This is a genomic window from Phycicoccus sonneratiae (assembly GCF_016887965.1).
Classification (GTDB): Bacteria; Actinomycetota; Actinomycetes; order Actinomycetales; family Dermatophilaceae; genus Phycicoccus; species Phycicoccus sonneratiae.
The window spans coordinates 1-113,928 of record NZ_JAFDVD010000004.1 but is presented as its reverse complement, the minus strand read 5'-3'; the positions used below and the strand labels follow the sequence as shown (position 1 = coordinate 113,928).

Here is a 113,928-nt window from a genome sequence, read left to right as displayed (position 1 = left end):
AGCGGTGGATCTCGTCGAGGAAGAGGACGGTCTGGCGCCCGTAGAGGTCGCGCGTGCGCGCGGCGCCGTCCATGACCGTGCGGACGTCCTTGACCCCGGCGGTGACCGCCGACAGCTCGACGAACTCGCGGTCGGCGGCGGTGGCGACGAGGTGGGCGAGCGTGGTCTTGCCGGTACCCGGTGGCCCCCAGAGGATCGCCGACAGGGCACCGGCCGCGCCGCCACCACCCTCGATCAGCCGGCGCAGGGGGCTGCCGGGGCGCAGCACCTCGGCCTGGCCCCGGACCTCGTCGAGGGACCGTGGACGCATCCGGACCGCGAGCGGCGGCACGACGCCGCCGGCGACCTCGCCGCGGGCGTCCTGCGCCGCGGCGCCGAAGAGGTCGGTCCCGTCCTGGCTCACGGCCTCACGCTATCCGGCGGGGACGACGTCAGTAGTAGCCGACCTCGCCGTCGAGCATCTCGCGGAGCAGGTCGAGGTGGCCGGCGTGCCGGGCGGTCTCCTCGAGCATGTGGTGGAGCATCCAGCGCAGCGACGCCTCGCCGACCGCGTGCAGGACGGTGCTGCCGGTGTCGTCGAGCGAGCGCCCGGCGATGGCGGCGTCGGACCGGGCGCAGGCGGCGTCGTACTCCTCGAGGAGGGTCGCGAGCGGCACCCCCTCGACGCGGAACTCGGCGTCGTCCGGCGCCCCGGGTTCGAAGCCCCGGGCCAGCCCCGGTTCCCCGAGCAGCACCTCGCGGAACCAGAGGTCCTCGGCCCACGCGAGGTGCGACACGATGCCGGCGACGGTCATCAGCGGCGAGGTCGGCAGCAGCGCGCGGTGCGCCTGGTCGTCGGTGAGCCCCTCGGCCTTGAGCCGGCAGATGCCGCGCTGGAGGTCGTACCAGCCGAGCAGCTGGGTGCGTTCGTCGGCGACCTTCGGTGGGCGGGTACGCGTGGCGGGCATCTCGCCACGGTAGCGACGCGTCCGCGCCCGCGGGGCGCCCGGCGCCGGCCGGGTGCCGCGTGGGACTCTGTGCCCATGGACGCCACGCGCAGGCGCGCCGGGCACGGCCGGCCGGCCCTCGAGCGGTGGGGCCGGTTCGTCGCGGCGCACGCCCGCCCGGTGGTCATCGGCTGGCTCGTCCTCATCGCGGCGGGGTTCGCGGTGGCCCTGGGCGGCCTCGGCACCCCGAGCCTGTTCGACCGGCTCGACACCGGTGAGATCGTCGTCGACGGCGAGAACCAGGCCGGCCGCGCCGTCCTCTCCGAGGCCGGCGGCAGCGGCTTCAGCACCCACACCCTCCTCGTCGAGGGCGTCGACACCGGCGACCCCGCCGTGGCCCGGGCGGCCGCCGCCGGCGTGCGCGACCTGCTCGCCGTCGACACCGTGACGAGCGCGGTCAACCCGTTCGTCGTCCCGGACGGCCCCTCCTCGGCCGCGGCCCGCCCGATGTTCCTGCACGGCGACCCCGGGTCCGGCGGCTTCGCCACCGTCGTCACCTTCGACCCGGACGACACCGCCGAGCAGGAGGACGCCGCCACCGCCGAGGTCGACGCCGTCCTCGACCGGATGGTCCGCGAGACCGGTGCCTCCTCGTCGGAGCGTGGCGGGCTGCGCGGGCTCGTCGACCGGATCGTCCACCAGGTCAAGGTCGACGGCCAGCGCGGCGAGGGCATCGCGCTGCCGGTGAGCTTCGCCGTCATGGTCGTCGTCTTCGGCGGCTTCCTCGCCGCGGGGTTCCCGGTGCTCGGGGCGATCGCCTCGATCTCCGGCGCGCTGGCCTCGCTCCTCGGCTTCTCCTACCTCCTCGACCTCGACGCGACCGCCGTCAACGTCGTCACCGTGCTCGCGCTCGGGCTGTGCATCGACTACGGGCTCCTCGTCGTCAGCCGGTTCCGCGAGGAGATGCGGACCCTGCTCGCCGGCCGACCGGCGGCGGACGCGACCGCGGCGGAGGTCACCGAGGCGACCGGTCGCACGCTCGACCGCGCCGGGCGCACCGTCGTGTTCTCGGCGCTCACGGTGGCCATCTCGCTCGCCGGCCTGCTGTTCCTCGACATCGACTTCGTCCGGGCGGTCTCGCTCGCCGGGGTGTCCGTCGTCGTCGTGGCCCTCGCCGTGGCGCTCTCGCTCGTGCCGGCGCTCTGCGTCCTCGGGGCGCGGCGGCTGCTGCGCCGGGGCACCGAGGTCGCGTCCGACACGGGGCTGTTCTCCCGCCTCGCCGAGGGCGTGCACCGCCTGCCGTGGGTCGTCATCGGCGTGGTGTCGGCCCTGCTGCTCGTCCTCGCCGCCCCGGTCAGCGGGATGCTCCTCACCGCCTCCGGCGCCGAGCTGCTCCCGAAGGGCACGCCGGAGCGGACCTTCTTCGAGGACCTCGCCGACGGCTACCCGACGCTCGCCGGGGCGCAGGTGGTGGTCGTCGCCCGTGCCCCCCAGGCCGAGGTCCGGAGCTGGGCCGCCGACGCCGCGGGGCGCCCGGGGGTGAGCTCGATCGACCCCGTCCGCGTCCTCGACGGCGGCGTCGTCACCGTGCCGTTCCACACCGGCGACAGCGGCACGGGCGAGGCGTCGCGCGCCCTCGTCGACTCGCTGCGCGCCGACCGGCCGCCGTTCGACTCCTGGGTCGTCGGCCAGGCCTCGGGCATCCTCGACTTCCGGCAGGCCGTCGCCGAGCGGGCCCCCTGGGCGGTCGGGGCCGTCGTGCTCGCGACGCTCGTCCTGCTCTTCCTCATGACCGGGTCGGTCGTCGTCCCCGTCAAGGCCCTCGTGATGAACGTGCTCTCGCTCGGGGCCAGCCTCGGGGTCACCGTGTGGATCTTCCAGGAGGGCCACCTCGAGTCGCTGCTGCGCTTCACGTCGGCGGGCGGGCTGGAGAACACCATCCCGCTGCTCGTCGTGGCCTTCGGGTTCGGCCTCTCGATGGACTACGAGGTCTTCCTCCTCTCGCGCATCGTCGAGCTGCACGAGCAGGGCCGCAGCACCCACGAGGCGGTCGTCCTCGGCCTGCAGCGCTCGGGGCGGATCATCACCTCGGCCGCGCTGCTCATGGTCATCGTCTTCGCGGGGTTCGCGGCCGGCGACCTGCTCATCATGAAGCAGATGGGCGTCGCGCTGGTGCTCGCCATCGCCATCGACGCCACGCTCGTGCGGATGCTCCTCGTCCCCGCGACGATGGCCGTCCTCGGGCGGGCGAACTGGTGGGCGCCCGCGCCCCTGCGCCGGCTGCACGCGCGCGTCGGGATCACCGAGTGAGCGTCCGCCCGCTGACGACCGCCGCCGAGCTGGTCCGCCTCACCGACGCGCACCCGGTGGCGGTGCTCGACGTCGGGTCCGGGCTGTCCGGCCCGGGGTGGTCGGTCGAGGACTCCGGGCGGGCGGTCGTCGTCCCGCGCCGGTCCGACCACGGGGTGCCCGGGGCGGCGGTGCTCGGCGACGCCTCGGGCATCGAGACCCTGTTCGCCGACGACCGCGTCCGGGACTGGTTCCTGGGCAACGGGTTCCACCACCTCAGCGCGCCGCGCGAGCACCAGCACCTCGTCGAGCGGCACCTGCCGCTGGGCACGCGCGGCGGCGACTGGGACTGGATGTGGACCCGCACCGCTCCCCCGGCGGTGCCCGGCGAGGGGCGGGTCGTGGCGCTGCACCCGGCCGACCGGGCGGAGGCGACGGCCTTCCTCGAGGCCCACAGCCCGCGCACCCACGGCCAGCCGTTCGCCCGCTCCGGGCAGCTGTGGCTCGGGGTGCGCGACGACGACGGGAGCCTCCTCGCGTGCGGCGGCAGCGAGCCCTCGGAGGCCGGCACGCCGACGCTCGCCGGCATCGCCGTGGCGACGGACCGGCGCCGCTCCGGCCTCGGCGCGGCCGTGACGGCGGCCCTGACCCGGCGGGGCGTCGAGGAGGCCGGCGCGTGCGCCCTCGGGATGTTCGCCGACAACGACTCCGCGCGCCGCGTCTACGAGCGGCTCGGCTTCACGACCGGGATGCGATGGCGCAGCCGCTGGGTCGACACGCAGGCCCTCCGGCCCGGCGAGCGTGCCTAGGGTGGGGGCATCCGTCCCCGCAGAGAGGTGCGACATGCCCACCGTCAGCAACGGCTCCCACGAGATCCACTACGACGACCACGGCGGCGACGGCAGCACCGTCGTCCTCGTCCACGGCTGGCCGCTGAGCGGCGCGTCGTGGTCGGCCACGGTGCCGGCCCTCCTCGACGCCGGCCACCACGTCGTCACCTACGACCGACGCGGCTTCGGGCAGTCCGGCAAGCCCGGCGAGGGCTCGTCCTACGACTACGACACCCTCACCGGCGACCTCGACGCCCTCCTGCGGGGGCTCGACCTCACCGACGTCACGCTTGTCGGGTTCTCGATGGGCGGCGGTGAGGTCGCGCGCTACATCGGGACGCACGGCGAGGACCGGGTGCGCGCGGCCGTCTTCGCCGCGGCCATCCCGCCGTGCCTGAAGAAGGACGACGAGCACCCCGACGGCGCGCTCGACGACGCCACGGTCGAGGGGATGCAGGGTCAGCTGCGCGCGGACCCGCCCGGCTTCCTCGACGGGTTCGTCACGAACTTCTACACCGCCGGGGAGGAGCTCGCGGTCACAGAGGAGCAGCGGCAGGCGGCCCTGGCCCTCGCCGCGCAGGCCGACGTGCACGCGGCCGCCGAGTGCATCCGCAGCTGGACCGAGGACTTCACCGCCGACCTCGCGAAGGTCACCGTGCCGACCCTCGTCGTCCACGGCGACTCCGACGGCATCGTGCCGCTCGAGGTCTCCGGGCAGCGCACCGCCGAGCAGGTCACCGGCGCCGAGCTGCACGTCGTCGAGGGCGGGCCGCACGGCATCAACGACTCCCACACCGAGGAGTTCAACCGCGTCCTGCTGGCCTTCCTCGCCCGCTGACCGATCCCACCCCGACGGCGAACGCGGTCAGAGGGGCCGGCCGATCAGCGACCCCACCAGGGCCCGTAGCGCGGGCGCACCGCTCGCCGGGTCGTGCCGGACCGCCCGGAGGCCCAGCGCCCGGGCGGCGTCGACGTTCGCCGGGCTGTCGTCGACGAACCCGACGTCGCCCGGCGCCGCCCCGAGCACGTCGAGGACGTGCTCGAAGTACGCCGGCTCCGGCTTCGCGACGCCCAGCTCGCAGGAGTAGAAGGCGTCGTCGAAGCGGCGGTCCAGCCCCAGCGCGTCGCGCATCCACGCCCGCCGGTGGTCGTGCTGGTTCGTGGCCAGCGCGCACCGCACGCCGGCGTCCCGGACCTCGCCGACCAGCGCGAGCGCCGCCTCGTCCGGGAGCGCCCGCTCCCAGAACCCGAGCAGCTCCTCGATGCCGATCGTCGTCCCCGGACGCCCGGCGAGGACCTCCGCGAGCCGTTCGCGCAGTCGGCCGTCGCCTCGGAGGGCGGGGAGCTCGGCCGCGAACACCTCGTCGGCGAACCCCGGACCACCGGCCGCCTCGAGCTCCTCGAGCCAGCCGGGAGGCGTGTGCTGGAGGACGCCGTCGGCATCCCACAGCAGGGCCCGGAGCCCGGTCACGACTGCTTCGGGTTCACCTCGGGCGCACCCTGCGGCGGGGTGGCGTCCTTCGGCTCGGGCTTCGCGTCGATGCCGGCCTCCGTGCGCTGCTGCGCCGTGATGGGCGCCGGCGCGTCGGTGAGCGGGTCGTAGCCGCCGCCGGACTTCGGGAAGGCGATGACGTCGCGGATCGAGTCGAAGCCGCCGAGGAGCATGACGATGCGGTCCCAGCCGAAGGCGATGCCGCCGTGCGGCGGGGCGCCGAACTGGAAGGCGTCGAGGAGGAAGCCGAACTTCTCCTGGGCCTCCTCGGGCGACAGGCCCATCACCTGGAAGACCCGCTCTTGGACGTCGCGGCGGTGGATACGGATCGACCCGCCGCCCAGCTCGTTGCCGTTGAGCACCATGTCGTAGGCGTAGGCGAGCGCCGGGCCCGGGTCGGTGTCGAAGGTGTCGAGGAACTCGGCCTTCGGCGAGGTGAAGGCGTGGTGCACGGCCGTCCACGCCCCCGACCCGACGGCGACGTCACCCGCGGCGACGGCCTCGGACGCCGGCTCGAAGAGCGGCGCGTCGAGGACCCAGAGGAACTCCCAGGCGTCCTCGTCGATCAGCCCGCAGCCCTTGCCGATCTCGAGGCGCGCCGCCCCGAGCAGCGCCCTCGAGGAGCGGGTGGCGCCGGCGGCGAAGAAGACGCAGTCTCCGGGCGTGGCCCCGACGTGCTCCGCGAGGCCGGCGACCTCGGTCTCGGAGAGGTTCTTGGCCACCGGGCCGCCGAGCGTGCCGTCCTCCTGGACGAGCACGTAGGCCAGGCCGCGCGCGCCGCGCTGCTTGGCCCACTCCTGCCAGGCGTCGAGCTGCTTGCGCGGCTGGCTCGCGCCGCCGGGCATGACGACCGCTCCGACGTACTCGGCCTGGAAGACGCGGAACGGGGTGTCGGAGAAGTACTCCGTGCACTCGACGAGCTCCTGGCCGAAGCGCAGGTCGGGCTTGTCGGACCCGAAGCGGCGCATCGCCTCGGCGTAGGTCATCCGCGGGAAGGGGGTCGGCAGCTCGACACCGATGAGCTGCCAGATCTCGCGGACCACGGCCTCGCCGAGCTCGAGGACGTCGTCCTGCTCGACGAAGGACATCTCGATGTCGAGCTGGGTGAACTCGGGCTGGCGGTCGGCGCGGAAGTCCTCGTCCCGGTAGCAGCGGGCGATCTGGTAGTACCGCTCCATCCCGGCGACCATGAGCAGCTGCTTGAACAGCTGCGGGCTCTGCGGCAGCGCGTACCAGGAGCCGGGCGCGAGGCGCGCGGGCACGAGGAAGTCGCGGGCGCCCTCGGGCGTGGACCGGGTGAGGGTCGGGGTCTCGATCTCGACGAAGTCGCGGGCCTCGAGGACCCGGCGCGCGGCGGCGCTGACCTTGCTCCGCAGCCGGACGGCGTGGCCGGCCGAGTGCGTGCCCGGACGGCGCAGGTCGAGGTACCGGTGCTTGAGGCGGGCCTCCTCGCCGACGGTGACCCGCTCGTCGACCTGGAAGGGCAGCGGAGCCGAGGCGTTGAGGACCTCGATCTCGGCGGCGACGACCTCGACCTCGCCGGTCGGCAGGTCGGCGTTGACGTTGCGCTCCTCGCGGGCGGTGACCTCGCCGGTGACCTTGACGACGTACTCGCTGCGCAGGTCGTGGGCGGACCCGGTGAGCACCTCGTCGCGCGCGACGACCTGGACGACGCCGCTGGCGTCGCGCAGGTCGATGAACGCCACCCCGCCGTGATCACGCCGCTTGGCCACCCAGCCGGTGAGCGTGACGGTCTGGCCGGTGTGGGCGGCACGCAGGGTGCCGGCCTCGTGGGTGCGGAGCACGGAAGGGGTCCTTCGTCTGTCGGGGAGGGGACGGCGACCATCCTACGGATGGGCCGGGGGCACCCCGAACCGAGATTCGCGCGCTCCCGGCCCGTCCCGCTGCGGGCAGCGCGGCCGCCGCCCTAGCATGCGGGGCATGGCTGACCCGGCACCTCCGCCGGTCACCGACCTCGCGACGGTCTTCCCCGACCTCGAGCGGATCCGTCGGCGCGCCCTCGCGGGCGACCTCGGCGGCGCCGTCGACGACATCGCCCTGGTCGGCGACCGTCGCTCCCCCGACCAGGGCGTCGCGTGGGACGTCCTCGCGCGCAGCGAGGGCCTCGACGAGGTCGTCGCCGCCCGGCTCGCCGAGGACCCCCACGACCACGCCGCCCGCACCCTCGCGGCCCACCGGCTCCTGCTCGCCACCGAGGAGGCCGTCGGGCAGCCGGGGTCCGAGCTGACCGCCGACCGCTTCGCCGAGGTCCACGAGCGGCTGCGACGCGCCGAGCAGGTGCTCCTGCGTCTCTGCGCGGAGGACCCGGGCGACCCCCAGCCGTGGGTCCTCCGGCTGTGGTCCGCGGCCCTCCTCGGGCTGCCGGCGGGTGAGGTCCGCCGCCGCCACGCCCGCCTCGCCGCCCTCGAGCCCGGGCACACCGAGGGTCGCCGCCTCCTCGTGCGGGCCCTGGCACCTCCGCCCGGGGGGTCGTGGGACGCCTCGCTCGCCGCCGCCCGTGAGGCATCGTCCGCGGCCCCCGCGGGAGGCGTCGAGGCCACCGTCCTCGCCGCCGCGCACCTCGCCCGCTGGCGGCTCGAGGGCTCGGGCCGCGAGCGCGGCTACCTCAAGGACGCGGGCGTGCTCACCGAGCTCGAGGACGTCGCCGACCGCTTCCGCGCCCTGCCGTGCCCGTCGCACTTCGCCTGGGTCCGCCCGCACACCGAGCTCGCCGTCCTCTTCGGCGTGGCGGGTCGCCCCGACCGGGCCCGCGCCCACTTCCGGGCGCTCGGCGACCTCGTCGACGGCCCCACGTGGTCGGCCGCCGGCCACCACAGCGACGCCCTCGCGACGCTGCGCGCCTCCGCCCTCGCCGAGGGGGCCGGCCGATGACGGCCGTGCACGAGACGCGGGTCTGCGGGCTACCCGCCCTGCACGCCCCGCGCGACGACGGCGGCTGCGCCGCCGGTCTGGTCTTCCGCGTCGGCGGCGCGGACGAGAACCTCGCCGTCCGGGGCGTCACCCACCTCGTCGAGCACCTCGCCCTGCGGGCCGCCGGGCTGGAGGCCGTCCACCGGTACCGCGCCCTCGACGACGTCGTCACCTCGTTCTCCGCCGAGGGCAGCCCCGAGCACGTGGCCGACGTCCTCAACACGGTGTGCGGGGCCCTGCGCCGACCGCCCCTCGAGCACCTCGAGGAAGCCCGCGACGCCCTCCGCGCCGAGGAGGAGGCACGCCCGGACGCCCAGGTCCGGGCCGCGGCGATGATGCGCTGGGGCGCCACCGGGCGCGGCCTCGCGTCCTACCCCGAGATCGGCCTCGACGGCCTCGACGAGGACCTCGTGGGCATCTGGGCCTCGGCGGCCTTCACGCAGGCCAACGTCGTCCTCTGGGTCAGCGGCCGGGAGGCGCCGTACGGGCTCGACCTCGCGCTCCCCCAGGGTGACCTGCCACCGCTGCCGGACACCGCGCCGGTGCTGCCCCGCACGCCGGCGTGGTTCGCCGTACCGGGCACCGACGTCGTCCAGCTCACCGGCCTCGTCCCCCGGGGACCCGCCGCCGACGTCCTCGGGCGGCTCCTGCAGCGCGCGCTGGCCCACGAGCTCGCCCCGTCGGGCGCGACGGCGCAGGTGCGGGTCGAGGCCCACGACGCCCGCTCCGCCCTCGTCCGGGTCCTCGCCACCGGCACCCCGCACCTGCGCGACGGCCTCGCCGGTGCCGTGGTCGACGCCCTCGCCCGAGTCCGCTGGGGCCGCCTCGGGGCCGGGGACCGCGAGGCGGTCACCCTCGCCGAGCACGACGCCGACCGCCCCGACCACGACCCCGCCCTGCTCGAGGCGCGGGCCGTCGACCACCTCCTCGGCCGCCCGACCCCCTCGCGCGCCGAGCGGGTGGCCGCCCTCCACGCGGTGAGCGCCGACGCCGTGCGCGCGGCGGCCGAGGCGCTCCACGACAGCGCGCTCGTGCAGGTGCCGACACCGGGACTGGACTGGGCCGGCCTCTCGGCCGTCCCCGCCTCCTCGTCGAGCGCGGTCGAGGGCCGCGAGCACCCGGTGCGCGGCGGTGGCCGGACCACGCTCGTCATCGGGGTCGAGGGGGTCACGCTCCGCTCGGCGGCGGGGCTCGTCACGGTGCGCTACCGCGACCTCGCCGCGATGGAGTCCTTCGCCGACGGGGGCCGGTGGCTCGTCGGGCGCGACGGCTTCCGGGTGCACGTCGAGCCGACCGTGTACGAGCTGGGACCGGACGAGGTGGCGCGCATCGACGAGGCGGTCGACGCGGCCCGCGTGGTGCGACTGCCCGCACGGACGGCCGACCGGCTGCCCCGGCCGGCCGAGGCGCCGGCCGCCGCGCGGCGCGGGCTCGCCGGTCGGCTCGCAGGACGCCGCGGCCGCAGGGGCTGACCCTCAGGCGCGCGGCGGGGGCAGGAGGCACACCTCGTTGCCCGACGGGTCGGTGAGCAGCCGCCACGGCAGCGGCCCCCAGCCGGGGTCGTACTCGTGGCCGCCGAGGTCGAGGGCCTGCGCGACGGCGTCGTCGAGGTCCTCCCCGGCCGCGAGCCGGACGTCGAGGTGGAGGCGGTTCTTCGTGCCGGGGGGCTTCGGGCGGGGCTCGGGGCAGAGCTCGAGGAGCGGCCCGTGACCGCTCGGGTGGCGCAGCGCCGCGGGCATCGCGGTGTCCTCGGCGACCCACCCGGACAGGGCGGTCCAGAACGCGAGGTCGCGGTCGACGTCGGCGCTGTCGAGCGGGAGCGCCGCGACCGGGCTGCCGGGCCGGTACTCGGCGCGGTGCTCCATGACGCAGAACGGGTTGCCCTCGGGGTCGGCGAGGACGACCCACGGCACGTCGCCCTGGCCGATGTCGAGGTGGCGGGCGCCGAGGGAGAGCGCCTGCCGCACGACCTCGTCCTGCCGGTCGCCGCCGAGCAGGTCGAGGTGCAACCGGGGGTGCGGGGCGACCGGCTCGGGGACCCGCGTCATGCACAGGTCGAGGACGGGTGCGCCCTCGGGCGAGAGGCGCGTCTCGACGACGTCGGGCTCGTCGGTAACCCGGCGCCCGCCGAGCAGCGCCTCCCAGAAGGCGCCGAGCCGGCGGGGGTCGTGGGCGTCGAGGACGAGGTTCTCCAGCTCCATGCCCCGTTCGTACCACCGACCGGTGACGTCAGGGGTCGCTCGGCTCCGGTCCGACGTAGAACCAGCGTCCCGCCCGCCGCGCGAAGGCACTGCGCTCGTGGACCTCGCCCCGCTGCCGCGTGCGACCCTCGCCGGCGACCCACCGCGCCCGGAACTCGACGACGCCGGCGTCCTGCCCCGCCTCGCCGTCGACGACGTCGAGCACCTCCAGGCCGACCCAGCGGACCCACGGCTCGGGGTCGACCCCCGCGGGACGGGTGCGCGGGTGCCAGGTGCGGTGCAGGTGGTCACCGTCGGCCAGGGCGTACGCGGTGTACCGGGAGCGCATCAGCGCCTCCGCGGTCGGTGCGAGCCGCTCTCCCTCGATGACCGGGGCGCAGCACTCGCCGAGCGACGCGCCGGACGGGAGTCCCCCACAGGGACAGCGTGATCCGCGGTCGAGGGGCTGGTCGGAGCCTCGGGAGACCTTGAGCCACGCGGCCGAGCCCCTGCCCGCCCCGAAGCTCTCGCCCACGGACTCATCCTCCCACGCGCCGGTCGCGCTCGTCGTCGTCACGGGGGTCCGGTACCCCGCCGGCGGACCCGTCAACCGCGGACCGCGCGAACGGTCAGCGGGCGGAGCGCCCCGGGCTGCGGGCCGGCCACGGCGCGTCCGCGGCCCGCAGCCCCTCCCATTCCCGGGCCCGCAGCGCCTCGGCGGCGAGCACGGCGATGACGAGGGTCGGGCTGTGCAGGCGGCCGGCGAGGACACCGTCGACGAGCTCGGCCAGCGGCACCCGGCGCACCGGCATGCCGAGCTCCTCGCCGTGGCGCTCGTGCCGCTCCCCATCCGGCACCTCGGCGAGGTCGCGGGCGAGGAAGATCCGCAGCCCCTCGCTCGACCCGCCGGGCGAGGCCCAGTGGTCGACGAGCGTGGCCCACGACCCGGCCGTGAGGTCGGCCTCCTCGTGCAGCTCGCGCGCGGCGGTGAGGTGCGGCGGCTCGTCGTCGACGTCGAGCAGGCCGGCCGGGATCTCCCAGTCGAAGGCGCCCACGGGGTGCCGGTACTGCTGGATGACGACGACCCGCTCGTCCTCGTCGAGCGCGAGCACCGCGACGGCGCCGGTGTGCTCGACCCAGTCGCGGGTGACGACCCCGGCCTCGCCGAGGTCGACCCGGTCGGTGCGCACGTCCCAGGCGCGCCCCTCGAAGGCCAGCGTCGACGCGAGCACCGGCCGGCGCTCGAGCCGGTCGGCGAGCGGCTCGGGCGCCTCAGGCACGCGCATCCGCGGGCTCCGTGCTGCGCGGGCGCTCCACCTCGACCAGCCGCGCCGCGCGCTGCTGCTCGATGGCCGCGCCGACGAGCCCGGCGAAGAGCGGGTGGGCCCGGGTCGGGCGAGACTTGAACTCCGGGTGCGCCTGCGTCGAGACGTAGTACGGGTGCACCTCGCGCGGCAGCTCGACGAACTCGACGAGCCCGAGGTCGGGGTGCGTGCCGCTGATGACGAGGCCGGCCGCCTCGAGCTGCTCGCGGTAGCCCTCGTTGACCTCGTAGCGGTGTCGGTGCCGCTCGTCCGCGGTGCTCGCGCCGTACGCCCCGGCGACGACCGAGCCCTCCCGCAGCAGCGCGCGCTGGCTGCCGAGGCGCATCGTGCCGCCGAGGTCGCCGGCGCCCTCGACGAAGGCCTTCTGCTCCTCCATCGTCGCGATGACCGGCGCGGGGCTGTCGGGGTCGAACTCCGTGGAGCTCGCGCCCTCGATGCCGGCGACGGTGCGGGCGTACTCGATGACCATGCACTGGAGGCCGAGGCAGATGCCGAGCGTCGGCACCTGGTGGGTGCGGGCCCAGCGCAGGGCGCCGACCTTGCCCTCGATGCCGCGCACGCCGAAGCCGCCGGGCACGAGGACGGCGTCGACCCCGCCGAGCGCGCGCTGGGCGCCGGCGTCGGTCTCGCAGTCGTCCGAGGGCACCCAGCGGATGCGGACCTTGGCGTCGTGGTGGAAGCCGCCGGCGCGCAGGGCCTCGGTGACCGAGAGGTAGGCGTCGGGGAGGTCGATGTACTTGCCGACGAGCGCGACCTCGACCTCGTGCTCGGGGCGGTGCACCCGCTCGAGGAGCAGGTCCCAGTCGGTCCAGTCGACGTCGCGGAAGACGAGCCCGAGCCGGCGCACGACGTAGGCGTCGAGGCCCTCGCGGTGCAGGACCTTGGGGATGTCGTAGATGCTCGGGGCGTCGACGGCGGCCGCGCAGGCCTCGTTGTCGACGTCGCACATGAGGCTGATCTTGCGCTTGATCGAGTCGGGGATCTCGCGGTCGGCCCGCAGCACGAGGGCGTCGGGCTGGATGCCCACCTGGCGCAGTGCGGCCACCGAGTGCTGGGTCGGCTTGGTCTTCAGCTCGCCGCTCGGCGCGAGGTACGGCACGAGCGAGACGTGGAGGAAGAAGACGTTGTCACGGCCGAGGTCGTGGCGCACCTGGCGGGCCGCCTCGAGGAAGGGCAGCGACTCGATGTCGCCGACCGTGCCGCCGATCTCGGTGATGATGACGTCCGGCGCGTCGGCGTCGGCCACCCCCGGGGAGCCGGCCGCCTGCGCACGCATCCGCTCCTTGAGCTCGTTGGTGATGTGCGGGATGACCTGCACGGTGTCGCCGAGGAACTCGCCGCGGCGCTCCTTCTGGATCACCCGGTTGTAGACCTGCCCCGTGGTGACGTTCGCGCTGCCACGGAGGTTGACGTCGAGGAAGCGCTCGTAGTGCCCGATGTCGAGGTCGGTCTCGGCGCCGTCGTCGGTGACGAAGACCTCACCGTGCTGGAACGGGTTCATCGTCCCGGGGTCGACGTTGAGGTAGGGGTCGAGCTTCTGCATCGTCACCCGGAGCCCGCGGGCCCTCAGCAGGTGGCCGAGCGAGGAGGCCGTGAGCCCCTTGCCGAGCGAGGAGGCGACGCCTCCGGTCACGAAGATCTGTTTCGTCGTCTGGAGCACCACGGGCTTCAACGATACGTCATCCGGCGCCGGCCTCGCGGTAGGTGTCCAGCGCGGCGGCGAGCGCCTCGTCCTCGGTGGGCAGGTGCGCGGCGCGCTCGACCGCCTTGGAGCGCAGGTCGTCCCGCACTCCCCCGTGGGTGACGACGTCGCGGATGCCCCGCGAGAGCGACACCGGGTCGCCACCCGGGACGAGGACGGCGGCGTCACCGACGACGGCCGCGGTGCCCCCGACGTCGGTGGCGACGATGGCGGCTCCGGCGTGCAGCGCCTCCTGGAGCCCGACCGGCTGCCCCTCCCAGAGTGCGCTCGAGACGACGACGTCGGCGGCGGCGAGCAGGTCGGGGACGTCGTCGCGCCGGCCGAGCAGGCGCACCGGCAGGTCCTCGGCGTCGATGCGGCGCTGGAGCGGTGCGCGCAGCGGGCCGTCGCCGGCGACGACGGTGAGCAGGTCGAGGTCGCCGAGGTCGCGGTGGGCGTCGAGGAGCAGGTCGAGGCCCTTCTGCGGCGCGAGGCGCGCCAGCACGACGCCGAGGGCGGTCCGCGCGTCGATGCCGAGCTCGGCGTGCACGGCGTACCGGTCGCGGGCCGGCGCGGCGAACGGCGGCGCCGGGACGACGGCCAGCCCGGTGCGGCGCGCGCCGAGGCGGCGCATCCGCGCGACGAGGTCGGCGGACACCCCGAGGACGACGTCCGAGCCGCGAGCCACGACCCGCTCGAGCCCGGCGTAGACCGTGCCCGTGACCCGGCCGGTCGGGGCGGCGTTGTGCAGCGTCGTGACGAGCGGCACCGGGGACCCCGTGCCGGCGAGCACCGCGAGCGCCCCGGCCCGCAGCCCGTGGGCGTGGACGATGTCGGCGCCCCGGACCAGCTCGGCGAGGTCGCGCACGGCCCGGACGTCGCGGACCGGGTGCGGCCGGTCGGTGACCTCGAGCGGCACGGGCGTCGCGTGCTCGGCGAGCCGGAAGCGCTCGGCCGCCTCGGCCGGCCCGGCGACGACGACGTGGTGGCCGGCGCCGTCGAGCAGCCGGGCGAGCCCTCGCACGTGCGCCCCGACGCCGCCGGCGCTGGTGCCCATGACGAGCAGGACCTTCACGAGGCACTCCCCCGCCGACGGGCGCGTCCGCGGTCGCGGATCTCGCCCATCATCCGGCGGTCGCCGTAGAACACCGAGAGCAGCCCGGCGACGAGCGCGGCGGCCCCGGCGAGCAGCCCCCAGAGGACCGCGTCGAGCAGCCCGTCGTAGGTGCGGCCGCGGGTCACGAGGTCGCCGACGACGAGCGAGAGCGCGAGGGCGACGACGAGCGCCCCGGCCGTGCGACCGAGCCCCCGGCTGACCTCCGGCCCCCAGGCCCGGCGCACGAGGACGACGAGCAGGAGCGCCGTGGCGGTCATCCCGAGGGTCGAGGCGAGGCCGAGCACGCGCAGCGTCGTGTCCGCCCCGCGGTCCGTGCCGACGAGGACGAGCGGGACGAGGGCGGCCATCGCCCAGCCGAGGCCGACCGCCCAGGCGGCGTCGAGCGGGCGGCCGCGGACGTAGAGCGCGCGGGTGAGCAGGGCGGCCACGCCGAAGCCGACGACGCCGGGTGCGTACGCGGTGAGCGCGGGCGCGAGGGCGGCGAGCGCCTCCGGGCTGGCGCCCTCGGTCCCGCGCCTGGCGTCGAGGGTCGTGAAGAACGCGCCGATGGTGGGCGCCGCGGCGATGAGCACCCCGGCGGCCAGCCCGGTGAGGACGAGGACCGCCCGCAGCGAGCGCGCGAGGGTGGCCGAGGTGTCCTCGCCGGCGCCGGTGCGCGCGGCGAGCGCGGGGAAGGCGCTGACCGCCACGGGGACGGCGAGCACCGCGTACGGCAGGAGGTACACCGCCTGGACGTACTGGTAGACGGTGAACGAGCCACGGGTGCCCGTGTGGTTGAGCAGCCACAGCGTCACGAGCACCGCGAGCTGCTGGGCGGCCAGGGCCAGCACCCCGGCGCCGGCCAGCGCCCGGATCCGGACGGCGTCCTCACGCTCGAGCCGCAGGGCCGGGCGCCACCGCCAGCCCGTGGACAGGGCCGGGACGAGCAGCGGCAGCGACAGGACGACGACGCCGAGCGTGGTGCCCCACCCGAGCACCGCGACCGCGCCGCCGTCGACGACCGAGGGCGAGACCTCGCCATCGGTCAGGGTGCCGTACCAGAGGTAGGAGGCGAGGACGACGACCGAGGAGACGAGCGGGGCCAGGGCCGCGGCGAGGAAGCGCCGGTGCGCCTGGAGCAGCCCGGTGAGGATGATGCCGACGCCGTAGAGCGGGACCTGCACGGCGAAGATGCGCAGCAGGGTCGTGCCCACCTCGTGGGCCCGGGGGTCGAAGTCGTCGATGATCCACCCCGACAGCAGCGGCGCGGCGAGCCAGAGCACGGCGGCCAGCGGCACGAGCACGACGAGCGCCCAGGTGAGCAGCACCGACGCGAGGTGGTCGGCCCGCTCGCGCTCGCCCGCGCCGAGGCGGTGCGCGATGAGCGGCACGGCGACGGCCGCGAGCACCCCGCCCGCGGCGACCTCGAAGAGCACGTTCGGCAGGGCGTTGACGCTCTGGTAGATCTCGCCGACGCCCTGGGCGCGCACCGAGTCCGCGAAGACGAGGATCCGGGCGAAGCCGGCCGCCCGCGCGACGACGGTCACGACGGCGATGAGGCCCGCGGCCCCGGCGATGCCGGCGGCGAGCTTGCGCTCGGTCATCGGGCCGGACGTCCCCAGGCGTCGAGCTCGCGCAGCCCCGGGGTCGACTCGATGACCGCCGTGAAGCTGACCTTCTCGGAGGCCAGGGTCGCCGCGGTGAGGACGGCGAGCGCCAGCACCCGGCCGCGCCGTCCGGTGCGTCCGACGAGGGCCGTGCCGAGCAGTGCTCCGGCCGCGTTGGCGCCGGTGTCGCCGAGCATCGCGGTGCCGGCGAGGTCGGGACGCAGGACCCCGAGCGCGGCACCGGCCGCCGCGGCCGCGTGCACCCGCGACCGGACGGCGTGCGGGGTGGCCGCGGGCCAGAGGAGCAGCGGGGCGGCGGCGAGCACCGTGGCCTTGAGCGCGCGCCCGGGGCGCAGGTCGAGGAGGTTGACGAGGTTGGCGGCCCCGGCGACGGTCGCACCCCCGACGAGGGTGTCGAGCGCGCGCACGTCGTCGCGGTCCCGGTCGAGCAGGACCGCGGCGACCAGCCCGGTGACCCCGAGCCCGACGACCTTGACCGCACCGGTGGTCACCCGTCCCCGCGCCGCTGCGCCGAGGTGGCCCCGCAGCCCCTTGGAGGAGCCGTCGCCGGCGAGGTCGTCGAGGGCGCCGAGCGCCCCGGAGGCCCCGGCCGCGAGCGCCCCGGCCGGGCCGCCGAGGGCCGCACCGAGCACACCACCCGCGACCCACGCGGGTCCCTCGAGCAGCGTGACCTCGGATCCGGCGTGGTTCGTGCGCGTCCAGCGGGAGGAGCGGACCCGGTCGGTGAGCACCCGGTGGGCGCCGGCCGCGGCGAGCCCGCCGAGCAGACCCGCGAGGACCGGGCGGCCCCTCACGACTGCGGGACCGGCGCGAAGGCGGCGTCGGTGCCGGCGCCCAGCCCGTACTGGCCGGTCTTGCCCCCGGACTGCTCGACGAGCGCGAACACCACGCTGGCCAGGCCCATCGGCCCGGCGGCGTCGTCGACCCCCGAGACCTCCGAGACGGCCGAGGAGGTGTCGCGCAGCGTGGTGAGCACGGGCGTGCCGGTGGTCTGCGTCGTCAGGTCGGACGCGACGACCGCGCCGCGCGAGCGGGTGTCGAGGGCCACGGTGAGCGCGACCCACCGGCCGGCCTCCTGCGTGCGCGCGGCCTGGTCGCCCTCGGTGACCGCCCCGCCGACGACGACGACGAGGTCGGCGCGGGTGAAGTCGGGGGCGTCGAGCGAGATGAGCCCGGCGTCGGCGAGCGCCTCGAGGCCGGTGCGGGCGGTCGTGTCGTCCGGTCCGGCGTCGCCGGCCGGGGCGGTGCGGGTGAGCAGGGTCGCGAGCAGGACGTCCTGGGCCTGTGCCGAGCCCGCCGAGGTGTCGGCCCCGGTCTGCTTGGCGACGTCGGCGACCGCCCGGTCGCGGGCCCCGGCGGTCGTCTCGTCGGTGCTCACCCACTCCTGGGCGACCGAGGTCGTCGAGGCCAGCCGGGCCCCGGCGGTGCCGAGGGTCTCGACGAGGGACTCGCTGACCGACGCGTCGGCCCCCGGCAGCACGACGAGGGCGACGCTGCGGTCCTGGAGCGCGCCGTCGAGGACGCGGCCGGAGGTGGCCGTGAGGTAGGCGTCGCGGGCCTCGGCCCCCTTGCGGGCGGTGTCGAGCTGGTCGTTGAGCTGCGCCTTGTCCTTACGCAGCCCCGCGAGCTCGTTGGTCAGGGTCGACCCGATCTCGCCCTGGAGCGGTCCGGCCCCGAGGACGATCCCCACCGCGAGGGCGAGGAAGATCGAGACGATCGAGACGATGTGGTAGCGGAAGTCGATCACCCGAACACTCCTCCGAGCAGGGTCCACAGGTCGTCGGCCTTGGCCGCGAGGACCTGGAGCAGCGCGCGGCCACCGGCGGTGGACCACAGCGCCGCGCCCAGCGCGATGACGGCGACGGCGAGCATGAGCAGGATGCTGAACGAGGAGATGCGCGTCCGGTACAGACGGCTCACCCCCTTGGCGTCCACGAGCTTGCCCCCCACCCGCAGCCGGGTGAGGAAGGTGCTGGCCATCCCGGACCGCCCCTTGTCGAGGAACTCGACGAGGGTGACGTGGGTCCCGACGGCGACGATGAGGGTGGCGCCCTTGTCGTCGGCGAGCAGCATCGCGACGTCCTCGCTCGTGCCGGTCGCCGGAAAGACGACCGGCTCGACCCCGAGCTCGCGGACGCGCTCGAGGCCCGGCGCACGGCCGTCGCGGTAGGCGTGGACGACGATCTCGGCCCCGGAGCGCAGCGCGCTGTCGGACACCGAGTCCATGTCGCCGACGATGAGGTCCGGGGTGTGCCGCGCCTCGATGAGGGCGTCGGCCCCGCCGTCGACGCCGATGAGGATGGGCTTGAACTCGCGGATGTAGGGCCGGAGGATCTCGAGGTCCTCCTTGTAGTGGTAGCCGCGCACGACGATGAGCACGTGGCGGCCGTCGAGGTCGGTGCGGATGTCCGGGACGCCGACCCCGTCGAAGAGCAGCTCGCGCTCCTGGCGCAGGTAGTCCATGGTGTTCTCGGCGAAGGCCTCGATCTCGGTGGACAGGCCGGCGCGCGCGAGGGTCATCGCCTCCTGGACGGCGTCGGCGTCGAGCAGGTGCCCGTGACCGACCGGCCCGTCCTCCCCGTGGAGGGCGCCTGCCTCGAGGCGCAGCGGGGCTCCGTCCTTGAGGGTCATCACCTCCGGACCGGCGGCGTCGAGCAGCGGGATGCCGGCGGCGACGATGATCTCGGGACCGAGGTTCGGGTAGCGCCCGGAGATCGAGGACGCCGCGTTGACGACGGCGACCGGGCGGCAGGCGACGAGCGCCTCGGCGCTGACCCGGTCGATGTCCTCGTGGTCGATGACCGCGACGTCGCCGGCCTTGAGCCGCTTCGTGAGGTTCTTGGTCCGCCGGTCGACACGGGCCGGGCCGTGGCCCCCGGACGAGGGGTCGCGGTCGCGGCGGTGAGGGAGGCGGATGGACATCTGCACCATCGTGCCAGACCGGCTCAGGCGCGGGCGCGACCGAGGAGGTCGCGCGCGTGGTCGAGGGCGGCGCGGGTGCCCGAACCCCCGAGCATCCGGGCCAGCTCGGCGACGCGCTCCTCGCCCTCCACCGCGTGGACCATGCTGCGGGTCACGTGCCCGTCGTCGGACTTCTCGACGACGAGGTGGCGGTCGGCGTGGGCCGCCACCTGGGCGAGGTGGGTGACGACGACGACCTGGGCGTGCCGGGCCAGGGCCGCGAGGCGGGCCCCGACGTCGACCGCCGCCCGGCCCCCGACGCCGGCGTCGACCTCGTCGAAGACGAAGGTCGGGACAGAGGTGACGGCGTCCGCGGTGGCCACCTCGATGGCGAGCATGACCCGCGAGAGCTCACCCCCGGAGGCGGCCTTGGTGACCGAGCGAGGCTGGGTCCCCGGGCCGGAGGCGAGCCGGACCTCGACCGCCTCGCGCCCCTCGGCGCCGTAGCGGCCGGTGTCCTCGACGGCGACCGTGACGGTGGCCGCACCCATCGAGAGGTGGCCGAGCTCGTCGGTGATCCGCGCCCCGAGCGCCTCGGCGGCCGTGCGGCGGTGCTCGCCGAGGACGGCGGCCGCGGCCTCGCGACGCGTCCCGAGGGCAGCGGCCCGCTCCTCGAGCTCGCCGATCCGGTCGCCGGTGCCCTCGAGCTCGGTGACGCGGGCCGCGGCGGCACTCCCCCACGCGAGGACGTCGTCGACGCCCGGGCCGTAGAGCCGGGTGAGGTCACCGAGCGCCGCCCGCCGCTGCTCGACCTGGTCGAGCCGGGCGGGATCGACGTCGGCGTCGGCGAGGTAGGCCCCGAGGTCGGCGGCGACGTCGGCGGCGAGGTAGCGCAGCTCGTCGACGCGCGTGCCGAGTGCCGCGAGGGCGGCGTCGTTGGCCGACGCGGCGGCGATGCGGGCCGAGGCCGCGGCGAGGGCCTCGACGACCCCGGCCCCGCCGGCGCCACCGTCGGGTTCGCCGCTGAGGACGTCGTGGGCTCCTCCGGCCGCGGTGCGCAGCTCCTCGGCGTGCCCGAGCCGGTCGGACTCGGCGCGCAGCGACTCGTCCTCCCCCGGCTGCGGGTCGACGGCCTCGATGCGCTCGAGGCCGACCCGGAGGGTCTCGGCCTCGCGGGCGCGCTCGGCGGCGGCCGCCCGGAGCTCCTCGAGCTCGGACTCGACGCCGAGCAGCTCGGTGTGCACCTGCCGGTACTCCTCGAGCGCAGCGGCGAGGTCGGGGCCGCCGAAGGCGTCGAGGACCTCCCGGTGCTCGTCGGCGCGGCGCAGCCGCCACTGGTCGGCCTGGCCGTGGACGGCGACGAGGTGCTCGGCGAGCTCGGCGAGCACCCCGACGGGAGCGGCCCGGCCGCCCACGTGGGCCCGCGAGCGCCCGTCGGCGGTGACCGAGCGGACGAGGACGAGGCCCTCGGCGGTGTCGGCGCCCGCCTCCTCGGCCCGGACGAGGGCGGCGTGCCCCTCGGGCAGGTCGACGAGCCCCTCGACGACCGTGCGCTGCGCGCCGGCGCGCACGAGGCCGGAGTCGCCCCGGCCCCCGAGCAGCAGGCCGAGGGCCGTGACGACCATCGTCTTGCCGGCGCCGGTCTCGCCGGTGAGGACGGTGAGCCCCCGGTGCAGCGGCAGGACGGCCTCGTCGATGACCCCCAGGTCGCGGATCCGGATCTCCTCGATCACCGCGCGGGGCCCTCCTCCGCCGCGCGCTGGCGGGCCGCGCCGCGCCAGCCGTGGACCGGCAGGTCGAACTTGCGGACGAGGCGGTCGGTGAACGCGGCCTCGGAGAGGCGGGCGAGGCGCACCGGCTGATCGGAGCGCTGGACCTCGACCTGCGCCCCCGGCGGCAGGGTGACCGCCCGGCGTCCGTCGCACCAGAGGACGGCCGAGGCGTCGGAGTGCGCGAGCAGCTGGACCGCCAGGTGCGACTGCGGGCCGACGACGACCGACCGGGCGAAGAGCGCGTGGGCGCTGATGGGCACGAGGAGGACGGCCTCGACGTCGGGCCAGACGACGGGTCCGCCGGCCGAGAAGGCGTAGGCGGTGGACCCCGTGGGGGTCGCGACGACGACACCGTCACAGCCCCACGTGGACAGCGGGTGCCCGTCGATCTCGACGGTGAGCTCGAGCATCCGCTCGCGGGAGGCCTTCTCGACGCTCACCTCGTTGAGCGCCCAGGAGCTGAAGACCGGGTCGCCGTCGAGGCGGGCCCGCACCTCGAGGGTCATCCGCTCCTCGACCGTGTAGTCGCGGGCGCAGATGCGCTCGACCGTGGCGTCGAGGTCCTCGCGCTCGGCCTCGGCGAGGAAGCCGACGTGGCCGAGGTTCACCCCGAGGAGGGGCGCACCGGAGCCGCGCGAGATCTCGGCGCCCCGCAGGATGGTGCCGTCACCACCGAGCACGCAGACGAGCTCGCAGTCGAGGCCCGCGCCGTCCTCGGCGACCGCCCCGACCCCCTCGACGGCACCGAGCGGGGTGCCCGCCAGGTCGGTCTCGGGGGCGCAGACGCCGATGCCCGCGCCGAGCAGACGGGACGCGACGGCGGCCGCGAGCTCCTGGGCGTCGGGGCGGGACTGGTGGGTGACGAGCAGGACACGGCGCGAGGGGGTGCTCATCGTGCTCCTCCCGCGGTCGCCTCGGTGGCCTCGCGCACGGCGGCGCGGACCTCGTCCGGTGTCATTGTGTCCGACGGCACCGACCGGGCCCACACGAGGTACTCGGCGTTGCCGGTGCTTCCGGAGATCGGGCTGGGCGCGAGGCCGTGGACGTGCAGGCCCCGGTCCGTGAGGGCCCGGAGCACCCCGTCGAGCGCCGCCACCCGGTCGGCCGTGCTCGTGACCACGCCGTGCCGGCGCCGGCCGACCTCGAACTGCGGCTTGACGAGGACGACGAGGTCGCCGGACGGGGCGGTCAGGGCGGCGAGCTCAGGCGCGACGAGCGTGACGGAGATGAACGACAGGTCGGCGACGACGAGCTCGAAGGGGCCGCCGACGTCGGCGGCCGTGAGGCCGCGGACGGTCGTGCCGGACCGGTCCTCGACGCGCGGGTCGTCGGCCACCTCCGGGGCGAGCTGGCCGTGGCCGACGTCGAGGGCGACGACGTGCGCGGCGCCGTGCGCGAGCAGCACCTGAGTGAACCCGCCCGTGGACGCGCCGACGTCGATGCAGCGCCGGCCCTCGACCGTCAGGCCGTCATGGGTCCAGCGCTCGAGCGCGGCGAGCAGCTTGTGGGCGGCCCGACCGACCCAGCGCGGGCCGTCGGCCTCGACGACGAGGTCGGTGTCGGCCTCCACGGGGTGCGACGGCTTGCGGGCGGGCGCCCCCGCGACGCGCACCACGCCGCGCTCGACGAGCTCCCGCGCGTCGCCCCGGGAGCGTGCGAGACCGCGCCGCACGAGCTCGGCGTCGAGTCGGGCGATGTCAGCCGCCGAGGTCGCCGAGCCGGGAGCGCAGGGTGCGCTGGACCTCCTCGCCCGCGGCGAGCCGGCCGTCGAGGTCGTCCTCGGGGACGGCGGCGAGGTCGCCGAGCGCGGAGTCGATGACGATGTCGCCGGTCTCGGGAGGTGCCTCCCCCTCGGCCGCGGCGTCGGGCTGCTCGCTCACGCGCCCGCCTTCTTCGTCGTCTTCTTCGCCACGGACTTCTTCGCCGGCGTCTTCGTGGCGGTGGACTTCTTCGCGGTGGACTTCTTCGCGGTGGACTTCTTCGCGGTGGACTTCTTCGCGGCCGACGTCGTCGGCGCCTTCGTGGCGGACGACTTCCTCGCGGCCGACGTCTTGGTCGCGGACTTCTTCGCGGGCGCCTTCTTCGCGGGCGCCTTCTTCGCCGCCGTCTTCGCGGCCGCGGCCTTCTGGGGCGGAGCCTTGCGCGCCGGAGCCTTGCGCGCCGGAGCCTTGCGCGCCGGCGTCGAGCGCGGTGGGGTCGCGGCCATCGTGGCCGGCGGGTCGCCGAGCACCGGCTCGGCCACCTCGGCGAGGCCGGCCCGGGGGGCGCGCGCGGCACGGCCACCGACCGACCGGGCCAGCTCGTCGACCTGCGCGGCGAGGCCGGCGACCGTCGCCCCGAGCGACTGGACCTCGCCGAGCAGCCGCGAGACGTCGACCCGCGACACCGCGGTCTCGACCTCGCGCTGCACGAGCCCGACGACCTGGGCGCGGTTCTGCTCCGCGGCCGAGAGCAGGTCGCCGGCGAGCTTCTCGACCTGCTTGGCGACCTTGGTCGAGGAGCCCTTCGAGCCGGCGAGGGTCACGAGCTCCTGGGCGGCCTCGACGGCGCGAGCTCGGGTCATCTCGCCGAGCCCGGACGCGAGCTCGACGTACGCGCGGACGGAGCGCTTGGCCATGGGTCCTCCTCGATCGGGCGGGTAGCCGGCGGCCCCGCTCTCGGGGTCACGCTACCGGGCGGCCATCCGACGCAGCAGCCCTCGCGCCCGCTCCCGCGCGTCCTCGGCCGGTGTCGCGTCGTCGGCGTCGAGCGCGTCGTGCGCCTCGCGCACCGCAGCGGCCAGCTCGTCGAGCGACGGCTCCCCCGCTCCGGGGTCGTCGAGCAGCCAGCGCAGGTCGGGGGCGACGAAGGTCGGCCGGCGCTCGGGTGGTGCGACGAGCACGGCATCGAGGTCGTCGACCCCGGTCAGCACGAGCAACGAGTCGGTCCCGGCGCCGACCGCACCCTCGATGTCGGTGTCGAGCCGGTCCCCCACGGCGAGAACCCGATCCGGCGTCACCCGGAGACGCTCGGCGGCCAGGAGGTAGAGCGGCGGGTGCGGCTTGCCGGCGACGACCCCCGGGTCCGCACCCACGGCCCGGGCCACGGCCGCCACGAGGGAACCGTTGCCCGGCGCGACCCCCCGGTCGGTCGGCAGGGTCGCGTCGGTGTTCGTCGCCACCCACAGCCCGCCCGCCTCGACGACGTAGGCGGCCTCGGCGAGGTCGGCGGCCGTCACGTCCGGCCCGTACCCCTGGACGACGGCGGCCACCTCGTGCTCGGTCTCGGCCACCCGGCGGACGGCCACGAATCCGGCCTCCGCGAGGGCATCAGCGACCCCGGGGCCACCGACGGCCAGCACCGCCGACCCCGACGCGACGCCGTCGCGGCCGAGCAGCCACGCGGCGGCCTGGCTACTCGTGACGACGTCGGCGTCCGTCACCGACAGGCCGAGCTCGGTGAGGTGGCCGGCGACGGCGGCCGGTGGACGGGAGGCGTTGTTCGTCGCGTAGACGACGGGCACGGCGAGGGAGCCGAGGGACTGCACGGCGTGCGGCACCGCGGTGGGCCCGCGGTAGACGACGCCGTCGAGGTCGCAGACGACCGCCGCGTAGCGGTCGGCCAGGGCGCTCACGCGCGGGGCTCGTCCGCGACCGGCGGCTCCCCGGCCAGCTCGACCTCGTCCTCACCGTCCCCGAGGTCGGTGAGGGCGACCCCGTCGAGCTCCTCGAGGCGCTCGACCGCGTCGGTCTCGCCGTCGGCGTCACCCTCGACGACCCGCAGGAACCACTCCCGAGCCTCGTCGGTGCGCCCGAGCGCGAGGAGGGTGTCGGCGTAGGCGTACTGGAGACGGTGCACCCCGGCCTTGCGACCGCGCTTGAGCGCCGGAACCTGGAGGGCCAGCAGCGCGGCGTCGAGCTGGCCGAGGTCGCGGCGAACGCCGGAGACCACGATGGCGAGCTCGATGCGTTCGGCGTCACCGAGCTCCTTGGCCTCCGGCGACGCGGCGAGCTCGAGGGCCCGGGTGTGCCGTCCGAGCCCTCGCTCGCAGTCGACCATGAGCGGCAGGAGGTGCGAGGAGCCACTGAGCCGGCGCACGGTCCGGAACTCGGTGAGCGCACGCCCGAAGTCCCCCATGCGGTAGGCCACCATCCCGAGCGCCTCGCGCGCGGCCGGCACCCGACCGGCCCGGCGCACCGCCGTCTCCGCGTGGGCCAGCGCGGTCTCGACTTCGTCGGCCTCGAGGAACACCGACACCATGACGAGGTGCCGCGCGACCCCCTCGGCGTTCTCCTTCGACAGGGTCCGCAGCTGCTGGTGCACCCCGCGGTCCAGCTCCTTGCCGGTGACCTCGTCGGGCAACCGCGGCTCGGGCAGCCGCGGAGACTTCGGGGCGAGGCGGCTACCGCCGCCGCGCTGCTCCTCTGCGTCCCGACGGGGTCCACGGGCGCCACCCTGGCCGCCACCGCGTCCGGCAGGGCCACCGGAGCGACCCCCGCGCCCGCCCGACACCCCGCGGTCCTCGCGGCGCGGGCCGGCCGCACGCCGCGCTCGCCCCCCGTCGCCGCCGGGGCGTCCACCACGGGAGGGTCGCTGCTGGTCCTCGGCCACTGTCGGTCCTTTCGTCACGGCGCACGGCACCTGAAGTCTACGGTCGCCGGTCATCAAGGCAATGAGAAAGGGCCCGTCGCGAACGACGGGCCCTTTCTTGCAATGTTTGTCCGGCTGCGTCCTACTCTCCCACACCGTCACCAGTGCAGTACCATCGGCGCTGAAGGGCTTAGCTTCCGGGTTCGGAATGGAGCCGGGCGTTTCCCCTTCGCTATGACAGCCGAAACTCTATGGAGATGTCAGTCGTTCCCGACCGTATCTCGGGAACTGCACAGTGGACGCGAACACGCAAAGTCTTTTGGGTGTGTATCAAGTTATCGGCTTATTAGTACCAGTCAGCTACATGCATTGCTGCACTTCCACATCTGGCCTATCAACCCGGTAGTCTAGCCGGGAGCCTCTCGGGGCGAACCCCATGGAAACCTCATCTTGAAGCGTGCTTCCCGCTTAGATGCTTTCAGCGGTTATCACTTCCGAACGTAGCTAATCAGCGGTGCTCTTGGCAGAACAACTGACACACCAGAGGTTCGTCCATCCCGGTCCTCTCGTACTAGGGACAGCCCTTCTCAAGTTTCCTACGCGCACAGAGGATAGGGACCGAACTGTCTCACGACGTTCTAAACCCAGCTCGCGTACCGCTTTAATGGGCGAACAGCCCAACCCTTGGGAGCAACTCCACCCCCAGGATGCGACGAGCCGACATCGAGGTGCCAAACCATGCCGTCGATATGGACTCTTGGGCAAGATCAGCCTGTTATCCCCGGGGTACCTTTTATCCGTTGAGCGACGGCGCTTCCACAAGCCACCGCCGGGTCACTAGTTCCGACTTTCGTCCCTGCTCGACCTGTCAGTCTCGCAGTCAAGCTCCCTTGTGTACTTACACTCGACACCTGATTGCCAACCAGGCTGAGGGAACCTTTGAGCGCCTCCGTTACATTTTAGGAGGCAACCGCCCCAGTTAAACTACCCACCAGGCACTGTCCCTGATCCGGATCACGGACCGAGGTTAGATATCCAGAACGACCAGAGTGGTATTTCAACGTTGACTCCACACACACTGGCGTGCATGCTTCACAGTCTCCCACCTATCCTACACAAGCCGTACCGAACACCAATACCAAGCTATAGTAAAGGTCCCGGGGTCTTTCCGTCCTTCTGCGCGTAACGAGCATCTTTACTCGTAGTGCAATTTCGCCGAGTTCGCGGTTGAGACAGTGGAGAAGTCGTTACGCCATTCGTGCAGGTCGGAACTTACCCGACAAGGAATTTCGCTACCTTAGGATGGTTATAGTTACCACCGCCGTTTACTGGGGCTTAAATTCTGAGCTTCGACCCGAAGATCTAACCCGTCCTCTTAACCTTCCAGCACCGGGCAGGCGTCAGTCCGTATACATCGTCTTGCGACTTCGCACGGACCTGTGTTTTTAGTAAACAGTCGCTTCTCCCTGGTCTCTGCGGCCCTTTCCCCTAGTGAGCAAGTCACTTCAGGGTCCGGGCCCCCCTTCTCCCGAAGTTACGGGGGCATTTTGCCGAATTCCTTAACCACGATTCACTCGATCGCCTTGGTATTCTCTACCTAACCACCTGAGTCGGTTTGGGGTACGGGCGGCTCGAACCTCGCTAGAAGATTTTCTTGGCAGCATAGGATCACCCTGCTTCCCGCATTCGCGGTCACTATCAGGTCTCAGGATATGTGTGAGGCGGATTTGCCTACCTCACTCCCTACACCCTTGGACGTGGACAACCATCGCCACGCGGAGGCTACCTTCCTGCGTCTCTCCATTGCTTGACTACTAACATTCTGGGTCGCGCGCTCCACTCAGAGCCTCTCCCGAAGGATTGGCAACGAGCTTCAGGCGCTTAGCATCGACATGTTCGTCATGGGCGGTTCTTCGCCGGTTCCGGAATATCAACCGGATGTCCATCGACTACGCCTGTCGGCCTCGCCTTAGGTCCCGACTTACCCAGGGCAGATTAGCTTGACCCTGGAACCCTTGGTTATTCGGCGGACGGGTTTCTCACCCGTCATTCGCTACTCATGCCTGCATTCTCACTCGTGTGGCCTCCACGGCTGGATCACTCCGCCGCTTCCCTGGCCACACGACGCTCCCCTACCCATCGACACGCTTGGACCGTGAACCCGCAGGTGTCACGGCCGGGCAATGTGTCAATGCCACAGCTTCGGCGGTGTGCTTGAGCCCCGCTACATTGTCGGCGCGGAATCACTTGACCAGTGAGCTATTACGCACTCTTTAAAGGGTGGCTGCTTCTAAGCCAACCTCCTGGTTGTCAATGCAACTCCACATCCTTTCCCACTTAGCACACGCTTAGGGGCCTTAGCTGGTGATCTGGGCTGTTTCCCTCTCGACTACGGAGCTTATCCCCCGCAGTCTCACTGCCACGCTCTCACTTACCGGCATTCGGAGTTTGGCTAACGTCAGTAACCTGGTGAGGCCCATCGGCTATCCAGTAGCTCTACCTCCGGTAAGAAACACGTGACGCTGCACCTAAATGCATTTCGGGGAGAACCAGCTATCACGGAGTTTGATTGGCCTTTCACCCCTACCCACAGCTCATCCCCTCAGTTTTCAACCTAAGTGGGTTCGGTCCTCCACGACGTCTTACCGTCGCTTCAACCTGGCCATGGGTAGATCACTCCGCTTCGGGTCTAGACCCAGCGACTCATTCGCCCTGTTCGGACTCGCTTTCGCTACGGCTTCCCCACACGGGTTAACCTCGCCACTGAGCACTAACTCGCAGGCTCATTCTTCAAAAGGCACGCTGTCACCCCACGAGGAGGCTCCAACGGATTGTAGGCAAACGGTTTCAGGATCTATTTCACTCCCCTCCCGGGGTACTTTTCACCTTTCCCTCACGGTACTTGTCCGCTATCGGTCACCAGGGAATATTTAGGCTTAGCGGGTGGTCCCGCCAGATTCACACGGGATTTCTCGGGCCCCGTGCTACTTGGGATGGTTCTCTGGAGTTCGCGTCATTTCGTCTACGGGAGTGGCACCCTCTGTGCTGGACCTTTCAATGTCCTTCGACTATGGCGCGAATTTTTGACTCCATGCCGGCCTGTCAGAGCCGACCGAGAAGTCCCACGACCCCATACCTGCAACGCCTGACAGCTATCACACAGATATGGTTTAGCCTCTTCCGCTTTCGCTCGCCACTACTCACGGAATCGCGGTTGCTTTCTCTTCCTGTGGGTACTGAGATGTTTCACTTCCCCACGTTCCCTCTACCCGCCCTATGTGTTCAGGCGGGAGTGACTGGACTTGCCTCCAGCCGGGTTTCCCCATTCGGAAATCCTCGGATCACAGTCTGGTTATCGACTCCCCGAGGCTTATCGCAGATTCCTACGTCCTTCTTCGGTTCCTGGTGCCAAGGCATCCACCGTTTGCCCTTAAAAACTTGATGCACAAAGATTTTAAGATGCTCGCGTCCACTGTGTAGTTCTCAACATACGGGCGGGCCCTCACCGGTGCCGGCGCCTACCGAGCTCGCGCTCGGCGGTTCGTCCGCGGTGAAGGTCCTGGGCCGTAGTACGGCCTGAGGTGAGCATGACGCCCGAGCCCTCAGGACCCAACAACGTGTCAGGCACCGTGCCCCGCCGGCCGCGTTCCACTCTCCTTAAAGGAGCTGTACTTGCTGGCCGAGCGCTGCTCGGTGCCAAATAATCGATCTTCCACCCATGAGCACCTGCTGACCGACAGTCGCGGTCAGACCAGGCTCTGGATCGCTTGCGCGACCAGTGCTCCTTAGAAAGGAGGTGATCCAGCCGCACCTTCCGGTACGGCTACCTTGTTACGACTTAGTCCCAATCGCCAGTCCCACCTTCGACGGCTCCCTCTCAAAGAGTTGGGCCACCGGCTTCGGGTGTTACCGACTTTCGTGACTTGACGGGCGGTGTGTACAAGGCCCGGGAACGTATTCACCGCAGCGTTGCTGATCTGCGATTACTAGCGACTCCGACTTCATGGGGTCGAGTTGCAGACCCCAATCCGAACTGAGACCGGCTTTTTGGGATTCGCTCCACCTTGCGGTTTCGCAGCCCTCTGTACCGGCCATTGTAGCATGTGTGAAGCCCAAGACATAAGGGGCATGATGATTTGACGTCGTCCCCACCTTCCTCCGAGTTGACCCCGGCAGTCTCCTATGAGTCCCCGCCTTTACGCGCTGGCAACATAGAACGAGGGTTGCGCTCGTTGCGGGACTTAACCCAACATCTCACGACACGAGCTGACGACAACCATGCACCACCTGTATACGAGTGTCCAAAGAGTTCGACATCTCTGCCGCGTTCTCGTATATGTCAAGCCTTGGTAAGGTTCTTCGCGTTGCATCGAATTAATCCACATGCTCCGCCGCTTGTGCGGGCCCCCGTCAATTCCTTTGAGTTTTAGCCTTGCGGCCGTACTCCCCAGGCGGGGAACTTAATGCGTTAGCTGCGGCACGGATCTCGTGGAATGAGACCCACACCTAGTTCCCAACGTTTACGGCGTGGACTACCAGGGTATCTAATCCTGTTCGCTCCCCACGCTTTCGCTTCTCAGCGTCAGTAGTGGCCCAGAGACCTGCCTTCGCCATCGGTGTTCCTCCTGATATCTGCGCATTTCACCGCTACACCAGGAATTCCAGTCTCCCCTACCACACTCTAGTCTGCCCGTACCCACCGCAAGTCCGAGGTTGAGCCTCGGATTTTCACGGCAGACGCGACAGACCGCCTACAAGCTCTTTACGCCCAATAATTCCGGACAACGCTCGCACCCTACGTATTACCGCGGCTGCTGGCACGTAGTTAGCCGGTGCTTCTTCTGCAGGTACCGTCACTTTCGCTTCTTCCCTGCTGAAAGAGGTTTACAACCCGAAGGCCGTCATCCCTCACGCGGCGTCGCTGCATCAGGCTTTCGCCCATTGTGCAATATTCCCCACTGCTGCCTCCCGTAGGAGTCTGGGCCGTGTCTCAGTCCCAGTGTGGCCGGTCGCCCTCTCAGGCCGGCTACCCGTCGTCGCCTTGGTGAGCCGTTACCTCACCAACTAGCTGATAGGCCGCGAGTCCATCCCAGACCGAAAAACTTTCCAGACGGTAGAGATGCCTCTCCGTCTCGTATCCGGTATTAGCTCCGGTTTCCCGGGGTTATTCCAGAGTCTGGGGCAGGTTACTCACGTGTTACTCACCCGTTCGCCACTGATCACCCGAGAGCAAGCTCTCGAGGTCACCGTTCGACTTGCATGTGTTAAGCACGCCGCCAGCGTTCGTCCTGAGCCAGGATCAAACTCTCCGTTGATGTGTGACTCTCGGCAGAACCGAGAAATCGTTACCCTTGGAGGGTTGTTTCACTGGCTGAGCACGAACAACCAGCTTTCGCTGTTGTTCGTTGTCAACCAAAGGATTTTCGTGCACCGACCCGCTCGACGGACCTGATGGCCGCCTTCGCGAAGACGATGCGACGAGGTAATTGGCATCGATTTTTGACACGCTGTTGAGTTCTCAAGGTTCGGACGCGCACCAACGCTTCGCTCTGCGAGCTCGTCGTCGGGGCTACTTCCGTGTGTTCTCCCAGTCGCTGGAAGCAACTGTTCAAACTTACCCGCGGTTCTGCTTGGGCGTCAAATCCGTGACCCGCTCTTGGAGCGGCCGGCCTTGATCGCGCTTGGATCTTCGCGGTGTCCCAACTCTAGCACCCTCTCGGGGGCTTCCTCCAACCGGCTCTTCCGGGCGCTCAGCGTCCGGGTCGAGACCCTTCGGGAGTGGGAGCCAGCTCGCGGGACCGGCCACTTGGTGCGGGGCTGTTCGGCCCTGCCGCTTGGTGTCCGTTCCTCCCTCTCGGGCTGACGTCGAGAACATTAGATGACTCCTCGCGCAGAACACAAATCGGCCCCGCCCGCCGACGGGTCCGACAGCCTCCGCAACGACGAAACCCGCTGCAGCGCAGCGGGTTTCATCGGGAGAATTCGTCGTCAGACGGCGTCGGCGGGCTCCAACCGCCCGGCGGCGAGGTTCTTGCGCCCCCGCCGCAGCAGCACGACGCCGCCCGCGAGGACGTCGTCCGCCCCGAGCACGGCCTCGTCGGTGCTCACCTTCGTGCCGTTCACCGACGCGCCACCCTCGCCGATCGTCCGCCGGGCCGCGTTGCGGGACTCGGCCAGACCCACGGCGACCAGGGCGTCGACGACCGACATCCCGACCCGCACCGGACCGCCCGGCAGCTCGGCCGCCGCGTCACGGAGCGTCGGTCCGTCGAGCGCGCGGACGTCACCCCTGCCGAAGAGCGCCTCGCTCGCCGCCTCGACCGCCGCGGTCGCGTCCGCGCCGTGGACCAGTGTCGTGACGTCGGCCGCGAGGGTGCGCTGGGCGGCCCGCCGCCACGGCTCCTCGGCGGTCTGCCGCTCGAGATCGGCGACCTCGTCGGCCGTCCGGTCGGTGAAGACCCGCAGGAGCGTCCCGACCGAGGCGTCCTCGACGTTGAGCCAGTACTGGAAGAAGGCGTAGGGGCTGGTCATCTCCGCCGAGAGCCAGATGGCGTTGCCGGCGCTCTTGCCGAACTTCTCCCCCGAGCTGTCGGTGAGCAGCGGCGTCGTCAGCAGGTGCACCGAGGCCCCCTCGACCCGGTGGATGAGGTCGGACCCGGCCGTGAGGTTGCCCCACTGGTCGTTGCCGCCCGTCTGCAGCGTGCAGCCGAAGTCGCGGAAGAGCTGGAGGTAGTCCAGGCCCTGGAGCAGCTGGTAGCTGAACTCGGTGTACGAGATCCCCTCGTCGGAGTTCAGCCGCGCCGCGATCGCCTCCTTCCGGACCATCTGGTTGACCCGGAAGTGCTTGCCGACGTCGCGGAGGAAGTCGAGCGCCGACAGCCCCTCGGTCCAGTCGAGGTTGTTGACGAACACCGCCGGGTTGTCACCGGTGGTGTCGAGGAACGGGCGCACCTGGTCTTGGATGCGGGCCACCCACTCCGCCGTCTGCTCCTTGGTCTTGAGGACCCGCTCGGCCGAGGGCCGGGGGTCCCCGATGAGGCCCGTCGAGCCGCCGACGAGGCAGATGACGCGGTGCCCCGCGCGCTGGAGGTGGCGCAGCAGGACGAGCTGGACGAGGTTGCCGAAGTGCAGCGACGGGGCGGTGGGGTCGAAGCCGCAGTACGCCGTGATCGGCCCGTCGGCGAGTGCCCGGCGCAGCGCGGACTCGTCGGTGGTCTGCGCCACCAGCCCCCGCCACTGCAGCTCGTCGAGGATGTCGGTCACGGTGGTCGTCCCTCCGGCTCGGTGCGCGCCGGCGGTCACCGGCCGTCCCAGCCTCCCACGTCGGAACCCGGTGGACGCGACCGCCACCACCGGGTGGGATGGGCGGGTGCGACGCATCCACGACGACGAGGCCGACACCTCCCCCGCGACGCTGCGGGCCCTCGTGGCCACCGTCCCCGGCTGGGCCGACCTGCCGCTGCACCCCGTCGGCGCCACGGGCACCGACCACGTCGTGCAGCGCCTCGGCGACGGGCTCGTCCTGCGCGTCCCCCGCAAGGAGTCGGCCGCGCGGAGCCTGCTCGACGAGGTCGGGCACCTGCGCCACGTCGCACCCCACGTGCCCGTCCCGGTCCCGGAGGTCGTGCACGTCGGCGCCCCGACGGCCGGCTACCCCTACACCTGGGCCGTGCTGCGCTGGCTCGGCGGATCGGACGCCTGGGCCGCGCGGCGCGAGCTCGAGGACCCCCGGGGCGAGCGCCTCGCCGCCGACCTCGCCGGCCTCGTCCTCGCGCTGCGGGCTGCGCCGCCGCTGCCGGTCCCCCGCCGGAACGCCGGGCAGCGGGGCGGACCGCTCCAGGGCGTGCTCGAGCGGTCCGAGCGGTGGCTCTCCGGGTCCGACGGTCCGCTGCCCGCATGGGTCGACGTCGACGCCGTGCGCCACCTCGTCCACCGCAGCCGGTCCGCCGCGCACGACGAGGTGCCGTACGTCCTCACCCACGGCGACCTCATCCCGGGCAACGTGCTCGTCGACGGTGCCCGCCTGGCCGCGGTCATCGACTGGGGGTACGGGTCGCTCGCCGACCCCGCCCTCGACCTCGTCGCGGGCTGGTCGCTGCTCGGCCCCGCGGCCCGGGCGGTGTTCCGCGAGGCCGTCGGCGCCGACGACGCCACGTGGGAGCGCGCGCGGGCCAACGCGCTCGAGCAGGCCCTCGGCGGCGTCGTCTACTACACGCCGCGGCGCCACCCCCTCGCCGACGTCATGGGCCGGACCCTGCGGCGCCTCCTCGACGAGACCCACCCGTGAGCGCACCGGTCCGGAAGGTCGCCGTGGTCGGTGGTGGCGTGGCCGGCCTGGCGCTGGCCGCGGCCCTCCCGCCGTCCGTCGAGGTCGTCGTGCACGAGGCCCAGCCGGAGCGCGCGGGCTGGGGGTCCTCGCTCGTCCTCGGCCCGTGGGTGCGCCCGGCGCTGCACCGCCTCGGCGTGCTCGACGCGATGGTGCGGGCCGGCTCACCCGTCGGCCCGGGACGCCTCCTCGCGCTGGACGGCCGGCCGTTGACGCGCGCCCACGACCCCCACCTGCTCGCGGTCCCGCGCCCGGCCCTGCTCGCGACGCTGGCGGCGGTCGTCCCGTCCCGGGTGCGGGTGGTCCACGAGGAGGTCGACGACCCGTCCGGCCTGGACGCCGACCTCGTCGTCGGTGCGGACGGTGTCCGCAGCCGGGTGCGCGGCCTCGTGGACCGGGACCGGGCCGAGCGCGTCCCGACCCCCTGGGTCGCGCTGCGGGGTCGGCTCGACGCTCCCCCGCACCCCGGCACGGTCGGCGAGTACTGGGGTCCCGGGCTGCTCGTCGGGCTCGTGCCGACCCCGGGCGGCGGCTACTGGTTCACCTCCCACGCGAGCGCGGCGGCACCCGAGCCCCTCGACCCCGCGCCGGTGCTCGCCGAGGCCCGCGCCCTCGCCACGGAGGCCGCCGAGGTGGTCCGCCGGCTGCTCGCCGACGCCCCGGGCGCGAGCGCCACGCGGCTCTGGCTGGCCCCTGCCCTGCGCCGCTACGCCCGCGGACGGTACGTCGTGGTCGGCGACGCGGCCCACGCGATGACCCCGAACCTCGGCCGCGGCGCCGGCGAGGCCCTCCTCGACGCGGTCACCCTGGCGGAGCACGTGGCGGGCGGGGGCTCGCTCGTCGGGTGGCAGGCCCGGCGGCTGCCCGCGACCCAGGCCGCTCGGGCCGCCTCGGGCCTCGTGATGCGCGGAGCGCTCGCCGGCCGGGGTCACGCCCTGCGCGACCGGGCCGTGCGGCTCAGCCCCGTCGGCGCGGAGTGGCCGCCCGGTAGGCGCTGACCGTCGGCTCGTCGGCGAGCCAGAACCGCCACGGGAAGGCCGTCCCGTCGCCGCCGGCACCGCTCACCCCGACCCGCGGACCGGTGGCGACGACCCCCGGCGGCGTCGGGCCGTCGGGCAGCTCGAGGCGGCCGTCGGTCGCGGGGTCCAGCAGGTCGAGACCGTTCTCGGCCCGTCCCAGCGCGAGGGTGGTGGCGAGCCGGGCCGGACCGCGGGCCCAGTCCCGCTCCCGGACCCCGGCCCGCCGTCCGGCGGCGAGGCCGTGGCCGTCGACCACCTCGCCCGCGCGCAGCAGGACCGCCGAGGCCTCCCCCGCCGGACCGGTGACGACGTTGGCGCAGAAGTGCATCCCGTAGGTGAAGTACACGTAGAGCCGGCCGGCCGGGCCGAACATCACCTCGGTGCGCGGCGTCCGGCCGCGGAAGGCGTGCGACCCCGGGTCGGCCGAGCCCGCGTAGACCTCGACCTCGGTGAGCCGGACGGTGACCCCGGCGTGGGTGAGCCGGGCCCCGAGCAGCCGCGGTGCGACGTCGAGGACGTCCCCCGCGAGCAGCCCGGCGAGCACGGTCAGCGCGCGACCGGGAGGTCGGCGGCCCAGGCCCGCGCCTCGGTGGCGCTCGCTGCCACCCGCTCGAGCTGCTCGGCGACGCGGACGGGGGCCGTGCCGCCCTTCGCCGAGCGCGACGCCAGCGAGCCCTCGACCGAGAGCACCTCGCGGACCCCCGGCGTCAGGTGCGGCGAGACCGCACGCAGGTCGTCGTCGGAGAGGTCCCACAGCTCGATGCCGCGCTCCTCGCAGGCCCGGACGCACGCCCCGGCCACCTCGTGCGCGACCCGGAACGGCACGCCCTCGCGGACCAGCCACTCGGCGACGTCGGTGGCGAGCGAGAAGCCCTGCGGCGCGAGCGCGGCCATCCGGTCGGTGTGGAAGGTCAGGGTGGCGACCATCCCGGAGAACGCCGGCAGGAGCACCTCGAGGGTGTCGACGGCGTCGAACACCGGCTCCTTGTCCTCCTGCAGGTCGCGGTTGTACGCGAGCGGGAGGGCCTTGAGCGTCGTGAGCAGCCCCGCGAGGTCGCCGACCAGCCGGCCGGCCTTGCCGCGCGCCAGCTCGGCGACGTCGGGGTTCTTCTTCTGCGGCATGATGCTCGACCCCGTCGAGTAGGAGTCGTCGAGCGTGACGAACGAGAACTCCTTCGTCGCCCAGAGGATGACCTCCTCGGCGAGCCGGGAGACGTCGACGGCGGTCATCGCGCAGACGAACGAGAACTCCGCGACGAAGTCGCGCGAGGCCGTGCCGTCGATCGAGTTCTCGACCGAGGTGGCGAAGCCGAGGTCCGCGGCGACGGCCTCCGGGTCGAGGCCCAGCGAGGACCCGGCGAGGGCCCCCGCGCCGTAGGGCGATACCGCCGTCCGCGCGTCCCAGTCGCGCAGCCGCTCGACGTCGCGAAGCAGCGGCCACGCGTGGGCGAGCAGGTGGTGCGACAGGAGCACCGGCTGGGCGTGCTGGAGGTGGGTGCGCCCGGGCATCGGCACCCCGAGGTGGGTGCGGGCCTGGGCGAGCAGGGCCTCGACGACGTCGAGGACCAGGCCGGCGACGACCCGCGCGTGCTCGCGCAGGTACATCCGGAACAGCGTCGCCACCTGGTCGTTGCGCGAGCGACCGGCGCGGATGCGTCCGCCCACCTCGGGGCCGACGCGCACGATGAGGCCGCGCTCGAGGGCGGTGTGGACGTCCTCGTCGGACTCGGCCGGCACGAACGACCCCGACTCGACGTCGGCGCGCAGCCGCTCGAGCCCGTCGAGCATGGCGGCCAGCGTGGCGTCGTCGAGGAGTCCGGCGGCGTGGAGGACGCGGGCGTGGGCCCGGGAGCCGGCGAGGTCGTGCGGCGCGAGCCGCCAGTCGAAGTGCGTCGACTTCGACAGCGCCGCGAGCGCGTCGGCCGGGCCGCCGGAGAACCGGCCGCCCCAGAGGCTGACGGGGGTGCCTGCGGGCTCGGTCACGGGGTGTCCTTCCGGGTGTACGACATGAGGAGGTCGGTCACCGTGCGGCTGCGGGCGGCCCCCGACGTGATGACCATGATGGTGTCGTCGCCCGCGATCGTGCCGAGCACCCCCTCGACGGTGGTGTGGTCGATGGCCGAGGCGAGGAAGTTCGCGGCGCCGGGCGGGGTCCGCAGGACGACGAGGTTGGCCGAGTGCTCGGCCGAGACGAGCAGCTCCTGGCAGCGCGACGCGAGCCGGGAGGTGCGCTCCTCGGTGTCGGCCGCGGGCCGCACGGTGCGGTCGCCGCCCTCCCCCGGCACGGCGTAGACGAGCGCCTTCCCGACCCGCACCCGCTCGGCCCCGACGTCGACGAGGTCGCGCGAGAGGGTCGCCTGGGTGACCTCGATGCCGTCGGCGGCGAGCAGGTCGAGCAGCTCGGTCTGGCTGCGGACGGGCGTGGCCTGGAGGATCTCGGTGATCCGCTGCCGGCGGGCCGCCCGGGACGTCGAGACGGTCATCGGCCGGCCTCCGCCTGCTCGACGAGCCAGGAGAGCAGCGCCTTCTGGGCGTGCATCCGGTTCTCGGCCTCCTGCCAGACGTGCGAGCGCGGACCGTCGATGACCTCGGCGCTCACCTCGTACCCGCGGTAGGCCGGCAGGCAGTGGAGGAAGAGGGCGTCCGGGCCGGCGTGGGCCATGAGGTCCTCGTCGACGGCGTACTTCGTGAACGGGCTGCCCTCCCCCTTGCGCTCCGCCAGCTCGGCCTCCTGCCCCATCGACACCCACGTGTCGGTGACGACGACGTCGGCCCCGTGGACGGCGCCCAGCGGGTCGTCGGTGACGAGCACGGAGCCGCCGGCCGTCGCCGCCAGCTCGTGCGCCCGGGCGACGTACTCGTCCTTCGGTGGGTGCGAGGTCGGCGTCCCGATGCGCACGTGCATCCCGGCGGTGGCGCAGCCGAGCAGGTACGAGTGGGCCATGTTGTTCGCGCCGTCGCCGACGTAGGCGAGCGTGCGGCCGGCGAGGTCGCCGAGCAGCTCGCGCAGGGTCAGCAGGTCGGCGAGGACCTGGCACGGGTGGAAGTCGTCGGTCAGCGCGTTGACCACCGGCACGCCGGCGAACTCGGCCATCTCCTCGAGCGCGGACTGGGCGAAGGTGCGCCAGACCACCGCCGCGGACTGCGGCCCGATGATGCGGGCGACGTCGGCCACCGACTCGCGGACCCCGACACCGGCGAGCCGGCCGTCGACGACCATCGGGAAGCCGCCGAGCCCGGCGACCGCGCCGACGAAGGAGACCTGGGTCCGCAGCGTCGGCTTGTCGAAGAGGATCGAGACGGTGCGGGGGCCCTCGAGGCACCGGTCGGAGAACGGCGCGGCCTTGAGGGCGAGCGCGCGGTCGAGGACCTCGGCCTGCTCGGCCGGCGACAGGTCGTCGTCGCGCAGGAAGTGGCGCAGGGTCATCGCGGGGTCTCCTCGGTGGCCAGGTCGAGCAGCCCGGGCAGGGCGTCGACGAACAGGTCGAGCTGGTCGGTGGTGACGACGAGCGGCGGGGCGAGCCGGACCGCGTCCGGGGCGACGGGGTTGAGGATGAGTCCGGCCTCGCGCCCGTGGGCCGCGACCGCGGGGGCCCAGTCGCCCGCGAGCGTGACGGCCCGGAGCAGCCCGCTGCCCCGGATGCCGGTGACGCGCGGGTCGTCGAGGCCGTCGATGCGCCGCTCGAGGTGCTCGCCGGCGGAGCGGACGTGGGCGAGCAGGCCCTCGGACTCGATGGTGTCGAGGACGGCCAGCCCGGCCGCGCAGGCGAGCGGGTTGCCGCCGAAGGTCGACCCGTGCTGGCCGGCGGTGAGCATCCCGCTGACCTCCGGGCCGAACGTCACGAGGGCGCCGATGGGGATGCCGCCGCCGAGGCCCTTGGCCAGCGTCATCGCGTCGGGGATGACCCCGGCCTGTTGGAACGCGAACCACGATCCGGTGCGCCCGACGCCGGTCTGGATCTCGTCGAGCACGAGGAGTGCGCCCGCCTCCGCCGTGACCCGGCGGGCGGCCCGGAGGAAGTCGGGCGCGGCGGGGACGACCCCGCCCTCGCCCTGGATCGGCTCGAGGACCACGGCCGAGGTGTCCGGGCCGACCGCCGCCTCGAGGGCCGCGACGTCGCCCCACGGCACGTGGACGACGCCGGGCAGGAGCGGCTCGAACGGCTCGCGGTAGGCGGGCTTGTGGGTGAGGGCGAGGGCGCCGGTGGTGCGGCCGTGGAAGGCGCCCTCGGCGGCGACGATGCCGGTGCGGCCGGTGCGCCGGGCCAGCTTGACCGCCGCCTCGATCGCCTCGGCCCCGCTGTTGCAGAAGAAGACCGCCGACCCGACGGGCGCGTCCGCGACCCGGAGGATGCGCTCGGCGAGCTCGACCTGCGGGACGGACGTATAGAAGTTCGACACGTGCACGAGCTGGCCGGCCTGCTTCGACACGGCGGCGACGAGCGCAGGGTGGTTGTGCCCCAACGCGTTCACCGCGAGGCCTCCGACGAGGTCGAGGTAGCGGCGCCCGTCGACGTCCCAGACCCACGCGCCGTCGCCGTGCTCGAGGACGAGCTGCGGGCGGCCGAAGACCTGGACGAGGGCGGACTCGTAGCGGCCGAGGTACTCCTCGGTGTGCGTGGCCGGTGCGGCGTCAGGCATCCTCGCTCCCCTCCTCGTCGGGCAGGACCATCGTGCCGATGCCCTCGGAGGTGAAGACCTCGAGGAGCAGGCTGTGCGGCTGGCGGCCGTCGACGACGTGCGCCTGCGGCACACCGGACTCCACGGCACGGATGCACGCCTCGAGCTTCGGGATCATGCCGGCGTCGACCGTCGTGAGCAGCTCGCGGGCGGCCGAGACGCGCAGCTCGGAGAGCAGCGAGCCGCGGTCGGGCCAGCGGGCATAGACCCCCTCGACGTCGGTGAGCACGACGAGCTTGCGGGCGCCGAGGGCCGCGGCCAGCGCCGCGGCGGCGGTGTCGGCGTTGACGTTGAGCACCTGGCCGTCCTCGTCGAGGTCGGGGGCGATCGTCGAGACGACGGGGATGCGGCCGGCGTCGAGGAGGTCGAGGACGGCGCCGGGGTCGACCTCGACGACGTCGCCGACGAGCCCGATGTCGTGGTGCTGCCCGTCGACGGTGACCCCGCGGCGGCGAGCCCCGAAGAGCCCAGCGTCCTCGCCGGAGAGCCCGACCGCGACCGGCCCGTGCTGGTTGAGCAGCCCGACGAGCTCGCGCCCGACCTGGCCGGTGAGGACCATTCGGACGACGTCCATGACCTCGGGCGTCGTGACGCGCAGGCCGCCGCGGAACTCGGACTCCAGGCCGAGCCGGTCGAGCATCCCCTTGATCTGCGGACCGCCGCCGTGGACGACGACCGGGCGCAGGCCGGCGAACCGCAGGAAGGCGACGTCCTGCGCGAACGCGGCCTTGAGCGCGTCGTCGGTCATCGCGTTGCCGCCGTACTTGACGACGACGAGGGCGCCGCGGAAGCGCTCGAGCCAGGGCAGCGCCTCGACGAGGGTCTGGGCCTTGGACTGGGCGACGCGCAGCGCGGCGGCGTCGATCGCGCCGCGCAGGGCCTGCCGCTCGGGTGGCGTCATCGGGACCTTCTCGCTCGTGGGGGCGCTCACGTGGAGTACGCCGAGTTCTCGTGGACGTAGTCGTGCGTCAGGTCGTTGGTCCAGATCGTCGCGGTGGCGTCGCCGGCGTGGAGGTCGACGACGACGCGCACCTCGCGGCCGGACAGGTCGACGAGGGAGCGGTCCTCCCCGACTCCGCCGGCCCGGCAGACCTGCACCGCGTTCATCGAGACGTCGAGGGCGGCGGGGTCGAAGGCGGCGGTCGTCGTGCCGACGGCGGCGAGGACCCGCCCCCAGTTGGGGTCGTTGCCGAACACGGCGCACTTGAACAGGGTGTTGCGGGCCACGGCGCGGGCGACCTCGAGGGCGTCGTCCTCCGAGGCCGCGGTGCGGACCTCGACGGCGATGTCGTGGTGCGCGCCCTCGGCGTCGGCGACGAGCTGCCGGGCGAGGTCGGCGCACACGGCGGCGACCGCCTCGGTGAGCTCGGCCTCGCCGACCTCGACGCCGGAGGCCCCGGAGGCGAGGAGGACGACGGTGTCGTTCGTCGACATGCAGCCGTCGGAGTCGACCCGGTCGAAGGTCGTGCGGGTCGCCTCCCGCAGGGCCGGGTCGAGGACCGCGGGGTCGACGACGGCGTCGGTGGTCACGACGACGAGCATCGTCGCGAGGGCCGGCGCGAGCATCCCCGCGCCCTTGGCCATCCCGCCGACCGACCACCCGTCGCGGTCGGCGTGGGCGGTCTTGGCGACGGTGTCGGTCGTCATGATCGCCTCGGCGGCGACCGGGCCACCGTCGGCGGCGAGGGCGTCGGTCGCCGCGTCGATGCCGTCGAGCAGGCGGTCCATCGGCAGCCGCTCGCCGATGAGGCCGGTGGAGCAGACGACGACGTCACCGGGGGCGACGTCGAGCAGCGAGCCGACGTGCTCGGCCGTGCGGTGGGTGTCCTGGAAGCCGGGTGCGCCGGTGCAGGCGTTGGCGCCACCGCTGTTGAGGACGACGGCGTCGACCCGCCCGTCGGCGACCACGGTGCGCGACCAGGTGACCGGCGCGGCCTCGACCCGGTTGCTCGTGAAGACCGCCGCGGCGTGGTGGTCGGGACCGTCGTTGACGACGAGGGCGACGTCCGGCCGGCCGGAGGACTTCAGCCCGGCGACGACGCCGGAGGCGCGGAACCCCCGAGGGGTGGTGACCGACATCAGCGACCTCCGGAGAGCGACGTGGGGGTGATGACGAAGCCCGCGCGGCGCCAGGCCCGCGAGGCGTCGTCGGTGCGGTCGGCGGGCACGAGGATCCAGTCGGTGTCGAAGGTCGAGAGGCCGAGCACGGAGATGCCGGCGTCGACGAGCGGCGCGAGGATCTCGGCGAACACGCCGACGGCGGAGAAGTCGAGCGGCCCGGCGACCTCGACGGCCCGGAACGGACCCTCGGTGCGGGCGCCGCGCGGCACCGAGGCCGTCGCGCAGACCACCGAGGTCTCGTCGGCGGTGCGGGTCAGCGAGGCGAGGGGGCCGGTGTTCCAGTCGAAGGACGGCTCCTCCCCGCTCGGCAGCCGGACGACGGAGACGTCCTCGGGGTGCTCCATGAGGTGCAGCGGCATGGCGGTCACGGGGCCACCCCCGCGACGGGCAGGCCGGTGGTCTCGGGCAGGCCGAGCGCGAGGTTGAGGCACTGCACGGCGGCGCCCGCGGTGCCCTTGGTGAGGTTGTCGACGGCCGCGACGACGACGACCCGGCCGGCGCGCGCGTCGAGGGCGACCTGGAGGTGGACGCAGTTGCTGCCGAGGACGTTCGCGGTGGCCGGCCAGCGCCCCTCGGGCAGGAGGTGGACGAACGGCTCGTCGGCGTAGGCCTCGGCCCAGGCCGCCCGGACGGTGGCGGCGTCGGTGCCGGCAACGACACGTGCGGTGCACGTCGCGAGGATGCCCCGCGGCATCGGGGCCAGGGTCGGGGTGAACGAGACGACGACCTCACCGGCGCCGCAGGCGGTGAGGTTCTGCTCGATCTCGGGCGTGTGCCGGTGCACTCCACCGACGCCGTAGGGCGACATCGAGCCCATCACCTCGGACCCGAGGAGGTGCGGCTTGAGCCCCTTGCCCGCGCCCGACGTGCCGGAGGCGGCGACGACCGTGACGTCGGCGGGCTCGAGGACGCCGGCGACGAGGCCCGGGGCCAGGGCGAGCGAGACGGCCGTCGGGTAGCAGCCGGGGACGGCGATGCGCGTGGCACCGGCGAGCGCGGCGCGCTGCCGGCCGCCGGCGGTCGGCAGCTCGGGCATCCCGTACGGCCAGGAGCCGGCGTGCGGGGTGTCGTAGAACGTCGTCCACGCGTCGGGGTCGCGCAGCCGGAAGTCGGCGCCGCAGTCGACGACGACGACGTCGGGCCCGAGCTCGGCGGCCAGCGCCGCGGAGTGGCCGTGCGGCAGGGCGAGGACGACGGCGTCGTGACCGGCGAGGACGTCGGCGGTCGTGTCGTCGAGGACCCGGTCGGCGAGCGGCGTGAGGTGCGGGTGGACGCTCCCGAGCGGTTGCCCCGCGGTGCCGCCCGCCGTGACGGCACCGACCTCGAGGTCGGGGTGCGCGAGGAGGAGCCGGAGGACCTCTCCCCCGGCGTACCCGCTCGCTCCGGCGACGGCGACCCGCATCGACATGTGCATGATCATACAGGAATCGGAACATCCATGCAGACGGCCGCCCTGTCCGCCCCGACGTCGTGGGGGCGGGTCCGCCGACACGCGGGAGGTCAGCGGCTGCGGCCCCACGAAGTCGGGAGAAGAGCCGGTCAGGCGAGGGGGTCGTCCGGACGCAGCACGAGGTCGAGGGTCCGCTCCCGGTCGTCGAGACCCCGGGCCGCCATCGCCTGCAGTGACTCGACGGTGTCGTCCCCGACCCGGACGAACCGCCCGGAGAACGCGTCGAGGGCCCCCGACGCCAGCACGAGGACGAAGGCCGCGACGTCCTCGGCCGAGGTCCAGTCGGTGCGGTCGGCGTGCGCGTCCATCACCGCGGTCATGTCGGTGCGGACGACGCCCGGCATGAGGTCGAAGGCCCGGATGCCGCGGTCGCGGCCGGCGAGGTGGGTCGCCCCCGTGATCCGGGCCAGGGCGGCCTTGCTCACGTTGTAGCCGCTCGCGAGCTCGCCCGGCACGCGGCCGGCGCCGGAGTTGAGGTTGACGACGCGCCCACCGCCGGCGGCGACCATGTGCGGCGCGACGAGCCACGTCATGAGGTAGACCCCGCGAACGTTGACCTCCTGCTGGTGCCACCACTCGTCCGGGTCGGACGCGAAGAGGTCGACCTCGGCGTCCATGACCCCGGCGTTGTTGACGAGGAGGTCGATGCGGCCCTGCCGCTCGACGATCTCGTCGACCCAGGCGGTGAGCGCGGCCCGGTCGGTCATCGGCGCGACGGTCGAGGAGCCCCGCTCGACGACCCACCCGTCGTCCTCCAGCGCGTTCGCGATCGCGCGGCCGATGCCCCGCGAGGCCCCGGTGACGACGGCGACGAGGTGGCCGCCCCGCCCGGCACCGGCCTCGGTGTCGGGGACCGGGGTGACGTCGCCGTCGTCGTCGACGGGCTCCGCGATGGGATCGCTCACGCGCGCTGCACCGCTCCGTGGGCCGCGGCCGCCGCGGCGACCGCCGCGTCGCGCAGCGCCGACACCTCGTCGGTGGTCAGCGTGCGCTCGGGCGAGCGGAAGGTCAGCCGGTAGGCGAGCGAGCGCCGTCCCTCCCCCACCTGGTCGCCCTCGTACACGTCGAAGAGCCGTACCTCCTCCAGCAGCTCGCCCCCACCGCTCACGAGCGCCTCGCGCACCGCGGCCGCCGGGACGGACCGGTCGACGACGAGCGCGACGTCGCTCTGGGCCATCGGGTAGGTGGCCAGCGTGCGCGCGACGACGGTGTGCTCGGCGGCCCGCGTCAGAGCGTCGAGATCGAGCTCGCCGCTCACCGTGCGCGCTGGCAGCCCGAGCGCCGCGACGACCTTGGGGTGCAGCTCACCGACGTGGCCGAGCACGGTGCCGTCGGCGAGCGACACCCGCGCGCAGCGCCCCGGGTGCCACGGCATCGCGGCGTCGGCGGTGGTGACGACCTCGACGGCCAGGGCCTCGGCGAGCGCCTCGACGAGCTCGAGCACGTCGAAGACCTCGGCCCGGCGGCCGGCGCCCCACCACCCGGCCCGGTCGCGGTCACCGGCCAGCAGGACCCCGAGGTGGCGCGGCTGCGGAGGCACGGCGTCGCGGATGGCGGCCAGCGTGTCCTCGGACGGCAGCACGCCGACGTCCTCGGTCGGGGCCGTCGTCCGTGGTCCGTCGAGGGCGGTGACGAGGCCGAGCTCGAAGAGCCCGACGTCCTTGGCGCCCCGGGAGACGTTGCGGCGCACCGCATCCACCATCGTCGAGACGAGCGACGTGCGCATGAACGGCTGCTCGTCGGACAGCGGGTTGGCGATGCGCACCGTGCGCGCGGTCTCGGCCGCGACGTCGAGCCCGAGGTCGGACAGCCGGTCCTCGCCGACGAACGGAGCGCTCCACACCTCGGAGAGCCCCTGCGCCGCAAGGACGTTCGCGACGACACGACGGACGCGCTGGGCGTGGGTGAGCCCCGACCCGCCCGGCGGCGTCGGCAGCACCGACGGGATCCGCTCGTAGCCGTGGATGCGGGCGACCTCCTCGACGAGGTCCTCCGCGGTCGTCAGGTCGGGTCGCCAGGACGGCGGGGTCGCGGCGAGCGACGTCCCGTCGACGAGCACGTCGCAGCCGATGGCCTCGAGGACGCCGATGACGGTCTCCCGGTCGTACTCGACACCGACGATGCGCGACGGGAAGCCGAGGTCCATCGTGATCGGCCGCGCCGGGAGCGCTTCGCCGGCGTCGGTGACCTCGTCACCGGCCGTGGCCCCGCCGTACTCGACGAGCAGCTCGACGGCGAGCTGGAGCGCCGCCGGGGCGAGCTCGGGGTCGACGCCCCGCTCGAAGCGCCGGGATGCCTCCGACGGCAGCCGGTGCCGCCGGGCGGTCCGCGCGATGGTCACGGGGTCGAAGTGCGCCGCCTCGAGGAGGACGTCGGTGGTCGTGCCCGAGATCTCGGTCGAGGCGCCGCCCATGACGCCGGCGAGCCCGATGGGGGTCACGCCGCCGTCGGTGATGAGCAGGTCCTCGGGGTCGAGCGCGCGGTCGACGTCGTCGAGCGTCGTCAGCCGCTCCCCCGGCCGCGCGCGGCGCACGACGATCCGCTCGCCGAGGGTCGCGAGGTCGTAGGCGTGCAGCGGCTGCCCGAGCCCGAGCATCACGTAGTTCGTCACGTCGACCGCGAGCGAGATGGGGCGCATCCCGGCCTCGGTGAGCCGGGCGCGCATCCACGCCGGCGACGGGGCGGAGACGTCGAGCCCGCGGACGACCCGGGCGTTGAACCGGTCGCACCCGGCCCGGCCCCGGATCGGCGCGTCGTCGGTGAGCTCGACCGGGTGGCCCGACGAGGACGGCGGCGGCACCCGCGTCGCGAGGTCGGCGGCCGGGTCGGTGAACTCCGCACCGGTGGCGTGCCCGTACTCGCGGGCCACGCCACGCACCGAGAAGCAGTACCCCCGGTCGGGGGTGACGTTGACCTCGACCGTCTCGCGGTCCAGTCCGAGGATCGCGATGGCGTCGGCGCCCGGGACGCAGCGGGCCAGCGCCTCGGGGTCGTCGGCGAACCGGCGGGTCAGCACGATGATGCCGTCGTGGTCGTCACCGAGGCCCAGCTCGCGCTCGGAGCAGATCATCCCCGCCGACACGTGCCCGTAGGTCTTGCGCGCCGACACCTCGAGCGGGCCCTGCGGTGTCGGCAGCACGCCGCCCGGCAGGATGACCGGCACGAGGTCGCCCGCCTCGAAGTTGTGCGCGCCGCAGACGATGCCCTGGGGCTCGCCGGTGCCGTTGGCGTCGCCGACGTCGACGCTGCACCAGTTGATGGTCTTGCCGTTCTTCTGCGGCTCCTTCTCGAGCGTCAGCACGCGCCCGACGACGAGGGGGCCGGTGACGCCGCCACCGTGCAGCCCCTCCTCCTCGAGCCCGACCGCGACGAGCGAGGCCGCGATGTCGACCCCCGTCGCCTCCGCCGGCACCGCGACGTACTCGCGCAGCCAGTCGACCGGAACCCGCATCAGATCTCCATCCCGAACTGCGCGTCGAAGCGCACGTCACCCTCGATCATGTCGCGCATGTCGCTGACCCCCGTGCGGAACATCAGCGCGCGGTCGATGCCCATGCCGAACGCGAACCCGGTGTAGCGGTCGGGGTCGACCCCGCAGGCCAGGAGCACGTTGCGGTTGACCATCCCGCAGCCACCCCACTCGATCCAGCCGGTGCCCTTGCAGGTGCGGCAGTCGGGGTCCGCGCCGCGGCAGACGAAGCAGCGCAGGTCCATCTCGGCGCTCGGCTCGGTGAACGGGAAGAACGACGGGCGCAGGCGCGTGGTGATGTCCTCGCCGAACAGCTCGGCGGCCAGCCGGTCGAGGGTGCCCTTGAGGTGGGCCATCGTGATGCCCTCGTCGACGGCCAGACCCTCGACCTGGTGGAAGGCCGGCATGTGCGTGGCGTCGAGCTCGTCGGTGCGGAAGACCCGCCCGATCGCCGCGATGTACACCGGGACGCCGCGCTCGAGCAGGGTGCGCGCCTGCACCGGGGAGGTGTGGGTGCGCAGGATCAGCCCACCCTCGGGCGGGTCGACGTAGAACGTGTCCTGCATCTGGCGCGCCGGGTGGTCGGCGTCGAAGTTCAGGGCGTCGAAGTTGAACCACTCGGCCTCGATCTCCGGGCCCTCGGCGATCTCCCAGCCCATCCCGGTGAAGAGGTCGGCGATGCGCTCGCTCATCAGCTCGATGGGGTGGCGTCGGCCGAGCGGGCGGCGGCCGGTCGGCAGCGTGACGTCGAGCGCCTCCTCGACGAGGATCCGCTCGTCGCGCTCGGTCTCGAGCTCGGCCTGGCGGGCGGCGAAGGCCTGCCCGACGCGACCGCGCGCCTGGCCGACCCGCTTCCCGGCCTCGGCCTTGGCGCTCGGCGGCAGGGCACCGATCTCGCGGTTGGCCAGGGCGAGGGCGCTCCGGTCGCCCTGGTGGGCCCCCCGGGCGGTCTTGAGCTCCTCGAGGGACGTCGCGGCGGCCGCGGCGGCGAGCGCGGCCTCGACGGCGGCGTCGACCGCCTGCGGGTCGAGCGCGGCGACCTCGACGGGGTCGTAGCTGGTGTTGGGTCCGGACATCGCTTCCGCTCTTCGTCGGTGGGGGCGCGGCCGAGTCTAGGGAGCGGCGCGCGGGGACGGAGGTGTGCCCCCGGGCGGTGGGACGACCGGCGCGTGGCCGGCCGTGGGGGTGACGGCGCTCAGGACGCGCGCGACACCGGGCCCGAGGGCCCGGTAAATCGACGCGCGGAGGTGGTCACGGGTCCAGCGTAGCGCTGCCGGCGCCCGGGGACGGGGCCGCGTGTCATCGGTGCGCGGCCCGCGCCGGCGCCTCGACCGGCGCCTGCGCCCCGCGGCGGCTCGGACGCACCGCGAAGGCCGCGAGGGCGACGACGAACCCGACGGCGGCCACGGCGAGGAACCCCGCGCCACCGTCGTAGTGGTCGATGACGAGCCCGGCGAAGGGCGCACCGAGCGCACCCCCGGCGGTGAGCGCCGAGTTGTGCCAGCCCATCGCCTCGCCGCGCACCTCGGCCGGCACGAGCCGGGCCGTCTCGTCGACGGTGGCCGTGATGGTCGGGGCGCAGAGCAGCCCGGCGACGAGGGCGAGGACCCCGAGCAGGACCACCGACCCCGCCGCCGCCATGGGGACGGTGACGAGGGCGAGCGTCAGGAGCAGCCAGCGGGAGGGCACGTCGCGCGACAGCGCCCCGTAGAGCAGGCCGCCGACGAGCGAGCCGAGCCCCCACAGGGCGAGGACCAGCCCGAGCAGCGCGGTCTGGCCGAAGCCGCGCACGGTGCCGACGAAGGCGAGGTCGCTGCCCGAGAGGATGACGGCGGTGGCGGCGACGGTGACGAGGACGGTGAGCAGCGGCCCGCGCAGCCAGGTGGTCACGCGGACGGTGTGCCGGGCGTGCCCCGGCTCGGCCTCGCTGCGCAGCCGCGGGTCGAGGAGCCAGACCCCGAGGCCGGCGACGACGGCGAGGACCTGGACGACGAAGAGCACCCAGGCGGTCGACCACTGGGTGGTCGCGAGCACGGCGAGCGCCGGCGCGACCATGAAGGACAGCTCGACGGCGGCGGAGTCGAGGGCGATCGCCGTGCGCCGGTCGCCCTCGGCGACCTCGGCGATGAGGGCCTGGCGGACGACGGAGGAGATGGGGACGGCGAAGAGGCCGGCGACGGTGGCGAGCACGAGCAGCGCCCAGTACCCGACCCACGGAGCGATCCCCCAGCACAGCCCCGAGACGAGCACCGACGGGCCGACCACCGCGCGCAGGCCGTGCCGGTCGAGGAGCCGCCCGCGCCACGGCCCGCTGACCGCGACGGCGGCCGTGACCGCGGCACCGACGAGGCCGGCCATCGCGTAGGTGTGGCCGAGCGAGGTGACGACGTGCAGCGCGACGAGGACGGGGGTCGCGAACATCGGGATGCGGGTCAGGGTGCCCAGCACGAGGATGCGGCGCAGTGACGGCCTGGAGAGGACACGCCGGTACGGCGCGAGGGTCACCGTCGTCACCCGCACACTCTGGCATCCCGGTGCGCCCCTCGCCATTCGGGCGGGCACGCGAGCTGGTGGCACCTTCTCTTGACTCGTTCAAGACACGGTGCGAGGGTGGCAGGACGAGGACCCGACCCTGAGGAGCAGCGATGACGACCGACCCGTACGCCCACCCCGAGGACCTCGGCACCCCGACCGGGTCGACGATGGCCAACGGTGCCCCGGCCGAGAGCGACGAGCACAGCCTCAGCCTCTCGCCGAACGGCCCGCTGATGCTCCACGACGTCCACCTGCTCGACACCCTCGCCCACTTCAACCGCGAGAACATCCCCGAGCGCAAGCCGCACGCCAAGGGCTCCGGCGCGTTCGGCACCTTCACGGTGACCGGCGACATCACCCGGTACACGAAGGCGGCGGTCTTCCGTCCCGGCGCGACGACCCGCACGCTCGCCCGCTTCTCGACCGTCGCCGGCGAGCTGGGCTCCCCCGACACCTGGCGCGACGTGCGCGGGTTCTCGGTGCGCTTCTACACCGAGGAGGGCAACTGGGACCTCGTCGGCAACAACACCCCGGTGTTCTTCCTCCGCGACCCGATGAAGTTCCCCCACTTCATCCGCAGCCAGAAGCGGCTCGCCGACTCCGGCCTGCGCGACGGCACGATGCAGTGGGACTTCTGGACGGGCTCCCCCGAGTCGGCCCACCAGGTCACCTACCTCATGGGCGACCGCGGACTGCCCCGCTCGTGGCGGTTCATGAACGGCTACGGCTCGCACACCTACCTCATGAGCAACGCGGCCGGCGAGAAGCACTGGGTGAAGTTCCACTTCCACACCCAGCAGGGGGTCGAGAACCTCACGAACGAGGAGGCCGAGAGGATCTCCGGTGCCGACTCCGACTTCCACCGCCGCGACCTGTTCGAGGCGATCGACCGCGGCGACAACCCCCGCTGGACGATGTTCATCCAGGCGATGCCGTACGCGGACGCGAAGGACTACCGCTACAACCCGTTCGACCTGACCAAGGTCTGGCCGCACTCGGACTACCCGCTCGTCGAGGTGGGCACGTTCGAGCTGAACGAGAACCCGGTCAACCACTTCGCGCAGATCGAGCAGGCCGCCTTCGCGCCGAGCAACATCGTCCCGGGCATCGGCTTCTCGCCCGACAAGATGCTCCTGGCGCGGGTCTTCTCCTACGCCGACGCGCACCGGGCGCGGGTGGGCACCAACGCCCACCAGCTCCCGGTCAACCGGCCGCTGCCGGAGGTCGAGGAGAAGGCCAACCACCTCGTCTTCGACGGCGCCATGAACCACGAGGTCAAGGGCGGCCCGACCTACATCCCGAACAGCATGGGGCGCGGGCACTCGACGTTCCAGGGCCCGGTCGCCGAGGGGTGGGAGGCCGACGGCGAGATGGTCCGGCAGGCCTACGTCCTCCACGCCGAGGACGACGACTGGACCCAGCCGGGGATGCTCGTGCGGGACGTCTTCGACGACGCCCAGCGCGACCGCTTCGTCGAGACCGTCGCCGGCGCCCTCGGCGGGGTGCGCGACGACGTCCTCGAGCGGGCGTTCGTCTACTGGAAGAACGTCGACGAGGAGACCGGCAAGCGCATCGAGGAGAAGGTCCGCGCCGGTGCGGGCGACCCGATCCCCGGAGCGCCCGACGAGGAGAAGGCCGAGGTCCGCGAGCCGCTGGAGGAGTCGGCGCGCCGCTGAGTCACTCGAGGTCGGGGAAGGTGGCCCGCAGGCGGGCACCACCGGTGGGCGCCTCCTCGACCACGACCTCGCCCCCGTGCGCCTCGACGAGGCCGCGCACGAGGTAGAGGCCGAGGCCGGTGCCGTGCTTGGCGCCGGCCTGCCAGAACCGCGAGAAGACGAGCTCGCGGTGCTGGGGTGCGATGCCGTCGCCGTCGTCCGAGACGACGACGTCGACGGCGGCCGGCCCGTCCCAGTGCGAGCGCTCGGCCGAGATGCTCACCCTCCCCCGGCCGTGCCGCAGGGCGTTGTCGACGAGGTTGGTGAGGACCTGCTCGAGGCGGTCGGCGTCGGCCCAGACGACGTCGACGCCGTCGCCGACGTGCAGCTCGAACTGGTCGCGGTCGGCCCCGGCGGCCACCCGCCGCTCGACCTGGGCCTCCATCCGGGGCAGGACGGCGACCGGCACCGGGTGCACGGTGAGCCGTCCGGTGCCGATCCGCGAGGTGTCGAGGAGCTCGGTGATCAGGCGGGTGACCCGGTCGGCGTCGGCCTCGATCGTCTCGAGCATCAGCCGCTTCTGCTCGTCGGTGAAGCGCTCCCAGTTGCGCAGCAGGGTCGAGGAGAAGCCCTTGACGCCGGTGAGCGGCGAGCGGAGCTCGTGGGCCACCGAGGTGAGCAGGGCCGCGCTCTCCTTCTCGGCGCGGCGCCGGCCCTCGGCGTCGCGCAGGCCGAGGACGACGGAGACGACCGGCTGGCCGCGGCCGCGGCCGCGACGGTTGTACTGGGCGGTGACGAGCAGCTCGCGGCCCGACGGGAGGACGAGCAGCCGCTCACGGTGGCCGGTGCGGGTCTCGAGGCCGTGCCACGGGTCGGTGAGCTCCCACCACGAGTCGCCCCCGAGGTCCTGGAGCGGGAGCGCCTCGACGAGGTCGCGGCCGACGACGTCGGCGGCCCGCAGACCGGTGATGCGTTCGGCGCGGCTGTTCATGAAGCGCACCGTGCGGTCGGGGCCGATGGCCGCGACCAGCCCGTCGGGGATGAACTCCAGGCCGTTGGCGGCCAGGTCGTCGGGGACGAGGTACCGCTCGGGCATGGGCGGCACGTTACCCCGGACGGTCTCCGGACCGGAGGACCCCCGCCGACGCGTAGAGGCAGATCGTCGCGGCCATCGCGAGGTTGAGCGACTCGGCGAGGCCGTGGATGGGGACGCGCACGATGTCGTCACAGGCGTCGCGGACCTCGGCCGGCAGGCCCCACGCCTCGTTGCCCATGACCCAGCAGTGCGGGCCGTCGAGGTCGGCGTCGGGGAGCGCGGTGGCGCCGGTGCCGTCGGCCGCGAGCGAGCGCACCCCGGCGGCGCGCAGCGCCGTGAGGGTGGCGGCGACGTCGAGACCGGTGACCACCGGGAGGTGGAAGAGCGACCCGGCCGTCGAGCGGACCACCTTCGGCGCGTGCACGTCGACCGAGGCGTCGCTGACGAGCACCGCGTCGGCGCCCGCGGCGTCGGCCCCCCGGATGACGGTGCCGGCGTTGCCCGGGTCGCGGACGTTGGTCAGCAGGACGAGCAGCCGTGGCCCGGCCGCGAGCACGTCCTCGAGGGTCGGCGCCGGGGTGTCGACGACGGCGAGCAGGCCCTGGGGCGCCTCGGCGTCGGCCATCGCGGCGAGCACCTCGGGGGTCACCTCGTGGACCCGGAGACCGGCCTCGCGCGCGGGACCGAGGACGTCGCCGGCGTACCGCGCCGCCGCCTCGGCGGTGAGGTAGACGTCGCGGACCCGGTCCGGCGCGTGGCGGACCGCCTCGCGCACGCCCTGGGGTCCCTCGACGACGAAGCGGCCGGTGCGCGAGCGCACCGACCGCTTCGAGAGCGCCGCGACGGACCGGACCCGGTCGGACCGGGGGTTGTCCATCGAGGGCACCTGGCTCAGGCGGAGGCCTTGGCCGGCTCGCGGGCCGGCTGGTTGGCCCTGGCGATCTCGACGAGCGCGGCGAACGCGGCCTCGTCGTTGACCGCGAGCTCGGCGAGCATGCGGCGGTCGACCTCGACCTCGGCGGCCTTGAGGCCCTGGATGAAGCGGTTGTAGGTCATGCCGTTGGCGCGGGCCGCGGCGTTGATCCGCTGGATCCAGAGGCGACGGAAGTCACCCTTGCGGGCCCGGCGGTCGCGGTAGCTGTAGCCGAGGCTGTGCTGGACCTGCTCCTTGGCCTTGCGGTACAGGCGCGAGCGCTGCCCGCGGTAGCCGCTGGCCCGCTCGAGGACGACCCGGCGCTTCTTCTGGGCGTTGACCGCCCGCTTCACGCGTGCCACGTGAGTTCTCCTTGCTGTGCTTCGTCAGTACGTGGGATGGGGAGGCCTCAGCGGCCGAGGAGCTTCTTGACCTTGGAGACGTCTGCCTTCGAGACGAGCACGTCCTTGGAGAGGGCCCGCGCCTTCTGCGGGGTCTTCTCGTGGAACTTGTGGACGTGGCCGGCCTGCTCGCGCATGATCTTGCCCGAGCCGGTGACCCGGAAGCGCTTCTTGGTGCCGCTGTGCGTCTTGTTCTTCGGCATGGTGCCGATCTCCTTGGGTGGTGTGCTGTCTGGTGCGGGGGTGTCGGGGGGGCGGGCTCAGCCCGCGTCGGCCGTCTCGGCCGGGTCCGGCGCCTCGCCCGTCGTGGTGGGCTCGGTCTCCGGGGCCTCCTCGGCCGGGTGCTCCGAACGCGCCTCGTCGCGCTTGCGCCGCTGCTCGGCCATCGCCTGCGCCTTCTTCTTCGTCGGCGCGAGGACCATGACCATGTTGCGGCCGTCCTGCTTGGGCTGGGACTCGACGGTGCCCAGCTCGACGACGTCCTCGGCGAGGCGCTGGAGCAGCCGGAACCCGAGCTCGGGGCGGGACTGCTCGCGACCGCGGAACATGATCGTCACCTTGACCTTGTCGCCGCCGTTGAGGAACCGGACGACGTGGCCCTTCTTCGTGCCGTAGTCGTGCGGGTCGATCTTCGGGCGGAGCTTGATCTCCTTGATGACCGTGTTGACCTGGTTCTTGCGCGCCTCACGGGCCTTCATCGCGGCTTCGTACTTGTACTTGCCGAAGTCCATGAGCTTGGCGACCGGCGGCTTCGCCATCGGTGCGACCTCGACGAGGTCGAGGTCGGCCTCCGCCGCCAGACGGAGTGCGTCCTCGACCCGGACGATGCCGACCTGCTCGCCGTTCGGGCCGACCAACCGCACCTCGGGAACCCGGATGCGGTCGTTGATGCGTGGCTCGCTGATGTGCTTCTCCTTCGTCACGTCCTGCCGTCGTGTGGCCACCGGGAACGAGGAGAGGCTCCTCGCACCGGGTGCGCAGGAGCCTCGAGTCCGTCGGTCCGCCACGGGAGGCCGCGGCACGCCGGAGGGCGCGCACGACGTCTCGTCGCGGACCGGGAACCCGGCGACCGTGTGGTCGACGCGGGTGGAAGCGGGGCTCCTCTTGCACACCGCCTCGCGGACGAGGCGGTCGGTCAGCGCACAAGGCTACCAGCCGGGGGCGCGCGACCCGAAATCCGCGGTGCTCAGACGATGCGGAAGGCGAGGCCGTCGACCCGCGCGCGCAGCTCACCGTCGGTGGCCAGCCGCTCCCCCACCCGCGTTGCGACGGCCCGCACCTGCTCCGGGTCGAGGCCGGGCGTCAGCGTGAGGACGACGCCGAGGACCCCCTCGCCGGCCGGGGTCCCCTCCTCGACGGAGTGGGCGCGGACGTCCGGCTCGTCGGCGACGGCGGCGGCCAGGCTGCGGACGACGAAGGGGTCGGTGTGCGCCGGCTGCCAGGCGCGCTCCTGGGCCAGCGCCCAGAGCATCGAGGGGCGCAGGACCCGTGTGACGGGGCCGGCGACGTCGACGACGAGCACGTCGCAGCCCTCGGAGACGGCGGCCTGCGCGGCGCGCGCGGGGGTGACGGGCACCGGTCGGGCGGCGGCGTCCCAGGCCGCGAGGGCGTCGGTGCCCGAGAAGACGGGCAGGGCGCGGCGGCCGTCCGGGGCGACGAGGGTGACGGCGGCCATGTCGACCCCGGTCTCGACGGCGTGCGCCCCGCTGTCGTCGACGCCGGTCGGCTCCGCGACGACGGGCACGAGGAGGCGGGCGGCCTCGACCGCCCGCATCAGGGCGGTGTCGTCCGTGGCGTCGTCGGCGAGGACGGCGAGCAGGGCGGGGTCGGCGGCGCCGGTGTCGGTCTCGAAGCCGCTGGGGCTCAGCTCGCGGTGCTGCCAGGGCGTGCCGGCGGAGTCCGCGGGGTCGTGCGCGCCGGTCACGGGCGGCCGGCGACGTCGAGCGCCTCGGGGAGGGTGAACGCCCCGCGGTAGAGGGCCGAGCCGACGATGGCGCCCTCGACGCCCTCGCCGACGAGGGTGCGGACGACCGCGACGTCCTCGAGGGTGGAGATGCCTCCTGACGCGACGACCGGCCGGTCGGTGCGCGCGCAGACGTCGCGCAGCAGCTGCAGGTTCGGGCCCGTCATCATCCCGTCCTTGGCGACGTCGGTGACGACGTAGCGGGCGCAGCCCTCGGCGTCGAGCCGGGCGAGGGTCTCCCAGAGGTCGCCGCCCTCGCTCGTCCAGCCGCGGGCGGCGAGGGTGGTCCCCCGGACGTCGAGGCCGACGGCCACCCGGTCACCGTGCTCGGCGATGGCACGGGCGGTCCACGCGGGGTCCTCGAGGGCCGCGGTGCCGACGTTGACCCGCCGGCAGCCGGTGGCCAGCGCCCGGCTGAGCGACTCCTCGTCGCGGATGCCGCCGCTCATCTCCACGTCGATGTCGAGGCGGCCGACGATCTCGGCGAGCAGGTCGGCGTTCGAGCCGCGACCGAAGGCCGCGTCGAGGTCGACGAGGTGGAGCCACTCGCTGCCCTGGTCCTGCCAGCGCAGGGCGGCCTCGACGGGGTCGCCGAACTCGCCGCCGCTGCCGGCGACGCCCTGGACGAGCTGGACGGCCCGTCCCTCGACGACGTCGACGGCGGGGAGCAGCTGGAGGCGCGGCTGGTCGGTCACGGTGACCAGTCTGCCGCCCCCGCCGGTGAGCCGGTCACCCGGTCCACCCGCCTCGTGCCCCACGAGTATCGGGTGACCCGACAACCCTGCGCTTCACCCCGGAACGCTTCCCGGGCGAAGCGCGGTCGTATCGGGTGACCCGATACGCGAGAGGCGCGTGGGGCGACGTGACCGAGGTCAGAGCGAGCGGACCCAGTTCTCGAGCAGGGCCAGCCCGGCCTCGCCCGACTTCTCGGGGTGGAACTGCGTGGCGGCCAGCGGCCCGTTCTCGACGGCGGCGACGAACCGCTCGCCGTGCGTGGCCCAGGTGACCCGCGGCGCGACGGCGGCGAAGGCTCCCTCGGGCTCGGCGAGGTCCCACGTGTGCGCGGCGTAGGAGTGCACGAAGTAGAAGCGCTCGTGCTCGAGGCCGGCGAAGAGGGTGGAGCCCGCCGCGACGTCGAGCTGGGACCAGCCCATGTGCGGGACGACCGGCGCCTCGAGCCGCGAGACCGTGCCCGGCCACTCGCCCACACCGGCCACCGGCGCCACGCTCGGCTCGGTGGAGCCCTCGAACATCACCTGCATCCCGACGCACACGCCGAGGACGGGACGGCCGCCGGCCAGCCGCCGGTCGACGACGTACGGGCCGTCGACGGCGGTGAGCCCGGCCATGCAGGCGTGGAAGTTGCCGACGCCGGGGACGAAGAGGCCGTCGGCGCGCAGGGCGTGCTCGCGGTCGGCGGTGAGCGTGACGGCGGCGCCCACGTGCTCGAGGGCGCGGACGGCCGAGCGGACGTTCCCGCTGCCGTGGTCGAGGACGACGACGTCCGGGCTCATCGGGTCTCCCGGGCCCCGTCCGCGGCCGAGCCACCCCAGGCGGCCTCCCACTCGGCCCGGTGCTGGGCCTCGTCGGCGACGAGCCGGTCGAACATCAGGACGCCGCGCGTCGACGGCTCGACGTCGCTGGCCCCCGGGCAGTCGCCCCGCTCGAGCAGGTCGCGGCCGGGCAGCCCGAGCAGGCCGAGCAGGGTGACGAGGACGTCGAGCGGGGTGCCGTCGCCCGAGCGCAGGACCCCGGCGACGTCCTCGCCCCGGGCCCCACCGGCCCCGGCCGCGGCGAGCAGCCCGGGCACGCCGAGCCGCGGCAGCGACGGAGTCTCGACGACGCCGGTGCGCGGCTCCCAGACGGCCCACTGCTGCGCCTTGCGGACCCCGGCCGGCTGGACGGTGACGACCGCGCGGCCCTGGAGGTCGAAGAACCCGAGGACCGGGCGGCCGCCGCGGGGTGCGGGGCGGGCCGCGAGCACCTCGAGCGCGGCGTCGTAGGGCGCGGCGCTGCGGGCGGTGTGCTCGGACACGGTGACACCGGTCCAGCCGTCGAGCGGGGCCATGGTCGCGGCGACGAGGCCCTTGCGCAGCCAGCGGCCGACCGACGCGGGCGAGCGCCGCACGAGGAGCAGACCGTGCCCCGTGCCCGAGCGCGCGTCGGCGGCCACGGTGTTAGAGCGCACCCTTCGCGCTCGGGACGCCCTCGACGCGCGGGTCGCGGGCCACGGCGGCCCGCAGGGCACGCGCGAGGGCCTTGAACTGGGCCTCGACGACGTGGTGCGGGTCGCGGCCGGCGAGCACCCGCACGTGGAGGGCGATCTGGGCGTGGAAGGCGAAGGACTCGAGGACGTGCCGCGTCAGGGACCCGACGTAGTGGCCGCCGATGACGACGTGCTCCTGGCCGGCCGGCTCGCCCTCGTGGACGCAGTACGGACGGCCCGCGACGTCGACGACCGCGAGGACGAGGGCCTCGTCGAGGGGCACGGTGGCGTCGCCGAAGCGCGAGATGCCGCTCTTGTCGCCGAGCGCCTCGCGGACGGCCTGCCCGAGGACGATGGCGACGTCCTCGACGCTGTGGTGCGCGTCGACGTGCGTGTCGCCCGTGGCCGTGACCGTGAGGTCGAGGAGGGAGTGCTTGGCGAGCGACAGGAGCATGTGGTCGTAGAACGGCACCCCGGTGCTGACCTCGCCGCGGCCGGTGCCGTCGAGGTCGACGCTCACCTCGACCGTGCTCTCGGAGGTGGCCCGGCGCACCGTGGCGGTGCGGTGGGTCGGCGCGCTGCTCACGGGGCTGCTCCTGCGTGCGTCGGGACGAGGGCGGCGAGGGCGTCGAGGAAGGCGGTGGTCTCCTCCGGCGTCCCGGCCGTGACACGAAGATAGTGCGGAATGCCGACGTCGCGGACGAGGACGCCCCGGTCGAGGAGCGCCTGCCACGTCACGTGGCTGTCGGCGAGGCCGCCGAAGAGGACGAAGTTGGCGTCGCTCGGGACCGGGTCGAGGCCCATCCGGGCCAGCTCGGTGACGATGCGGTCGCGCTGGTCCTTGACGACGTCGACGGTGTCGAGCATGAGGTCGGCGTGGGCGAGGGCGGCCCGGGCGACGGCCTGCGTGGGCGTCGACAGGTGGTACGGCATCCGGACGAGGCGCAACGCGTCGACGAGGGCCGGGTCGGCCGCGAGGTAGCCGAGGCGGCCGCCGGCGAGGGCGAAGGCCTTGCTCATCGTGCGGGTGACGACGAGCCGGGGCCGGTCCGCCAGCAGGGTGAGCGCAGACGGTGTGCCGGGGCGGGCGAACTCGGCGTAGGCCTCGTCGACGACGACGAGCGCGTGCTCGGCCGCGTCGTGGACGGCGACGACGGTGTCGAGGTCGAGCGCCGTCCCCGTCGGGTTGTTCGGGGAGCAGAGGAAGACGACGTCGGGCCGGAGCTGGCGCACCTGACCGACGGCGGAGGCGGCGTCGAGGTCGAAGGCGCCCGCCCCCGCGACGCCACGCATCCCGTCGACCCACGCGGTGCCGGTGGTCGTCGTGATGATCGGGTGCATCGAGTAGGCGGGCGTGAAGCCGAGCGCCGTGCGACCGGGCCCACCGAAGGCCTGGAGCAGGTGCAGGAGAACCTCGTTCGAGCCGTTGCCGGCCCACACCTGCTCGGTGGTGACGGGCGTGCCGCTGCGCGAGAGGTAGGCCGCGAGGTCCCCGCGCAGAGCGGTGAACTCGCGGTCGGGGTACCGGTTGAGGCCTCGGGCGGCCACCTCGACCGCCCGGGTCATCGCCTCGACGACGACGTCCGGCACCGGGTACGAGTTCTCGTTCGTGTTGAGCGCGACGGCGACGTCGAGCTGCGGTGCGCCGTAGGCGGTCCGGCCACGCAGGTCGGCGCGCAGCATCGAGTCGACGGTGGCGCGCGCATCCATGCCGCAAGTCTAGGAGGGGGTCCACCGCGGGGTGGGGGGGGCCCCCGGGGGGGGGGGGGGCCCCCCCGGCCCCCCCCCCCCCCCCCCCCCCGCGCCGGTCAGAAGTCGTCGTCGAAGGACACCCGACCCCCGACGCCGACCTGGTAGGCCGACACCCGCCGTTCGAAGAAGTTCGACAGCTCCTGCACGTCCTGGAGCTCCATGAACGCCAGCCGGTTGGCCGACCCGTACAGCGGGGCGATGCCCAGCCGCTCGAGCCGCCGGTCGGCGACGTGCTCGAGGTAGGCGCGCATGTCGGCGGTCGAGAGCCCCGCCACTCCCCCGCCGAGCAGGTCCTGCGCGAACTGCGCCTCGGCCTCGACGGCCTCGGCGACCATCCTCCGCACGTCGTCCTCGAACTGCTCGTCGACGAGGTCGGGCTCCTCCTCGCGGGCGGTGTCGAGCACGTCGAAGGCGAAGGCCATGTGCATCGACTCGTCGCGGAACACCCAGTTGGTGCCGGACGCCAGCCCGTTGAGCAGGCCGCGCGAGCGGAGGAAGTACACGTACGCGAAGGCGCCGTAGAAGAACAGCCCCTCGATGCACGCCGCGAAGCAGACGAGGTTGAGCAGGAACGACTTCCGGTCCTCCCGGGTCTCGAGCGTCCGCAGGTCGGCGAGGCTGTCGATCCACCGGAAGCAGAAGTCGGCCTTGGCCTTGATCGACGGGATGTTCTCGACGGCTGCGAAGGCCTCGTGTCGCTCGCGCTCGTCGGGGACGTAGGTGTCGAGCAGGGTCAGGTAGAACTGCACGTGCACCGCCTCCTCGAAGAGCTGGCGGGAGAGGTAGAGCCGCGCCTCGGGGGCGTTCACGTGCTCGTAGAGGTTGAGCACGAGGTTGTTCGCGACGATCGTGTCGCCGGTCGCGAAGAAGGCCACGAGCCGCTTGACGAGGTGCTGCTCGGCGGGGCTGAGCCGGTGCAGGTCCGCGAGGTCGGAGTGCAGGTCGACCTCCTCGACGGTCCACGTGTTCTTGATGGCGTCGCGGAACCGGTCGTAGAAGTGCGGGTAGCGCATCGGCCGCAGCGTGAGGCTCATCCCGGGGTCGAGGAGCAGCGGGGTGGTGGTGTCGGTGGTGGTCACTGGCAGGCCTCGCAGGACTCGGGGTTCTCGAGCGAGCAGGCGAGGGCCTCCTCGTCGGTCGGAACCGGGGTGGTCGGAAGAGCTGCGGCGGAACGGTTCTCGGAGACCGTCGCCTGCTGGATGCGGGTCGCCGGGCGCGAGCGCAGGTAGTAGGTCGTCTTGAGTCCCGACTTCCACGCGTGGAGGTACATCGACGACAGCTTCCCGATCGTCGGGTTGGCCATGAAGAGGTTGAGCGACTGGCTCTGGTCGACGTAGGGCTGGCGAGCGGCGGCCATCGCGATGAGGGCCCGCTGCGGCAGCTCCCATGCCGTGCGGAACAGGGTCCGGACGTCCTCGGGGAGGTCGACGAGCCCCTGCACCGACCCGTCGGCGCGCTTGACGGCGTCGCGGGTCGCAGGGGTCCAGAGCCCTCGCTCCTTGAGCTCGCGCACGAGGTGGCCGTTGACCTGGAGGAACTCGCCGGAGAGGGTCTCGCGCTTGAAGAGGTTGGAGACCTGCGGCTCGATGCACTCGCCGCAGCCGGCGATCGACGCGATGGTCGCCGTCGGGGCGATGGCCACGACGAGGCTGTTCCGCAGACCGTGCTCGGCCACCTTCTCGCGCAACCGGTCCCAGCGCTCGGGCTGGGTCGGCACGGCGTCGAAGTGGTCGGGGTGGAGGACGCCCTGCGCAGCCCGGGTGCGCCGGAAGGAAGGATGCGGACCGCTCGTGGCGGCGAGCTCGCTCGAGCGCTCGAGGGCGGTGAGCAGCACCTCCTCGGCGATGCGCGTCGAGAGGTCGAGCGCCTCCGGCGAGTCGAACGGCAGGCGCAGCGCGAAGAGGACGTCCTGGAGGCCCATGTACCCCAGCCCCACCGGGCGCCAGCGCGGGTTGGACGCCGCCGCCTGCTCGCTCGGGTAGTAGTTGACGTCGACGACCCGGTCGAGGAACGTGACGGCCGTCCGGACGGTCGCGCGCAGCTTCTCCCAGTCGACGTCGGTGCGGTCGGCGGTCAGGTGGCGGGAGAGGTTGACCGACCCGAGGTTGCAGACGGCGGTCTCGTCGTCGCTGCTCACCTCGAGGATCTCGGTGCAGAGGTTGGAGAGGTGCACGACCTGGCCGGGCTCGGCCGTCTGGTTGCACGCCCGGTTGGCGGCGTCCTTGAAGGTCATCCAGCCGTTGCCGGTCTGGGCGAGGGTGCGCATCATCCGACCCCAGAGCTCTCGGGCCGGCAGCTGCCGCACCACCCGGCCCTCCCGCTCGGCGGCACGGTAGGCCTCGTCGAAGTCCTCGCCCCAGAGGTCGGTGAGCCCCGGGACCTCGCTCGGGTCGACGAGGCTCCACATCCCGTCGGCCTCGACCCGGCGGAGGAACTCGTCCGGCAGCCAGTTGGCGAGGTTGAGGTTGTGGGTGCGCCGGGCGTCCTCGCCGGTGTTGTCGCGCAGCTCGAGGAACTCCTCGACGTCGGGGTGCCACGGCTCGAGGTAGACGCACGCGGCGCCCTTGCGCCGGCCGCCCTGGTTGACGGCGGCGACGCTGGCGTCGAGGGTGCGCAGCCACGGGACGATGCCGTTGCTCGTGCCGTTCGTGCCGCGGATGAGCGCGCCACGGCCCCGGACCCGCGAGAAGGCGATGCCGATGCCGCCGGCGAACTTCGAGAGCCGGGCCACCTGCTGGTAGCGCTCGTAGATCGAGTCGAGCTCGTCGCGGGGGCTGTCGACGAGGTAGCACGAGCTCATCTGGGTGTGACGGGTGCCGGAGTTGAAGAGGGTCGGGCTGCTCGGCAGGTAGTCGAGGCGCGCCATCAGCCGGTACAGCTCGAGGGCCTCGCGGGTGCTCGTCGCGAGGCCGCACGCGACGCGCAGCAGGAAGTACTGCGGCGTCTCGAGGACGAGGCGGGTCGTCGGGTGGCGCAGCAGGTAGCGGTCGCAGACGGTCCGCAGCCCGAAGTACTCGAAGAGCCGGTCGTTCGCCGGGTCGACGGCGCGGTCGAGCTTGACGGCGTTGGCGGCCACGAACTCGGCGGTGGCGTCGCCGACGAGGCCCTCGGCGTGCCCGAGCGCCACGGACTGGCTGAAGGACGCGACGCCGTGGCCGCGCACCTCCTTGTCGACGTAGCCGGCGAGCAGCCGGGCGGCGAGCCGGCTGTACTCCGGCTCCTCCCCGATAAGCTCGGCGGCGGTGCGGATGGACAGCCGGTCGAGCTCGGCGGTCGTCGCGCCGTCGTAGAGACCGCTGATGGTGCGGGTCGCGACCCGCAGCGGGTCGACCTCGTCGAGGCCGTCGCTGACCCGCTCGACGGCGCGCACGATCTTCGTGACGTCGACCGGCTCGGTGTCGCCGTTGCGCTTGCGCACCTGCATCGCGGTGCGGGTCGTGGTGTCCGGTGCGGGGGCGCCGATGGTGGTCGCCGGGGCGGGCCCCTGGGCGGTGGTCGTCATGCTCTCTCCTCGCGAGCTCGAAGGACCGGCCGCGAGCGCGCGAGGGGTGACGAGGCGAGGGGACGACGGGGTCGCCGGCGCGGCGCCGGTGCCCGAGGACCGCCTGCTCCCGTCGGCCGTCCCACGCGACCGCGACAGGTGCCGTGCCCGGGCGGGCACGGCGCGACTGGCAGGTCTTCGGACTCGTGGGCCGGGCTCGCGCCGCCTACTGCCCGTCGCTTCCCAGGTGCCGTGCACCCAGTGCTCCCTGACGGGGGTCGTTCCCACTCACCGCTGCGGGGCAGTCCCGGACTTGCACCGGGTTCCCTCTTGCCCCTCTCGCCGCCCGGGGGCGGGTCGAGGACCAGCTGCGAGAGACACCATATGTGGGGGCGCCGACACCGTCCGGGACCCAGATGTCGTGGCGTGTCGCGCCGCCACCGTGCCGCCGCGCGCTCGCAGAAGCCCGCACGTGCCGGGTTATCGCTGTCCGAACCTCCACCCGACCGCGCACACCCCGCACGTGCCGGGTTATCGCTGTCCGAAACCCCCGCACGACCGCGCACACCCCGCACGTGCCGCGTTCCACGGGCGAGGAGGGGGACGGTCCGGGCGTCAGGCCGGCGGGGTCCATCCGGGGTCGCGGCCGGCGAGGGCGAGCACCCGCTCGAACTCCGTCGCTCCCTCGGGCACGGGCAACGCTGCGCCGAACAGGCCCTCGCGCTCGGCGGCGGCCTGCTCGGGGTCCTCCGGCGGCGTGACGATCGGCAGCACGGCCGCCGACTCCTCGCCGGAGGGTCGGTAGCCCTGGCCGGTGGCCGCCGCGAGGTCCCAGCCGTGGAGCAGCACCTCGTCGAGGGCGACGAGCCCGCACACCCCACCCGGCAGGTCCACCCCGCCCGCGCGCGTCATCCCGGTCCAGGCCGTGGGGTCCGCCCACGCCTCCCCCAGCTCGGCGAGGCGGGTCCGCAGCTCCTCGCGCCACCCGTCGGGCAGCTGCCCCACCACCGGCGCCGGCGGCGTCCCCGTCGTCGGCCCCTCGACCTTCCCGGCGGCATCGCGGAAGGCCACGGTCAGGCCGAGCAGGTGGTGCACCAGCCCGGTGACGTCCGGACCCATCGGGGTCGGGGCGCCGAGGTGCTCCTCGCGCACCCCGTCGAGCAGGTCGGACACCCGGTCGGTGGCGGGACGGAGGTCGATCACGGCGTGCTCCTGACGTCGGCAGCAGCGGGCCGGTGGACCCGCTCACCGAGGACCGACCGGCCGGACGCCCCGAACTCATCGGCGTCAGGCGCCGGGCTCGACCTCCGGGACCCGGGCGAGCACGGCCTCGCCGTGCGCGGGCAGGTCCTCGGCGCGCGCGAGCGACACGACGTGGCCGCCGACCTCGCGCAGCGCGGCCTCGTCGTACTCGACGACGTGGATGCCCCGCAGGAACGACTGCACCGACAGGCCGCTGCTGTGGCAGGCGCAGCCGCCGGTGGGCAGGACGTGGTTGGAGCCGGCGCAGTAGTCGCCGAGGCTCACCGGCGCCCAGGTGCCGACGAACACCGCGCCGGCGTTGCGCACCCGCGCGGCCACGGCGGCCGCGTCGGCGGTGTGGATCTCGAGGTGCTCGGCCGCGTAGGCGTTGACCACGTCCAGACCCACCTCGACGTCGTCGACGAGGACGACGGCCGACTGCCGACCGGCGAGCGCGGTCGCCACCCGCTCGGTGTGCTTCGTCGCGGCGACCCGGCGTCCCAGCGCGGCCTCCACGGCGTCGGCGAGCTCCACGCTGTCGGTGACGAGGACGGCGGCGGCGAGCGGGTCGTGCTCGGCCTGCGACACGAGGTCGGAGGCGACGTGGTCGGGGTCGGCCGTGACGTCGGCGAGCACCGCGATCTCGGTGGGCCCGGCCTCGGCGTCGATGCCGATGAGCCCCTTGAGCAGCCGCTTGGCGGCCGCGACGTAGATGTTTCCCGGGCCGGTGACGAGCGAGACCGGCTCGCAGGTCTGCTCCCCCTCGTCGAATCCGTACGCGAACGCCGCGACCGCCTGCGCCCCGCCCATCGCGTAGACCTCGTCGACGCCGAGCAGGTGGCACGCGGCGAGGATCGTCGGGTGCGGCCAGCCACCGTGGTCGCGCTGCGGCGGGCTGGCGACCGCGAGGCTCGGCACACCGGCGAGCTGGGCCGGGACGACGTTCATCACGACGCTGCTCGGGTACACCGCGAGCCCGCCGGGGACGTAGAGCCCGACCCGGTCGACGGGCACCCAGCGCTCGGTGACCGTGCCACCGTCGGCCACCCGGGTCGTCGTGTCGGTGCGGCGCTGGTCGGCGTGGACGATTCGTGCCCGCCGGATCGACTCCTCGAGGGCGGCCCGGACGGCGGGGTCGAGGGTGTCGACGGCGGCCGAGACGACCTCCGCCGGCACCCGCAGCGACGCCGGCCGTACCCCGTCGAAGCGCTCGGCGGCGTCGTGCAGGGCGGCGGCGCCGCGGTCGCGGACGTCCTCGACGATCGGGCGCACGGTGGCGAGTGCGGTCTCGACGTCGAACTCGGCGCGCGGCAGGGCCGCCCGCAGCTCGCGCAGCCCCGGCCGGCGGCCGCGCAGGTCGAGGCGGGGGATGACGCGGATGACGCTCTCGGACATGCCCTGCAGTCTAGGTTTCGCACCGCGCCCGCCGTCCGGCGGTGTCGCGGGCCGGGAGCTCAGCCGTCGAAGAACTCGGCCTCGAACGCGGCCCGGGCGCGGCGGGCGACGCGGCGGTACCGCTCTCCGAGCGCCTCACCGGTGTGCGACTCCATCCCGAGGATGCGCGAGACGCCGTCGGCGTCACGGTCGTTCGTCGGCACGGCGTCGACGCCCTTGCCCCGGAACAGCACCCCCGCGTTGCGCATCGCGGACGCGAGCCGCCAGGCGGCGGCGAGCGACGCGGCGTGCTCGGCCTCGACGAGCCCGAGGTCCTCGGCCGCCGCGAGGGCACCGAGCGTCGACGGCGTCCGCAGGGCGGGGTGCTCCCCCGCGTGGCAGAGCTGGAGGAGCTGGACGGCCCACTCGACGTCCGAGAGCCCGCCGTGCCCCAGCTTGAAGTGGGTCTTGCGGTCGGCGCCCCGGGGCAGCCGCTCGGACTCCATCCGCGCCTTGAGGGTGCGGATCTCGCGGACCTGCGGCGGGGTCAGCCCGCCCTCGGGCCAGCGGATCGGGGCCACGAGCGCGAGGAAGCGCTCGGCGAGGTCGGGGTCCCCGGCCACCGGCGTCGCGCGCAGCAGTGCCTGGGCCTCCCAGACGAGGGACCAGCGCGCGTAGTACTCCCGGTAGGACGCGAGCGACCGCACGAGCGGGCCGTTCTTGCCCTCGGGGCGCAGCGAGGCGTCGACGTCGAGGACCGGGTCGGGACCGTTGCGGCCGAGGAGGGCGATGAGCCGCTTGACGACCTCGAGCGCCTGCCCCTGGGCCGCGGACTCGTCGGCCCCGGGCACCGGGTCGTGGACGAAGAGCACGTCGGCGTCCGACCCGTACCCCTGCTCGCCGCCCCCGAGCCGGCCCATCCCGACGACGAGGACGCGGGTCAGCGGCTCGTCGCCCGCGACCTCGCGCAGGCACACCTCGAGCGTCACCTCGAGCAGGGCCGCGGTGAGGTCGGTCATCGCCTGCCCGAGCTCGGCGAGGGTGACCAGGCCCGCGAGGTCGGCGACGGCGATGCGGAAGAGCTCGGAGCGGCGGATGGTCCGCGCGGCGAGGACGGCGGCCTCGGCGTCGTCCTTGCGCCCCGCGGCCGAGCGCATCCGTCGCAGGACCTCCTCGCGGGTGCGGGGCGTCATCGTCCCGCGGTCGCCGAGGAACTGGACGCACTCGGGGGCCTGCTCGAGCAGCGCGGCCGCGTACCGGCTGCGCGCCAGGGTGTGGGCCAGGCGCTCGGCCGCGGACCCCTCGTCGCGCAGCAGCCGGAGGTACCAGTGCGTCGACCCGAGCTCGTCGCTGATCTTGCGGAAGGCGAGCAGGCCGGCGTCCGGGTCGGCCTCGTCGGCGAACCAGCCGAGCATCACCGGCAGCAGCTGGCGCTGGATGGCCGAGCGCCGGCTCACGCCACCGGTCAGGGCCTCGAGGTGACGCAGCGCGCCGGCCGGGTCGCGGAAACCCAACGCGGACAAGCGTTCCCGCGCGGCCTCGGGGGTGAGCCGGACGTCCTGGTCGGACAGCCGGGCGACGGCCGAGAGCAGCGGCCGGTAGAAGATGCGCTCGTGGAGCCGGCGCACCTCGCGGCGCCGGGCCCGCCACTGCTCCTGCACCGCGTCGGCCGGTGACGACCGGTGCCCCAGGGACCGCCCGAGCCGGCGGAGGTCGCCCTCGGCCGTCGGCATGAGGTGGGTGCGTCGCAGCCGGAAGAGCTGGATGCGGTGCTCGAGGGCGCGCAGGTACCGGTACGCCGCCCCGAGGGTCGCCGCGTCCTCCCGCCCGATGTAGCCACCCGCCGAGAGCACCTCGAGGCCCTCGAGCGTCGTCGCCGTGCGCAGCGACTCGTCGGCCCGGCCGTGCACGAGCTGGAGCAGCTGGACGGAGAACTCGACGTCGCGCAGGCCACCGGCGCCGAGCTTGATCTGCCGCTCGGCTTCGGCCTTGGGGATGTGCTCCTCGACCCGGCGGCGCATCGCCTGCACGTCGGCGACGAAGTTCTCGCGGCTCGAGGCCTGCCAGACCATCGGCTGCACGGCGTCGCAGTAGGCCTGACCGACCTCGGTGTCCCCGGCCACCGGACGGGCCTTGAGCAGCGCCTGGAACTCCCACGTCTTGGCCCAACGCTCGTAGTAGGCGCGGTGGCTGGCGACCGTGCGGACGAGCGGGCCGTTCTTGCCCTCCGGGCGCAGGGCGGGGTCGACCTGCCACAGCGAGCCGGCACCGGTGGACGCCGAGCACAGTCGCATGAGCCGCGTCGCCAGGTCGGTGGCGACGGCGACCGCCTCCTCCTCGGGCACCCCGTCGGCGGGTTCGGCGACGAAGATGACGTCGACGTCGGAGATGTAGTTCAGCTCGCGCCCACCGGTCTTGCCCATCGCGACGACCGCGAGCCGGGTGCGGGCGGCCTCCTCGCCCACCTCGTCCCGGGCGATGCGCAGCGCCGCCTCGAGCGCGGCGGCCGCGAGGTCGGCGAGCGCCGCGGCGGTGGCCGGCAGGACCTCGAGCGGGTCCTCGGCCGTCGTGTCGAGGGCGGCGATGCCGAGGAGCTGCTCGCGGTAGCCGACCCGCAGCGCGTCGGCCGGGGTCTGCTCCCCCGGGTCCGCGACGGCGGCGACGAGCCGCGCCACCCGCTCGGAGGCCGCGACCGGCGCCGCCTCCGTGACGGCCGTCCAGTGCTCGGGGTGCGCGACGAGGTGGTCGCCCAGCGCGCTCGACGCCCCGAGCACCGCGAGCAGGCGGCGCCGGGCGAGCGAGTCGTCGTGCAGCGCCGTGACGACCGCCTCACGCAGCCCCGGCACGTCCGCGGCCGCCTCCATGAACCGGACGAGGCCGAGCAACGCACCGTCGGGGTCGGCCGCGCGCGAGAGCCCCTCGCTGAGGCCGCCGGCGTCGATCCGGTCCGGAGAGCCGGCGATGCCGCCGAGCGCGGGGTCGTCGAGGAGGTCGTTGGCCCGCCGGGGGTCGGTGAAGCCGAGCCGGGCGATCCCCGCGGGGACCGACTCGGGGGCGCGTGAGCTCACCGGCGCACCGTCACAGCGAGGGCAGGTAGCGCTCGAGCTCGAAGGCGGTGACCTGGTTGCGGTAGTCGGCCCACTCGGCGCGCTTGTTGCGCAGGAAGAAGTCGAAGGTGTGCTCGCCGAGGGTCTCGGCGACGAGCTCGCTGGACTCCATCACCTCGATCGCCTCGGAGAGGCTGGCCGGCAACGGCTTGATGCCCATCGCCCGGCGCTCGGCGTCGGTGAGGCCCCACACGTCGTCCTCGGTCTCGGGCGGGAGGTCGTAGCCCTCCTCGATGCCCTTGAGCCCGGCCGCGAGCAGCACCGCGAAGGTGAGGTACGGGTTGCACGCGGTGTCGATGCTGCGCACCTCGACCCGGGTGCTCTGGCCCTTGTCCGGCTTGTACATCGGCACGCGCACGAGGGCCGAGCGGTTGTTGTGGCCCCACGTGAGGTGGGCCGGCGCCTCGCCCCCGCCCCACAACCGCTTGTAGCTGTTGACCCACTGGTTGGTGACCGCGGCGGTCTCGGCCCCGTGCCGCAGCAGCCCGGCGATGAACTGCCGCCCGACCTTCGAGAGCTGGTAGGGCGCCCCCGGCTCGTGGAAGGCGTTGGTGTCGCCCTCGAACAGCGACATGTGCGTGTGCATGCCCGAACCCGGGTGCTCGGCGAAGACCTTGGGCATGAAGGTGGCGTAGATGCCCTGCTCGAGGGCCACCTCCTTGACGACCGTGCGGAAGGTCATGATGTTGTCGGCGGTGGTCAGCGCGTCGGCGTACCGCAGGTCGATCTCGTTCTGGCCCGGCCCGCCCTCGTGGTGGCTGAACTCGACGGAGATGCCCATCGTCTCGAGCATCGTGATGGCCGCGCGCCGGAAGTCGGCGCTGCTGCCGTGCGGGGTGTGGTCGAAGTACCCGGAGGTGTCGATCGGCTCGGGCGAGGCACCGCGCTGCCAGCCCTGCTTCAGCAGGTAGAACTCGATCTCCGGGTGGGTGTAGAAGGTGAACCCCATGTCGGCGGCCTTGGACAGGGAGCGCTGGAGGACGTGGCGGGGGTCGGCCATGCTCGGGGTGCCGTCCGGCAGGGTGATGTCGCAGAACATCCGCGCGGTGCCGTTGGTCTCACCGCGCCACGGGAGCACCTGGAAGGTCGAGGGGTCGGGCTTGGCGAGCATGTCGGCCTCGAAGACGCGCACGAAGCCCTCGATCGAGGAGCCGTCGAACCCGATGCCCTCGGCGAAGGCCCCCTCGAGCTCGGCCGGGGCGATGGCCACCGACTTGAGCGTGCCGAGGACGTCGGTGAACCAGAGCCGGACGAACCGGATGTCGCGCTCTTCGATGGTGCGGAGGACGAACTCCTGCTGACGGTCCATGCCCCGCATCCTGCCGCATCCGTGTGTCGTGCGCGTGACACGCCGACGGGCGGTGGACCGGAGGAGATCCTCCGGCCCACCGCCCGTCTCGTGGTGGTGCTGGGCAGTTCCGTTACTTGGCGGCCGCCCGGGTGTCGAACCGGACGCGCACCGAGGTGCCGTTCTCGGAGAGGACCCGGATCTTCGTCCCGCTGCCGGCGACGGTCACGCCGCCCGTCGGCTGGTCGGTCTTGAAGTACCGGTTCGGGTCGCTGTCGTCGAACAGCGGGTTCGCGGCCTGGCCGCGGACGTAGCTCGCCCGGCCGGTCGTCGCGCTGTGGAGCGTGAACGAGTCGGCCTTCTGGAGCCCGAACGGGGCGTCGTACATCTGGATGCGGGGCCGCCAGGGCTGGCCGTCCAGGTTGTAGATCGTCCGCGGGTGGGCGTCGATCGGCAGCACGAGGCCCTCACCGGGGTGCTGGCTCGTGTTGTTGTCCGACTGCGAGGTGTCCCAGAGCGAGATGAGCAGTCCGTCCTGGTAGGGGAAGTGCTCGGCGAAGTCCGGCTTGTTCGGGAACCCGAAGTTGTACGGGCCGGTCTTCAGGTACTTGTCGAAGGCGACGTACTCGCGGTTGCTCGCGATGTAGTACCAGGGGTAGCTCTGCGAGGAGGCCGCACCGACGGCGGTGAAGCCGTCGAGGGTCCAGCCGTTGGCACCGTTCTCCGCGCCGTCCTCGAGCAGCGTGGTGCTGCCGTTGGTGACCTTGATGGCGTCGACGAAGATGCCCGACGGGGTGTCGGGGTTGGTGCCCTGCGCGGCGCCGTCGGTGGCGTAGCGGACCTGCAGCTTGACCGTCTTGCCGGCGTACGCCGACAGGTCGAAGGTCGCCGGGGTCCACGCGGCCTGCTCGCCGTCGATGCCGTTGCCCTCCGCGGCCGTCGTGATCGAGCCGGGGATGGCCTTGAAGCCGGTCCCGTCGTCGACCTCGACGTACGCGTAGTCGCACGCCTCCGGACCGCAGTCCTCGATGTTCCAGCGGGCCTGGAACGAGAGCGTCGTCGTACCGGCCGGCACGCTCAGCTCTCGACCCATCGTCGCGGTGTAGTCGTCACCGGCACCGGAGTACCACTGCTTGGTGCCCTCGTACGTCGCGCCGAGGTCGGTGTCGACCTGCTTCGGCGGGAGCACGACGACGGCGGCCTGCGCCTTCTTCGAGTTGTACTCGTGCGGTCCGAGGTCGAGCACCCGGTTCTGGCCGGGGGCGACGATCTCGTAGTCGAGCCAGCCGAGCTGGAGCTTGTCCCAGGCCGACAGGTCGGCGGCGCGGCTGCCGATGGCGTCGTCGCCCGGCGCCGAGACACGGCTCTGCGCCATGAGGGTCCACCAGTTGACCGGGTTCTCGTTGGCCGAGGACGGACCGGAGGTGTCGTAGTGGTCCGGCAGGCCGAGGTCGTGACCGAACTCGTGGGCGACGACCGAGAGGCCGCCGTTCTCCGGCTGGACGGTGTAGTCCGCGGCCCAGATCGAGCTGGTGCCGACCTGCGTCCCGCCGAGCGGCGGGATCGGGGCGGCCGGGTTGTTGCCCTGGAAGGCGCGCCAGCGGTGCGACCAGATGGCGTCCTCGCCCTGGTACGGGTCACCGTCGGCCTGGTCGCCACCCGCGTGGATGATCTGCAAGTGGTCGATGTAGCCGTCGGGCTCGTTGAAGTTGCCGTCGCCGTCCGCGTCGTAGCGGTCCCAGACGTCGTACTTCTTGAGCGTGGCGTTGATCGCCGCGTCGGACTTGCCGGCGGCCTTCTGCTGGGCCACCCAGGCGTTCATGCCGTCCTGGACGAGGTTCCACGTGTTGCTGCAGACGTTCGAGGCGCAGGGGTAGCCGTCGCTGCGGCCGTAGCGGGCCTCGTTGTACTTGACGCGCACCGGGTCGGTGACCAGGCCCTCGACCGAGTACCGGCCCGAGGACTGGCGCTCGTAGTACTGGCGCATGGACTCACGACCGGTGACCTTGCCGCTGCCGAAGTACAGGTCGTTGTAGTAGGCCCGGTTGTAGTCCGGGTGCCAGTCCGTGGTGTTGTCGAGCGCCCGGTTCGGCTCGGGGATCTCGTTGAACGCCGGGCCGTCGAACCGCGAGGGGCCCGCGGTGTCAGGGTCGGTGTCCTGGTCGGGGTAGTTCGGGTGGCGCTCGTTGCCGAAGTCGACGAGCAGGACGAAGAGGCGGTCGGTGCTCTCGCGCGACAGCTCGACGTACTGGCCGCGCTTCTGCGCCTTCTTGGCCGACCGGCCGTTCTTCGCGGCGGTGGCGGCGGACTCGGTCTGCCCGACCTTGACCACGGTGCTGCCGTTGACGCGCTGCGGCTTGGCCTTCCCGGAGATCACCGACGAGATCGCCTGCTCACGGAGCTCGGCCTGCTTGTCGGCGATCGGGTCGGGGAGGTCGTCGCTCGGTGCGACGGATGCGGCTCCCTCGGACGGGACGGACGGTGGGCTGGCGGCGATCCCGGGACTGGCGAATGCCGTCCCGACCCCCGACGCCAGGGCTACGCTCAGCAGCCCGACTGCGGTCTTACGCACGTGGTCCTCCTGCGGTGTGGTGTCTTGGACCGTGCGGACGGACGAGTGGCCCGGTCGCACTGGTCTGGGACCCTAGACCGGCCCCGGCCGGATGACGAGACCGCGAACCCCTTTTTTTGGCAAAGTCGCGCCGATGCGGTACGCGCCCCGCCCCGGTGGCCCCACCCGTCCCACCAGCGCCGCGAGCGGCCGGGCCTACGATCGGGGCCATGAGCGAGCCCACGCCGGCCGGCCCGGCGCCCGAGTCCACCGCCCCCTACGGCACCGGGGCCCAGGCCGCCCCGCAGCGGCGGGTCCGGGTCCCCCACCTCCTGCAGATGAAGGAGCGTGGCGAGCGCTGGTCGATGCTCACCGCCTACGACATGTACACGGCCGAGATCTTCGACGAGGCCGGCATCCCCGTCCTGCTCGTCGGCGACTCCGCGGGCAACAACGTCTACGGCTTCGAGACCACCGTCCCCGTCACCGTCGACCACCTCGTCCCGCTCGTGCGGGCGGTCACGAGTGCCGCCCGGCGCGCGATGGTCGTCGCCGACCTGCCGTTCGGCTCGTACCAGGCCAGCCCACAGCAGGCCCTCGCCACCGCCACGCGGTTCATGAAGGAGGGGATGGCCCACGCCGTCAAGCTCGAGGGCGGCGCGGCGATGGTCCCCGAGGTCGAGCTGCTCGTCCGGGCCGGCATCCCCGTCATGGGGCACATCGGGTTCACGCCGCAGAGCGAGCACGTCCTCGGCGGCTACAAGGTGCAGGGCCGCGGGGCGGGCGCCGAGAAGCTGCTCGCCGACGCCCTCGCGCTCGAGGCCGCCGGCTGCTTCGCGGTCGTCATGGAGATGGTCCCCGCGCCGGCCGCGGCGGAGGTGACCAGCGCCCTGCGCATCCCGACCATCGGCATCGGCGCCGGCCCGCACTGCGACGCCCAGGTGCTCGTCTGGCAGGACATGGCCGGGCTGCGCGGCGGGCGGGCGCCGCGCTTCGTCAAGAAGTACGCGGACCTGCGCGGCGACCTGCTCCGGGCGGCCGGGCAGTACGCCGCCGAGGTGGCCGACGGCACCTTCCCCGCGGCCGAGCACTCGTTCGAGTCGTGACCGGGAACCCCGGCGAGCAGCAGGAGCGTCCGAGCGGCATGTGGAGCACGAGCCCGCCCCCGGCCCGGCCGGGGCCCCCGACCCGGTGGTCGGCCCACCAGTCCGGTCCGGAGGCCGCGCTGGCCTACCGCCGGCGCTTCCTCGACCTCGCGGCGCGGGGCACCGACCTGCACGGCGAGGCCCGCTTCGTCACCGAGCTCGCCCCGCCCCCGTCGCGCGTCCTCGACGCCGGATGCGGCTACGGGCGCGTCGCGACCGAGCTGACCCGCCTCGGGCACCAGGCCGTCGGCGTCGACGCCGACCCCGACCTCGTCGCGCTGGCCCGCGAGGACACCCGCACCCGCTTCGTCGTCGCCGACCTGTCCACCCTCGACCTGCGCACCGAGCAGGAGTTCCACGTCGTCCTGCTCGCCGGCAACGTCGTGCCCTACCTCGCCGACGGCACCCTGCCCGCAGTCCTCGAGCGGCTCGCCGCGCACCTCGCGCCGGGCGGCCACCTCGTCGCCGGCTTCGGGCTGGCCGGCGCCCTGCCCGAGGGGGCGGCCGCCGTCGACCTGCGCGACTACGACCGCTGGGCGCGCGCCGCCGGGCTCTCGTTCATCGGGCGGTGGTCGACGTGGGACCGGGCGCCGTTCTCCCCCGACAGCACGTACGCCCTGTCGGTGCACCGCCGGCTCGGCGGCTGAGCCTCAGCCGGCCGGGGTCGAGCCCTTCTCGTCCCACTCCCGGTCCTCGGCGTCCCACTGCTCGGTCTTCTCGCGGGCGGTCTCGAGGGCGCGGCCGGCGGCCTCCTGCGAGTCGTACGGGCCGAGGACGTTCGCGTCCTGGCTGCGGGTGTCGTCGGTCTCGACCTGGCCGGTGTCGACGTTGTACCAGTACGGCATCTCGGGTTCTCCTTCGCCGGTGCGCTCTGCCTAGACTCCAACCTATGCCCTCGACCAACCTCAGCGTCGCCCCCGGCGCGGTCTCACCGCGGCGCCCCGTGCCGGCCGGCATCGAGCGCCCCGAGTACGTCGACCGGCCCTCGCCCGCGCCGTACACGGGCCCGGAGGTCAAGGACGCCGAGACGATCGAGCGGATGCGCGTCGCCGGCCGCATCGCCGCCGACGCGATGGCCGCGGCGGCCGCCGTCATCGCGCCGGGGGTCACCACCGACGAGGTCGACCGGGTCGGGCACGAGTACCTCCTCGACCACGGCGCCTACCCGTCCACGCTGGGCTACCGGGGCTTTCCCAAGTCGCTGTGCACCTCGGTCAACGAGGTCGTGTGCCACGGCATCCCCGACGACCGCCCGCTCGAGGACGGCGACGTCGTCAACATCGACATCACGGCGTACATCGGTGGGGTGCACGGCGACACGGACGCCACGTACCTCGTCGGCGACGTCGACGAGGAGTCGCGCCTGCTCGTCGAGCGCACCCACGAGGCGATGATGCGCGGCATCCGCGCCGCGCGCCCGGGCCGCGAGATCAACGTCATCGGCCGGGTCATCGAGTCCTACGCCAAGCGCTTCGGCTACGGCGTGGTCCGCGACTTCACCGGGCACGGCATCGGCAGCGCCTTCCACAGCGGGCTCATCGTCCCGCACTACGACGCCGCCCCCTCCTACGACACCGTCATCGAGGCGGGCATGACCTTCACCGTCGAGCCGATGCTCAACCTCGGCACGCACGAGTGGGAGATGTGGGACGACGGCTGGACCGTCGTCACGAAGGACCGACGCCGGTCGGCACAGTTCGAGCACACGATCCTCGTCACCGAGGACGGCCCCGAGATCCTCACCCTGGGAGAGGCAGCATGAGCACGGCACACCCCCTCGGCATCGACGTCGGCGGCAGCGGCATCAAGGGCGCACCGGTCGACCTGGAGGCCGGTGACTTCGCCCAGAAGCGGCTGCGCATCGCCACCCCGGAGGTCTCCACCCCGGAGGCCGTCTGCGACGTCATCGCGCAGGTCGTCGACCACTTCGACGAGGTGCGCAGCGACTCCCCCATCGGCGTGACGATCCCCGGCGTCGTGCAGCACGGTGTCGTCAAGACCGCCGCGAACATCGACAAGTCGTGGATCGGCTGCGAGATCGAGAAGCTCCTCGAGGACCGCCTCCAGCACGACGTCGTCGTCGTCAACGACGCCGACGCGGCGGGGGTCGGCGAGCTGAACTACGGCGCCGCCAAGGGCCACGACGGCCTCGTGATCGTCACGACCCTCGGCACCGGCATCGGCACGGCGATCTTCAACGAGGGTGTGCTGGTCCCGAACTCCGAGCTCGGCCATATCGAGATCGACGGCCGGGACGCCGAACCCAGCACCGCGAGCTCGGCGAAGACCCGCGAGGACCTCACCTACCCGCAGTGGGCCGAGCGCCTGCAGAGGTACTACCGGGCGCTCGAGGACCTCATGTGGCCCGACCTCTTCGTCGTCGGCGGCGGGGTGTCGAAGGACGCCGACGAGTTCCTGCCGCTGCTCGACATCCGCACCCCGATCGTGCCGGCCCAGCTGCGGAACAAGGCAGGCATCATCGGGGCCGCCGTGCTCGCCACCGCGTCGCAGCAGCGGCACGGCAAGCACACCGGCTGACGCCGGCGGCCCACTACTCCCCGGCGCGGAGCTCGACCGCGCCGCGGCCCGCGAGGTCGAGGATCTCGGTGTCCGACGACCCGAGCTGCTCCGCCTGCCCGAGGTAGAGCGCGCGCCCGCGCGGCTGCAGGAGCCCGTCGTGGATCGGCACGGCCCGGGGGGCGGCGAGCCGGCGGAGGAAGGCGGTCATCTCGCGGCTGCGCTGCCACGGCGCCTGGAGCGGGAAGGCGAGGACGTCGACGGCACCGGGGTCGGCGTCGAGGGCGTCTCCGGGGTGGAAGAACGACGGCTCACCGTCGGCGTCGAGGCGCACCCCGACGTTGGGGATGCGCGGGACGTCGTCGTGGATGAGCGCGTGCACCTCGCCGACGGGCGTGACCGTGACCTCGCCGACGCGCGTCGGGCCGTCGTGCACGGTGGCCTCCACCCCGAGGCCGGACAGCACCTCGGCGCTGCCGGGGTCGCACAGGACGCGCGCGCCGGGGTTGGCCGCGAGGAGCGCGGGGAGCCGCTCGGGGTCGAGGTGGTCGGGGTGCTGGTGGGTGACGAGGACCGCGTCGAGGTCCCGGACCTCCGCGACGTCCTCGGCGAAGGTGCCGGGGTCGACGAGCAGGCGGGTGTCCGCCATCTCGAGGAGGACGCAGGAGTGGCCGAGGTGGGTGATCCGCATGGACCCACGCTAGGCGCTCGGGCCGGCCCGGCGGGGGGTGGCGCCGGGCGGGGTCAGCCGACCGCGGGCTCCGCGTCGCCGTCGGTGTGGACCGGGACGGCCTCCTCGCGGGCCGGCACGACGGCGTCGACGAGCTCCGCCGCGGCGACGAGGTCGTCGGGCAGCACCCGCAGCTCGGGGGGCGCCTGGGCGAGGGCCTTGGCTCCCTCCCCGGCGACGAAGAGGGGCAGGGTGCGCCCGAGCCGCGTGAGCGAGGGCAGCCGCGCCTCGAAGGCGGTGCGGCGGACGCCGGCGAGGACGACCGCGTCGGCGCGCAGGAACCGGGCGGCCTCGCCGATGGCGGTCATCGGCGAGTTGGCACCGAGGCTGACGACGCGCCACCAGCGGGCGTGGAGCATCGCCCCGAAGAGCTCGAGGGGCAGGTCGTGGAGCTCGCGGGGCGGGCACGCGAGGACGACCGTGCGGGCCTGCGGTCCCTGGACCGGCAGGCGGAGCTCGCCGAGCACGCCGCGGAAGGCGCTGGAGACGAAGTGCTCGTGGACGACGCCGAGGCGCCCGGCCTCCCAGTCGTCGCCGACCTCCCTGAGGACCGGCATCATCACGTCGGTGACCGTGGCGTCGACGCCCGAGACGAGCAGGGCGTCGAGGAGGACGTCGCGCACGGTGGCGCCGTCGAGGTCGCGGGTCGCGGCCATGACGCGGCGGCGCGCGAGGCCGAGGTCGGTCGAGGGGTCGGTGCCCAAGGGTGCTCCTGGCGGTGTTCGGGGACCTGCCACCCTAACCGGCGGGACCGACGCCCACGGCCGTTGGTGCGGATGAACCCGCTGGTCACGGGCCCGGGCGGGGGACGAGCCGGGCTGTAGGCCGGGTTCTGTCCCGCGCCGCCGTCGCCGGCGACGCGGTGACGGTCATCCATCTCGGGTGGCCGTCGCCGACCACCTCCAGCGCCCTACCCGGATGCTCGGGCGGGCCGCCCTCGAACGCATCCTGTCTGGGCTTGCTCCGGATGGGGTTTACCGAGCCGGCCTGGTCACCCAGGCCGCTGGTGGTCTCTTACACCACCGTTTCACCCTTACCGGCCGCGCTCGCGCGCGCCCGGCGGTCTGTTCTCTGTGGCACTGTCCCGCGGGTCGCCCCGGGTGGGTGTTGGCCACCATCCTGCCCTGCGGAGCCCGGACCTTCCTCGGCGGTGGTTGCCCACCGACGCGACCGTCCGCCCGACTCGTCCGGGGGGAGTCTATCCGGGCCGGACGAAGCGGACCGCGCTCCCGGCGACGTCGGCGACGTCGAGGCGCACCGTGACGGTCGAGCCGAGGGCGCCCCGGTCGCCGGACACCTTCGCGAGGACCGGGAGGTCGACGAGCTGGACCTCCATCCCCTTCTCGAGGTGGTCGACGACGACGGCCTCGAACTCCTCGCCCTCGCGGCCGTGGAGGACCGCGGCCTCCGCGGCGTCGGCGCAGGCCCGCTCGGCGGCGCGGGCGGTGCGGTCGGAGGTGGTCATGAGGTCGGCGAGCGCGGGCAGGGCGGTGCGGACGGCGTCGGGGACCTCGGCGCCGCGGCCGAGCGCCTCGCAGACGACGAGCCCGAAGCGGTCGACGAGCCGGCGCAGGGGGGCGGTGACGTGGGCGTAGGGGGCGGCGACGGCGGCGTGCTCGGGGTCGGCCGGGGCGGCGCCGTCGAAGGCCGTGTACGACGCCCCGCGGAAGAGCGAGGTGGCCTCGTGGATGAGGGCGAGGTGGCGCGGGTCGGTGCGGTCGAGCCCGCGCACGAGGTCGCCGTAGGGGACGCCGTCGGGCCACTGCACCCCGAGGCCTCGCGCCGCCCGGCGGAAGCGCGCCACCGCATCGTCGGTGGGGGCGGGCATCGTGCGCAGCACCCCGAGCCCACCGTCGAGCATCATCGAGGCCGCGGCCATGCCAGTGAGGAGGGAGAGCTGGGCGTTCCACTCCTCCGACGCGACGGGCGGGCGGAACTGGAGGGTGAAGCCGCCGTCGGGCTCGGCGCTGACCTGCTGCTCGGGCATCGGCAGGCTGGCCCCGCCGCGGGCCCGCTCCTGGGCCACCCGCCGCTCCCCCACCTCGCGCAGGAGCAGCAGGCGCTCGTCGGCCGTGCCGGCGTCGACCGCCCCCTGGACGCCCTCGTAGTCGAGCCGCTCGACGCTGCGGACGAGGGCCCGGTGGACCTCGGCGGCGGTGAGGACCCCCTCGCCGTCGAGCCGCAGGTCCCAGACGAAGGCCGGCCGGACCTCGCCGGGGAGCAGGCTGCCGGCGTCCTCGGAGAGCACCGGCGGGTGCAGCGGGACGCGCTCGTCCGGGCAGTAGACGGTCTGGCCGCGCTCCCGGGTGGCCCGGTCGAGCGCCCCGCCCATCCGCACGAAGGCCGGGACGTCGGCGATGGCGTAGCGGACGCGGTGCCCGGCGCCGTCGCGCTCGATGTGCAGTGCCTGGTCGAGGTCCATCGAGCCGGGCGGGTCGAGGGTGACGTACGGGACGTCGGTCTCGTCCGGGTGCCCACCCGGTGGGGGCTCGGCGGCGACCCGCTGCGCCTCGGCGAGCGCGTCGGCCGGGTAGGGACCGTCGATGCCGAGCTCGGCGCGGACCGCGGCGAACCGCTCGAGGAGGGCCTGCCGCACCCCGCTGGGGGTCTCGGCGTCGGTCGGCCGGAGCACGACCCTGGGATGCGGCACGGGTCCGACCCTAACCGTCCGTAGGCTGTGCCGGTGCTCATCCTGCTCCCCCCGTCGGAGTCGAAGTGGAACCGCCCGCGCGGTGGCCCCGCCGACCCCGCGACGTGGTCCTTCCCCGAGCTCGGACCGGTCCGCGCGGAGGTCGCGCGGGCCCTCTCGGGCGTCAGCGGCTCGCCCGACGCGGCGGCCGTCCTCGGGGTGTCCGAGGGGCTCCTCGACGAGGTGGCGCGCAACCTCGTCCTCGACACGCTGCCGGCCACGCCTGCGGCGCAGGTGTACACGGGCGTCCTCTACGACGCGCTCGACCTCGCCTCGCTCGACACCGCCGCGCGGCGCCGGGCCAACCGGTGGCTCGTCGTCGTGTCGGCACTGCACGGCGCGGTGCGGCCCACCGACCGGATCACCGCCTACCGGCTCTCGATGGGGGTCACGCTGCCCGGTACCGGCCCGCTCGCCCAGCACTGGCGGCCTGCGCTCGACGCGCCGCTGCGCGCCGCCGCCGGGTCGGGCGCGGTCGTCGACTGCCGGTCCGCGGCCTACGCCGCGGCCTGGCGCCCGGGTCGCGACCTCGCCCACCGCTGGATGCAGGTGCGCGTGCCCGGCGCGAGCCACATGGCCAAGCACACCCGGGGCCTCGTCGCCCGCCACCTCTGCGTCGAGGGCGTCGCGGCCCGGTCGGTGCCGGCCGTCGCCGAGGTCGTCGGTCGCGCGTTCGACGTCGAGCTCCACGAGCCGGGGCGCCCCGGCGCCCCGTGGGTGCTCGACGTGCGGGCCCCGTGACGTCCACCGAGGCGCTGGCGCTGGCCGAGCGGCTCGGGCCGGTCGTCGTCTTCCTCCTCGCCATCACCGTCACCGCCGAGCTCGCCGAGCGGGCCGGGGTGTTCGACGTCGCCGGCCACGCGGTGGCCCGGGTCGGTGGGGGCCGGCGCTGGCTGCTCTGGGTTCTTTTCTCCGGGCTCGCGGTGCTGGCGACGATCGTGCTCTCGCTCGACACGACCGCGGTGCTCCTCACCCCGGTGGGCCTGGCGGTGGCCGCCCAGGTCGGGCTCGACCCCCGGCTGCTCGCGGTGACGACCCTGTGGATCGCGAACACCGGGTCGCTGCTCCTGCCCGTCTCGAACCTCACGAACCTGCTGGCCCTGCACACGCTGGGCCGGGCCGGGTTGGGGCACACCGACTTCGTACGGGCCTCGTGGGCACCGGCGCTCGTCGCGGTGGTCGTCACGCTGGCCCTCGTCGCGGTGCTGCACCGGCGCAGCCTGCGGGGCCGGTACTCCGTCGCGCCGCCGGCGGAGCCGCACGACGGCGTCCTCCTCCGGGTCGCGGCCGTCGTGTGCGTCGTCCTCGGGCCGCTCTTCGCCCTCGGCGCTCCCCCGTGGCTGGTCTCGCTCGTCGCGGCGGGCCTGCTGCTCGCCACCACGTGGTGGCGCGGCCGGGAGCTGCTCGGCGGGCTGCCGGTGCCGTGGGCGATGGCGGCCGGGTTCGTCGCGGTGTCGGTGGTCGTCGAGCTGCTCCAGCAGCACGGGCTCTCCGAGGTCGTCACCCGCTCGCTGCCGGCCGGCACGGGCACCGGGGCGCTGCTCGCCCTCGCGGGTGCCGGGGCGGGCCTGTCGAACGTCGTCAACAACCTGCCCGCCTACCTCGCCCTCGAGCCGGCGGCGTCCGGGTCGGTCGAGCGCCTCGTGGCGCTGCTCGTCGGCACCAACGCCGGCCCGCTCGTCACGCCGTGGGCCTCGCTCGCGACGCTGCTGTGGATCCAGCGGTGCCGGGCGCGCGGGGTCGTCGTCCCGTGGCGCTGGCTCGTCCCGGCCGGACTCGCCTGCGCCGTCCTCGTCGTGGGGTCCGCGTCGCTGGCGCTGGCGGTCGCCGGCTGACCCTCCTTGCGCCCCGAACCTTCGACAGCCCGGAGCACCGCGCGTGCGTGACCCGTTGTGCGGGTACGTGTCCGGTGATGAATGGAGCAGCATGAGCGTGGTGGACGAGATCGGGAGGGTCGCCCAGCGGCGGCTCGGCGCAGCCCTGCGCTCGCGCGTCGCGGGCGACGACGCCGCCGAGCGCGCGGCGGTCATCTGGGGACGCCGGGGCGAGCGGCGCTTCGGCCCGGACGACCCCGTCTGGCGCGTGCACGCCGACGCCTCGATGTTCCCCGGCGGGGTCTGCGCGCTCCTGCTCCAGTCGCTGCACCCGTCGGCGATGGCCGGGGTCGCGGGCCACAGCGGGTACCGCAGCGACCCCTGGGGCCGGCTGCAGCGCACCTCGCACTTCCTCGCCACGACGACCTTCGGCACCGTCGAGGACTCCGACGCCGCCGTGGCGCGGGTCCGGAGCATCCACGAGCGGGTGCGCGGGCGCGACGGCGACGGTGTGCCGTACCGGGCGTCGGACCCCGAGCTCCTCGGCTGGGTGCACGTCGCGGAGGCCTGGAGCTTCCTCGGGGCCTTCCAGCGCTACGCCGCGACGCCGCTGACCCCGGCCGAGGCCGACACCTACGTCCGGCAGTCGGCGGTCGTCGCCGAGCAGCTCGGGGCGCAGGCGGTGCCCACGGACGTCGCCGGGCTGGCGGCGGCCCTCGAGGCCTTCCGTCCGGCGCTGCGGGCGACCGAGGACGCCCGGGACGCGGCGCGCTTCCTCCTGCTCGACCCGCCGCTGCCGTGGACCGCACGGCCCGGGTACGGGCTCATCGCGTCCGGTGGGGTCGCGCTCCTGCCCGGCTGGGCGCGACGGGCGCTGCGCCTGCCGGTGGCCGGTCCGGTGGCCGGGGCGGCCGGCGTCCTCGGCCTCGTCGGCACGCGGGCGGTGCGCTGGGCGATGGACGGCGTGGCCGAGGAGCGACGGGTCAGCGCGACGCGCTGACGAGCTCCTCGATGCGCTCGAGGGTGGCGGCCATGTTCGTGCGGGTCATGCCCTCCATCCGGCGCACGACGGGCTTGCTCACGGCGGCCTCCCGGGAGATGTCCCACGACTCGGTGACGAGGGTCCCGCCCTCGACCGGCTCGAGCTCGTAGCGCCAGATGCGGCCGCCGACGAAGCCCTTGAGGAACCCGCCGGCCAGCGTCTGCCAGGCGATGCGCCGGTTCTCCTCGAACTCGATGACCGTGTTGCTCGTCGAGTAGGCGACGCCGATCTTCATGTCCATGCCGAACCGGTCGCCGAGCCCGAGCCGCCGGCCGCCGCTGCGGGCGCCCTGCACCGAGCCGCCGCCGTCGATCCGCTGGTGCCCGGCCGGGTCGGCGAGCAGGTCGAAGATCGGCTCGGGGGGCGCCGGGATGAGGCGCTGGACGGACACGACGTCGCGGGAGGTCATGCCCGGACGCTAACAGCCGTCCGGTGGGTCAGCCGCGGGTGGCCTCGGCGGCGGACAGTGCCTGCTCGAGGTCCTCGGCGAGGTCCTGCGGGTCCTCGAGCCCGACCGAGAGACGCACCGTGCCGTCGGTGATGCCGACCGCCGCGCGGGCCTCCGGCGAGAGGCGTCGGTGAGTCGTGGTGGCGGGGTGGGTGGTCAGGGACTTGGCGTCGCCGAGGTTGTTGCTGATGTCGACGAGTCGCAGGGCGTCGAGGAAGGCGAACGCCGCGTCCTTGCCCCCGTCGAGCTCGAGGGTGACGACGGTGCCCGCTCCCCCGTCCATCTGCCGCCGGGCGAGGTCGTGCTGCGGGTGGCTCGTCAGGAAGGGGTGCACCACGCGGGTGACGCCCCGGCCGTCGTGCTGCCACGCCTCGAGGGTCGTCGCCAGCCCGAGCGCGGCATCGGCCATGGCCCGGACGCGCAGGTCGAGAGTCTCGAGGCCCTTGGTGAGCACCCAGGCGTTGAAGGGCGACATCGACGGACCGGTGTGCCGCATGAGGTTCTTGACCGGCCCCTCGACGAACTCCCTGGTCCCGAGGACGGCTCCGCCGAGGGCCCGCCCCTGGCCGTCGATGTGCTTCGTCGCCGAGTAGACGACGACGTCGGCGCCGTGGGCGAGCGGGTGGCTGAACACCGGTGTGCCGAAGACGTTGTCGACGACCACCTGGGCGCCGGCCGCGTGGGCGAGCTCGGAGACGGCGGCGACGTCGACGAGCTCCTGCATCGGGTTGCTCGGGGTCTCGAAGAACACCGCGGTGGTCGGTGTCGCGAGGGCGTCGCGCCACTGGTCGAGGTCCGCGCCGTCGACGAAGACGGTTTCGACGCCCCAGCGCGGGAGGATCTCGTCGAGGATGACGAAGCACGAGCCGAAGAGGGCCCGCGAGGCGACGACGCGGTCGCCGGCGCCGCAGAGGGCGGCCATCGCGGTGAAGACCGCCGACATGCCCGAGGCGGTGGCGAAGCAGGCCTCGGCGCCCTCGACCAGGCGCATCCGCTGCTCGAAGACCGACACGGTGGGGTTGCCGTATCGGCTGTAGATGTAGTGCTCGACCTCGTCCTTGAACGCGGCCTCGGCCTGCGCCGCGGACTCGTAGACGAACCCGCTGGTGAGGTACAGCGCCTCCGCCGTCTCGTCGAAAGCGCTGCGCTGCAACCCACCCCGCACCGCGAGGGTCCGCGGCCGGAGGGGCGCGGCGTCGTGCCGTTCCGCGCCCGTCACTGCTGCCGCCACGGCAGGCCGGCCTGCTTCCACCCCGCGACGTCGCGGTGACCGTCGGCGCCGACCGGGCCCTCGAAGCCCTCGGTGACGTTGTACGCAGGGCCGAGCCCCGCGGCCGTCGTGGCCTCGGCGGCGGCCACCGAGCGGACGCCGGAGCGGCAGAGGAAGTAGACGGGACGACCCGGGGTGACTCCGTGCGCGGCGAGCTCGTCGAGGAAGCGGTCGTTGACCGCGCCGGTCGGGAAACGGTTCCACTCGACGAAGGCGACCTCACGACCGGCCGAGGACAGGTCGGGCACACCGACGTAGGTCCACTCGGCCGTCGTGCGCACGTCGACGAGGACGGCGTCGTCCGGACCGGTGACCGCCGCGTGGGCCTCGGCGGGGGTGACGTCACCTGCATAGCTCATGCCCACGAGGGTAGGCGTCCGGCGCTCGGCGGGCCGGGCCGTCTCAGGCTGTCGGAGGGCGGGCCTAGCGTGCCCGGATGGACCACCAGCCCCGTCCGCGGGTCGTGCTCACGACGCTGGCCGGCGTCGACGGCCGCATCACCCTCCGCCGCGACCAGCTGCTGCTCGACCCCGCCGTCGGCGCCCGCTGGCGGGCGGCCTGGCCGGACGACGTCGAGGGGCTCGTCCGCCGGCGCGACGCCTGGATCGCCGACCACCACGCCCCGACGGTGACCCTGGAGGGCAGTGGGAGCTTCGTCAGGGACGACGTCGTGTCGCCGTGGGCCGAGGGTGGTGGCCCCTGGGACCACCCGGACCACCTGCCGCGCCGGGCGCCGCGCTGGTTCGTCGTCGTCGACGGCCGCGGCCGGATGGAGTGGACGTTCACCGGTGACGACGAGACCGCACTGATGGTGCTCGTCTGCCGTTCGACACCGCCGGGCTACCTCGAGCAGCTGCACGAGCTCGGGGTCGGGTGGCTCGCCTGCGGGGACGCCCGCGTCGACCTCGACCTCGCCCTGCGCCGCCTGCGCGCCGAGCTCGGGGTCCGGGCCGTCCGGGCCGACGGCGGCGGCGGGGTCAACGGGGCGCTGCTGCGGGCCGGGCTCGTCGACGAGCTGCACGTCGTGACGATGCCGGTGCTCGTCGGTGGGCTCGGCACCCCGACCTTCCTCGACGGCGAGCCGCTGGCGCCGGACGGCCTGCCGGTGGGGTTGCGCGTCGTGCGGTCCGAGCACGGCGAGGAGGGGTCGGTGTGGACGCACTACGAGGTGGTCCCGCCGGCGGGCTGATGCCTCCAATGTCGTTCTGCTGAGGGCAAATACCTGTGGATGAACCCTTTCGCCTGTCGGCGCTGCGAGGTAGGATCGGGTATGGACAGGGGGACGATCAGCAGCCGCATCGCGGCACTGCGCGAGGAGTGCGCGGCGCTGGGTCGTGAGCTCGCCGACAGGGGTCGGGGGCTGTCGGCGGAGGATGCGTTCGGGCTCGCGGGTGAGGCGCAGGGGCTCGCGAACGCGGCCGACTCGCTGGTCGCCGTGGCGGGGGCGTGGGGTGCGCGGGTGGAGACCACGCTGCGGGAGCCGGGGCCGTGGGAGCGGGTGCACCCGGTCGGGTTCGTCGACGCGATGGCCGCGACGGAGATGTCTCTGGCCTGCGGGCTGACCGAGGGGGTCGCGGGGCGCAAGGCCGCGCTCGGTGCGGCACTGGGTGAACGCTTCCCGGCGATCCGCGACCTGCTCGTCGCCGGTGACGTGGCGGCGGTGACCGCGCACAAGGTCGTCGACGCGTGCGCCGGCCTCGACGCCGACGCGTGTGTCCGGGTCGATGCCGAGCTCGCGGGCCGGCTTCCCGCGATGGACCCCGCCCGCGTCACCGGGGAGGCGCGATGCGTCGCCGGACGAGTGGCGGCCGACCAGGTCGCCGCGCACGCTGCGAAGACCCGCCGCGGTCGGTGCGTCGAGACCCGGGCCGGGGTGGACGGGCTGACCGACTGGTTCGCGTCCCTCCCGACCGCAACGTCGGCGGCGATGTGGTCCGCGGTCGAGCAGCTCGCGCGCGAGTACCGGCAGGTCGACGACACCCTCTCGGTGCCGGAGTCCCGCGCTGATGCGCTGACCGACCTGGTCCTGCGCAACGTGACGGTGTCGGCCCAGGTGACCCTCGGGGTCCCGGTCGTCACCGACCGGCCCGCACCCGAACCGGTTGCCGGGGAACGGTTCCGGGTCGACTGGGACGACGACGAGACGCTGATCGACCACGTCACGGGTCAGGAGGTCCGCTACGGCGACCTCGACCCCGCCTCCCGCGAGGAACTCTCCTGGATCGAAGAGCCGGCCGAGCTCGACGGCGACATCGCCCGAACTATGGCGGTCGTCTCGCCCGGGTACGCGGTCTCCGGCACCGGGATCCCCGGTCTCGGCTGGGTCGACCCGGCCACCCTCGCCAACCTCCTGCGCCTGCTGCCGATGGAGGTCTCCCGGGCCGTGCTCGAGGCCGACACCGGCACCCTCGCCAGCCTCGCCACGAGCGCCTACCGACCACCCAAGACCATCAGCGACTTCGTCAAGACCCGCGACGGCACCTGCCGCATGTGGGGCTGCACCAGACCCGCCGCACGCTGCGACCTCGACCACGTCAGACCCTGGCCCGACGGCACCACCACACCCACCGGACTCGAGTCGCTCTGCCGACGGCACCACCGCTTCAAGCAGACCCAACGCTGGCGACCCGTCCTGTCCCCCGACGGCACCACCACCTGGCACGGCCCCAACGGCGCCACCCGCACCACCGAACCCAGCACCGCACCCTCCAACCGGTCGACTGAACCCGGTTGCGCCACGCCCGTGCCCGACAGAGGGTGGCGACATGGAGACGCCGACCCTGACGACGGACCGGTTGCGGCTCCGCCCGTTCGCCGACACCGACGCCGAGGCGCTCTTCGCCCTCCAGAGCGACGCGCACCAGCTGCGGTACTGGGACGACCCACCGTGGACGGACCCCGCCCGGGCAGCACGCTTCATCGCGGCCTGCCGGACGATGGCCGACGAGGGATCGGGCGTCCGCCTGCTCCTCGAGCGCAAGGACGGCGGAACGTTCGTCGGGTGGTGCGCCCTCACCGGCCATGACCCGAGGCACCACACCGCCTCGCTCACCCTCTGCCTCGCCGAGGACGCCTCGGGCCACGGGTTCGCGACGGAGGCCGCCGACGCCCTCCTCGACTGGGGGTTCGCCACCCTCGACCTCAACCGGGTGCAGGCCGAGGCCGACACCCGCAACCTCGCCTGCGCGCGGGTCCTCGACAAGCTCGGGTTCGTCCGGGAGGGGACCCTGCGCGAGGACTGCGTCGTCGACGGGTTCGTCACCGACTCCTCAGTCCACGGGCTGCTCCGCCGCGACCGCGACCGCGGCCGCACCTCCGGCGCCGACCGGACCCCAGGGGGCGCCGACGAGGCACCCAGCCCGTTCGCGGCCAAGCCGACCCTCGTCGGTGACCTCGTCACCCTGCGCCCGGTCACCGCCGAGGACGCCGACGTCCTCGACCGCGTCGTCCGCGAGGACGACGAGATCGCGGTGCTCACCGGGTCGGTGCACGACAGCACCGCTCCGCTGCCGGCGACGGACCCCCAGCGGCTGCGCGAGATCTACGGGGCGTGGGCCGTCGCCGACGACCGCCTCGTCCTCGCGGTCCTCGACAACGTCGACGGGTCGGTCGTCGGCGAGGTCGTGCTCAACGACTGGGACTCCGGCAACCGCTCGTGCGGCTTCCGGACCTTCGTCGGGGCCGCCGGGCGCGGGCGGGGCCTCGGCACCGAGGCGACCCGGCTCGTCGTCGAGCACGGGCTCGGGTCGATGGGGCTGCACCGCATCCGGCTCGAGGTGTACGACACCAACCCCCGGGCGCGGCACGTCTACGAGAAGGTCGGGTTCGTCCACGAGGGCACCGGCCGCGAGGCGCTGCTCCTCGACGGCCGCTGGGTCGACGTGCACTTCATGGCCGTGCTCGCCGACCCCGCGGTCAGCCCGTGACGACCTCGCCGCCGGCGTCCTGCCAGGCGCCGATGCCGCCCTCGAGGTCGTAGGCGTCCGCGAAACCCGCGGCCGACATCTCCGCGACCGCCGCACCCGACCGGTTGCCCGAGTGGCAGTACACGGCGTACGGCGCCGCCGGGTCCAGGGCCGCGAGCCGGGTCGCGAAGTCGGGCGCCGAGACGTCGAGGTTGACGGCGCCCGGGAGGTGCCCGCCGGCGAACTCCGCCGGAGTGCGCACGTCGAGCAGGGTCGTCCCGGGCCGCTTGAGCGCCGCCGCGAAGTCGGCCGGGGCGAGGGTCGAGCCCGCGGCGGGGGCGGCCGAGGCCGTGGGGCCGACGGACACGCCGACGTCGGGCGACCCGGAGCATCCGGCCACCCCGAGGGAGACCGAGAGGACGGCGGCGGCGAGCAGGGCGGTGGTGCGGTGGGTCACGGGGTCTCCTGGGGACGGTCGGTCGTGCGGGTCATGGGCTGGGGCGAGAGGTGGCGGACGTGCTCGTGGTCGCCGAGCAGCTCGAGGCGGCGCCACAGCACGCTGCCCGGCACGGCCTGGCTGGCGTGGCACGCGACCGCGCGGCGCTGGCCCGCACGGTCGACCGCGACGGCCACGAGGTCCTCGGCGGGGTGGCCGGCGAACGAGGCACCGAGCTCGGTGTTCAGCGTCCGGGCGACCTCGGCGGGCAGTGCCCACCCGAGCACCGGGACCCCGCGGGAGGCCGCGACGGCCAGCGCGGCCCGCGACGCCGCCTCGTGGTCGGGATGCCCGGTGACCCCGTCGACGGGGTCCATCACGAGGACGCCGTCGGGACGGGCACGGTCCAGCTCGGCGGACACCGCCGCGCGAAGCACGTCCGGGTCGAGTCCGGCGAGACCTCCGTCCGGGAACGACAGCAGGCGCACCGCGCGGATGCCGAGCTCCGCGCCCGCGGCCTCGAGCTCGCGCGTCCGGACCGCGGCGAGGTCGCCGACGTCGGCGCCGAGGGTCGAGGCCTCACCCCGGGTCAGGCAGAGGACCGAGACCTCGGCGCCCTGCGCGACGAAGCGGTCGAGCAGCGCGCCCAGGGCGAACGACTCGTCGTCGGGGTGCGCGACGACGACGAGGACCGAGCCCCAGGCGGGCAGGGCGACGGCGGGCGACGACGAGGCGGGCACGGCGTTCACTCCGGCCGGCAGATCTCGCGGCGGGTCGCGGTCCGCACGGTGAGCCCCGCGACGCCGACGACGACCACGGTCGCCACGACGAGGAGCCCGGCCGCCACGACGTCGTACCCCACCTGCGGCCGGGTCCCTGCCACGGACACGGCCGCGGCGGCGGCCGCCGCGAGCGGGAAGGTGTACGCCCACCAGGGCAGCCCGAACGGCAGCCGCCGCAGCCGCGGCAGGTGCGCGGCGAGCAGCAGGACGAAGGCCAGCGTCGCGGCACCGAGGATGCGCACGACCGGTCCGTCCGCCGTCCCCGTGAGCGCCTGCCAGGCCAGCAGCGACACCGCCGGTGGGGCGGCGAGGATCGCGACCGTCGGCAGCAGCCGCTCCGGCAGCGGGCTGTCGTGGAGCAGCAGCCGGTGGAGGACGAGGGGCAGGAGGGCGAGCCAGAACACGACCCCGACGCCGAACGCGAACCACGCCACCTCCACCGAGCCCACCTCGGCGGCCGCCAGGGGTGCGACGACGTTGCCGACGACGGGGACGAACCACGCCGGTGTTACGGCCGCCGGGCCGATGTCGGTGCGTGCCGACCAGGCCCCCAGGACGGCGAAGGTGGCCGCGAGGTGGCCCACCGCACCCAGCCACCAGAGCACGGAGGCCACACCGGGCGCGACGTCCCTACCGGCCGTGGCGAGGACGAGCAGCGAGACGGTGAGCGTCGGCGCGAACGTCATCCGCACCGGGTGTCGCAGCTCGGCGCGGGCCGCCGCCGGGAAGCGCACCCACTTGAGCGCGTACGCCGCACCGACGACGAGGAAGGTGGCCGCGGCCAGGGCCAGCAGAACCTGCGCGGGCCACTGCGGCACCGCCCACGTCCGGGCCGCCCGACGCCAGGCGAGCGAGAGACCGCCGACCCCCATGACGGACGCGAAGAGCGTGACGGGCAGGTGCGCGAGCGAGGGTGCGGTCACGCCGGGCGCGTCCGCCCCGGCCGCCGGCGTCGTGAGCACGTGGGTCATCCGGATCTCCCTTCCGACCGGACTATATACCCCTAGGGGTATAAGCGCAGTCGCATCGTGCCGGCGTGGCACGTCGTCGCTCGCCGGCCCCCGTGAGGACGCCGACCACCCCCGGTTCGGTCCAGGCCACGAGCGGCTCGTCACCGAGGACGCACGAGCACACCCAGCCGGCCGTGAGCGCCGCGACGTCGACCACCGCACCGATCCGGAAGAGCGACGTCGTCTCGCGGACCGCCGCACCCTCGCCCGCCCGCAGCACGGCGCGCACGCCCGGCGCCTCGGCGAGCGCACCGATGGCCACCGCGACGTTGTCGAGGTCGTCGGACCCGAGGGCGGCCACCGCCCGGGCGCGGGACAGCCCCACGCGGCGGAGCAGCGCGCGGTGCGCGGCGTCGCCGACGACGACCGGCAACCGGGAGGCGCGGGCCAGGGCCAGGTTCGCGCCCTGCGCGTCGCGCTCGAGGACGACCACGCCGATCCCGAGCTCGCGCAGCAGCTGGGCGACGCGCAGCCCGACCTGCCCGAGCCCGGACACGACGACGTGGTCGCGCCGCGGCAGGCTGCGGGGTCCGGCGACGGCCACCGTGCGTGCCCCGACGACCCACTCGACGAGGCCGGCGACGAGGGCGCCGGTGAAGGCGATGCCGGCGAGCATCAGCACGGCCGACGTCACGAGGTACCAGCCCGGGACCGCGTCCGACCCACCCTCCACGAACCCCACCGTGGCGACGAGACCGGCCGCGGCCCGGAGCGCCTCGACGACCCCCTCGTGGAGCACCACCACCCCGAGCGCCCACTCGAGCGCGAGGGTGAGGGCGAGTCCGAGGAGGCCGACCGGGAACAGGCCGGAGCCGGCGCCGTGCCGGTGCGGCACCCAGCGGGCGGCCCGCTCGAGGACGGTCGGCGCGCGCACCGGCCACGGGTCCTCGACGACGGCGCCCTCCCGGCGCACGAGCGCCCGCGGCCCGTCCGGGCCGGTCCGGACGGCGTGGACGTCGGCGCCGAGGCAGGCGGCGACGACCGCCGGCGCCGCGACGTCGGCCGGCGAGGTGACGACGCACCGGGGGACGACGGCGGCGAGCCGACGGGCCATCGTGCGGTCGAAGACGGTCACGACGACGGACACCCCCGGCGCGAGGTGCTCGGCGAGGAGCACGTAGCGCAGGGCCCGCAGGTCGCCGCGGACGAGCACCGCCACGGCGTCCACGGCGTCGTCGAGGGCGGCGCGGAGCTCCTCCTCGTCCGGGGCGAGCAGGTGGACGACGTCGACCTCGGCCCCGGTGAGCAGCGCGCACAGCACGCGGGTCACCTCGAGGTCGCCGACGACGACGACCCGCCGGACCCCGGTCATCGCCACCTCCTGTCGGCACGCCCCACCGGTCGGCAGCGTATACCCCCGCCCGTACCGACGGATGTGACCCGGATCGCCTCGCGTTGATACCCCTCTGGGTATATGGTCGACGCATCCACCCACGTCGAAGGAGACGCCATGGCAGACGTCGTCGTGCTCGGGGCGGGAGTCGCCGGCCACACCGCCGCCCTCCACCTGAGCCGCCTGCTCCCGAAGGGCCACACCGTCACCGTGGTGTCGCCCAACTCCCGCTGGAACTGGATCCCCAGCAACATCTGGGTCGGCGTCGGGAAGATGCCGCGCGAGTCCGTGGTCTTCCCGCTGGCCCCCGTGTACGCCCGCAAGGGCATCGCGTACCGCCAGGCCAAGGCCGTCGCCATCCGGCCGAACGGGGATGCCGAGAGCGAGCGCGGGGCGGTCGACATCGTCCACACGGGACCCGACCGCGCCGGCGAGGAGGAGCGCATCCGCTACGACTACCTCGTCAACGCCACCGGGCCGCAGCTGCGCTTCGGGATGACCCCCGGCCTCGGACCGGACGGTGGGCACACCGTCTCGGTGTGCACCGCCGACCACGCCGTCGAGGCGGCCGCCCACCTCCGTGCGGTCATCGACCGGCTCCGGCAGGGGCAGCCCCAGACCCTCGTCGTCGGCATGGGGCACGGCACGTGCACGTGTGAGGGCGCCGCCTTCGAGTACGTCTTCAACGTCGACCACGAGCTGCGCGAGGCCGGTGTCCGCGATCTCGCCCGACTCGTGTACCTCACCAACGAGGCCGCCCTCGGCGACTTCGGGGTCGACGGGATGACGTTCGCCGAGAACGGGTTCCAGACCACCTCCGAGCTGTGGACGGCCAGCCTGTTCCGCGAGCGCGGCGTCGAGGCGGTGCTGGGCGCGCACGTGCACCGCGTCGAGCCCGGGGTCGTCCACTACGAGACGCTCGACGGTGAGATGCACGAGCTGGCCTTCGACTTCGGGATGCTGCTGCCACCCTTCGGCGGCGTCCCGCTCCAGGCCTTCGACCGCGACGGCACCGACATCACCGCGACGATGTTCGCCCCGAGCGGCTTCATGCGGGTCGACGCCGACTACACGCCGAAGCCCTACGAGGAGTGGCGCGGTGAGGACTGGCCGCGCACCTACCTCGCACCCGGCCACGACAACGTCTTCGCCGTGGGCATCGCCTTCGCTCCCCCGCACCAGATCTCGCGACCGCGCACCAGCGCCAACGGCACCGTCATCGCCCCCTCGCCGCCGCGCACCGGCATGCCGTCGGGCGTCATGGGCCGGACGGCGGCGCAGACCATCGTCGACCGGATCAGGCACGGCGCCGACCGTCCTGCCCACGAGGCCTCGATGGCCCGGATGGGCGCCGCCTGCGTCGCGTCGGCCGGCGCCGGCATGCGGCGCGGTTCGGCCGCGGCGATGACGATGATGCCGGTCGTCCCCGACTACTCGCGCTACCCCACCGGTCGCGACCTCGACGACACGCGGGGCGAGATCGGGCTGAGCGGCCACTGGGTCAAGCTCATGCTGCACCACCTCTTCATCCACAAGGCCAAGGGCCGCCTCGGCTGGCAGTTCATCCCGGAGTGAGCAGATGACCACGAACGACACGACGCCCGCCGCCGACCTGTCCGGCGCGCCCCTGCCCACCGCGAGGACCCTCCGCCGCCGGCGCAGCCTGCCGTTCCAGGCGACCCGGTTCGCGGTGTTCAACCTGCGGATCCTGCGCATGGTGGCCAAGGGCCACCACTGAGCACTGCTCAGGCCAGCGAGAGGAAGAGCCGCTCGAGGGCCTCGAGGTCACCGGGGCGGCGCTTTGGGTCGAGGGCGCACTGCCGCAGCGCGAGGGTGACCACGCCGTAGCCGGCGCGGTCCAGCTCGGTCCCCGCCTCGGCCAACCGCACGACGGCGTCGGGGCAGCCGCGGCCCTCCTCGACGAGGGCCACCACCTCGCCGAGCACCTCCTGCGCCCGCCGCAGCCGCTCGAGGACCGGCTCCATCGCCACGGGGTCGAGCCGCACCGAGGGTCGTGGGGGCCGGGCCGGGCTCACGGACGCCTCAGGCCGCCGCCGGGCCGCGGACGACGGGGCCGCCGGCCGCCACCCACGCCGACGTCCCGCCCTCGACGGTCACGGCGTCGTACCCGAGCGAGCCGAGCAGCGAGGCCATCGACCGGCTGCGGTTTCCGCTCTGGCAGATGACGTGGACGACCCGGTCGCGCGGCACCGGCCCGAGCGCCGAGGTGATCCGGCTCATCGGGGCGAGGACCGCGCCCGGCACGTGCCCGGAGAGGTACTCGGCCGGCTCGCGGACGTCGAGGACGAAGGCGCCGTCGGCGTGCCGGGCGCGCAGCGTGGGGATGTCGATGCTCCTGGTCATGTGGACAGCATACCCCCTGGGGTATAGTCTCGACAGACCCCACCCTTGGAGGAGACCGATGATCTTCACGCAGTACTACCTCGACTGCCTCTCGCAGGCCTCGTACCTCGTCGCCGACGAGACCACCGGGCAGGCGGTCGTCGTCGACCCGCGCCGCGACGTCGGCGAGTACCTCGACGACGCCCGCGCGCGCGGCCTGACCATTGTCGGGGTCGTCAACACCCACTTCCACGCCGACTTCGTCTCCGGCCACCTCGAGCTGGCCCGCGAGACCGGCGCCTGGATCGGCTACGGCGAGGCCGCGCGGGCCGACTTCCCGGTGCGCCACCTCGCCGACGGCGAGCGCATCTCCCTCGGCGAGGTGACCCTCGAGGTCATGGCCACCCCCGGCCACACCCCCGAGTCGATCTCCGTCCTCGTGTACGAGCACGCCGACGACGAGGTCGCCTACGGCGTGCTCACGGGCGACGCCCTCTTCATCGGCGACGTCGGGCGTCCCGACCTCCTCGCCTCGGTCGGCGTCACCGCCGACGAGCTCGGCCGGATGCTCTACGACTCGGTCCAGCACAAGCTGATGGGCCTCGACGACGCGGTCCGCGTCTTCCCGGCGCACGGCGCCGGCTCGGCGTGCGGCAAGAACCTCTCGACCGAGAAGCAGTCGACCATCGGCGCCCAGCGGGCCTTCAACTACGCCTGCCAGCCGATGACCGAGGACGCGTTCCTCGCCGTCGTCACCGAGGGACAGCCCTCGGCCCCGGGCTACTTCGTCTACAACGCGACCCTCAACAAGCAGGAGCGCGACGTCCGCGACACGGAGGCCACCGTCCCCGCCCTCACCGACGCCGAGGTCGACTCGGCCCTCGCCGAGGGAGCCGTGCTGCACGACGCGCGCGACGTCCAGGAGTTCGCCGCCGGCCACCTGCGGGGCGCGGTGAACGTCCCGGCCGACGGCCGGATGGCCGAGACCGTCGGGATGGTCCTCACGCCCGACCAGCCGGTCGTCATCATGGCCCCCGAGGGCACCGAGCAGGAGGTCGCCACCCGGTTCGCGCGCATCGGTTTCGACCGGGTGCTCGGCTACGTCGCCGACCCCGAGGCCTTCCTCCTCGCCCACGAGGACCACGTCGACCGGGCCAGCCGGCTCGGCGCGGCCGCGGCCGACGCGGCGAGCGCCGACCCGGACGTGCAGGTCGTCGACCTCCGCAACGCCGGCGAGGTCGCCTCGGGCATGGTCCCCGGGGCCCGGCACGTTCCCCTCGCCGAGCTGGCCGCCCGCGCCGGCGAGCTCGACAGCGCCCGGCCGGTCGTCGTGTACTGCGCCGGTGGCTGGCGCAGCAGCGTCGGGGCGAGCCTCCTGCGCAGCAAGGGGTTCACCGACGTCTCGGACATCCTCGGCGGCTACGGCGCCTGGGCCACCGCCCACGCTCCGGCGTGAGCGTCGCGCTGCTGCTCGCGGTCCTCGCCGGGGTGGCGGTCGGGCTCTCGCTCGGCGCCCTCGGCGGCGGCGGGTCGATCCTCGCCGTCCCGGCCCTCGTCTACGTGCTCTCGCTCGACCCGCGGGCGGCGACCACCGCCTCCCTCGTCGTCGTCGGGGCGACCGCGCTCACCGGCGCCGTCGGCCACGCGCGGGCCGGGCGGGTCGACTGGCGGGCGGCCCTCGTGGTCGCCGCGCTCGGCGTGCCCGCCGCGCTCGCCGGGTCCGTCGTCGGCCGGCTCGTCGACCCCCAGGCCCTCCTCGTCGCCTTCGCCGGGCTGATGGTCCTCGCCGCGGTGGCGATGTTCCGCCGGTCCCGGGGGGAGGTCGCCGCGGCCGCCCCCGCGCCGAGGACCGGTGCGCGCCGGGTGGTCCCGGTCGTCGCGGTCGGGCTCGGGGTCGGCTTCCTCACCGGGTTCCTCGGCGTCGGCGGCGGGTTCCTCGTCGTGCCGGCCCTCGTCCTGGCCCTCGGTTTCGCGATGCCGACGGCGGTCGGCACCTCGCTCGTCGTCATCGCGCTGACCAGCCTCGCGGCGTTCGCCGAGCGGGTGGGTCACGGCGCCGTGCCGTGGGGCGTCGTCGTGCCCTTCGCCGTCGCGGCGGCCGGCGGCTCGCTCCTCGGCCGGCACGTGACCGACCGGGTGCCGGCGGTGGTGCTGACCCGGGCCTTCGCGGTGCTGCTCCTCCTCGTCGGCGGCTACGTGGCCGTCCGGGCCGGCACCCGCCTCCAGGCGGCCTGACGGGTCAGCCGAGCGCCAGCTCGAAGCGACGCAGGGCCGGGTGGGGCGCGAAGAGCGACCACGACACCTCGTCGGTGGCGACCCATCCGCGCCTCTCGTAGAACGAGATCGCCCGGCGGTTCTCCTCGAACACGCGCAACCACGCGACCCGGTGCCCCGACTCCGCGATCGTGGCCACCAGCTCGTCGTGCACCCGCCCGGCCAGCCCGCTCCCCCACGTCCGGCGGGCCGTGCCGAGGTGGAAGAGCTCGTCGCGGCGCGTCGCGGCGAACCCGACGAGCACCCCGTCCTCCTCGGCCGCGAACGACCGGATGGCGGAGTCGGCCAGCTCGTGCACCCACCGTGCGCGGACCTCGGTGCGCGGGAAGGGGTGAGTCTCCTGCGGGAAGATGTGGGCCAGCGCCGCGACCGCCCCCTCCTCCTGCAGGGGCAGCAGCGCGTCGAGGTCGTCGGGGCGCAGCGGTCGCAGGAGGGGCACGCCGTCGACCGTATCCGTCGCCTAGCCTCGGACCGACCGGCACCACACCCTCGGAGCCCCGCCACCCGTCCAGGAGCGACCATGTCGACCACCGCGACGCCAGAGGAGCGCCGCGCCGTCCTGCCCGGCGACGACCTCGTCGCCCACGCCGACGCCGTCATGGACCGGGCCTTCACCATCGACGCGGCCCCCGACCGGGTGTGGCCCTGGGTTCAGCAGCTCGGGAAGCAGCGTGCCGGCTGGTACCTCCCGCGGCGCCTCGAGCGGTGGCTCCCGCGCGGCCGGCGCGCCGTGCGGCACGTCGAGGACCGGTGGCAGCACCTGCGACCCGGTGACGTCGTGCCCGACTACGGCGGCCGGCACGAGACCTTCACCGTCCACGCGGTCCACCCGCCGACCACGCTGGACTACACGTCGCAGCGCGGCGGGGCGCAGGTCTCGTGGGCCATCACCCTGGCCCCGGTCCCCACCGGCCCGACCGACGACGGCCCGGAGCGCACCCGGCTGCACCTGCGCCTGCGCGTCGGCCCGCTGAAGCACCCATGGCTCGTGCGGACCGGCGGGGACGCGGTCGACCGGCTGACCATCGAGGGCATGGCCGCCGGGCTCGCCGAGCGGCTGGCCGGACCCGCCGACGGCTGACAGGGTGGGGTGATGGGGTTCACCGTTCCGCACGAGGAGGCGCTCGACGCCTTCAGCACCTCCGTCGACTCCTTCGTCGAGGCGGCCCGGGCCGTCGACGAGCTCGCGCTGTTCGCCCCCTCGCGGTGTCACGGGTGGACGCGGTTCGAGGTCGTCGACCACGTCCTCGCCGGCTGGCGCGAGCTGCTCGGCGGGATGGCCGCCCGCACCCCGGGCCCGGCGACGGTCGACGCCGTCACGTACTGGACCGACTGGGGCGAAGCGCACGCCGCCGACGACCCCGTGGCCGTCCTCATGGCCCAGCGTCGGCACGCCGACGCCCACCCCCGGCCCTCCGCCGCCGTCGCCGCCCTCACGGAGGTGGCCGAGCAGCTGCGGCTGGTCTCGCCGTCACTGCCCGACGGGCACCACGCCTTCCAGGGCCAGGTGCTCACGAGCGGTGACCTGCTCGCGACCTGGGCGGTCGAGACGGTCGTGCACCAGCTCGACCTCGGCATCCCGCATCCGCCGCCCGCCGCGGCCCTCAACCTCGCCCGGCGCACCGCCGCCGAGGTGCCCGACCTCGTCGGGCGGGCCTGAACCCGCGGCGGCTCAGGCGCGGTTGGTGAAGGCGACCGAGACGTCGTCGCCCGGCCACACCTCGACGCCGGCGAGCGAGCCGGCGGCCACCGCCAGCCGTCCCCACCGCTCGCGCGGCATCCCGAGCACGTGCCCGAGGACGGCGCGCACGGTGCCGGCGTCGCAGACGACCACGGTGGTGCCGCCCCGCGCGACGACCCGCTCCCAGGCCTGCGCGGCACCGTCCGGCGACCACGCGGCGTCGACGACCGGGTCGACCCCCAGCGCGTCACCGACCTCCGCGGCGGTCTCGACCGCCTCGTCGGCCGACCCGGTGAGCAGGCAGCGCGGGGCTCCGCCGAGCAGCCGCTGCACCGAGGCCGCCGCCGAACGGGCGCCGTCGCCGGAGGCGGCCGCGACGAGCACGACGCGCACCGGCGTCCCCTCCCGCACGGGCACCGGGGCGCACGCGTCGGACGCACCGGGTGCCTCGGGCGCGTCGGACCCGTCGTGGCGCCGGTCGACGGTCAGGCCGTCCATCCCGTCGTTGGACAGGGCGTCGGCGGCCTTGTTCTCGGCGCGCGGGATCCACTCGTAGCGCACCGACCCGCCGGCCTCCCGGAGGGCGTTCGCGACCTCGCGGGCCTGCAGCGCCAGCCGGCGCATGTCCTCGTGCTTGATCTTCCAGCGACCGGCCATCTGCTCGACGACGAGCTTGGAGTCCATCCGCACGAGGACGTCGGCACCGGGGTCGATGGCGTGCGCGGCCTCGAGCCCGGCGATGAGCCCCCGGTACTCGGCGACGTTGTTCGACACCTTGCCCAGCGGCTCGGCGCGCTCGGCGAGCAGCGCGCCGGAGTCGGTGTCGCGCACGAGGGCCCCGTAGCCCGCGACCCCGGGGTTGCCGCGCGACCCGCCGTCGGCCTCGACGGTGAGCCTGCGGCTCACAGCCCCGACTCGGGCGTGCGGACGAGGATGCGGTTGCACTCCTCGCAGCGCAGGACCTCGTCCTCGTCGGCCGAGCGCAGGCGCTGGATCTCGACGGGGTTGAGCTCGAGCCGGCACCCCTCACACCGGCGCTGGCGCAGCGCGGCGGCGCCGGTGCCCGACGAGGCGCGGATCCGCTCGTAGAGCGCCACGAGGTCCTCCCCCACCTCGGCGACGAGGCCGTCACGGGGCGCGGCGACGTCGCGCTCCTCGCCCTCGAGCCGCGCGAGACCGGCATCGCGGTCGGCCTCGAGGCCGGCGATGCGCTCGCGCAGCTCGGCCATCCCGCGCTCGAGCTCGGCGACGTCGTGCTCGGCGTCCTCGGCCCGCTCCATGACCTCGAGCTCGACCTCCTCGAGCTCGCCCTGGCGCCGGGCGAGGGACTCGAGCTCGTGCTGGAGGGCCTGGAGGTCCTTCGCGGTGCCGGTGCCGGCGTCGAGGCGGGCCCGGTCGCGGGCGGCACGGTCGCGGACCAGCTGGACGTCGGCCTCGGACTTGGCGACCTCGCGCTGGATGTCCCCGAGCTCGGTGCGCGAGCGGACCAGCTGGTCGTCGAGGAGTCGGGCCTTGCCCTCGAGGTCGGCGAGCTCGGCGAGCTGCGGCAGGGTGCGCCGCGCGTGGGCGATCTGGCCCAGCCGCGTGTCGATGGCCTGGAGGTCGAGCAGCCGCTGCTGGCGGGCGGACTCGGCTCTCACGGGGTACCTCCCTCGTCGGCACCGACGACGAACGTCCAGGGGTCGGTGCGCACTGTGCTGATGTGGGTCTCCACCCTAGTGGCGTCCTCCCCGAGGCCCGCGCGCAGTGCCCGGTCGGCGCGCGCGAGCCAGACCTGCTCGCTCGCCCAGTGCCCCGCGTCGACGAGGTACGGCGGCCCGCCGCGGGCCTCCTCGCGGGCCTCGAGCGCCGGGTGGTGGCGCAGGTCGGCGGTGACGTAGACGTCGGCGCCGCAGGTCCGCACCGCGTCGAAGAGGTCGTCGCCGGCGCCCCCGAGCACCGCGACCCGCCGCACCGGCGCCTCCGGCGGACCGGAGACGCGCAGGCCACCTGCCGTCGCCGGCAGGTGGACGGCGAGGTCCTCGACGAAGCGCCGCAGCGGCAGCACCTCCGGGAGGTCGCCCACGCGCCCCATCGGCTGGTCCTCCGACCAGGTCAGCGGCTCGGTGTGCCCCAGCCCGCACGCCTCGGCGAGCGCCTCGCACACCCCGTCGGCGGCGACGTCGGCGTTCGTGTGCGCGACGTAGAGGGCGACGTCGCCGACGACGAGCCCGGTGACGGTCGCGCCCTTGGCCGACGTGGTCGCGACCGAGTGCACCCCGCGCAGCAGGAGCGGGTGGTGGGTGAGCAGCAGGTCGGCGCCGAGGGCCCGGGCCTCCTCGACGACCGCGAGGGTCGGGTCGACGGCGAGGTGGATGCGGCGCACGGGCTGGTCGGGATCGCCGGTGACGAGCCCGACCCGGTCCCAGGACTGGGCGCTCGACGGCGGGTAGAGGCGCTCGAGGACGTCGAGCACCTGGCGCAGGGTCGGCGGGGTGTCGGCGCTCATGTGGGCCCGGCCGGGATCGAACCGACGACCGACGCGGTGTAAACGCGGCGCTCTACCAGCTGAGCTACAGGCCCCTGGCGGTCATCGCCCGGGTGGGGCGGGACCGACCGCCGACATCATGGCAGGTCGGCCGGGCGGGCGGGCTCAGCCGACGAGGGCCGCGACCTCGGAGGGCAGGTCGGAGAAGTCGCGCGGCTCCCCCGGCCCGTTGACGAGGGTCCAGGCGATGCGACCGTCGCGACCGACGAGGAAGGTGCCGCGCTGCGCCGCCCCGCTCCCCTCGTTGAGGACGCCGTAGGCGCGGGCCACCGCACCGTGCGGCCACGCGTCGGAGAGCAGCGGGAAGAAGTAGCCCTGGATGTCGGCCCAGGCCCGGATGCTGAAGACCGCGTCGCAGGAGACGCAGACGACCTGGAGGTCGTCGGAGACGAACCGCTCGAGGTGGTCGCGGATCTCGTCGAGCTCGCCGGTGCAGATGCCCGAGAACGCCCAGGGGTAGAACACGACGACGACGTTCTTCTCGGCGGTGAGCGCCGAGAGCGAGACGTCGGCGCCGTTCTGGTCTCGGAGCGTGAAGTCCGGGGCGAGGTCGCCGACGGCGAGCGGGCGGGTCGCTGCGGTCATGTGCTCATCCTGCCAGCCCGTGCCGCCCCCGGCTCCCCCGCTCCCCCATACCCCCCGTGGTGTGTGTCACCCGAGGTCAGCGCCGGCCGCCACGCGGCGCGACGAGCTTGTGCGCCCGCCAGCCGTCGGCGGCGTTGAAGGTGCCCGCGAGGTGCAGGCCGGTGACGACCGCGGCCTCGTCGATGTCGCTGGGGTCGACCTCGCCGCCGTCGCCGCGCGGGGTGAGCAGCACGACGAAGCCGCCGTCCTCGAGCACCCCCACCATGTCGACGAGGGCGTCCCCGAGGTCGCCGTCCTCGGCGCGGAACCACAGGAGGACGGCGTCGGCGGCGCCCGTGTACTCGTCGTCCTCGAGCTCGGCGCCGCACACGTCCTCCACGGCGAAGCGGAACGGGTCGTCGACGTCGGCGTCGTAGCCGAACTCCTGGACCACCTGCTCGGGCGCGAAGCCCAGCCGCTCCACGGCTGCGGTGACGGTCGAGCCCGGGTCGACCGGGGGTGGGGCGGGCGTGTTCACGCGGACAAACCTCTCATGATCGGGTGCCCTGACGGGTGCTAGTCCACCAACGGTGCCGGGTCCGGTGCAAGTGGCTCGCCCGTGGCGGCCGGCCGCTCGTCGGCCCGCGGGCCCACGACGCGCCGGGCCTCGCGGGCCCGCCCGCCGACGACGTCGAGGAAGACCTCGGCGCCCGCGGCGTCGAGGTGGGGCACCGAGGCGTCGACCGGGCCCGGGGTCGAGACGACGGTGGCGCTCACGAGGCCGAGCCGGGCCTGGAGCGGACCCTGGTGCAGGGCGAGGGACTGCACGCGCGCGTGCGGCACGACGACCGCCCGGCGGGTGAACCGGCCCCGACGCACGTAGAGCGAGTGCGCGGCCAGCGCGTACCCGGTACGCCGCCACGACCACGGGTCGAGCCGGCGCGCGGCCGGCGGCAGGCCGGTCCACCCGGGCTCGCCCCCGTCGCCGTGGAGTGCCTCGAGGAGCACGGGGTCCTCCGGGTCGGCCCCGAGGGCCGAGAGGACGGTCATCGCCTCGGTGGAGGTGCCGACGGGCAGCAGCACGGTCTCGTCGTCGGTGGAGTCGCCGGCGTGCACGCCCGCGACGTTGACCCGCACCCGCCACCAGCCCCAGGGCCGCCACCACAGCGGCTGGAGGACCTCGACGGCCTGGACGCGGTGGAGGGGCACGGTGGCGTTGCGCAGGTCGGTCAGCCCGTGGCGGACCCGCAGCGCCGTGCCCGTGCGCCCGATCGCGAAGTTGCCGTGGACGAGCAGCTCCTTGACGCGGCTGACGCCGAGGCCGAGGACGACCGGGACGAGGGCCGGCGCCCCGGCGAGCACCTTGAGGCCGGCCTCGGCGATGCCGACGGTGAGCCCCGCGGCGAGGAGGAGCAGGCCGAGGACGATCGTCGAGCCGTGGAGGATCGTCGCGACGAACAGCCGCCCGTTCGGCACCTGGACGAGGGGGCGGACCCCCGGCTCGCGGTCGGTGGGGGACGGCGACGCGACCTCCGGCCCCGACGGCGCGACCTCCTGGCCCGGGGCGTGCTGGGGGGCGCCCCGGTCGTCGGCGCGGCCGGCGAGCTCGAGCAGGTGGGCGCGCACCTCCTCGGCCCGGTCGGCGCCGAGGAAGGCGAGGGTGAGGTGGGAGTCCGACCCGCCGGCGGACTGGACGACGACCTGGCTCAGCCCGAGGAGGCGGGCGAGGATCGGACGCGTCGTCTCGACCGCCTGGACCCGCTCGAGCGGGACCTGCCGGTGCTGCCGGAACAGCACGCCCGAGCGCAGCTCGACCTGGCCGCCGGCGACCCGGAAGCGCGAGAAGCGCCAGCTGACCCAGCTGACCCCGCCGACGACGGCGATGACGACGACGAGCGCGGCGACCGCGAGGAGCGGGTGCGCCGTGACGGCCCACGTCCCGTCGGCCTCGTCGCCGACGTCACCCGGGAGGTACTGCTCGGGGTCGAAGGACCGGAAGACCGAGTCGACGAGCTGGCTGACGACGTAGCCGAGCACGGCGAGGAGCACGACCCCGCCGCGGAGCAGCGGCGAGAGCGGGTGCAGCCGCTGCCAGCCGTCGTCGGGCGCGGCGGACGCCGTCGGCGCGGGGTGCGGAGCGGTCACAGCCCCGCCCGCTGGGCCTCACCGCGAGCGGCGAGGCGGCCACGCAGGGCCTCGGCCTCGGCGGTGGGCAGCCCGGGGAGCGAGCCGCCGCTCTCGGGCGAGGCGGTGTGGATCTCGCACGAGGCGATGCCGAAGGCGCGGGCCAGCGGCCCGGACTGGATGTCGACGTACTGCAGCCGCCCGTACGGCACGCTGACCAGGCTCCGGAACAACCGGCCCTTGCGGATGACGATCTCCTCGTCGAGCTCGACCCACGAGATGGCCGAGACCTGCCGGCGGATCACCCACAGCCCCCACAGCCCGGCGACGACGAGCGCCGCCGTGCCGAGCCAGACCCACCCGGTGACGAGCAGCGCGACGACGACGGTGGCGAGCAGGGGCACGACGAGCACCGCCCCGAGGACGATGAGCCGCACCGTGGCCAGGGCCGGCGCCACCGGCCGCCAGCCGAGGTCGCCGCCGCGCAGGGTCACCCCGAGTGTGGTGGTGTCGGTGCGCGTCGGGGACGGGTCGGGTGGGCTCGGCGGCGCCGGGTCGGTCATGCCGTCCAGTCTGCCCCAGCACCCGTGACGCGTCCGGCCGCACCGGGCGTGCGGTGTGTTTGGATGCGCTCATGGGCCGGGTGACGACACGGGTGCCCCGTACGCGGGTCGACGTCGCGCGCGACGCGCTCGTCGTGCGCCCCGACACCGTGGCCGTCGAGGAGCCGCTCGAGGTCCGCGTCGGCGAGCAGCCGGTGACGACGACGATGCGCACGCCCGGCGACGACTTCGACCTCGCCCTCGGCCACCTCCTCACCGAGGGGATGGTCGGCTCGGCCCACGACGTCGCGACGATGATGCACTGCACCGACGTCGGACCCGACGGCTCGCCGACCTTCAACGTCGTCGAGGCCGCCCTCTCCCCCGGGGTCGCGCTCCTGCGCCCGGCCCGCGAGCGCACCGAGTCGATGACGAGCGCCTGCGGCGTGTGCGGCGCGGCCTCCCTCGACGCCGTGCGCACCGCGAGCCGCTTCGACGTCGGCGCCGACCCCGTGACCCTCGACGCCACGGTGCTCGCGGGGCTGCCGGACGCGCTGCGCGAGCGCCAGCCGGTCTTCGAGCGGACCGGTGGCGTCCACGCCGCCGCCCTCGCCACGCCCGACGGCACGCTGCTCGCCGTGCGCGAGGACGTCGGCCGGCACAACGCCGTCGACAAGGTCGTCGGGGCGCTCTCGCGCGAGCGCGAGCTGCCCTTTGCGGGAACGGTGCTCGTCGTCAGCGCCCGCGCCAGCTTCGAGATCGTCCAGAAGGCGGCGGTCGTCGGCGTCCCGGCGGTCGTCGCCGTCGGTGCCCCCACCTCCCTCGCCGTCGAACTCGCCGCCGACGCGGGCATCACCCTCCTCGCGTTCACCCGGGAGCACCGCTTCTCGGTCTACGCGCGGCCCGACCGGGTCACCGGGACGGCGTGACCCTCGCCGTACCGTCCAGTAGCCCGACCCGGATTGTGACGCGGGCCGCACGAGGGTGAAGGATGGGCGGACCGGCCCCCGACCGGGGCGCGGTTCGCGACCGCTGAAAGGACGAGCGCGTGGCCCTCCACGAAGACGTCGGACCGATCCTCAACGGCATCCCGACGCACCTGCCGGACATCGACCCGACCGAGACCGACGAGTGGCTCGACAGCCTCGACGCGGTCATCGACGGCCCGGGCCGGATGCGCGCGCGCTACCTCATGCTGCGCCTCCTCGAGCGGGCCCGCGCGATGCAGGTCGGTGTCCCGTCGCTGACGACCACCGACTACGTCAACACGATCAGCCCCGAGCAGGAGCCGTGGTTCCCCGGCGACGAGGACGTCGAGCGCCGGTTCCGCGCCCTGCTCCGCTGGAACGCCGCGATGGTCGTGCACCGCGCGCAGCGCCCGGGCATCGGCGTCGGCGGGCACATCTCCACGTACGCCTCGGCCGCGACGCTCTACGAGGTGGGCATGAACCACTTCTTCCGCGGCAAGGACCACCCCGGCGGCGGCGACCACGTCTTCTTCCAGGGCCACGCCTCCCCCGGCATGTACGCCCGCGCCTTCCTCGAGGGTCGGATCAGCGAGGACCGCCTCGACGGCTTCCGCCAGGAGCACAGCCACGTCGTCGACGGCGCCCCGCTCGCCCTGCCGAGCTACCCGCACCCGCGGCTCATGCCCGACTTCTGGGAGTTCCCGACGGTGTCGATGGGCCTGGGCCCGATGAACGCCATCTACCAGGCGCAGTTCGACAAGTACCTGCACAACCGGGGCATCAAGGACACGAGCCAGCAGCACACGTGGGCCTTCCTCGGCGACGGCGAGATGGACGAGCCCGAGTCGCGCGGCCTGCTCCAGCTCGCCGCCCAGGAGGAGCTCGACAACCTCACCTTCGTCGTCAACTGCAACCTCCAGCGGCTCGATGGCCCGGTGCGCGGCAACGGCAAGATCGTCCAGGAGCTCGAGGCCTTCTTCCGCGGCGCCGGCTGGAACGTCATCAAGGTCGTCTGGGGTCGCGGCTGGGACCCGCTGCTCGCCGCCGACGGCGACGGCGCGCTCGTCCACCTCATGAACTCCACGTCGGACGGTGACTACCAGACCTTCCGCGCCAACGACGGCAAGTACGTCCGCGACCACTTCTTCGACCGCGACCCGCGCACCCGCCGGCTCGTCGAGGACTGGAGCGACGACGAGATCTGGTGGAAGCTCAAGCGCGGCGGCCACGACTACCGCAAGGTCTACGCCGCCTACAAGGCCGCGATGGGCCACACCGGCCAGCCGACCGTCGTCCTCGCCAAGACGATCAAGGGCTACGGCCTCGGCAAGGGCTTCGCCGGCCGCAACGCCACGCACCAGATGAAGAAGCTCTCGCTCGACGACCTCAAGGGGCTGCGCGACAGCCTCGGCATCCCCGTCGACGACGCGCAGCTCGAGAAGGACCCGTACAACGCGCCGTACTTCCACCCGGGCGCCGACGACGAGGTCATCCAGTACGCCCTCGAGCGGCGGCGCAAGCTCGGTGGCGGCCTGCCGGAACGCCGCTCGAAGCACATCCCCATCCACCTGCCCGACGGCTCGGCCTACGCGCAGGTGAAGAAGGGCTCGGGCAAGCAGGAGGTCGCCACGACGATGGCGTTCGTCCGGCTGCTCAAGGACCTCATGCGCGACAAGGAGTTCGGCAACCGGATCGTGCCGATCATCCCCGACGAGGCCCGCACCTTCGGGATGGACTCGTTCTTCTCGACGATCAAGATCTACAACCCGCACGGCCAGCGCTACACGCCCGTCGACGCCGAGCTGATGCTCGCCTACCGCGAGGCGACCGACGGCCAGATCCTCCACCTCGGCATCAACGAGGGCGGGTCGATGGCGGCCTTCACGGCGGTCGGGTCGAGCTACGCCACGCACGGCGAGCCGATGATCCCGATCTACGTCTTCTACTCGATGTTCGGCTTCCAGCGCACCGGCGACTCGATCTGGGCCGCCGCCGACCAGATGACGCGTGGCTTCCTCATCGGCGCCACCGCCGGGCGCACGACGCTCACCGGCGAGGGCCTCCAGCACGCCGACGGGCACAGCCCGCTGCTGGCGTCGACGAACCCCGCTGTGGTGCACTACGACCCGGCGTTCGCCTACGAGATCGCACACATCGTGCAGGACGGCCTGCACCGCATGTACGGGACCGACGACTCGCTCACCGACGACGAGCGCAACGTCATCTACTACCTCACGGTCTACAACGAGCCGATGCGTCAGCCGGCCGAGCCCGAGGACCTCGACCGCGAGGGCCTGCTCAAGGGGATGTACCTCTACGCCGAGGGCTCCACCGAGGGGCTGCCCGAGGGTGCGCCGCGGGTGCAGCTGCTCGCGTCGGGCGTCGGCATGCCGTGGGCGCTCGAGGCCCAGGAGCTGCTGCGCAACGACTGGCACGTCGCCGCCGACGTGTGGTCGGTGACCTCGTGGAACGAGCTGCGCCGTGACGGGCTCGCCTGCGACGAGGCCGCGTTCCTCCACCCCGAGGCCGAGGCCCGGGTGCCGTGGGTCACCCAGAAGCTGCGCGACCGCCAGGGTCCGGTCGTCGCCGTGTCCGACTACATGCGGGCCGTCCAGGACCAGATCGCCCAGTGGGTGCCCGGCGACTTCTCCTCGCTCGGGGCCGACGGGTTCGGCTTCTCCGACACCCGACCCGCCGCGCGCCGGTACTTCCACATCGACGGCCCGTCGATGGCGGTCCGGGCGCTGCAGGCCCTCGCCGAGCGCGGCGAGGTCGAGCGGTCGGTGCCGCTCGAGGCCGCGCGCCGGTACCGGCTGCACGACGTGACGGCCGGGGCGTCCGGCAACGAGGGCGGCGACAGCTGATGCTCGTCGCGTTCTCGATCGCGCCGAGCAGCCCGGACGACACCGGCTCCTACGCGGCCGCGGTCGCGGAGGCGGTCGGCATCGTCCGGGCCAGCGGCCTCCCCCACGAGACGAACGCGATGTTCACGAACCTCGAGGGCGAGTGGGACGAGGTCTTCGGCGTGCTGGAGCAGTGCGTCGACGCGATGACCGCCCGGCACCCCCGCGTCTCGCTCGTCGTCAAGGCCGACATCCGCCCCGGCCACACCGGGATGCTCGAGTCCAAGGTCCGTCGCGTCGACGAGGTGCTCGGCGAGGGCTGAGCCCGTCCGGCCTCAGGAGGCGGCGGCGTCCCCGTCCCGCAGCCGGTCGCGCGCCTCGACGCAGATGTCGGGCTGGTCGCAGAAGACGCCGTCGACACCGGTGCGCAGGAACCGCTCGACGAGGTCGGCGAGCCGGCCGTGCGCCGCGGGGTCGGTGCCCACCCGGAAGTCGACGGGCAGGAAGGTGTTCTCGGCGCGGAACGTGTACGGGGTCACGGTCAGCCCCGCGGCGTGGGCGTCGCGGACCAGCGTCGTCGGTGTGCCGAGCGTCCCGTCGGCGCGGCGCGGGATGACGAGCGAGGAGTCGGGGCCGATCGCGTCGACCGTCCGGGCGAGCCGGCGCAGCGAGTCCGCGCGGAGGAGCTCGGCGTACGAGCGCGGCGTCCCGGCGGCGGTGAGGTCGTAGGGCCCTCCGGTCGCCGAGGCGAGGAGGACGAGCCGGGCGCGGTAGCGGTGGTGCTCGCGGAGGTCGACGAGCGGTGTCCACTCGAAGGACTGCGTCCACAGCGGGGCGTCCGGCCGGTTCAGCCCGGCCCGGGTGACGGCGCGGACGAGCGCCCGCTCGGGGTCCAGCCCGCGCGAGTGCAGGTACGTCGAGTGCTTGATCTCCGGGATGATTCCGATGCTGCGGTGCTGCTCGCGGCTCAGCCGGGCCCGGAGGGCGAGCACCTCGTCGAAGGTCGGCACGGCGTACCGCCCGTCGAAGCGGGCGCTGCCCGGCCGCAGCTCGGGGAGCCGCTCGACCGCCCGCAGGGTGCGCAGCTCGCGCAGCGTGAAGTCGTCGACGAACCAGCCGGTGACCGACTGCCCGTCGACCTGGCGGGTCGTCCGCCGGTCGGCGAACTCCGGGTGCTCGGCGACGTCGGTCGTGCCGCTGATCTCCGGTTCGTGGCGGTCGACGAGCACACCGTCGCGGGTCATCACGAGGTCGGGCTCGATGAGGTCGGCCCCCTGGGCGGCGGCGAGCCGGTAGGCGGCCAGGGTGTGCTCGGGCCGGTAGCCGGAGGCGCCCCGGTGGGCGATGACGAGCGGCGCGGTGGTCGGCGGGTGCGGGTGCCCCCGGTCGGCCGGCACGGCCGCCTGGGCGGGCACGGCCGGTCCGGCGAGCAGACCGAGGGCGAGGGTGGTCACGGCGAGTCCTGTCGTGGGTCGGATCACGGCCACGACGCTAGGAGGGCGACGACGAACCCCGGCCGACGACGGCGTGACGGCGGGATGACGCTTCGGTGGCCGTCCGAGGCCGTCGGGCCACGCGGCGGTCATTTGGGAAGTATGCAGAGCCCTGTATATAGTTGCACCGTGTCCAAGGTCCTGACTTCCCTGCCCGTCGGCGAGCGCGTCGGCATCGCCTTCTCCGGAGGGCTCGACACCTCCGTCGCCGTCGCGTGGATGCGCGAGAAGGGCGCCGTGCCCTGCACCTACACCGCCGACCTCGGCCAGTACGACGAGCCCGAGATCGACACCGTCCCGTCCCGCGCCGGCGAGTACGGGGCTGAGCTGGCCCGCCTCGTCGACTGCCGCGCGGCGCTCGTCGAGGAGGGGCTCTCGGCCCTGGCCTGCGGCGCGTTCCACATCCGCACCGGCGGGCGGACGTACTTCAACACCACGCCCCTCGGCCGGGCGGTCACCGGCACCCTCCTCGTCCGGGCGATGCACGCCGACGACGTCGAGATCTGGGGAGACGGCTCGACCTTCAAGGGCAACGACATCGAGCGGTTCTACCGCTACGGGCTGCTCGCCAACCCGAACCTGCGCGTCTACAAGCCGTGGCTCGACGCCGACTTCGTCCACGAGCTCGGCGGTCGGCACGAGATGAGCGCCTGGCTCACCGAGCGCTCGCTCCCCTACCGGGCCAGCCAGGAGAAGGCGTACTCGACCGACGCGAACATCTGGGGCGCCACCCACGAGGCCAAGACCCTCGAGCACCTCGAGGAGTCGATGGAGGTCGTCGAGCCGATCATGGGCGTCCGCTTCTGGGACCCCGCGGTCGCCATCGAGCCCGAGGACGTGACCATCGCCTTCGTCGAGGGCCGTCCGGTCGCGATCAACGGCACCACGCTCGACCCCGTCGCGCTCGTGCACGAGGCCAACACCATCGGCGGCCGGCACGGCCTCGGGATGTCGGACCAGATCGAGAACCGCATCATCGAGGCCAAGTCGCGCGGCATCTACGAGGCGCCGGGCATGGCGCTGCTGCACATCGCCTACGAGCGGCTGCTCAACGCCGTGCACAACGAGGACACGATCGCGAACTACCACAACGAGGGTCGTCGCCTCGGCCGGCTCCTGTACGAGGGCCGCTGGCTCGACCCGCAGAGCCTCATGCTCCGCGAGGCCGTCCAGCGGTGGATCGCCTCGGTCGTCACCGGCCAGGTGACCCTGCGGCTGCGGCGCGGCGAGGACTACTCCATCGTCGACACCCGCGGCGAGAACTTCAGCTACCACCCGGACAAGCTGTCGATGGAGCGCGTCGAGAACGCCGCCTTCGGCCCGCAGGACCGGATCGGGCAGCTGACGATGCGCAACCTCGACATCGCCGACAGCCGCGCCAAGCTCGAGCTCTACGCCGAGCAGCCGAACGACCAGGGCCAGCTGCTCGTCGAGAACGGCACGCTCTTCGGCGAGCTGCCGGCCGGCGGCTACGACCGGATCACCGACAACCCGTCGGCCGGCGGCACCGACGAGCAGGCGCTCGACGCCGCCGCGATGGAGTTCGGCACCGACTGAGGTCGCCCCTCCCCGCGGGTCGAGGTGAAACCCGACCGGCTGCCGGTCTCCTTTCACCTCGAACCAGGGCCTTCCCGCTCGTCCGGAACCTCCAAATAGACTCCGGGCATGTCCTCGGCCGAGACCCGCGCCCGGGTCGCCCGCGCCGGGGGCGACCTCGGGGCAGCGGCGGTGCGGCAGATGGAGGCCGACCACGAGTGGTTCCGGGCGCTGTCGGCCGAGAACCGGTCGTGGGTCGGGCTCGTCGCGCAGGCCGGCATCAGCAGCTTCATCGACTGGTTCGGCGGCGACCAGGAGCGACCGGCGGTCACCGCCGACGTCTTCGGCACCGCACCGCGCGAGCTGACCCGTTCGATCAGCCTCGCCCAGACCCTCGACCTCATCCGCACCGTCATCGGCGTCGTCGAGCGCGAGATCTCCGGCATCGCCGCCCCGGGCGAGGGCGACCTCGCGCGCGAGGCGGTGCTGCGCTACAGCCGGGAGGTGGCCTTCGCCGCGGCCGAGGTCTACGCCGAGGCCGCCGAGGCCCGCGGCGCGTGGGACGCGCGGCTGGAGTCGCTCGTCGTCGACGCCGTCATCCGGGGCGAGGCCGATGACTCGATGCAGTCGCGCGCGGCCGCCCTCGGCTGGGGCGCGGTCAGCGGGGTCGCCGTCGTCGTGGGGTCCACCCCGCCGGGCACGACCGGCGCGGTCGTCGGTGAGCTGCACCGCACGGCCCGCCGCACCGGTGTCGAGCTGCTCGTCGCCATCCACGGCCCCCGCGTCGTGTGCATCGGTGGCGGGGTCACCGACCCGATGTCGCTGGCCGGCACCCTCGACCCCCACCTCGGCGACGGCCCGATCGTCGTCGGACCCACCGTGCCTCACCTCTTCGCCGCCGGCCGCAGCGCCCGGGCGGCGATCTCGGGCCACACCGCCGCCCCCGCCTGGCCGGCCGCACCACGCCCCGTCCACGCCGACGACCTGCTCGCCGAGCGCGCCCTCCTCGGCGACCTCCCGGCCCGCAACGCCCTCGCCGCCCGCATCGTCCGGCCGCTCGAGGAGGCGAGCGGCGGCTCGCTGCTCGAGACCGCGGCCGCGTGGCTCGACGGCGGGCTCGGGGTCGAGGGCACGGCGCGCGCGCTCATCGTCCACCCGAACACCGTCCGCTACCGCCTCGCCGGCATCGCGAAGGCCACCGGCTACGACCTCACCGACCCGCACGACGCCCAGACCGTCCGGCTGGCCCTCGCGCTGCACCGGCTCGGCCCCGTGACCCGCACCACACCGCGCCCCTGAGCCGTACGGCTTTGTGGACATCCTCCAAAACGCTCGCCCGAGGTTCGTCCCCCCTCGTCACGAACCGGCCACGGCGCACGGGACAGGCTGGGACCCGTGATCGTCATCGTCTGTCCCGGCCAGGGCTCGCAGACCCCGGGGTTCCTCGCCCCGTGGCTCGAGCTGCCCGGTGCGCGTGAGCACCTCACCGCCCTCTCCGACGCCGCGGGGGTCGACCTCGTCGCCCACGGCACGACCTCGGACGAGGAGACGATCAAGGACACCGCCGTGGCCCAGCCGCTGCTCGTCGGCGCCGGCCTCCTCGCCCTGCGCGCGCTCGGCGACCACACTCCGCCGGGCGCCCTCGCCGGCCACTCCGTCGGCGAGATCACCGCGGCCGCCGCGGCGGGCGTCCTCGCCGAGGACGACGCGATGCGCCTCGTGGCCCTGCGCGGCCGGGCGATGGCCGAAGCCAGCGCCGCCACCCCCACCGGCATGAGCGCGGTCCTCGGCGGCGACCCCGACGACGTCCTCGCGACCATCGAGCGCCACGACCTCACGCCGGCCAACGTCAACGGCGCCGGCCAGGTCGTCGCCGCCGGCGCCCTGCCCGCGCTCGCCGCCCTCGCCGACGACCCGCCCGCGAAGGCCCGCGTCATCCCGCTCAAGGTGGCCGGCGCCTTCCACACCCACTACATGGCACCGGCGGTCGAGGCGCTGCGCGCGGCCGCCGCCGACCACGACGTCTCCGACCCCGGAGTCACCCTCGTCTCGAACCGCGACGGCGCCACGGTCACCGACGGCCGCGAGGTCCTCGACCGCATCGTCGCCCAGGTGTCGAACCCGGTGCGCTGGGACCTCTGCATGGAGCGGTTCGCAGCCCTCGGCGTCACGGGCATCATCGAGCTGCCGCCGTCGGGCACCCTCGTCGGCCTCGCCAAGCGGGCCCTCAAGGGTGTCGAGCTGCTCGCCGTCAAGACCCCGGACGACCTCGACGCCGCCCGCACCCTCCTCGAGGAGCACTCCGCATGACCCTCTCCCCCAAGGGCACCGGCCACCTCACCGCCGGCCCGGTCACGAACTCGCGCATCAGCGGCGTCGGCGGCTACCGCCCGCGCCGGGTCGTGCCCAACAGCGAGATCGTCGACCGCATCGACTCCTCGGACGAGTGGATCCGCGAGCGCTCGGGCATCATCGAGCGGCGCTTCGCCGGTGAGGGCGAGTCGGTCATCGACATGTCGGTCTTCGCCGCGACGCCGGCCCTCGAGATGGCCGGCGTGGCCCCCGAGGACCTCGACGCCGTCATCGTCGCGACCGTCAGCTGGCCGTACCAGACCCCGGCCGCCGCCCCGATGCTCGCCGAGCGGCTCGGCACCAAGGGCGCGGCCTTCGACATCTCGGCGGCGTGCGCCGGCTACTGCCACGGCATCTCGCTGGCCTCCGACATGGTGCGCACCGGCACGGCCCGCAACGTCCTCGTCGTCGGGGTCGAGCGGCTCTCCGACTTCACCTCGCTCGACGACCGCGGCACGGCGTTCATCTTCGCCGATGGCGCGGGCGCGGCGGTCGTCAGCCAGTCCGACACCGTCGGCATCGGCCCGACCGTCTGGGGCTCGGACGGCGCGCAGTGGGAGGCCATCTCGCAGACCGAGTCGTGGATCGACGTCCACGAGAAGAACCTCGGCTGGCCGCACATCGGGATGGCCGGGCAGACGGTCTTCCGCTGGGCCGTCTGGGGCATGGCGCCCGTCGCGCAGCAGGCCCTCGACGCCGCCGGCATCACCGCCGACCAGCTCGACGCGTTCATCCCGCACCAGGCCAACGTGCGCATCATCGACGCGATGGCCAAGAAGCTCGCCCTGCCGCCGGACCTGCCCATCGCCCGCGACATCGCCTACACCGGCAACACCTCGGCGGCCTCGATCCCGCTGGCGATGGAGCGGATGGTGCGGCACGGTGAGATCCCGAGCGGCGGGCTCGCCCTCCAGATCGGCTTCGGCGCCGGGCTGTCCTACGCGGCGCAGGTCGTCGTCATCCCCTGACTCCCGTGGGCCCACGGGTCACCCGGGCCGAGCAGCACCCCAACCCCCACCGAAGGAGAGCACGATGGCAGACCAGCAGGAGATCCTCAGCGGCCTCGCGGAGATCGTCAACGAGGAGACCGGCCTGGACCCGGCCGAGGTCCAGATGGACAAGTCCTTCACCGACGACCTCGACATCGACTCGCTGTCGATGATGACCATCGTCGTCAACGCCGAGGAGAAGTTCGGCGTCCGCATCCCCGACGACGAGGTCAAGAACCTCGCCACCGTCGGCGACGCGGTCAACTTCATCCAGTCCAACCAGGGCTGAGCGCCGGGGGGGGGGGGGCCCCCCCCGCGGGGGGGGGGGCCCCCCCCCCCCCCCCCCCCCCCCCCCCCCCCCCCCCCCCACCCCCCCCCCCCC

105 protein-coding genes, 1 tRNA gene, 3 rRNA genes, 1 other RNA gene, 1 pseudogene and 1 riboswitch (1 of these 112 only partly in view) are annotated in these 113,928 nt (G+C 73.9%); of the genes and pseudogenes, 32 read left to right on the top strand and 79 right to left on the bottom strand.

Going from position 1 to position 113,928, the window contains the following annotated elements:
• Together JQN70_RS03330 and JQN70_RS03325 are read right to left on the bottom strand one after the other, a co-directional pair.
• On the bottom strand, positions 1–403 hold the start of the coding sequence (locus tag JQN70_RS03330) for a replication-associated recombination protein A (RefSeq protein WP_434063739.1). The gene continues 1,016 nt to the left of window position 1, outside the view; 403 of the gene's 1,419 nt are visible here — the first part of the coding sequence; the start codon lies at positions 401–403; the stop codon falls past the left edge of the window.
• A 28-nt stretch (positions 404–431) separates the two neighbouring features.
• The gene (locus JQN70_RS03325; RefSeq protein WP_204129892.1) at positions 432–947 is read right to left on the bottom strand and encodes a DinB family protein; all 516 of its coding nucleotides are present in this window, start codon (positions 945–947) and stop codon (positions 432–434) included.
• Between the two features lie 75 nt (positions 948–1,022).
• On the opposite strand from JQN70_RS03325, the gene JQN70_RS03320 reads away from it, so the two are divergent.
• The 3 genes from JQN70_RS03320 to JQN70_RS03310 are packed head-to-tail and all read left to right on the top strand — an operon-like array spanning position 1,023 to position 4,883.
• Complete coding sequence (locus JQN70_RS03320) at positions 1,023–3,236, top strand: MMPL family transporter (protein WP_204129891.1); 2,214 nt, start codon at positions 1,023–1,025, stop codon at positions 3,234–3,236.
• Positions 3,233–4,024 (top strand): GNAT family N-acetyltransferase, encoded by a 792-nt coding sequence (locus JQN70_RS19840; protein ID WP_307835790.1) that lies wholly within the window; start codon positions 3,233–3,235, stop codon positions 4,022–4,024. The genes JQN70_RS03320 and JQN70_RS19840 overlap by 4 nt, the downstream gene beginning before the upstream one ends.
• Before the next feature lie 34 nt (positions 4,025–4,058).
• Complete coding sequence (locus JQN70_RS03310; protein ID WP_204129890.1) at positions 4,059–4,883, top strand: alpha/beta fold hydrolase; 825 nt, start codon at positions 4,059–4,061, stop codon at positions 4,881–4,883.
• Between the two features lie 27 nt (positions 4,884–4,910).
• Here the strand turns inward: JQN70_RS03310 and JQN70_RS03305 are convergent, their stop codons facing one another.
• A complete protein-coding gene (locus JQN70_RS03305; RefSeq protein ID WP_204129889.1) occupies positions 4,911–5,516 on the bottom strand; it encodes an HAD-IA family hydrolase in 606 nt (201 codons plus the stop codon).
• Positions 5,513–7,342 (bottom strand): aspartate--tRNA ligase, encoded by a 1,830-nt coding sequence (gene aspS / locus JQN70_RS03300; protein WP_204129888.1) that lies wholly within the window; start codon positions 7,340–7,342, stop codon positions 5,513–5,515. Before aspS ends, JQN70_RS03305 begins: the two co-directional genes overlap by 4 nt.
• Before the next feature lie 136 nt (positions 7,343–7,478).
• Between aspS and JQN70_RS03295 the strand changes: the two genes are divergently transcribed.
• Complete coding sequence (locus JQN70_RS03295; protein ID WP_204129887.1) at positions 7,479–8,429, top strand: hypothetical protein; 951 nt, start codon at positions 7,479–7,481, stop codon at positions 8,427–8,429.
• On the top strand, positions 8,426–9,940 hold the full coding sequence (locus JQN70_RS03290; protein WP_204129886.1) for an insulinase family protein: 1,515 nt from the start codon (positions 8,426–8,428) through the stop codon (positions 9,938–9,940). Before JQN70_RS03295 ends, JQN70_RS03290 begins: the two co-directional genes overlap by 4 nt.
• Before the next feature lie 3 nt (positions 9,941–9,943).
• Here JQN70_RS03290 and JQN70_RS03285 read toward each other — a convergent pair whose 3' ends face one another.
• From JQN70_RS03285 to tyrS, 20 genes are all read right to left on the bottom strand, one after another.
• Positions 9,944–10,669, bottom strand: coding sequence for a VOC family protein (locus tag JQN70_RS03285; RefSeq protein WP_204129885.1), 726 nt, complete (start codon positions 10,667–10,669; stop codon positions 9,944–9,946).
• Between the two features lie 28 nt (positions 10,670–10,697).
• Entirely contained in the window at positions 10,698–11,183 is a 486-nt protein-coding gene (locus JQN70_RS03280) for a YchJ family protein (protein WP_204129884.1), read from the bottom strand.
• A gap of 94 nt (positions 11,184–11,277) precedes the next feature.
• Positions 11,278–11,934 (bottom strand): NUDIX domain-containing protein, encoded by a 657-nt coding sequence (locus JQN70_RS03275; protein ID WP_204129883.1) that lies wholly within the window; start codon positions 11,932–11,934, stop codon positions 11,278–11,280.
• On the bottom strand, positions 11,921–13,633 hold the full coding sequence (pyrG, locus tag JQN70_RS03270; protein ID WP_204129932.1) for a CTP synthase: 1,713 nt from the start codon (positions 13,631–13,633) through the stop codon (positions 11,921–11,923). The genes JQN70_RS03275 and pyrG overlap by 14 nt, the downstream gene beginning before the upstream one ends.
• Before the next feature lie 19 nt (positions 13,634–13,652).
• Positions 13,653–14,729, bottom strand: coding sequence for a glycosyltransferase (locus tag JQN70_RS03265; protein WP_204129882.1), 1,077 nt, complete (start codon positions 14,727–14,729; stop codon positions 13,653–13,655).
• Positions 14,726–16,354, bottom strand: a complete 1,629-nt coding sequence (gene murJ, locus JQN70_RS03260; RefSeq protein WP_204129881.1) for a murein biosynthesis integral membrane protein MurJ — start codon at positions 16,352–16,354, stop codon at positions 14,726–14,728. Before murJ ends, JQN70_RS03265 begins: the two co-directional genes overlap by 4 nt.
• Positions 16,351–17,172 carry a hypothetical protein gene (locus JQN70_RS03255; RefSeq protein ID WP_204129880.1) on the bottom strand — a complete coding sequence of 274 codons (822 nt, stop codon included), beginning with the start codon at positions 17,170–17,172 and terminating at the stop codon, positions 16,351–16,353. Before JQN70_RS03255 ends, murJ begins: the two co-directional genes overlap by 4 nt.
• The gene (locus JQN70_RS03250) at positions 17,169–18,125 is read right to left on the bottom strand and encodes a copper transporter (protein WP_204129879.1); all 957 of its coding nucleotides are present in this window, start codon (positions 18,123–18,125) and stop codon (positions 17,169–17,171) included. Before JQN70_RS03250 ends, JQN70_RS03255 begins: the two co-directional genes overlap by 4 nt.
• The gene (steA, locus tag JQN70_RS03245) at positions 18,122–19,300 is read right to left on the bottom strand and encodes a putative cytokinetic ring protein SteA (RefSeq protein WP_239110517.1); all 1,179 of its coding nucleotides are present in this window, start codon (positions 19,298–19,300) and stop codon (positions 18,122–18,124) included. The genes JQN70_RS03250 and steA overlap by 4 nt, the downstream gene beginning before the upstream one ends.
• A 23-nt stretch (positions 19,301–19,323) precedes the next feature.
• Positions 19,324–21,012 (bottom strand): DNA repair protein RecN, encoded by a 1,689-nt coding sequence (recN, locus tag JQN70_RS03240; RefSeq protein WP_204129877.1) that lies wholly within the window; start codon positions 21,010–21,012, stop codon positions 19,324–19,326.
• The gene (locus JQN70_RS03235; RefSeq protein WP_204129876.1) at positions 21,009–21,944 is read right to left on the bottom strand and encodes an NAD kinase; all 936 of its coding nucleotides are present in this window, start codon (positions 21,942–21,944) and stop codon (positions 21,009–21,011) included. Before JQN70_RS03235 ends, recN begins: the two co-directional genes overlap by 4 nt.
• On the bottom strand, positions 21,941–22,747 hold the full coding sequence (locus JQN70_RS03230) for a TlyA family RNA methyltransferase (protein WP_204129931.1): 807 nt from the start codon (positions 22,745–22,747) through the stop codon (positions 21,941–21,943). Before JQN70_RS03230 ends, JQN70_RS03235 begins: the two co-directional genes overlap by 4 nt.
• A gap of 1 nt (position 22,748) precedes the next feature.
• The gene (locus tag JQN70_RS03225) at positions 22,749–22,931 is read right to left on the bottom strand and encodes a hypothetical protein (protein WP_204129875.1); all 183 of its coding nucleotides are present in this window, start codon (positions 22,929–22,931) and stop codon (positions 22,749–22,751) included.
• Positions 22,928–23,668: a hypothetical protein gene (locus JQN70_RS03220; RefSeq protein WP_204129874.1), complete on the bottom strand. Its 741-nt coding sequence runs from the start codon at positions 23,666–23,668 to the stop codon at positions 22,928–22,930. Before JQN70_RS03220 ends, JQN70_RS03225 begins: the two co-directional genes overlap by 4 nt.
• A gap of 51 nt (positions 23,669–23,719) precedes the next feature.
• On the bottom strand, positions 23,720–24,664 hold the full coding sequence (locus tag JQN70_RS03215; RefSeq protein ID WP_204129873.1) for an HAD-IIA family hydrolase: 945 nt from the start codon (positions 24,662–24,664) through the stop codon (positions 23,720–23,722).
• A complete protein-coding gene (locus tag JQN70_RS03210) occupies positions 24,661–25,392 on the bottom strand; it encodes a tetratricopeptide repeat protein (RefSeq protein ID WP_239110516.1) in 732 nt (243 codons plus the stop codon). The genes JQN70_RS03215 and JQN70_RS03210 overlap by 4 nt, the downstream gene beginning before the upstream one ends.
• A gap of 357 nt (positions 25,393–25,749) precedes the next feature.
• Positions 25,750–25,866: ribosomal RNA gene (gene rrf, locus JQN70_RS03205) — 5S ribosomal RNA — on the bottom strand.
• 80 nt (positions 25,867–25,946) lie between these two features.
• Positions 25,947–29,064, bottom strand: a 23S ribosomal RNA gene (locus JQN70_RS03200).
• Positions 29,065–29,409: 345 nt separating this feature from the next.
• Positions 29,410–30,935, bottom strand: a 16S ribosomal RNA gene (locus tag JQN70_RS03195).
• Together the 16S, 23S and 5S rRNA genes form the textbook arrangement of a ribosomal RNA operon.
• 673 nt (positions 30,936–31,608) lie before the next feature.
• Entirely contained in the window at positions 31,609–32,883 is a 1,275-nt protein-coding gene (gene tyrS / locus JQN70_RS03190; RefSeq protein WP_204129872.1) for a tyrosine--tRNA ligase, read from the bottom strand.
• A 106-nt stretch (positions 32,884–32,989) separates the two neighbouring features.
• Here tyrS and JQN70_RS03185 point away from each other — a divergent pair, with 106 nt between their 5' ends.
• Positions 32,990–33,907 carry a phosphotransferase gene (locus JQN70_RS03185; protein WP_204129871.1) on the top strand — a complete coding sequence of 306 codons (918 nt, stop codon included), beginning with the start codon at positions 32,990–32,992 and terminating at the stop codon, positions 33,905–33,907.
• Complete coding sequence (locus JQN70_RS03180; protein WP_204129870.1) at positions 33,904–34,944, top strand: FAD-dependent monooxygenase; 1,041 nt, start codon at positions 33,904–33,906, stop codon at positions 34,942–34,944. The genes JQN70_RS03185 and JQN70_RS03180 overlap by 4 nt, the downstream gene beginning before the upstream one ends.
• Here JQN70_RS03180 and JQN70_RS03175 read toward each other — a convergent pair.
• From JQN70_RS03175 to JQN70_RS03115, 13 genes are all read right to left on the bottom strand, one after another.
• Positions 34,904–35,509: a DNA-3-methyladenine glycosylase gene (locus tag JQN70_RS03175; protein WP_307835789.1), complete on the bottom strand. Its 606-nt coding sequence runs from the start codon at positions 35,507–35,509 to the stop codon at positions 34,904–34,906. The genes JQN70_RS03180 and JQN70_RS03175 overlap by 41 nt on opposite strands.
• Positions 35,510–35,511: 2 nt before the next feature.
• Positions 35,512–36,948, bottom strand: a complete 1,437-nt coding sequence (gene argH, locus JQN70_RS03170; protein WP_204129869.1) for an argininosuccinate lyase — start codon at positions 36,946–36,948, stop codon at positions 35,512–35,514.
• Positions 36,945–37,448 (bottom strand): arginine repressor, encoded by a 504-nt coding sequence (locus tag JQN70_RS03165; protein ID WP_204129868.1) that lies wholly within the window; start codon positions 37,446–37,448, stop codon positions 36,945–36,947. Before JQN70_RS03165 ends, argH begins: the two co-directional genes overlap by 4 nt.
• A complete protein-coding gene (argF, locus tag JQN70_RS03160) occupies positions 37,445–38,392 on the bottom strand; it encodes an ornithine carbamoyltransferase (protein WP_204129867.1) in 948 nt (315 codons plus the stop codon). The genes JQN70_RS03165 and argF overlap by 4 nt, the downstream gene beginning before the upstream one ends.
• On the bottom strand, positions 38,389–39,606 hold the full coding sequence (locus JQN70_RS03155) for an acetylornithine transaminase (protein ID WP_204129866.1): 1,218 nt from the start codon (positions 39,604–39,606) through the stop codon (positions 38,389–38,391). Before JQN70_RS03155 ends, argF begins: the two co-directional genes overlap by 4 nt.
• Positions 39,599–40,546 carry an acetylglutamate kinase gene (argB, locus tag JQN70_RS03150; RefSeq protein ID WP_204129865.1) on the bottom strand — a complete coding sequence of 316 codons (948 nt, stop codon included), beginning with the start codon at positions 40,544–40,546 and terminating at the stop codon, positions 39,599–39,601. Before argB ends, JQN70_RS03155 begins: the two co-directional genes overlap by 8 nt.
• 26 nt (positions 40,547–40,572) lie before the next feature.
• Complete coding sequence (gene argJ, locus JQN70_RS03145; protein ID WP_204129864.1) at positions 40,573–41,724, bottom strand: bifunctional glutamate N-acetyltransferase/amino-acid acetyltransferase ArgJ; 1,152 nt, start codon at positions 41,722–41,724, stop codon at positions 40,573–40,575.
• Positions 41,724–42,125 (bottom strand): ACT domain-containing protein, encoded by a 402-nt coding sequence (locus JQN70_RS03140; RefSeq protein ID WP_204129928.1) that lies wholly within the window; start codon positions 42,123–42,125, stop codon positions 41,724–41,726. Before JQN70_RS03140 ends, argJ begins: the two co-directional genes overlap by 1 nt.
• A 5-nt stretch (positions 42,126–42,130) precedes the next feature.
• Positions 42,131–43,186 carry an N-acetyl-gamma-glutamyl-phosphate reductase gene (gene argC / locus JQN70_RS03135; RefSeq protein ID WP_204129863.1) on the bottom strand — a complete coding sequence of 352 codons (1,056 nt, stop codon included), beginning with the start codon at positions 43,184–43,186 and terminating at the stop codon, positions 42,131–42,133.
• Between the two features lie 119 nt (positions 43,187–43,305).
• Entirely contained in the window at positions 43,306–44,121 is an 816-nt protein-coding gene (locus tag JQN70_RS03130) for an SDR family oxidoreductase (RefSeq protein ID WP_307835788.1), read from the bottom strand.
• Positions 44,118–46,667 carry a phenylalanine--tRNA ligase subunit beta gene (gene pheT / locus JQN70_RS03125; RefSeq protein WP_204129862.1) on the bottom strand — a complete coding sequence of 850 codons (2,550 nt, stop codon included), beginning with the start codon at positions 46,665–46,667 and terminating at the stop codon, positions 44,118–44,120. Before pheT ends, JQN70_RS03130 begins: the two co-directional genes overlap by 4 nt.
• Positions 46,667–47,761 (bottom strand): phenylalanine--tRNA ligase subunit alpha, encoded by a 1,095-nt coding sequence (gene pheS, locus JQN70_RS03120; protein ID WP_204129861.1) that lies wholly within the window; start codon positions 47,759–47,761, stop codon positions 46,667–46,669. Before pheS ends, pheT begins: the two co-directional genes overlap by 1 nt.
• Before the next feature lie 223 nt (positions 47,762–47,984).
• Positions 47,985–49,199, bottom strand: coding sequence for an MFS transporter (locus tag JQN70_RS03115; RefSeq protein ID WP_204129860.1), 1,215 nt, complete (start codon positions 49,197–49,199; stop codon positions 47,985–47,987).
• 131 nt (positions 49,200–49,330) lie between these two features.
• Between JQN70_RS03115 and JQN70_RS03110 the strand changes: the two genes are divergently transcribed.
• The gene (locus JQN70_RS03110; protein ID WP_204129859.1) at positions 49,331–50,896 is read left to right on the top strand and encodes a catalase; all 1,566 of its coding nucleotides are present in this window, start codon (positions 49,331–49,333) and stop codon (positions 50,894–50,896) included.
• Between the two features lies 1 nt (position 50,897).
• On the opposite strand, the gene JQN70_RS03105 is transcribed toward JQN70_RS03110, so the two are convergent.
• From JQN70_RS03105 to JQN70_RS03020, 18 genes are all read right to left on the bottom strand, one after another.
• The gene (locus JQN70_RS03105) at positions 50,898–51,971 is read right to left on the bottom strand and encodes a sensor histidine kinase (RefSeq protein ID WP_204129858.1); all 1,074 of its coding nucleotides are present in this window, start codon (positions 51,969–51,971) and stop codon (positions 50,898–50,900) included.
• 10 nt (positions 51,972–51,981) lie between these two features.
• Positions 51,982–52,788, bottom strand: a complete 807-nt coding sequence (locus tag JQN70_RS03100; RefSeq protein ID WP_204129857.1) for a TrmH family RNA methyltransferase — start codon at positions 52,786–52,788, stop codon at positions 51,982–51,984.
• 14 nt (positions 52,789–52,802) lie between these two features.
• Complete coding sequence (rplT, locus tag JQN70_RS03095) at positions 52,803–53,186, bottom strand: 50S ribosomal protein L20 (RefSeq protein ID WP_204129856.1); 384 nt, start codon at positions 53,184–53,186, stop codon at positions 52,803–52,805.
• 47 nt (positions 53,187–53,233) lie between these two features.
• A complete protein-coding gene (gene rpmI / locus JQN70_RS03090; protein WP_204129855.1) occupies positions 53,234–53,428 on the bottom strand; it encodes a 50S ribosomal protein L35 in 195 nt (64 codons plus the stop codon).
• A gap of 57 nt (positions 53,429–53,485) precedes the next feature.
• Positions 53,486–54,169: a translation initiation factor IF-3 gene (gene infC, locus JQN70_RS03085; RefSeq protein WP_307835787.1), complete on the bottom strand. Its 684-nt coding sequence runs from the start codon at positions 54,167–54,169 to the stop codon at positions 53,486–53,488.
• 242 nt (positions 54,170–54,411) lie between these two features.
• Positions 54,412–55,149, bottom strand: coding sequence for an SseB family protein (locus JQN70_RS03080; protein ID WP_204129854.1), 738 nt, complete (start codon positions 55,147–55,149; stop codon positions 54,412–54,414).
• Complete coding sequence (priA, locus tag JQN70_RS03075; RefSeq protein ID WP_204129853.1) at positions 55,146–55,883, bottom strand: bifunctional 1-(5-phosphoribosyl)-5-((5-phosphoribosylamino)methylideneamino)imidazole-4-carboxamide isomerase/phosphoribosylanthranilate isomerase PriA; 738 nt, start codon at positions 55,881–55,883, stop codon at positions 55,146–55,148. Before priA ends, JQN70_RS03080 begins: the two co-directional genes overlap by 4 nt.
• A gap of 177 nt (positions 55,884–56,060) precedes the next feature.
• Positions 56,061–56,702, bottom strand: a complete 642-nt coding sequence (gene hisH, locus JQN70_RS03070; RefSeq protein ID WP_204129852.1) for an imidazole glycerol phosphate synthase subunit HisH — start codon at positions 56,700–56,702, stop codon at positions 56,061–56,063.
• Complete coding sequence (locus tag JQN70_RS03065; RefSeq protein WP_204129851.1) at positions 56,699–57,361, bottom strand: hypothetical protein; 663 nt, start codon at positions 57,359–57,361, stop codon at positions 56,699–56,701. The genes hisH and JQN70_RS03065 overlap by 4 nt, the downstream gene beginning before the upstream one ends.
• A 4-nt stretch (positions 57,362–57,365) precedes the next feature.
• Positions 57,366–57,980, bottom strand: a complete 615-nt coding sequence (gene hisB / locus JQN70_RS03060; RefSeq protein ID WP_204129850.1) for an imidazoleglycerol-phosphate dehydratase HisB — start codon at positions 57,978–57,980, stop codon at positions 57,366–57,368.
• Positions 57,977–59,104: a histidinol-phosphate transaminase gene (locus JQN70_RS03055; protein WP_204129849.1), complete on the bottom strand. Its 1,128-nt coding sequence runs from the start codon at positions 59,102–59,104 to the stop codon at positions 57,977–57,979. The genes hisB and JQN70_RS03055 overlap by 4 nt, the downstream gene beginning before the upstream one ends.
• Positions 59,105–59,202: 98 nt before the next feature.
• Entirely contained in the window at positions 59,203–60,225 is a 1,023-nt protein-coding gene (locus tag JQN70_RS03050; RefSeq protein WP_307835785.1) for a ribonucleotide-diphosphate reductase subunit beta, read from the bottom strand.
• Entirely contained in the window at positions 60,222–62,648 is a 2,427-nt protein-coding gene (locus tag JQN70_RS03045) for a ribonucleoside-diphosphate reductase subunit alpha (RefSeq protein ID WP_204129848.1), read from the bottom strand. Before JQN70_RS03045 ends, JQN70_RS03050 begins: the two co-directional genes overlap by 4 nt.
• Positions 62,649–62,799: 151 nt before the next feature.
• Positions 62,800–63,011, bottom strand: a riboswitch (cobalamin riboswitch).
• 231 nt (positions 63,012–63,242) lie between these two features.
• A complete protein-coding gene (locus JQN70_RS03040) occupies positions 63,243–63,830 on the bottom strand; it encodes a TIGR03086 family metal-binding protein (RefSeq protein ID WP_204129847.1) in 588 nt (195 codons plus the stop codon).
• Between the two features lie 84 nt (positions 63,831–63,914).
• A complete protein-coding gene (gene hisD / locus JQN70_RS03035) occupies positions 63,915–65,264 on the bottom strand; it encodes a histidinol dehydrogenase (RefSeq protein ID WP_204129846.1) in 1,350 nt (449 codons plus the stop codon).
• A 59-nt stretch (positions 65,265–65,323) separates the two neighbouring features.
• Positions 65,324–68,311 carry a bifunctional [glutamine synthetase] adenylyltransferase/[glutamine synthetase]-adenylyl-L-tyrosine phosphorylase gene (locus tag JQN70_RS03030; RefSeq protein ID WP_204129845.1) on the bottom strand — a complete coding sequence of 996 codons (2,988 nt, stop codon included), beginning with the start codon at positions 68,309–68,311 and terminating at the stop codon, positions 65,324–65,326.
• A 10-nt stretch (positions 68,312–68,321) separates the two neighbouring features.
• A complete protein-coding gene (locus JQN70_RS03025) occupies positions 68,322–69,659 on the bottom strand; it encodes a glutamine synthetase family protein (protein ID WP_204129844.1) in 1,338 nt (445 codons plus the stop codon).
• Between the two features lie 112 nt (positions 69,660–69,771).
• Entirely contained in the window at positions 69,772–72,210 is a 2,439-nt protein-coding gene (locus tag JQN70_RS03020) for an immune inhibitor A domain-containing protein (RefSeq protein ID WP_204129843.1), read from the bottom strand.
• Between the two features lie 209 nt (positions 72,211–72,419).
• Between JQN70_RS03020 and panB the strand changes: the two genes are divergently transcribed.
• The gene (panB, locus tag JQN70_RS03015; RefSeq protein ID WP_204129842.1) at positions 72,420–73,295 is read left to right on the top strand and encodes a 3-methyl-2-oxobutanoate hydroxymethyltransferase; all 876 of its coding nucleotides are present in this window, start codon (positions 72,420–72,422) and stop codon (positions 73,293–73,295) included.
• Positions 73,292–73,981, top strand: coding sequence for a class I SAM-dependent methyltransferase (locus tag JQN70_RS03010; RefSeq protein ID WP_204129841.1), 690 nt, complete (start codon positions 73,292–73,294; stop codon positions 73,979–73,981). Before panB ends, JQN70_RS03010 begins: the two co-directional genes overlap by 4 nt.
• A 3-nt stretch (positions 73,982–73,984) precedes the next feature.
• Here the strand turns inward: JQN70_RS03010 and JQN70_RS03005 are convergent, their stop codons facing one another.
• Positions 73,985–74,179, bottom strand: a complete 195-nt coding sequence (locus JQN70_RS03005) for a methionine aminopeptidase (RefSeq protein WP_204129840.1) — start codon at positions 74,177–74,179, stop codon at positions 73,985–73,987.
• A 44-nt stretch (positions 74,180–74,223) separates the two neighbouring features.
• Between JQN70_RS03005 and map the strand changes: the two genes are divergently transcribed.
• Both map and ppgK read left to right on the top strand, forming a co-directional pair.
• Positions 74,224–75,096: a type I methionyl aminopeptidase gene (gene map, locus JQN70_RS03000; protein WP_204129839.1), complete on the top strand. Its 873-nt coding sequence runs from the start codon at positions 74,224–74,226 to the stop codon at positions 75,094–75,096.
• Positions 75,093–75,872 (top strand): polyphosphate--glucose phosphotransferase, encoded by a 780-nt coding sequence (gene ppgK / locus JQN70_RS02995; RefSeq protein WP_204129838.1) that lies wholly within the window; start codon positions 75,093–75,095, stop codon positions 75,870–75,872. The genes map and ppgK overlap by 4 nt, the downstream gene beginning before the upstream one ends.
• A 13-nt stretch (positions 75,873–75,885) precedes the next feature.
• Here the strand turns inward: ppgK and JQN70_RS02990 are convergent, their stop codons facing one another.
• The 4 genes from JQN70_RS02990 to JQN70_RS02975 all read right to left on the bottom strand — a co-directional run bounded on the left by JQN70_RS02990 (position 75,886) and on the right by JQN70_RS02975 (position 79,231).
• Entirely contained in the window at positions 75,886–76,542 is a 657-nt protein-coding gene (locus JQN70_RS02990) for an MBL fold metallo-hydrolase (protein WP_204129837.1), read from the bottom strand.
• 53 nt (positions 76,543–76,595) lie between these two features.
• Positions 76,596–77,285: a cobalamin B12-binding domain-containing protein gene (locus JQN70_RS02985; protein ID WP_204129836.1), complete on the bottom strand. Its 690-nt coding sequence runs from the start codon at positions 77,283–77,285 to the stop codon at positions 76,596–76,598.
• A 101-nt stretch (positions 77,286–77,386) separates the two neighbouring features.
• Positions 77,387–77,767: RNase P RNA component class A (rnpB, locus tag JQN70_RS02980), an RNA gene on the bottom strand.
• A gap of 12 nt (positions 77,768–77,779) precedes the next feature.
• Complete coding sequence (locus JQN70_RS02975) at positions 77,780–79,231, bottom strand: RNB domain-containing ribonuclease (protein ID WP_204129835.1); 1,452 nt, start codon at positions 79,229–79,231, stop codon at positions 77,780–77,782.
• Between the two features lie 33 nt (positions 79,232–79,264).
• Here JQN70_RS02975 and JQN70_RS02970 point away from each other — a divergent pair, with 33 nt between their 5' ends.
• The 3 genes from JQN70_RS02970 (at position 79,265) to JQN70_RS02960 (ending at position 82,084) form a co-directional block, all read left to right on the top strand.
• Positions 79,265–80,011: a YaaA family protein gene (locus JQN70_RS02970; protein WP_204129834.1), complete on the top strand. Its 747-nt coding sequence runs from the start codon at positions 79,265–79,267 to the stop codon at positions 80,009–80,011.
• Positions 80,008–81,105, top strand: coding sequence for an ArsB/NhaD family transporter (locus JQN70_RS02965; protein WP_204129833.1), 1,098 nt, complete (start codon positions 80,008–80,010; stop codon positions 81,103–81,105). Before JQN70_RS02970 ends, JQN70_RS02965 begins: the two co-directional genes overlap by 4 nt.
• A gap of 91 nt (positions 81,106–81,196) precedes the next feature.
• Positions 81,197–82,084 carry an oxygenase MpaB family protein gene (locus tag JQN70_RS02960; RefSeq protein WP_204129832.1) on the top strand — a complete coding sequence of 296 codons (888 nt, stop codon included), beginning with the start codon at positions 81,197–81,199 and terminating at the stop codon, positions 82,082–82,084.
• Here the strand turns inward: JQN70_RS02960 and JQN70_RS02955 are convergent.
• From JQN70_RS02955 to JQN70_RS02945, 3 genes are read right to left on the bottom strand one after another with little or no spacing between them, the layout of a single operon-like run.
• The gene (locus JQN70_RS02955) at positions 82,068–82,535 is read right to left on the bottom strand and encodes an SRPBCC family protein (protein WP_204129831.1); all 468 of its coding nucleotides are present in this window, start codon (positions 82,533–82,535) and stop codon (positions 82,068–82,070) included. The two genes, JQN70_RS02960 and JQN70_RS02955, sit on opposite strands and share 17 nt — an antisense overlap.
• A gap of 28 nt (positions 82,536–82,563) precedes the next feature.
• Positions 82,564–83,793, bottom strand: a complete 1,230-nt coding sequence (locus JQN70_RS02950; RefSeq protein ID WP_204129924.1) for an O-succinylhomoserine sulfhydrylase — start codon at positions 83,791–83,793, stop codon at positions 82,564–82,566.
• Entirely contained in the window at positions 83,790–84,203 is a 414-nt protein-coding gene (locus JQN70_RS02945) for a rhodanese-like domain-containing protein (protein ID WP_204129830.1), read from the bottom strand. The genes JQN70_RS02950 and JQN70_RS02945 overlap by 4 nt, the downstream gene beginning before the upstream one ends.
• Positions 84,204–84,280: 77 nt before the next feature.
• On the opposite strand from JQN70_RS02945, the gene JQN70_RS02940 reads away from it, so the two are divergent.
• The 3 genes and pseudogenes from JQN70_RS02940 (at position 84,281) to JQN70_RS19830 (ending at position 87,770) form a co-directional block, all read left to right on the top strand.
• Entirely contained in the window at positions 84,281–85,033 is a 753-nt protein-coding gene (locus tag JQN70_RS02940) for a RibD family protein (RefSeq protein WP_204129829.1), read from the top strand.
• 39 nt (positions 85,034–85,072) lie between these two features.
• A pseudogene (locus JQN70_RS21185) lies at positions 85,073–85,864 on the top strand (DUF222 domain-containing protein); the annotation flags it as partial.
• A gap of 745 nt (positions 85,865–86,609) precedes the next feature.
• Positions 86,610–87,770, top strand: coding sequence for a GNAT family N-acetyltransferase (locus JQN70_RS19830; RefSeq protein WP_239110513.1), 1,161 nt, complete (start codon positions 86,610–86,612; stop codon positions 87,768–87,770).
• Here JQN70_RS19830 and JQN70_RS02925 read toward each other — a convergent pair.
• Genes JQN70_RS02925 through JQN70_RS02910 form a run of 4 tightly spaced genes read right to left on the bottom strand, consistent with a single transcriptional unit; the run spans position 87,760 to position 91,289 of the window.
• A complete protein-coding gene (locus tag JQN70_RS02925; RefSeq protein WP_307835784.1) occupies positions 87,760–88,206 on the bottom strand; it encodes a rhodanese-like domain-containing protein in 447 nt (148 codons plus the stop codon). The two genes, JQN70_RS19830 and JQN70_RS02925, sit on opposite strands and share 11 nt — an antisense overlap.
• Entirely contained in the window at positions 88,203–88,934 is a 732-nt protein-coding gene (locus tag JQN70_RS02920; protein WP_307835783.1) for a PIG-L family deacetylase, read from the bottom strand. Before JQN70_RS02920 ends, JQN70_RS02925 begins: the two co-directional genes overlap by 4 nt.
• On the bottom strand, positions 88,931–89,938 hold the full coding sequence (locus JQN70_RS02915) for an SLAC1 anion channel family protein (protein WP_204129828.1): 1,008 nt from the start codon (positions 89,936–89,938) through the stop codon (positions 88,931–88,933). The genes JQN70_RS02920 and JQN70_RS02915 overlap by 4 nt, the downstream gene beginning before the upstream one ends.
• Positions 89,939–89,960: 22 nt before the next feature.
• Positions 89,961–91,289: an NAD(P)-binding protein gene (locus tag JQN70_RS02910; protein ID WP_204129827.1), complete on the bottom strand. Its 1,329-nt coding sequence runs from the start codon at positions 91,287–91,289 to the stop codon at positions 89,961–89,963.
• A gap of 138 nt (positions 91,290–91,427) precedes the next feature.
• On the opposite strand from JQN70_RS02910, the gene JQN70_RS02905 reads away from it, so the two are divergent.
• A complete protein-coding gene (locus JQN70_RS02905) occupies positions 91,428–92,885 on the top strand; it encodes an NAD(P)/FAD-dependent oxidoreductase (protein WP_204129826.1) in 1,458 nt (485 codons plus the stop codon).
• 4 nt (positions 92,886–92,889) lie between these two features.
• Positions 92,890–93,048, top strand: a complete 159-nt coding sequence (locus JQN70_RS02900; RefSeq protein WP_204129825.1) for a hypothetical protein — start codon at positions 92,890–92,892, stop codon at positions 93,046–93,048.
• A gap of 7 nt (positions 93,049–93,055) precedes the next feature.
• Here the strand turns inward: JQN70_RS02900 and JQN70_RS02895 are convergent, their stop codons facing one another.
• Both JQN70_RS02895 and JQN70_RS02890 read right to left on the bottom strand, forming a co-directional pair.
• Entirely contained in the window at positions 93,056–93,316 is a 261-nt protein-coding gene (locus JQN70_RS02895; RefSeq protein ID WP_204129824.1) for a metal-sensing transcriptional repressor, read from the bottom strand.
• A 37-nt stretch (positions 93,317–93,353) separates the two neighbouring features.
• On the bottom strand, positions 93,354–93,674 hold the full coding sequence (locus JQN70_RS02890; RefSeq protein WP_204129823.1) for a rhodanese-like domain-containing protein: 321 nt from the start codon (positions 93,672–93,674) through the stop codon (positions 93,354–93,356).
• A 58-nt stretch (positions 93,675–93,732) separates the two neighbouring features.
• Between JQN70_RS02890 and JQN70_RS02885 the strand changes: the two genes are divergently transcribed.
• Both JQN70_RS02885 and JQN70_RS02880 read left to right on the top strand, forming a co-directional pair.
• Positions 93,733–95,109 (top strand): MBL fold metallo-hydrolase, encoded by a 1,377-nt coding sequence (locus JQN70_RS02885; RefSeq protein ID WP_204129822.1) that lies wholly within the window; start codon positions 93,733–93,735, stop codon positions 95,107–95,109.
• On the top strand, positions 95,106–95,888 hold the full coding sequence (locus tag JQN70_RS02880) for a sulfite exporter TauE/SafE family protein (RefSeq protein WP_204129821.1): 783 nt from the start codon (positions 95,106–95,108) through the stop codon (positions 95,886–95,888). The genes JQN70_RS02885 and JQN70_RS02880 overlap by 4 nt, the downstream gene beginning before the upstream one ends.
• Positions 95,889–95,892: 4 nt before the next feature.
• On the opposite strand, the gene JQN70_RS02875 is transcribed toward JQN70_RS02880, so the two are convergent.
• Positions 95,893–96,366, bottom strand: a complete 474-nt coding sequence (locus tag JQN70_RS02875; RefSeq protein WP_204129820.1) for a GNAT family N-acetyltransferase — start codon at positions 96,364–96,366, stop codon at positions 95,893–95,895.
• A gap of 81 nt (positions 96,367–96,447) precedes the next feature.
• On the opposite strand from JQN70_RS02875, the gene JQN70_RS02870 reads away from it, so the two are divergent.
• Both JQN70_RS02870 and JQN70_RS02865 read left to right on the top strand, forming a co-directional pair.
• Positions 96,448–97,008 (top strand): SRPBCC family protein, encoded by a 561-nt coding sequence (locus tag JQN70_RS02870; protein WP_204129819.1) that lies wholly within the window; start codon positions 96,448–96,450, stop codon positions 97,006–97,008.
• Between the two features lie 12 nt (positions 97,009–97,020).
• Positions 97,021–97,587: a maleylpyruvate isomerase N-terminal domain-containing protein gene (locus JQN70_RS02865; RefSeq protein WP_204129818.1), complete on the top strand. Its 567-nt coding sequence runs from the start codon at positions 97,021–97,023 to the stop codon at positions 97,585–97,587.
• A 12-nt stretch (positions 97,588–97,599) separates the two neighbouring features.
• Here JQN70_RS02865 and JQN70_RS02860 read toward each other — a convergent pair whose 3' ends face one another.
• The 8 genes from JQN70_RS02860 to JQN70_RS02825 all read right to left on the bottom strand — a co-directional run bounded on the left by JQN70_RS02860 (position 97,600) and on the right by JQN70_RS02825 (position 103,386).
• Entirely contained in the window at positions 97,600–98,514 is a 915-nt protein-coding gene (locus JQN70_RS02860) for a reverse transcriptase-like protein (protein ID WP_204129817.1), read from the bottom strand.
• Positions 98,511–99,248 (bottom strand): zinc ribbon domain-containing protein, encoded by a 738-nt coding sequence (locus tag JQN70_RS02855; protein WP_204129816.1) that lies wholly within the window; start codon positions 99,246–99,248, stop codon positions 98,511–98,513. Before JQN70_RS02855 ends, JQN70_RS02860 begins: the two co-directional genes overlap by 4 nt.
• On the bottom strand, positions 99,245–100,096 hold the full coding sequence (locus tag JQN70_RS02850; protein ID WP_204129815.1) for a Nif3-like dinuclear metal center hexameric protein: 852 nt from the start codon (positions 100,094–100,096) through the stop codon (positions 99,245–99,247). Before JQN70_RS02850 ends, JQN70_RS02855 begins: the two co-directional genes overlap by 4 nt.
• Before the next feature lies 1 nt (position 100,097).
• Positions 100,098–100,170 (bottom strand) — tRNA-Val (locus JQN70_RS02845).
• A 70-nt stretch (positions 100,171–100,240) separates the two neighbouring features.
• Positions 100,241–100,720 (bottom strand): peroxiredoxin, encoded by a 480-nt coding sequence (locus JQN70_RS02840; RefSeq protein WP_204129814.1) that lies wholly within the window; start codon positions 100,718–100,720, stop codon positions 100,241–100,243.
• Positions 100,721–100,796: 76 nt separating this feature from the next.
• Positions 100,797–101,237, bottom strand: coding sequence for a DUF3052 domain-containing protein (locus JQN70_RS02835; RefSeq protein WP_204129813.1), 441 nt, complete (start codon positions 101,235–101,237; stop codon positions 100,797–100,799).
• Positions 101,238–101,275: 38 nt separating this feature from the next.
• Positions 101,276–102,844, bottom strand: coding sequence for a PH domain-containing protein (locus tag JQN70_RS02830; RefSeq protein ID WP_204129812.1), 1,569 nt, complete (start codon positions 102,842–102,844; stop codon positions 101,276–101,278).
• The gene (locus JQN70_RS02825) at positions 102,841–103,386 is read right to left on the bottom strand and encodes a PH domain-containing protein (protein WP_204129811.1); all 546 of its coding nucleotides are present in this window, start codon (positions 103,384–103,386) and stop codon (positions 102,841–102,843) included. Before JQN70_RS02825 ends, JQN70_RS02830 begins: the two co-directional genes overlap by 4 nt.
• A gap of 92 nt (positions 103,387–103,478) precedes the next feature.
• Between JQN70_RS02825 and fdhD the strand changes: the two genes are divergently transcribed.
• The 3 genes from fdhD to JQN70_RS02810 all read left to right on the top strand — a co-directional run bounded on the left by fdhD (position 103,479) and on the right by JQN70_RS02810 (position 107,499).
• Entirely contained in the window at positions 103,479–104,294 is an 816-nt protein-coding gene (gene fdhD, locus JQN70_RS02820) for a formate dehydrogenase accessory sulfurtransferase FdhD (RefSeq protein WP_434063738.1), read from the top strand.
• A gap of 119 nt (positions 104,295–104,413) precedes the next feature.
• Complete coding sequence (aceE, locus tag JQN70_RS02815; protein WP_204129809.1) at positions 104,414–107,197, top strand: pyruvate dehydrogenase (acetyl-transferring), homodimeric type; 2,784 nt, start codon at positions 104,414–104,416, stop codon at positions 107,195–107,197.
• Positions 107,197–107,499: a thiamine-binding protein gene (locus tag JQN70_RS02810; RefSeq protein ID WP_204129808.1), complete on the top strand. Its 303-nt coding sequence runs from the start codon at positions 107,197–107,199 to the stop codon at positions 107,497–107,499. Before aceE ends, JQN70_RS02810 begins: the two co-directional genes overlap by 1 nt.
• A 12-nt stretch (positions 107,500–107,511) precedes the next feature.
• On the opposite strand, the gene JQN70_RS02805 is transcribed toward JQN70_RS02810, so the two are convergent.
• Positions 107,512–108,657, bottom strand: a complete 1,146-nt coding sequence (locus tag JQN70_RS02805) for a glycerophosphodiester phosphodiesterase family protein (protein WP_307835781.1) — start codon at positions 108,655–108,657, stop codon at positions 107,512–107,514.
• A gap of 141 nt (positions 108,658–108,798) precedes the next feature.
• Here JQN70_RS02805 and argG point away from each other — a divergent pair, with 141 nt between their 5' ends.
• The 5 genes from argG (at position 108,799) to JQN70_RS02780 (ending at position 113,835) form a co-directional block, all read left to right on the top strand.
• Positions 108,799–110,226: an argininosuccinate synthase gene (gene argG / locus JQN70_RS02800; RefSeq protein WP_204129806.1), complete on the top strand. Its 1,428-nt coding sequence runs from the start codon at positions 108,799–108,801 to the stop codon at positions 110,224–110,226.
• A 108-nt stretch (positions 110,227–110,334) separates the two neighbouring features.
• Positions 110,335–111,504 (top strand): PucR family transcriptional regulator, encoded by a 1,170-nt coding sequence (locus JQN70_RS02795; RefSeq protein WP_239110512.1) that lies wholly within the window; start codon positions 110,335–110,337, stop codon positions 111,502–111,504.
• Between the two features lie 96 nt (positions 111,505–111,600).
• On the top strand, positions 111,601–112,515 hold the full coding sequence (locus JQN70_RS02790; protein ID WP_204129805.1) for an ACP S-malonyltransferase: 915 nt from the start codon (positions 111,601–111,603) through the stop codon (positions 112,513–112,515).
• Complete coding sequence (locus JQN70_RS02785) at positions 112,512–113,525, top strand: beta-ketoacyl-ACP synthase III (RefSeq protein ID WP_204129804.1); 1,014 nt, start codon at positions 112,512–112,514, stop codon at positions 113,523–113,525. The genes JQN70_RS02790 and JQN70_RS02785 overlap by 4 nt, the downstream gene beginning before the upstream one ends.
• A 64-nt stretch (positions 113,526–113,589) precedes the next feature.
• A complete protein-coding gene (locus JQN70_RS02780; protein ID WP_166120800.1) occupies positions 113,590–113,835 on the top strand; it encodes an acyl carrier protein in 246 nt (81 codons plus the stop codon).
• Positions 113,836–113,928 lie beyond the last annotated feature (93 nt).

What these genes read in the sequence shown, in the direction of transcription:
- JQN70_RS02825 (WP_204129811.1), bottom strand. Translation starts at nt 103,386, where the DNA reads ATGACCGACCCGGCGCCGCCGAGCCCACCCGACCCGTCCCCGACGCGC.
- JQN70_RS02840 (WP_204129814.1), bottom strand. Translation starts at nt 100,720, where the DNA reads ATGACCGCAGCGACCCGCCCGCTCGCCGTCGGCGACCTCGCCCCGGAC.
- JQN70_RS03285 (WP_204129885.1), bottom strand. Translation starts at nt 10,669, where the DNA reads ATGGAGCTGGAGAACCTCGTCCTCGACGCCCACGACCCCCGCCGGCTC.
- murJ (WP_204129881.1), bottom strand. Translation starts at nt 16,354, where the DNA reads ATGACCGAGCGCAAGCTCGCCGCCGGCATCGCCGGGGCCGCGGGCCTC.
- JQN70_RS03110 (WP_204129859.1), top strand. Translation starts at nt 49,331, where the DNA reads ATGACGACCGACCCGTACGCCCACCCCGAGGACCTCGGCACCCCGACC.
- JQN70_RS02915 (WP_204129828.1), bottom strand. Translation starts at nt 89,938, where the DNA reads ATGACCCACGTGCTCACGACGCCGGCGGCCGGGGCGGACGCGCCCGGC.
- JQN70_RS02865 (WP_204129818.1), top strand. Translation starts at nt 97,021, where the DNA reads ATGGGGTTCACCGTTCCGCACGAGGAGGCGCTCGACGCCTTCAGCACC.
- steA (WP_239110517.1), bottom strand. Translation starts at nt 19,300, where the DNA reads ATGTCCATCCGCCTCCCTCACCGCCGCGACCGCGACCCCTCGTCCGGG.
- pheS (WP_204129861.1), bottom strand. Translation starts at nt 47,761, where the DNA reads ATGTCCGGACCCAACACCAGCTACGACCCCGTCGAGGTCGCCGCGCTC.
- JQN70_RS03100 (WP_204129857.1), bottom strand. Translation starts at nt 52,788, where the DNA reads ATGGACAACCCCCGGTCCGACCGGGTCCGGTCCGTCGCGGCGCTCTCG.
- JQN70_RS03025 (WP_204129844.1), bottom strand. Translation starts at nt 69,659, where the DNA reads ATGGACCGTCAGCAGGAGTTCGTCCTCCGCACCATCGAAGAGCGCGAC.
- hisH (WP_204129852.1), bottom strand. Translation starts at nt 56,702, where the DNA reads ATGAGCCCGGACGTCGTCGTCCTCGACCACGGCAGCGGGAACGTCCGC.
- JQN70_RS02890 (WP_204129823.1), bottom strand. Translation starts at nt 93,674, where the DNA reads ATGACCAGGAGCATCGACATCCCCACGCTGCGCGCCCGGCACGCCGAC.
- JQN70_RS03105 (WP_204129858.1), bottom strand. Translation starts at nt 51,971, where the DNA reads ATGCCCGAGCGGTACCTCGTCCCCGACGACCTGGCCGCCAACGGCCTG.
- JQN70_RS02810 (WP_204129808.1), top strand. Translation starts at nt 107,197, where the DNA reads ATGCTCGTCGCGTTCTCGATCGCGCCGAGCAGCCCGGACGACACCGGC.
- JQN70_RS02960 (WP_204129832.1), top strand. Translation starts at nt 81,197, where the DNA reads ATGAGCGTGGTGGACGAGATCGGGAGGGTCGCCCAGCGGCGGCTCGGC.
- JQN70_RS02795 (WP_239110512.1), top strand. Translation starts at nt 110,335, where the DNA reads ATGTCCTCGGCCGAGACCCGCGCCCGGGTCGCCCGCGCCGGGGGCGAC.
- JQN70_RS03155 (WP_204129866.1), bottom strand. Translation starts at nt 39,606, where the DNA reads ATGCCTGACGCCGCACCGGCCACGCACACCGAGGAGTACCTCGGCCGC.
- JQN70_RS02870 (WP_204129819.1), top strand. Translation starts at nt 96,448, where the DNA reads ATGTCGACCACCGCGACGCCAGAGGAGCGCCGCGCCGTCCTGCCCGGC.
- JQN70_RS03005 (WP_204129840.1), bottom strand. Translation starts at nt 74,179, where the DNA reads ATGCCGTACTGGTACAACGTCGACACCGGCCAGGTCGAGACCGACGAC.
- JQN70_RS03220 (WP_204129874.1), bottom strand. Translation starts at nt 23,668, where the DNA reads ATGGCCAAGCGCTCCGTCCGCGCGTACGTCGAGCTCGCGTCCGGGCTC.
- JQN70_RS03235 (WP_204129876.1), bottom strand. Translation starts at nt 21,944, where the DNA reads ATGAGCACCCCCTCGCGCCGTGTCCTGCTCGTCACCCACCAGTCCCGC.
- panB (WP_204129842.1), top strand. Translation starts at nt 72,420, where the DNA reads ATGAGCGAGCCCACGCCGGCCGGCCCGGCGCCCGAGTCCACCGCCCCC.
- JQN70_RS03165 (WP_204129868.1), bottom strand. Translation starts at nt 37,448, where the DNA reads ATGACCGTCTCGACGTCCCGGGCGGCCCGCCGGCAGCGGATCACCGAG.
- ppgK (WP_204129838.1), top strand. Translation starts at nt 75,093, where the DNA reads ATGAGCACGGCACACCCCCTCGGCATCGACGTCGGCGGCAGCGGCATC.
- JQN70_RS03310 (WP_204129890.1), top strand. Translation starts at nt 4,059, where the DNA reads ATGCCCACCGTCAGCAACGGCTCCCACGAGATCCACTACGACGACCAC.
- JQN70_RS02785 (WP_204129804.1), top strand. Translation starts at nt 112,512, where the DNA reads ATGACCCTCTCCCCCAAGGGCACCGGCCACCTCACCGCCGGCCCGGTC.
- JQN70_RS02955 (WP_204129831.1), bottom strand. Translation starts at nt 82,535, where the DNA reads ATGACCTCCCGCGACGTCGTGTCCGTCCAGCGCCTCATCCCGGCGCCC.
- JQN70_RS19830 (WP_239110513.1), top strand. Translation starts at nt 86,610, where the DNA reads ATGGAGACGCCGACCCTGACGACGGACCGGTTGCGGCTCCGCCCGTTC.
- JQN70_RS03290 (WP_204129886.1), top strand. Translation starts at nt 8,426, where the DNA reads ATGACGGCCGTGCACGAGACGCGGGTCTGCGGGCTACCCGCCCTGCAC.
- JQN70_RS02900 (WP_204129825.1), top strand. Translation starts at nt 92,890, where the DNA reads ATGACCACGAACGACACGACGCCCGCCGCCGACCTGTCCGGCGCGCCC.
- hisD (WP_204129846.1), bottom strand. Translation starts at nt 65,264, where the DNA reads ATGTCCGAGAGCGTCATCCGCGTCATCCCCCGCCTCGACCTGCGCGGC.
- JQN70_RS03325 (WP_204129892.1), bottom strand. Translation starts at nt 947, where the DNA reads ATGCCCGCCACGCGTACCCGCCCACCGAAGGTCGCCGACGAACGCACC.
- rpmI (WP_204129855.1), bottom strand. Translation starts at nt 53,428, where the DNA reads ATGCCGAAGAACAAGACGCACAGCGGCACCAAGAAGCGCTTCCGGGTC.
- JQN70_RS02940 (WP_204129829.1), top strand. Translation starts at nt 84,281, where the DNA reads ATGGACCACCAGCCCCGTCCGCGGGTCGTGCTCACGACGCTGGCCGGC.
- JQN70_RS02990 (WP_204129837.1), bottom strand. Translation starts at nt 76,542, where the DNA reads ATGCGGATCACCCACCTCGGCCACTCCTGCGTCCTCCTCGAGATGGCG.
- JQN70_RS02780 (WP_166120800.1), top strand. Translation starts at nt 113,590, where the DNA reads ATGGCAGACCAGCAGGAGATCCTCAGCGGCCTCGCGGAGATCGTCAAC.
- JQN70_RS02910 (WP_204129827.1), bottom strand. Translation starts at nt 91,289, where the DNA reads ATGACCGGGGTCCGGCGGGTCGTCGTCGTCGGCGACCTCGAGGTGACC.
- JQN70_RS02905 (WP_204129826.1), top strand. Translation starts at nt 91,428, where the DNA reads ATGGCAGACGTCGTCGTGCTCGGGGCGGGAGTCGCCGGCCACACCGCC.
- JQN70_RS03275 (WP_204129883.1), bottom strand. Translation starts at nt 11,934, where the DNA reads ATGCGCGTGCCTGAGGCGCCCGAGCCGCTCGCCGACCGGCTCGAGCGC.
- JQN70_RS03140 (WP_204129928.1), bottom strand. Translation starts at nt 42,125, where the DNA reads ATGCCGCTGCACCTCATGGAGCACCCCGAGGACGTCTCCGTCGTCCGG.
- argJ (WP_204129864.1), bottom strand. Translation starts at nt 41,724, where the DNA reads ATGTCGGTCACCACCCCTCGGGGGTTCCGCGCCTCCGGCGTCGTCGCC.
- JQN70_RS02850 (WP_204129815.1), bottom strand. Translation starts at nt 100,096, where the DNA reads ATGAGCGCCGACACCCCGCCGACCCTGCGCCAGGTGCTCGACGTCCTC.
- map (WP_204129839.1), top strand. Translation starts at nt 74,224, where the DNA reads ATGCCCTCGACCAACCTCAGCGTCGCCCCCGGCGCGGTCTCACCGCGG.
- JQN70_RS03295 (WP_204129887.1), top strand. Translation starts at nt 7,479, where the DNA reads ATGGCTGACCCGGCACCTCCGCCGGTCACCGACCTCGCGACGGTCTTC.
- JQN70_RS02885 (WP_204129822.1), top strand. Translation starts at nt 93,733, where the DNA reads ATGATCTTCACGCAGTACTACCTCGACTGCCTCTCGCAGGCCTCGTAC.
- JQN70_RS03320 (WP_204129891.1), top strand. Translation starts at nt 1,023, where the DNA reads ATGGACGCCACGCGCAGGCGCGCCGGGCACGGCCGGCCGGCCCTCGAG.
- argF (WP_204129867.1), bottom strand. Translation starts at nt 38,392, where the DNA reads ATGACCCTGCGCCACTTCCTGCGCGACGACGACCTGTCGCCGGCCGAG.
- JQN70_RS02945 (WP_204129830.1), bottom strand. Translation starts at nt 84,203, where the DNA reads ATGAGCTATGCAGGTGACGTCACCCCCGCCGAGGCCCACGCGGCGGTC.
- argC (WP_204129863.1), bottom strand. Translation starts at nt 43,186, where the DNA reads ATGATCATGCACATGTCGATGCGGGTCGCCGTCGCCGGAGCGAGCGGG.
- argB (WP_204129865.1), bottom strand. Translation starts at nt 40,546, where the DNA reads ATGACGCCACCCGAGCGGCAGGCCCTGCGCGGCGCGATCGACGCCGCC.
- JQN70_RS03045 (WP_204129848.1), bottom strand. Translation starts at nt 62,648, where the DNA reads ATGACGACCACCGCCCAGGGGCCCGCCCCGGCGACCACCATCGGCGCC.
- pheT (WP_204129862.1), bottom strand. Translation starts at nt 46,667, where the DNA reads ATGCGGGTTCCGGTCGACTGGCTGCGCGAGTACGTCGCGGTGCCGGCG.
- JQN70_RS03055 (WP_204129849.1), bottom strand. Translation starts at nt 59,104, where the DNA reads ATGGATGCGCGCGCCACCGTCGACTCGATGCTGCGCGCCGACCTGCGT.